This window comes from Commensalibacter sp. W6292M3 (genome assembly GCF_016101315.1).
Classification (GTDB): Bacteria; Pseudomonadota; Alphaproteobacteria; order Acetobacterales; family Acetobacteraceae; genus Commensalibacter; species Commensalibacter melissae.
Genome location: NZ_JACFQT010000001.1, coordinates 461,371 through 576,713, shown reverse-complemented (window position 1 = coordinate 576,713; position 115,343 = coordinate 461,371). Strand labels below are relative to the sequence as shown.

Genomic DNA, 115,343 nt, shown 5'->3' with positions numbered 1-115,343 from the left:
AACAAGCGTTTTGCTGGTATCGGACAAAAAAAGGTTTAAATAATTAGATTATTTTATTAACCTTATTGATGTAAGGGTGACTTCATCACCCTTATCTCAATCAAATAAAATTACTAAATTACAGCTTTTAAAATAGTCTATATTGTTTTAACTTAAAATTTACAGTTTTAAGTTTTTAATAATATTCTACTCTATTTTTATCATACAGGATTGTCATGACCTTACCTCTTATGCCTAAGGCTACCGCAGTATGGCTTATTGAAAAAACTGCTTTAACCTTTAATCAAATTGCAGAATTTTGTGGCATGCATCCTTTGGAAGTCCAGGCAATTGCCGATGGCGAGGTAGCTCAAAGTATCATTGGCTATGATCCTGTTGCTAATGGCCAGTTAACCCAGGAAGAGATTAATCGCTGTGAGGCTGATCCAGATCGAAAGCTAAAACTATCAGCAAATCGCATGCAAATCGTCAAGCGATCAAAAGGCGCAAGATATACTCCCATTTCAAAGAGAAATGATCGTCCTGATGCAATTGCCTTCCTGTTAAGAAACTATCCCCAATTGCTAGATCAGCAAATTGCCAAGCTTTTGGGGACAACTAAAGATACAATTGCCAAGGTAAGAGATAAACAGCATTGGAATTCCGCCAATATTAAACCACGTGATCCAATCATACTGGGATTATGCAGTCAAATGGATTTAAACAGTGCTGTTGCCGAAGCGAACAGACGTGTTGAGAAGGATGAGACGGATACCTCTTCCCTTAATCCCTCAGAAACAACAGAACATCAGGAATCTTCAGAAACAAAGAAAGAAGAGCTAGATATCAATCATATATTTTCCAATTATTCTGAAAAAAACAATCAATCCGACGATCTAAATTAATTATGCCATTACCCCATCCCTCTTCATCAAATATCTCCCTTGCTGTTGGTGTTATTATGGGCAGCCAGTCGGACTGGGATATTATGAGTCACAGTGCTGATATATTAAAAAAACTTGATATATCACATGAAGTAAAAATTGTATCGGCTCATCGTACACCCGATCGATTAAGGGAATATGCAATATCCGCTGTTGAACGGGGAATCAGGGTTATTATTGCAGGCGCAGGTGGGGCTGCACATCTTCCCGGTATGGTTGCCGCCTGGACACATTTGCCAGTTCTTGGTGTACCAATGCAAACCCATGCCCTAAACGGCAAGGACAGTTTGTTATCAATTGTGCAAATGCCTGCAGGTATTCCGGTTGGCACCCTGGCCATCGGAAAAGCTGGGGCCATTAATGCGGCACTTTTGGCAATATCTATCCTATCTATCGCTGATCAGTCAATCGCCCAACGCTTAGTTTCCTGGCGCAAAGCACAAACAGATTCTGTCGCTATTTCTCCACTTTAATTATACATTATTAAATAAGAGGGACTTATGCTCTTACCTAATTCAACCATAGGAATCGTTGGAGGCGGACAATTAGGCAGAATGTCTGCTGTAGCGGCGGCACGTCTTGGATTTAGAACACATATTTTATCTGACATTATGGATGCCCCTGCCGCTCAAGTGGCTTCTGGCATTACGGTTGGATCTTATCATGATCAATCAATTTTAAAACAATTTGCTGAACAGGTTGATGTAATAACATTTGAATTTGAAAATATAAATATAGAAGGAATAGAATATCTTGCCACCGTACGACCTGTTCATCCTTCCAGCAATGTCTTAAAAATCAGCCAAGACAGGTTTCTTGAAAAAGACTTTTTAAATCAACATGATATTCCAACCACTCAATGGATTTCTGTTTTTCAGTTAGAAGATGGCATAAATGCGGCAGAAAAACTGGGATTTCCTTTTATCCTTAAAACCACTAGATTGGGATATGATGGTAAAGGTCAGGCCGTTATCCGTACCGACGAAGAATTCAAAAAAGCCTTTAAAAATTTGAATCCTCATCCTCTAATTGCTGAAAAAAAAGTAAACTTTTATAAAGAAATTAGCGTGATGGTTGTTCAGAATGAACATGATGAATTACAAACATTCGATGTTACTGAAAACCGACATAAAAATGGAATTCTTGACCTCAGTATCGCACCAGCCCGAATTACCTCAGCATTGCAAAATAAAGCCAAAGAGATCGCAGTTAAGATAGCCCAGGCTCTCAAACTTGTTGGTATCTTGGGAGTTGAAATGTTCATTGATGATCAGGATAATATTCTTGTCAATGAAATAGCACCCCGTCCTCACAATTCAGGACATTGGACAATGAATGCCTGTCCCTTTGACCAATTTGAAATGCATATTCGTGCTGTCGCAAATCTTCCCTTACCGCCTATAGCTCGACATTCGGATGCCATCATGAAAAATCTTATAGGCTCCCAAACACTGGAATATTGGCCAAAAATTTTGGAAAATGATCGAATGATAGGACATTTATACGGAAAAAAGGAAGCAAAACCGGGTCGAAAAATGGGACATGTCAATATAAATTTTCCATATAATGGTTTACCCGGAGAATTCGGAATTAAAGCGGCGTTATCATTTCTTTGTTCTAGGGATTAAGCAATCCACTTTCCACAAAAGAAAAATAGATACCATTCCCGATTATTATATGATCGGCGATATCAATATTAACTGCTTCCAAGGCTTCAACTAATATATATGTTAACTTTTTATCCGCTTCCGAAGGTAACGCTATTCCACTGGGATGATTATGTACCAGAATCAAGGATTCAACATCGAATTTAAGAGCACATTTCGCTATTTCACGGATATGGATGGATGTGGTACTCACGGTTCCTGAAGCTTGATGACTGATTGAAATGATATGGGCATTCCTATCGAGAAGAATAATATAGAAATGTTCAATCGTTTCTCTTGATAAGAAAGCAATTAGATAATCGGTTAAATATTTTTTAAACTGTAGAATGTTTTTATTATAAATTTCTGATTTCAAAATACGTATACTTGCTGCATAAATAAGGGAAATAAACGCTATATCCTTTTCAGATAAATTAAATTCCTCAATTAACTGATTTTTGTCATAGGTAAAAAGATGCGGAAAAGATCCAAGTTTTGTTAGAATATTTTCTTGCCAATTTTCATTATGCTGTTCAAATTTCATCCATTGGGATAACAAAGTTAAATATTGTGAATCAGACTTTATATTATCTTGTTTTTCTTTCATAAAACTGTGCATTTTCATATTGAAAACATCCTCAATTCTCAAAATATTGATTCTTTATGTTCGAATAGGATAAGTTCTTCATTAATACAGTTTAAATATTAATTACGTAAGATTAAATACCAACAAATTAGGAGATTGAATTCTTGAACCAAAAAACTGCCAACAAACAGTGGGGAGGACGTTTCACCTCTGGACCTTCAGCCATTATGGAGCAAATAAATGCCTCTATCGGCTTTGATAAAAACTTATGGAAACAGGATATACAAGGATCAATAGCTCATGCAGAAATGCTGGCCAAACAGAAAATAATTTCCGAAACGGATAAAAACAGTATTCATCAAGGCCTTAGGGAAATTGAGCGAGAAATTCAATCTGGTCAATTCGAATTTAGCAGAGCCCTTGAGGATATTCATATGAATATCGAAGCCCGTTTGGCAGAACGTATCGGTGAGGCGGGAAAAAGGCTTCATACAGCACGTTCAAGAAATGACCAAGTTGCGACAGATTTTCGTTTATGGATCAGACAAAATATCGATGAACTAATTCCAATGATAAATCATCTGATGCTGACCCTTGCTTCCCGAGCTCTGGAATATGCGGAAACAGCTATGCCCGGTTTCACTCATTTGCAATCTGCCCAACCGGTAACGTTCGGTCATCATTTACTGGCTTATACAGAAATGTTGAATCGGGATCGGGGACGATTGATAGATACACGCAGACGACTAAATGAAAATCCCTTGGGTGCGGCGGCTTTAGCTGGCACCTCATTCCCAATTGACCGCCAATTGACTTCTAAATTATTGGGATTTGACCGTCCCATGGCAAATTCACTTGACGCGGTCTCTGATCGTGATTTTGCCCTGGAATATCTTTCCGCTCTTTCCATCATGTCGATTCATCTTTCACGCATGGCGGAAGAAATTGTAATTTGGTGTTCACCTCCTTTTTCTTTTATCCAGCTTTCAGATGCCTATACTACAGGTTCATCCATCATGCCACAAAAACGAAATCCAGATGCCGCCGAACTGGTTCGGGCCAAAGTTGGACGAATTTCAGGGGCGCTTACAGGACTTTTGACCGTTATGAAGGGTCTTCCTCTCGCATATGCTAAAGATATGCAAGAAGACAAGGAACAGGTTTTTGCTGCAACCGAAACTATTATTCTGTGTTTAGCCGCTTGTTCAGGAATGATTGCAGATTTAAAGGCCAATCAAGACAATATGGCCTATTGGGCAGGGTCCGGTTTCTCTACAGCCACAGATCTCGCAGACTGGCTGGTTAAAGAATTAAAATTACCCTTCAGAACAGCTCATCATGTTACAGGAAAAATTGTCAGCTATGCCGAAACACATAATCTTGCTCTTGAGAATGTACCTTTACAAAAAATGCAGGAAATCGAACCTTTGATTAACAATGATATATATTCAGTTTTAGGAGTTCAGTCCTCACTTGCCTCTCGAACCAGTGAAGGCGGCACCGCTCCCAAAAATGTAAGAAAATCTGCAAAAATATGGATCGATAAATTAAAGGATATATCATGAAACGTTTTTTTTCTCTTTTTTTCGCTCTTGGTAGTCTTGCAATCCTCACAATCACCCTGTCTGGATGTGGCAAAAAGTCATCTCCTAAACCGGTTGGTCCCCCTGAAAAAGTAATTTATCCCCGAGCCTATCCACCTCAAGACTAATCGATTAATCCCTGGGTGGATTGGTGAGTAATAGCGCCATACCACCAGGACGATCTGAATAAGCGGCAATCTGAATGGCTGTTATAACCCATTCCTTATTTTTATTTACTGTAAACAAAGGGGCACCACTACTTCCATATGTGGCTTGACAGTCATGCGCAAGAATGGTTTTACCCTCATTATTTTTTAATATATCGGTTACATGACATTCTTGATCAGCATATAAGACTTCCTGACGGTCCTGATCATAACCAGCCAGATATATATTCATACCGATATAAGGTTGATCTTTATTAAAACCGAAAAAATCCTCTTGATTTGTTTTTCCATCATTAAGCACAAGATAGGCCCAGTCATGATGAATATTGTCCAATGTGGCTTTTCCCGAACCCTCTCCCTTATAATTTTCTGATTTAATAATATTAAGGACATTATAAGCTGATCGGTAAGTTTGTCGCTGGTATCCCAGAAGAAAATGAACAGAATGTGGATTGACAAAATGATTGGTTTTTCTAATCCATAAACAATGAGCTGCAGTTATCACCAATCTTGAACTGACAAGAAATCCCGTACAATGCGTACCAAGCTCTGTTTGTACACGTCCCAAAATTTGCCAAGGTTTCTCTGCAGCATTTACCAATTGTCGATGATTGTTTTTTTGACTAATGCCTGGCAAATCTTTTGCGGGAACGGAATAGGATAAAGTTGAAATCAATATAAATATCGTACATGCAAATATTCTGATAAAAATATTCAATTTTCCATCCCTTATCGCTATTTATTTTTTCCTTAATAAAGAATAATTATATTATTCTATCCCACTGTTTTTTATAGATTGTTATAAAATCAGTATAATATTATTTTTTCCGACTAAAGGCTTTTTGATTAATGTCATCTTCTAAAACCGAACCTGAAACAAATTATCAAACCCTTTTACAAACGCATCCAGACTTTATTATTGATGAAAAGATGGGACTCTGTTTTGGTAAAGTTTCACTTCAATCTCTTACTGATCATTATGGTAGTCCGGTATGGGTAATCAATGCAGATATATTAACATCACGTTTTCAAAAACTTTCTAAAGCATTTCTGCAAAACAAAATGGACATTTCTATTCATTATGCCGTGAAAGCAAATGATCATCTGGCCATACTTGATCTTTTGGCAAAAGAAGGAGCGGGAGTTGACATTGTCAGTCTGGGTGAATTAAAGAGAGCACTAAAAGTCAATATCAACCCACGAAAAATTTGTTTTTCAGGAGTGGGAAAAACAGAGGAAGAATTAAAAGCCGCCATTCAATTAGAAATAGGCCAAATCAATGTTGAGAGCCGTGAAGAGCTTCATCTTATTTCTAAAATAGCAATGGATACAGGAAAAAAAGCCGCAATTTGTTTAAGAATCAATCCTGATGTCGATGCCAGAACGCATCATAAAATTACTACAGGTTTGGCGGAAAACAAATTTGGTATCGCTTATGAGCAAGCTCTTCAGATTTACAAAGAAGCAAGCCAATTGGATAATATTCTCCCATTGGGGTTTGATGTCCATATTGGTAGTCAGATTTCATCTGTAGAGCCCTATAAAAAAGCTTTTATAAAAATGGCGAAACTTGTTAAACAAGCACGTAAAGAAGGATTAGAAGTCTCTGTTCTAGACTGTGGAGGTGGTTTTGGCATTTCTTACTATGACGAAAAAGAGTCCGACCCATATGCTCTAGCTAATTTAATGCAAGAAATTTTCTCTTCCCTTAATATCCGTATTTGCATTGAACCTGGCCGCTGGCTGGTTGGTCCGGCAGGCATCCTGATCAGCAAAGTAGTCAGAAGAAAAAACAATGGACCAGATGCATCCCCTTTCATTATTCTTGATGCTGCCATGAACGACCTTTTGCGTCCAGCGATGTATGATGCGTGGCACGGTATCTTACCTATACAGGCTGAAATATATAAGCGTCCCTTGGAAAAACAGAATATTGACGGTCCAATATGCGAATCCAGTGATATTTTTGCTCGCCAACGATTACTTCCCCAACTAAGGGAAAATGATGAAATTGCCATTCTGGATGCCGGTGCCTATGGACATGTCATGAGTTCCTCTTATAATGCCCGTCCCCAAGCTTTACAATTGATGATCAAGGATAAAAGATTATTTGTTATCAAACCACGACAAACATTTGAATCCTTATGGAATAATGAAACTATACCCAACGGATAATTGATTTATATTATACCGAACAAGTAAGCACAGTCATTATGGCATTCAGATTGGTTTTCTTTTATTTATAAAGGTCAATAAATAAAAATATATTTAATAAATATGTTTTTATTTCATTAGGTTTTAATCAAAAAAAGCACTTTATTTTTTTAGTGCTTTTTTAAAAATTATTTCAATCTATAGCTCACACCATAACCGCATCAAATTATGATAAACATTTGTCAACTCTAAAATCTGAGGATCATTATCATCCATTCTGGTTCTTAACTTAATAATCGACATATCCAGATCAAATAAAACCCGCCTCTTGTCAGAATCTCGAATCATTGACTGGGTCCAGAAAAAAGATGCCCAACGACTGCCACGCGTTATTTTGCTGACAGAATGCAAGCTGTAGGTTGGGTAAACAATCATGTCGCCAGCAGGAAGCTTGATTGATTGCGCACCACTTGGATCATGCATGATCAGCTCTCCACCATCATAATCCTCAGGATTATTTAAAAACAAAGTCGAGGATACATCCGTTCTGATACGCATATTGGCTTCATGAATTGGACGTAACGCATTATCCACATGATCGGGAAACTCCATGCCTTCATCATAACGGTTGAATAAAGGCGGGCAAACCCGATAAGGAACAACTGCTGAATTGAAAATCGGATTACGTCCCAGAGCTTTCAATATAATTTCTCCCAATTCTTTACTTTCGGATGATTTCTGGTCAATTTGTATATTACGCTTGACCTGGACAGATTGTTCACCTGCCGTTACCTTACCATCTACAAAAGGTGCCCGTCTATAAACAGACTGAACGTAAGCCAACTCTTCTTTATTTAAAACTTGAGGAATATGAATGATCATCAAACTAACCTAATTATATTTTGAAGTTATTCTAACATGTTCAAACTGAACATGAATGCTCTACCATTAGATGGTGTCACACGATTACTGAATAAAGAGTCATAGTTCAAACGGTTGGTCAGATTGTAAATATTGAACGACACTTTCCAATGATCGTCGAATTTATGAGAAAGCATGGCATCAATCGTTACATTTGATGGTACTTTTGCATTGTTTCTGTTATTCAAATAAACTGGTCCACGCCATGTAACACCTCCACCAATCAACAAATTGTATGGTGTATTGGGCATTATATTATACGTTGTCCATAAATTTCCCTGATGAGAGGGAACATAGAACATGCGATTTCCCTTGATATTTGGCGTTAAAGAACCTGTAACTTTACTATGATATGCAGCAAAGGCACCATAAACGCTCCAATTATTCGTGATATTACCGGATATACCCAATTCAATCCCCTGATTGTAACCTTTGTCACCCGTACTTGTCACCGCTCCTGACAATGGATCACTAACCATCTGGTTGCTTTTTTCAAGATGGAACAAAGATGCTGTCAGTCCCAGTCGCTGATTCAAAAGGCTCCATTTTCCACCCAGTTCATATAAATGGCTTTTTTCCGGTTTCATTCCGTTTTGACCATCCTTCATCGGTGCATACGAATTCGTCAAATACATACCCAATGGCGTTGTAGAGGATGACCATGTGAAATAGTAGGCCTGATTTTCATCAGGATTGAAGAGCAAGCTTACTGTCGGGTTGAACACATTATCGTTCGTTGACATACGATGAGTTGTAAAGGATTTGCCCCCTTGGGTATTATAAAACGCTTCCCAGTTGTCATAACGGAAACCACCCTTAATTGACCAGGCTTTGGTGAACCATATCTGGTCATACAAGAAAACACCAACATCACGAGAATGCCCATATCTACGGGATGGATCCCCTACTTTACTGTTGGGATCACCAGGCATGATATGTATTGGATAATCAATCGCATCCGTTGGATGAACAAGATTGTTGTTTGGCAGGGATGCGGAAAATTGTCCGTAATGACGGCTTTCATGAGCATAGGCAATGTCAACACCAGCCGTTAATTGATGTTTGATAAAACTTGTATTGAAATTGGCAATTGTTGATAAAACGTTTTGGAACGACCAGGTGCTCTGTTCATATGGACTTGGACCTGCCGTTTGAATAATAGCGTCCTGAGGACGACCATCAAAATATGGGTCACTACAATCTGCTGGCGTACATTTAGGTCGTGTAACAGAAAACTGACGTTGATAATTACCATATCGAGTATCGTTATGGATAACAATATCAGGAGTGATGTTATAGGTTAAACGTCCCGTAACCTGGTTATCCTGGGTTTGGTCCTTATCCATTTTGTTACCATACCAATTTCCCCTTCTTATTCCATATTCGGTCGCAGGTCTACCAATTGTATGACCAGGTTTTGTAATTACAGGAACACCGTAATCGGGAATGCGATCATCCTGTTGATGTACAAATTGCAAAACATAACTTAAATCTGTTCCCAGACCAAAAGCTATTGATGGCGCCAGACCCCAACGATGGGAATATAAATTATCTCTTCCCACAACATTATTGCTGTTGGCCATACCTTCCATACGAACAGCAATATTATCATTAATCTGCTTGTTCAAATCAAAAGTGCCACGGTAATAATCACCGTTTCCACCAGTAAATTCAGCTTTATATTGATCTTTCAAAATTGGTTTTTTTGTTACAACATTAATGGCACCACCCGTAGTTCCATTCCCAAATACAGATGAAGATGGACCCTTAATAACCACAACATTTTCATAATTGAAACTGTCACGGCTATAGACACCGAAATCTCTCAGGCCATCTTCATAAATATCATTCTGGGCCTGAAAACCGCGGATGAGAAACTGATTTCCGGACATGCCGCCACGTCCCTCCCCAACGGAAGAGGTTACCCCCGGTACATTTTTTAATGCTTCATCAAGAGATTTGACATTTTGCTCTTCCATAATTTTGGCCGGAACAAGATTGATATTCTGAGGGGTATGCATGATATCCTGTGGCATCAAACTGACACCTGTATTCTGCGTCAGAATATTATCATTCTTTTTTCCACGAACAAGAATATGCTCATTCGTTGTTGACTGGTTATCTGTTGTTTGATCTTTTGTTATTTGTTGATTTACTTTATTTGCTGATGATGCAACGGCATTGTTCGATTTTTCTGCATTTGCAGATTTGGTGATGGCGGTATTCCCTAATAATCCGACCATTACTGCCAATGATACAGGTTGAAGCGTCCTTTTTATTCCTGACAATTTAAAAATCCATCCAATAAAATACTGATAATGATAATTAATAACATGAGATATTGAGAATCATTATCAGTATACAGATACAATTGCAACTGGCGGAAATCAAATAAATCATGATGGTTTGCAAATGAATAAATGGACAACAAAAATTGTAAAATTGTTTTTTACATATTTTTAAAGAGTTATAATAAATTTCATCCGTTTGAGATTGACTGAATTTTAATTCAAATTTTCAAAATATGTGATAATAATACAATAGGTATAAAAATAAATGTTTTATAAATATGACAAATTATTGGTTAATTAAATCGGAACCTTCTGCTTTTTCATGGCAGGAACAATTGAGAAACAAAATCGAACCCTGGACAGGGGTGAGAAATCATCAGGCAAAAAAAAATCTACAACTAATGAAAAAAAATGATCTGGCTTTTTTCTACCATTCCAATGAAGGTAAGGAAATTGTTGGTATTGTCAGAATTGATAAAGAAGCCTATCCCGATCCGACCGATACAGAACATAAATGGTTTTGTGTTGATGTAGAGACAATATGTTCGGTACCTGTACCCATTACCCTAAAAAAAATCAAATCCATTCCTGAACTGGAAGATATAGCACTTATTAAACAATCCAGATTGTCAGTAATGCCAATCAGTTCAGAACATTGGAAAATTTTATGTGATCTTGGAAATGTGAAATTATAAGTCAATTCATTTTTTCTTGCTAAAATTTAATAAACACTTGGACAAATTATGAAAAATAACAATAAACAAATTCCCGATCATATTCATCTTTACCAGCATGATATACCTTCCGGACTAGATCTTGGAAAAATAGTCGCAATTGACACTGAGACCATGGGATTAAATCATGATCGAGACCGGCTTTGTTTGATTCAGTTAAGCAAAGGGGATGGACAGGTTCATATTGTCCAGTTTGTACCCGAACGGCTTGGTGGTAAAGGGTTCAATTCCTGCCCCAATCTAAAAAAATTACTTACTGATCCCTCCATTGCAAAATTAATGCACTTTGCCCGATTTGATGTCGGGATATTACAAAAAACCTTTCAAATAAGTATGAAATCCGTAATTTGTACAAAAATTGCAGCTAAATTGGTCAGAACTTTTACGGATAAACACGGACTGGCTGTTCTATGCAGAGAATTACTTGATATTGAATTAAGTAAACAGCAACAAACTTCAGATTGGGGTTCACCAACCCTAAGCATTGAACAATTGACCTATGCAGCTGCAGATGTTCTTTATCTTCATCAATTGTGGGAAATCTTGAAAGTTTTATTAATCAGGGAAAATCGTTTGGAAATTGCAGAAGCCTGTTTTTCATTTTTACCAACAAGAGCCACCCTGGATCAGCTCGGATATCTAGATCCTGATATATTCGATCATCGCGGTTAAGAATTTAACAGTTTCATTTCATTTTGAAACTCTATATATATTATTATATCTGTTTTAATAATAATTAAATTTAATCAAGTGCATTGAAATGACCAAAATTGCCTCATCAGAGATTGATACAGCTCTTAAAGCTCTATCTATAGAATCTAATGGCATCCTGGATTTGATTAATGCACTTCGAGACAAAACCGAACTTACTCGATCTTTCTTGGAAACCGCCAATCTCATATCTGAAATTAATGGTCGGGTGGTATTAACCGGAATTGGCAAATCTGGGCATATTGCAAAAAAAATTCAATCAACACTGGCCTCCACTGGTACACCATCTCTCTTTGTTCATCCTTCTGAGGCTTCCCATGGAGATCTGGGAATGATTCAAAAAGATGACATCATTCTGGCTGTATCCGCTTCTGGTGAAACCCAGGAATTATTCAATATAATTATTCATGCAAAACGATTCAGCATCCCATTGATTAGCATAACAACCAATCCGCAATCGACCTTGGCAAAAAATTCCAGCATAATTCTCTCACTTCCCCATTCAAGGGAGGCATGCCCACTGGGTTTGGCACCAACGACCAGCACGTTAATGCAACTGGCAATGGGAGATGCCCTGGCAATAACATTATTGAAAATGAGGCACTTCACCGCATCAGATTTCGGTATTTATCATCCCGGTGGTAGATTGGGCAGCAGACTTAAGATTGTTGAAGATTTAATGCACACAGACAAGGATATCCCCTTGGGGCATTCAAGGATGCCTATCACCGATGCAATCATGGAAATGACTCAAAAAGCCCTGGGTTGCATTGGTATTATTTCTGAAGATGGGAGACTGATCGGGCTGATAACAGATGGCGATCTAAGACGAGCATTCAACAAGGATATAAGAAAATTGACAACTCAAGAAATCATGAATCCTTCGCCTCTTACCATTAAATCCGATATGCTGGCTGCTGAAGCGCTGAAACTCATGAATAATGATAGTCATCCCATTACCTGTTTATTTGTAGTGGATTCCAGAAATCATCCAATAGGGGTTTTGCACATTCATGACCTTTTACGAGCGGGCATTGCATGAATATGTCAACAAACAGTCAACCGAATGAAGAATCTAGTTCAAAAAACAAAATTGAAAGAACCGATTTTCAGGACAAGGAAAAATATCTAAATCATAGATCACAAAATATCATTGAAAGACGGCATATTCCTAAACCCGCAGAAATGGAACGCCGGAACACCATTATGAAGTGGGTTAAATGGGGCCTACCAATTACAGCCCTTGTTTTGTTAAGTTCCATTGCTGTCTGGCCGGAGATTGATCGGGCTTTGCATACCAACAAGGAGGTGATGAAACAGCTTTCCCGTATCAAGATTGAAAGTGGAACCATGATTGACGCTACTTTTCATGGCTTGGATACACATAATCGACCCTATACCATAACATCTGAAAAAGTTGTTCAGAAATCTAACAATAGCAATCTTATCCATCTAGGCAATCCAAAAGCTGATATTTTATTGCAGGACAATGTTTGGATGATGGTCACGGCGGACAAGGGAAATTATACACAGCATGAACAGGATTTAGGATTGATTAAACATGTTGTTTTATACCGAAATGATGGAGTTTTCATGTATAGCGATATGGCAGACGTTGCTTTAAAGTCCTCTGTTGTGACTGGCAACAACTGGATTCATGCTGAAGGACCATTTGGCATCTTGGATGCCCAAACCTATTTCCTTGACTTGCATACCGGGATTGCCCAATTTAAGGGACCAGGCCGATTGGTCTTGAATGATGATAAAAAAAATAATTCCTCCAATCCTACTCAAGCTAAATCATCGGAATAAAATTGATGAATAAACGCAATTTATTACCTTTTGCCATTTCTAGTATCTTTTATGGCTTTTTCAACATCCATACTGTCCATGCTCAAAGTATTGATCTATCACATGGTGGACAGATTACGGTTACAGCTCTTGGAGGATTTGACTGGGATCAAAACGCCAAAAAAGTGACCGCCTATACTCAAGCCAAGGCAGTTCGTGAAAATGTAACGGTCACAGCAGACAGACTTATCGCCTATTATCGAAAAAAAGCTGGCGATACAGAATCAAAGTCCTCCCAAAACCTCAATCCTCAACAAAAAAGCGGTGATATAACTCAAAGCGATTCAGGTTCAAATGAAATATATCGTCTGTACGCTTATGGTCATGTTCATATTTATACGAATACCGATCAGGCCTGGGGAGATAAAGCAGTTTATGATATTGATCAGGCAACCCTGGTTTTAACGGGTAAACATATGAAATTAACCACCCCTCAAAATGTCATGACCGCAAAAGATGCCATGGAATATCACTCCCAAACCAGAATGTCAGTTGGTCGGGGTGATGCAACCGTAATTAATATCAAGGATGGTCGACAAATCAATGCGGATGTACTGGTTGGCTATAGCAGCCCTGATGATCAAAAAAAACCTGAACAAAAAAATAACGTGACTGACAGTAAGAAATCTGATGACCTTACCAAATCCGGAAAGTTGGAAAAAGTCAACGCATTTGGTAACGTTGTCGTGCGAACCCAATCTGAAACTGTTCGTGGAGACCGCGGTGTTTATGTTCCCAATACAGGAATCGCCCGCATCGTGGGCAATGTTCATATCACAAGAGGCCAAAACCAGCTAAATGGTCATGCTGCCATTATCAACATGCATACCGGTATTGCTCACATGACAGAAATGCCTGGTCAAAGAGTCCAGGGACTGGTCGTTCCAAACCAAGCAAATCAAAATAATCAACCAAGCGATAAAAAATAGTTTTTAATTTTTATAAGTGAGTTTCAAATTCCATGCCTGAAACCGAATCTGCTTCCAATAATACATCATCAACCAAAAATTTACCTGATAATGAAGGGCTATTTGCAGACAACATAGGAAAAACCTATAAAAAACGACAGGTTGTCAAAAACGTGTCATTACGCGTTCATCGAGGAGAAGCTGTCGGTCTTTTGGGCCCAAATGGTGCTGGCAAGACTACAAGTTTTTATATGATTGTTGGGTTAGTTCAGCCAGATACAGGATCAATTCGCCTTGATAACACAGATATTACCAAATTGCCAATGTATCGGCGAGCAAGACTTGGCATTGGTTATCTGCCTCAAGAGGCAAGTATATTTAGGGGGTTGAATGTAGAACAAAATATTATGGCAGTTTTGGAAGTTGTTGAATCCAATGCCGATAAAAGACATGAAACGCTTGATGGATTATTGGCGGAATTCGGAATTTCACATTTACGACATTCCCCCTCCCTTTCCCTATCTGGTGGAGAAAGACGCCGTTTGGAAATCGCCCGAGCGCTTGCAAGCGATCCGAATTACATTCTTCTGGATGAGCCCTTAGCTGGAATTGATCCAATTGCTGTCGGAGAAATTCGTGATCTTGTTTCCCATCTCAAAGATCGTGAAATTGGTGTGTTAATTACGGATCATAATGTAAGAGAAACCCTGGAAATTATTGATAGGGCATATATCATGAACAGTGGCCAGCTTCTTATGGAAGGACGTCCTGAAGAAGTGGTCGCTCATGAAGATGTACGTAGAGTTTATTTGGGGGAAAAATTCACATTATAATTCACCTTAACAGTTAAAAGTTAACTATAGATCTTACCGTTAACTAAAATGATAGAACAATTACCACCCACGCGTTGATAAAGCTTTAATTTTGAAAAATTAGATACTAGAATAGTAAGGAATATAACTAAGGGAGAACCGTAATGGATATTTCCATCTTTGGTAATAAAATTGATATTCCTGATTGGTTTAGAAACAAGATTAATCAAAATCTTCAAGAAATCACGCAAAAATATTTTAAAAATATCGTTGATTGTTCAGTTACATTTAACAAATCCCCATCCGATTATCATTGTCAGATACATATCCATGCTTCTCGATCCCTTTCATTACGTGGAGAGGGAAATGCAGATAATGTACAAGAATCTTTTAATATTGCCCTTGAACATTTACATAACAGACTGAAAAAATATAAGGGACGGTTGATTACAAAAAGAGATCATGCCCCTTCTGCCCATGAATTATTCGAAGGTAACCAATATATTATTGATAATGATATCCCCTTGGAAACATCGGTGGAGTTTCAAAAAGATGCAAAAATCATTGATAAAAAAACGACTCATATAGATACATTATCGCTTCAAGATGCCATCATGGTTCTAGATTTATCAGAAAGACCGGTATTGATGTTTAAAAATCTGGATAATAACCGTATCAATGTCATATATAAGCAAAATGAAGATAGGATAATTCTACTGGATTCAGGAATGATATCTTGAACAAAAAAACAGGGATAAATCCCTGTTTTTTATATTGAATACTATCTTGTTATTATCAATTAATGAACCATGATAGGCATCATTTCCTGCTGCAAGATCGCAGCATATGCTGTCTTGGCATTGTCCGTCACTGCCATAGGTGTCCCATCAGCCGCATGAATGGCAAATGCCTGTTCACCATTGATCGTGATTTCCTTTACGTAAGCCAATTGGGACACACCCAAGGCTTTTAGCTGATTGTCTGTTAAATGACGAACATCAACAACGTCACTACCTTCCTTGGTCGCAATTAATTTAGATTTTTCCTTGATGTCGAAATCCTTCATAATTGATCAAGACCTCCTTTAAAAACAGATGGCAAGATAATCCTGCATCTTTCAATATAATATCATTCTTTTTCTGTAAGTTGCAAACTTCGTATCGCACCAGAGCGATAGGCATCTGATGTGCCAACTTTCTGTGACATAACTTTATTATATGATTTACGCCTTGCATTGGAATTTTGCACTATTTCAATATGGCGAATTCTTGTCTCCGGTTTGGGACGGATAATATCAATATGAAGCAACCCATTATCCAGCCATGCTCGTTCAACCTTGATACCCTCAGCCAAAATAAAAGCTCTTTGAAATTGCCTTGCCGCAATTCCTCGATAAAGAAATACACGCTCTTCATTATCTTCAAGCTGCCTGCCACGAATGACCAGCTGATTATCTTCCTGCGTTATTTGCAAATCTTCCATCATGAAACCAGCTACAGCCAAGGTAATCCGTAAACTGGAAGATCCAATTTGTTCTATATTATAGGGCGGATAACCATCAGAAGTCGATTTTGCCGCTCGTTCTAAAATCTGTTCCAAATGATCAAAGCCCAGGAACATAGGCGATGTAAAAAGCCTTCCTGACATGAAAGCCCCCTCCTTTAATATATTGAAGCGAGACATATAACTAGGCCCAAAATGGCACCTATCTATTTTATTATATGGAATAATCGCCAAGGACTACAAGTATTATATCTTTTAAAATTAGATTTCGCACCATAACAAAATATTGTATTAATATATTAAATCTTTATATAGACAATGATAGAATAATTTAAACTATGGCACAAATTTAGAAAATGAATGACGATATTGAAACAAGACCTGTTTTACTTGCAACCAACCCTTTTTTACGTAAAAAAACCAAAATCGTTGAAAAAGAGGATTTGAAAGACGTAAAAGGACTTTTACCCATGATGTTTGAAACCATGTACAAGGCAGGTGGTATCGGTTTGGCTGCTCCTCAGGTTGGAATTGGGCTGAGATTTTTCGTTATTGATCTCATGCAGAATAATCAGCCAGAAAAAATTGTCATTATAAATCCTGAAATTATTGAGAAATCAGAAGAATTGGAAAGTTATAAAGAAGGTTGCCTGTCTTTTCCAGATCAATATTCCGATGTAATTCGCCCTGAAAAAATTAAAATCAACTATATGGATATTGATGGAAGTCGCCAAGAAATGGAGGCTGATGGATTGCTTGCACGTTGTATTCAACATGAAACAGATCATCTTGATGGAATATTGTTTGTGGATCATATTTCAAGCCTTAAACGTAACATTATTATGCGTAAAATTATCAAAGAGCAAAAAAGGCACCGCTAATTATATATACGAGAAACTAGGATGCGTATTGTCTTCATGGGAACACCGGATTTTGCTGTTCCCGCTTTACAGGCACTTTATCAAGCCGGACATGAAATTGTTGCCGTATATTGTCAACCTCCCCGCCCTGCTGGCAGAGGGAGGAAAATAACTCCCTGTGCCGTGCAAAATATTGCCGAGCAATTGGATATTCCCGTCTTTTCACCCATCAAATTAAAAAACCAGCCAAAAGAATTTGAACAGTTCGCTTCTTTTAATCCTGATATAGCCATAGTTGCAGCTTACGGACTTATTCTACCTGAAGAAATACTTACACTACCTAAATTAGGCTGTATCAATATCCATGCAAGTCTTCTTCCACGCTGGCGAGGAGCCTCGCCTATTCAGACGGCAATCTGGTCAGGTGACCAAAAATCAGGTGTCAGCATAATGCAGATGGACAAAGGTCTTGACACAGGAGCCGTTTATATTGAAAAGCCTATTCCAATTACAAAAAAAACGACAACTCAAATTCTTCACGATCAACTTGCGCAATTAGGGGGTGAACTCATACTTGAAACCCTTTCAGAATTGACAGAAAATCCAAATTCAAAACCAGTTCCACAATTATCAGGGCTCGCAACCTACGCTAGGCAATTGACAAAAGAGGATGGCAAAATTGATTGGAATCAATCAGCTGAATCTATTGATCGACAAATTCGTGCCTTGACACCCTGGCCTGGGACATTCTGCTTTCTAGAAGGAAAATTACTTAAGATTCTTAAAGCTGAGCTCAGCTCTCAATCAAGCATGGCAGAATCTGGAACAATTATACATCCTGATTTTTATGTGGCATGTGGTGAAAATCAGGTCCTTAAAATTCTGGAATTACAATTGACTGGAAAGAAAAAAATGCCAATCAATGAATTTCTCAAAGGTTATCATCTCAAATTAAATACAAAACTTGTCTAATGAATTTTACCATACAGAGATGGGCCGTCAAAATCGAATATGATGGTACAGGTCTTGTTGGATGGCAACGGCAGGATAACGGCCTTTCTGTTCAGCAAATATTAGAAGAGGCTGCCTGCAAACTATGCAACGGTCAATTTAAAATAGCCAGCATTACCGCCGGTCGGACAGATGCCGGTGTTCATGCCTTGGGACAAGTGGCCCATCTTGATTTTCCGGCACATATACCCTTAACAGCCAAAAAAATTCGCGATGGCTTAAATTACTATATGAAACCTCATGCCGTTACAATCTTGCAATCAGGGCTGGTTGATGCAGAATGGAATGCACGTTTTTCTGCAATAAAACGAAAATATATTTATGTCATTCTCAACCGTCAGAGCCGTCCTGCTTTGGATATTAATCATGTATGGCATGTACGAAAGAAATTAAATGTCGATGCTATGAACGAAGCTGCTCAAACCTTATTGGGAAGCCATGATTTTACATCATTCAGAGCTACTGCATGTCAGGCAAAGTCACCAATCCGTATTTTGGACAAATTTAACGTTTATCAAATTGATGATAAAATTTATTTTGAAACACAGGCCCGTTCATTTTTACATCATCAAGTACGTAATATGGTAGGAACCCTTAAAATGATTGGAGACGGATATTGGCCAATAAAACAGGCCTATGCAATTTTACAGGGTAAAGATAGAAAATTGGCAGGAATCAAAGCTCCTGCAGCAGGTTTGTTCCTCAAGGAAATAACCTATCCGGATGACCCTTTTCAGTGAACAGCTGACAATTCATGTGATAGTCTGACCAGTGTATCACTGTTACAAATTGACAAAACAAACAACAATATTACTTCAGAAAAAAACAAACTGATAACAACGATTAGAGATTGTTTATTGTTAATCTGTAATCCCACTTTAATTGTCATCCATGATATCCAGATCATGTAAGCCAGATATAAAATCATTAAAACCGCCATAAAGCCCAATATAATTGATGGCGTAAAACCAGGTAACGATACAATCATCATACCTATAATCAAATCTAAAATTGGCATCCATTGACACCAACAATAACTTGAAACTGTTCTTTTCCAAAATCTTTCCTTATGCCAAAGAACGGAAAAAGAATGAATCAAAATCGGTATAAGTAATACTGTACATAATTTATATAAAAATAATGATATGGTAAAAATAAATAAATATGCTTTTTTTGCCTGAACAACACTTAATATATTAAAACCATCAATGACCACCAATAATGCTATCCACGGTGCCAGAGCACTTAACACTCCATCTGTTGAAGAAGGAAACAAATTTATCCCTTCTTCCTTACCACCACCCAGAGCAAGCATCCCCTTGAAAATATCTTTGAGCTTTGAATCAGAAGATTTTTTTTGATTATTTGAATTAAGTGTCATAGGAAATAATTTTTCAAAAACTGTGTGTAAATTGAACTTAATTTTTTTAAATCTTCAGTGGGTACAGCTTCATTCGCTTTATGCATAGTCTGCCCGACAAGACCAAATTCAGCAACATTACAATAATTTGAAATAAACCGAGCATCGGAGGTTCCCCCCCCTGTATCCAGACGTGGTTTAACAGATGATATTTCTTCAATTGCCAAACAAATTGCCTGCACTTCATTTCCTGGTTCAGTCAAAAAAGCCTCACCAGATACAACTATATCTATTTGACAATGTTCTGCAACACGTCTGGCTTGAGTTTCAATCCAGCCTATTAAAGAATTCCCATTATGTAAATGATTAAAACGAATATTTAATCGCGCTGTCGCAGTGGCAGGAATTAAATTTGTCGTTTTATTCCCTACATCAATAGATGTCACTTGAACAGATGAAGGCTGAAACCATTTATTCCCCTTATCCAAAGGTAATATTGTTAAAGATGTTAATATTTCCATCAATTTATGAATTGGATTATCTGCAAGATGAGGATAGGCGACATGTCCCTGGGTACCTTCAACAGTAATAACCGCATTCAAACTACCCCGACGCCCAATTTTAATTACATCGCCCAACTCCTGTGCTGATGTTGGTTCACCCACCAGACAAAAATCAGGAATATGATTCTTTTTCTTCATCCACTCAAGCACTTTAACAGTACCATTAACACCAGGCCCTTCTTCATCCCCGGTAATCAAAAAACTTAATGACCCAGTAAAATTAGCTTGAAGAGATAGGAAATTTTCAACCGCTGTCACAAATGCAGCAATGCCACCTTTCATATCACAGGCACCACGTCCGTAAATGATATTATCTTCAATAACGCCTTGAAAAGGATTATGTTGCCAATGATTATTTCCCGCAGGAACAACATCTGTATGACCAGCAAAACATAAATGTGGCTTTCCTGACCCGTAACGCGCAAAAAAATTCAAAACGTTGTCATTACCTTCACCATAAGGCAAATCATATATTTCAAAACCAATCTTTTTCAGTCTTGTTTTTAAAATATCCTGCGCTCCAAGATCTTGTGGTGTAACTGACGGACAACGAATCAGATCTTGCAATAGCTTCACGGGATCGTGCATATTAAATGGAACCAATCTTTTTCAGTATTTAACTTCTTAACAGCTCATTGATTGAAGTTTTTGAGCGTGTCCTTTCATCTACACGTTTGATAATAACCGCGCAAGCCAATCCAGGTAAAGTATTGCCGTCTTCACTTACCGCTTTTTTAGGCGGAAGGGTTCCGGGAACAACAACTGAATAAGCTGGTACCCGTCCCATGAACACTTCTCCGGTATTACGATCAATTACTTTCGTTGACGCACCTAAAAATACACCCATTGAAAGGACACTGCCTTTTTCAACAATAACTCCCTCTGCCACTTCACAGCGGGCTCCGATAAAACAATCATCTTCAATAATGACTGGAGCAGCCTGCAGGGGTTCCAATACTCCACCAATACCCACACCACCACTGATATGACAGTTTTTACCGATTTGTGCACAGCTCCCAACCGTTACCCAAGTGTCAATCATGGTTCCACTATCCACATAGGCACCCACATTGACAAAACTTGGCATCAAAACAACATTTGAAGCAATATAGGCTGAACGACGTACAATTGATCCTGGAACAGCACGAAAACCGGCTTTGGCAAAATCGGCATCCCCCCAATTGTTGAATTTTAATGAAACTTTATCATAAGCGGCAATACCAATTTCACTTTTCATCGCATGATTATCGTAAAGACGAAAAGACAAAAGTACCGCCTTTTTAATCCATTCATGTATTGTCCATTTTTGATCGGCTTGTGTTGCAACCCGTAACTTGCCAATATCAAGAAGATTTAATACTTGATCGACCGTTTCCCTTGCAACTCCCTGTGTTGTGGGCGATAATTGGGTCCGATTTTCCCATAATTTATCAATTTCATTTTGCAAGGCATCTATATCTGTCATAAATTTTTTCCCTTATCAAATAATAAAATAATTTATATTATAATACTTTACCAGAACGAATTAAGGTCCCTGATCCACCTTCAGTAAATAATTCCAGTAAACAGGCATGTGGTACTCGTCCATCCATAATTACTGCAGCTTGGGCGCCAGCTTTAACTGCCTCTAGACATGTTTCAATCTTTGGAATCATTCCACCTGTTATAATTCCTGATGCTATTGCTTCCTTGGCTTCCTCTTCCGTTAATTCAGAAATAAGATTTCCATCTTTATCCAAGACACCCGGTACATCAGTTAACATAAATAATCTTGATGCCCTGACTGCCCCGGCAATTGACCCTGCGGCAATATCGGCATTAATATTATAGGTTTGCCCCTGTTTATCGGTTCCAATAGGTGCGACAACAGGAATTAGTCCAGAACCAGATAAAGCATATAAAACCCTAGGATCAATATGAACAGGTTCACCAACCAGTCCCAGGTCAATTGTTTTCTCACACTGGAGAGTTTCATCCCAGACATGTTTAACAAGCTTGTGCGCCTCGATTAAGCCGCCGTCTTTACCTGATATACCCACTGCCAAAGCGCCAGCCTGATTAATGAGGGTCGCAACCTGCTTGTTGACTGTCCCGGCCAGAACCATTTCAATCACATCAATTATAGCCTCACTCGTAATACGCAAACCATCAATGAAATTCGATTCAATTTCCATCCGCTTCAGCATTTGATTTATTTGGGGACCTCCCCCATGAACAATTATTGGATTGATTCCAACCTGTTTCAAAAGCGCAATATCATGACCGAAATCGTTTGACAAGTGATTGTCAACCATGGCATGACCACCATATTTGATAACAATCGTATCACCCGTATAGCGTCTTAAATATGGCAAGGCTCTTGCAAGCGTCTTGGCTTGTTCATGTGCCTCTTTGGCAGCTTCCTTAACTGACTCTAACGATTGATGATTACCCATAATAGTTAAATCCTGATGATTCTCTTAGATAAGCTGAGCCAAATCAGCCCGAAGTTCTTGAATACCTATATTTTTTTGACTGCTTGTAAAACGTATATAAGGATAGGCAGCAGTATGTTTTGCAATCAAGTCCTTTATCTCTTGTTCTTTTTGTGAAAATTGAACCGAGCTCAAACCATCACATTTTGTCATTACAATCTGAAATGTAACAGCCGCTCTATCCAATAAATTCATAATCTGATGATCACTTTCTTTTAGCTCTATACGAGCGTCAAGCAAAAGCATAACCCTTAAAAGCGTTGGTCTTCCCCTTAAAAAGGAAAACATCATCTTTTGCCAATCTTTTTTAACGGATTGAGAGGCCTTGGCATAACCATAGCCTGGCATATCAACAAAGACCAAACAACCACCAATATTGAAAAAATTCAATTGTTGAGTTCTACCTGGCTCTGAAGAAGCTCTTGCCAGCATTTTTTGCCCTGTTAACGCATTAATCAAACTCGATTTACCTACATTTGAACGTCCGGCAAAAGCAACTTCCGGTAATAAGGAGGGTTCAAGCTGATTTAACCGTTGTGCACCAAAGAAAAATTTTGCTTCTCGAGAAAAAAGAAGCCGCCCAGCTTCAATAAACTGGGCATTTTCATCATTTTGATGAGTGGATATGCCATCTTTTGAAAACATGGCTACCTATCCTTTTTTTGATTTAGAAATGGCTTGCTTTTCCTTGATTGCCATATGTTTTTGAATAACAAGCTGCTGAATTGCTGTTAACAGGTTGTTCCAACTATAATAAATTACCAATCCAACAGGTTGCGTAGCCAGTACAACCGTAAAAATAACTGGCATCAATTGAAACATTTTCTTCTGGACAGGATCAATTACTGCAGGATTCAATTTTTGCTGCAAGAACATTGTTGCCCCAAATAACAAAGGCCAGATACCGACATGCAACAAAGGTGAAATAACAGAAGGATCAAAAGGAATAAGACCAAATAAATTCAGTATATTCGTTGGATCCGGTGCTGACAAATCATGAATCCATCCAAAAAACGGCGCATGTCGCATTTCAATTGTGACGTACAAATCCTTATACAAACACCAGAAAATCGGAATCTGAATTAACATCGGCAAACAACCACTGGCAGGATTTACCCCCTGCTCCTTGTACAATAGCATCATCTGCTGATTCATCTGTGTCTGGTCGCCTTTATAGCGTTCACGAATTTCTTTCATTTTTGGCTGCAATTCTTTCATCTTGCCCATCGAATGAAATTGTTTTGAAGCCAAAGGATAAAAAACAAGTTTTACAATCAAGGTAAATGTTAATAAAGCAAGACCGAAATTACCCCATAAACCATTTAACCAATCCAGAACGATAAAAATTGGATAGGTAAGAAATGAAAACCACCCGAAATCAACAGATTTCCAGAAATTGGGAATATGATATTCTTTTTCATAGCGGTTAAGAAGGTGAAGTTCTTTCGCACCAGAAAATACATTTCCATCCGTTACGACAACCTCACCAGGTCCTACAGAAATTGGCTGTTGTGAAGTGAAACCAACCTGGTATGTCCCTTTTTGATTTTCTGAATTTCCTGAATTATTCGCATGATCTTCTGGAACAAATCCATAATGAACTGTTACATTCTTGTCCTGTTGTGGAACAATGGCATTTAACCAGTATTTATCGGTTATACCCGCCCAGCCCCCTTTACTGTTCTGACTCCAGGCAATATGATGTTCCCCTTTGGAATTTTCCCGCAGATATTTATAGGAATTTTGTTCCAGACGATCATTTATAATTCCTAATGGCCCTTCATGCATTAAATATCCACCAACCTCTTTTGGTGCATATCCACGATTAACACGTCCATAAAAAACAAAATGAACAGGTTGACTTGATTTATTTTTAACCTTTTGCTCAATATGAAAAAGATATTCCTTATCAAGTGAAATAATTTTCTGGAATTCAATTCCTGCACCATTATCCCAAGTCAGGGTTAAAGGATGGCCAGGAGTTAATTTTTCTTCATCTGCCTTCCATACAGAAGTTGAATCAGGAAATTTAACAGACGTATTATCCGTATTAAACCAACCTGTTTCAATATAATTGGGTTCTTTACTATCTGCCTTGTCAAGGACTCTAACCAATGGTGAATCAGCTTTAACCGTTTCATGATAGTTTTTTAAAACCAAATCATCGAAAACCGCACCCCGAAGATTGATTGATCCTTTTACAGCGTTTGCCTCAAAAGGAATTCTTATTTCAGGACCAGTCACTTTTGCTATTGTTTTAATTTCATGAGGAATATTGGATTGGGACTGTCCGGTTCCAGTTTGTTGAGTCACCTGTTTTTCATTTTCATGCACTGAAGACGTTTGAGGCGTAAAATATTCAAATGCAAAAAGAATTAAAACAGAAAGTAAAGTCGCCAGAAAAAAGCGCTTATTATCCATTCAAAGCCAGCCAATCATTCTTTGTTTTAAAAACTAATAACTTGTTTTTTTGGGAGGAACAGGGTCATGTCCACCCGCATTCCAAGGGTTACATCGCAAAATGCGCCATCCACCAAATAAAATGCCCTTTACAACACCATGTTGTTCTATAGCTATCTTCATATATTCACTACAACTTGGATTAAAACGACAATTATGTCCCAAAAATGGGCTTATACACAACCGATAAAAATCAATTGAATGAATAAGCAATTTTTTCATTTACGTATCAAATTTCATGCCAGCTTTCTTTAAAGCCTGGTAAAAATCGTGAACGATATGGAGATAAGGTTTTGAAAAAGTTTTGCTACGTCCTATTAGAACCAAATCAACTCCACATAGACATATTTCTTTTCCAGCTTGATAAATCACGGCTCGTAACCGGCGTTTTATACGGTTTCGTACAACCGCGTTTCCTACTTTTTTTGTTACGGTAAACCCTACCCTTCCCGGTTGATTATCATGCCTGTTCAAGAATTGTAATACCAAACTGGATGTAGGGATTTTTTGCCCTTGAGCAGCCACTTTCAAAAAGTGCACTCTTTTTTTCAAGTGTAAAAGCTTAAAATCGGATTGAATTGACTGAACCCTTTGTAACCTTATCTTTCTAAAAAGTCGTTCTGACAAAGCAGATCTTACGCAGAAAGACGTTTACGACCTTTGGCCCTACGACTTGAAATAACCTTGCGACCGCCAACAGTAGCCATACGTGCACGAAAACCGTGGCGATGTTTACGAACAATTTTGGAAGGTTGATAGGTACGCTTCACGAAATTTCTCCTTAAAAATATTGCAAATTGTATTTATTCCAGAATAAGCCATCAAAGGTCAACAGAATAATAACTCTTAAAAAGCTGTTTATAATCTGATTATGGGAAATCGTCAATCAAACTCAATAGCCATAAAATGTTTTTTATGATAATTTAAGAGAATTACTCAATATATATAATGCTTGAAAATGACATTTCATAAAAATCAATTCTATTTATGCAAAAATTTATTAAATTATGTTGCCTATTTGCTTGAAGGCGTTTTGGTTTATTTAATTTTAATGTTACTCTATAAATACAATTTAGATATAAAGCTGATTTTGCTGTCTGGTTGCCTGATTTTTTGTGCAACTCTTTTTCTAATGAATTTCTTGTTTCAATCGCAAATATATAAAGTTAAAGACAATCATTATCGACAACTTTCACTTTTAAGACATGATGTTAAGGGCTTGTTATCACCAGCCTTATTACAGGCCGATCGCATCATCCTCAATAAATCTGCTGATAAAAAAATTATTCAATCAGCAGAATCAATCGCCAGTTCTATTGAAAAAACTTCTGATTATCTAAATACCACAAAAAAGATTGATAATTTATTCTAATCATTTTGAATGAGTTCAATTTTGTAACCGTCTGGATCCTCCACAAAAGCTATGAATGTTTTCCCAAATTTAACGGGTCCTGGTTCACGAGTAATTTTGCCACCCGATTGTCTAATTTTCTCAACCAATTGGGTAACATCATCAACACCAAAAGCAAGATGACCAAATCCTGTTCCCACATTATAGGGCGTTTCACATCCCCAATTATAGGTCAGTTCGAGTTCTGCCCCACCTTTGTCATTACCTTGATAGGCCATATAAACCAATGTATACTTACCCTCTGGCACATCCTTACGACGCACTTCATGAAGCCCCAGCGTTTTATAAAATGAAATGGACTTGTCAAGATCGAAAACCCGAAGCATTGTATGTAAAAACATTGACATTCAATTTTCCTTACGCAAATATTTTTGTTCAAATGTCACAGGATTATAGCTTAACAGAAACAGGCCTTTTTGATTTGCAATTGCAACCATTTCGTCTTTGTGGATTAATAATGTTCCCTCTGCCTCGAAGGCGATACCTCTTAATCCGGAATAATGGGCATTATATACCGTTTTTGGACCAATGGTTGGCATATCGGCTTTTCGTTCCTGATTCGGTTTGACCTGTTTGATCAAAATGCCGCCCAAACCTGGTTGCTGACAGTCTTTCGCCCGTTTTAACATGGCATCAGTTCCTTCCATGGCTTCTACAGCAATAACCAATTCATTTTGAACAATACATGCCTGTCCAATATCAAGCTCTCCTATAACTTTATTAATTTTAATTCCTTTAGCAATATCCTGTAAAGCCAATTTATCTGGAATAACATCTCCTAAAATTCCCTCATATACAGGCTGTAAAAATTCATGAGCTCCTCGTACTGTAAACCCTTCCTCATTTAGCACACGAACAAGGGAGGCAAGCAATCCATCATCTCCAGCAAAAAGGGCCTTACCTATTTTTCCTAATATTCTTACCCCTTCCGGGTCTGGACGAAGATCAAAAAACGATGGTCGTTTCACTGGTCCAATCAAGACAAGTTCTTTACAATTATTCTGGCGTAAAGTATTTAGAATACGTCCTGCAGCGGCTAATCTTACATATTCATGTGGCCAAGAGCTGACAATATGAGGTTCTGCAAAATCCTTAAAAGCTACAATAAAAATAGAATATCCTTTTTTCTTTGCAGCTTCTGCAACCTTTCCTGGCAAAGGTCCTCCTCCTGCCAAGATACCTAAAACAGGCTGTTGTCGGTCTTTATCCATCTAATATTTAATCATCATTTTCAGAAGAGGAAATCATGCGTCCAACTTTAACCAATCCACGTCGGCTCGGATTCTGAATAAAATCCAGTATTTCCTTTACACGCTCAATATGTCCAAATTTTTCGTGCACTAATTTCAACCGTTCATCAAAAACCATTTCTTGTTCATTTTCTTTCGGGAAAAGAATTCGATAAACGCCTCTTAAAGCATGCAACTCCTGATTTTTAACCCCATTTCGTTTCAGCCAAATCCAATGCATTCCCACCAAACGGGCCCGATTACCTATTACACTACCATAGGGTATGACATCAGATTCAACTCCTGTTACACCCCCTACCAGGGCCCCTCTACCAATTCTTACGAATTGATGAATAGCTGCACATCCCATAATTCGTGCATCATCATCTATGTGAACATGCCCCCCTAGAACAACATTGTTCACAATGATCACTCTATCTCCTAAATAGCAATCATGTGCAATATGAGAGTTAACCATTATCAGACAATCGGAACCTACGCGGGTCACCCCATTTCCGATAGCTGTTCCGCGATGAATTGTCACTTGTTCCCGAACAATGGTACGGGCACCAATGATACAGCTTGTCAACTCACCTTTATATTTCAAATCTTGCGGGGCCAGACCAATTGTAGAGAATGGATAATAGACTGAATCTTTACCCAAAACAGTTTTTCCCTCGACAATGACATTTGCTATAAGTTTTGCACCATCTTCAACAACAACATCATCACCAACAATACACCATGGACCAATATGTATTCCCTGTCCCAACTTAGCTTTTTCAGACACAATTGCCGATGGATGGATATAACAATCACGAGAGGAACGATTTTTTTGTATATTTTTTGTCAGAGTTTCCTCCATCCCCTTAAAATACTTTAAAACAACTCAATACTTATAATTATGATAAAATTAAGTTTATATTTTAAATATTTCCATAAATGAATTTTTAGCCAACAATCATGGCACTGAAAATTGCCTCAGCCACTGAAACTCCATTAACTTTTGCTATACCGCGAAATTTCCAGACATTTGCACGGTTACGTTCTTTTTCCACATGAATATGCAATTGATCCCCTGGAACAACCGGCTTTCTGAATTTCGCGCTATCCACAGTCATAAAATATACAAGTTTACCTTCGAATTCACTTCCGAGTGTTTTTACGACCAAAACCGCTGCCGTCTGAGCCATAGCTTCAATTATTAAAACACCAGGCATAACAGGATGTCCCGGAAAATGCCCAATAAAAAACTGATCATTTACCGTAACATTCTTAATCCCTGTTGCAGAGCTTCCCAATTTTACATCGACTACACGATCAATAAGCAAAAATGGATATCGATGTGGAATAGCCTTCATTATTCCCTCGATATCAATAACAGATATATCGATTTCACTATTTATTGTATCTGATTGAACTGTAGAATTTTCTGGATTTTTATTCACGTTTTCAAACCATTATAAGAACGAAAAAATTAATTATTATTGCAAAACAAGAATGTTCATTCTTTTTCTTTTGAAGACGACTTAACAAGACGCCTTAAAAAAGCAACATTTCTGAAAAACTCTCGAAAAGGCATTGCCGGACTACCAATTACATCGGATTTAGCATCAATATCCGACATTACACCACATTGTGCACCTATTCGGGCATGTTCCCCAATATGGATATGTCCAATCAAACCTGCCTGTGCAGCAATTGTAACGAAATCCTCCAATCGGGTCGAGCCGGATATTCCAGCCTGGGCTACCACAATGCAGCATTTTCCCATTTGGACATTATGTCCGATTTGAACTAGATTATCTATTCTCGATCCTTCACCAATAACCGTATCTCTTACCGATCCCCGATCAATTGTTGAGTTAGAACCAATTTCAACATCGTCTTTCAGGATAACTTTACCAATTTGAGGCACACTTAAAAAACCATGTTCACTAATGGCAAAACCAAATCCATCCTGTCCTATCCTAACTCCTGGATATAATGTAATTCTATTCCCCAGAATTGCACAGCTCAAAGAAACATGACTTCCAATTCGACAGTTTTCACCAATTTCCACACCCTGTTCAATGACAGTATGTGACCCAATAATTGAACCCTTTCCAATTTTCACGTTTGCCTTTATCACTACAAATTCCTGGATTTCAACTTCATCATCAATCTGGGCAGTTGAGTCAATACAGGCAGAAGAATGAATACCGGCTTGAACCGAACTTTTAGGATAAAACAAAGATGCTATTCTCGCCCATTCCAAATACGGATTTTTTGTTACCAAAGCATGAGAATGATGGGGTATTTTATCTGCAAAAGCAGGTGAAACAATTATTAATCCGGCTTTTGTTTGAGATAGCAAGTTAATATATCGTTTATTATCAAGAAAACTAACCTCATTTTGCGAGGCTGATTGCAAAGGCGCAATTCCCATTAAATCAAAAGATTTATCTCGACCATTGTATGCTGGAACAAATTTGGCTTCAGAAGTCCCAATAATCTGTTCCAGGGCAATAGGTGCAGACTTTTTAAAAAAACGAGAATCACCAGGACAATTGTTAATCGTATTCAGATTCACTTTATAATAACACTTGATTTTATTAATTATTTAGTTGTTTTCTTTGGTTCAACCGCTTTGGTCTGAGGTTTTTGAGGTTCAGGATTCGCTGTTGTTGGCATTGTTCCACTTTTTGCCAATTCTTCAGGATCGACATTTGCCGCAGGTACAAAAACAGATGGTAGATTTTTATTAAGCTCTTTTAAAACATCATTTGTAATATCGAGCTCATTAACGCTTAATGCGACTTGCTCACGATGTAGTACCAAATTCATATTATGACTGGAAGCCACATTCTGAATAATCTGAATCAATTCACGTTCAATCTGTCCAAAAGAAACTTGTGCCGCCTCTTGAATAATCCTGCTTCGATTGCGAAAATCCTTTTGTGCCTTTAAAACACGTGCCTGTAACTGACGTGCACGCGATTGAATTTGTTCAGAAGTCATTGTTCTAGCTTTTGCCTGAATTTGCTGCTGTTCCGAACGCCAAACTTTTTGTTCTTTTTGAACATCCTGTTGCAGATTGTCCCTACGAGCTTCCAATAATTTTGAGGCTTCAAGATAAGCGGTTGATTGACGCATAACATCCGGAACACTGATTACCCCAATTACAGCCTGTGGTGGTGGATTGGATTTTGCAATAGGGGCTGGTGTCGGAATTGGTGGTAATGGCAAAACAGGCTGATTTTGATTCTGCATATCGGTTTCATCGGAATCATCCGTGTCAGGAACAGAAGCAACCGGTACAGCTTTACTAACATTAGCAGTGGAATGCTTTACTGTTTTTGGCGTATTGATAACAGGTTTTGTCTGGCTCCCTTTAGGAATGAACCATCCATTATTCTCGTCTGCGGCATGAACAGAATTATTAAATCCAGAAAATGAAGGAATAATCATTAACCCTGTCACTGCCAAAAAAAGCTTTAAATTTTTTGTCATTATAAATCCTTAAAACTGTTGTCCAAAACCAAACCTTAATAGTTGTACCCGGTCACGTCTCTGTTTGACAATAGGTATACCAACATCAACATTCAACATACCGAAAGGACTTTTCCATGAGATACCAGCACCAGTACTTACACGCGGTGTCATTGAATTTCCCCAAATCGGTGTATAACGATCTCCATCAGTCGCTTTATTGGTATAACGACGTTTGACACGCATTCCTCCCAAAGCACCCATATCCACAAAATAACGACCCATTAAACCCAGATCACGTGAAGCGGGCATGGGAAAATTAATTTGTGCTGAAGCCGTGTACATGAAACGACCTCCCAGGAAATCTTCCTCACCATGGGATTTACCCTCAACCACATGACTGATTGGATGGGTTCTTGGTCCAACTCCACCATCATAGAAACCACGCAAATTGTTACCACCAAGATAAAAGTTATCAATAACACTTCTATGATTATGTCCTGAAATATCGCTTATATACCCTGCACCACCACTGATACTCAATGTCCAATCACGATTACCGGTAAAATCATCCAGGGGGAAATACTGGGCAGCATCAATTTTACCGCGAACATATTTCGTGTCACCACCGACACCAGCAAAATCACCACCTAGGCGAACCAAGGTTCCACTGTGAGGATTCATTCTCGAATCTCTCGTATCATAAGTAATCGTCGTACCAATTTGCGACAAGAATGAATAGCCTTTTTGATCAAGAATATAGAAAGATGAGTGGCTCCAAATATCATGAACCCTTCTTTCCATAATCGAATATGTCCATTGCTGTGACAGAACGTTATTAAACGCGTATCCGATACGGAAAGTTGCGCCATACCTGTTTTCGGCATAGTTCTGATAAGTCTGATAATTATTTTCAAGATAGAATATATCAATTCCCGCAACCATATTTTTACCCAGAAAATATGGATCTGTTATCGAAAAATCAGCTTGTCGAGCATAATAGGCCATCGTACCGTTAATTCCCGCATCAACCCCTGTTCCAAGGAAATTACGCTGCCTTAACCCTATATTTCCCAACACACCGGAATCCGTGGAATATCCTCCCCCTAGTGAGAATTCACCTGTTGGTTTTTCCTGAACATTTACAGAAACCATTCGTTTATCAGGAGCGGAACCTTTACTTTTTTCTACTTTGACAGTTTTGAAATATCCCAAATCCTCAACTGATTGCTTTATATATTTTTCGGTTGTATCAGTAAAAGGATCATTTTCAGCTATAGGCAACTCACGACGGATAACCTTATCCTGAGTCACCGTATTACCGTTAATGTCTATTCTCTCAACATAAACCCTCGGCCCTTCCATAACATCAAAAAGCAGATCAACAATCTTTTTTTCCGGGTTACGCGCAATTTCAGGTCTTACCACGGCAAAAGGATGCCCCTGTGACTGCAATGTCTCCTGAATATCTTTAGCTAAGTCATCAATTTCCTTGCCATCATAGATTTGCCCTTTACGTATTGGAATCATCCGTTGAACTTTTTCAGCTGTTACATTTTCAACATTTGAACGGGCATCAACCTTACCCAGACGATATTGAGGCCCCTCTTCCATTGTATAGGTGATGTAAAAAGACTTATGGTCAGGTGATAATTCACCCGTAGCATTGATCATTTTGAAATCGACATAACCGTTACGTAAATAAAATCTTCGAATCAATTCCGCATCATAACGGACACGTTCCGGATTATACTGATCGGAAGAGGAAAAGAATCGATACCACGCAGCTTCTTTTGAAGAGGTTACCTGACTTAAACGTGCCTCACTGAATGCATGGTTACCAACAAAAGTAAGTTTTTTAATTAAAGTTTTAGGACCCTCATCAATTCTAAAAACAACATCAATACGATTATGAGACAGGTTGATAATTTGTGGCGTAACAGAGACTGAATAACGTCCTTTTGCACCATACATGGCAAGGATACGCTGACGATCAGAAGCAATCAGTGAAGGGGAATAAACAGAACGCGCCCTCAAGGAAGTGTATTTCTGAATATCCGTATCCTTGAGTTTGGAATTACCCTCATAAGCTACACGATTGATAATCGGATTCTCTATAACCTTGATTTGTAACGTACTGCCGGAACGATGCAGACTTATATCTTTGAATAAACCTGTGGCATAAAGTGTTTTTAAAGAACGATCCAATAAATCCTTATTAAATGGATCACCTGGTTGAGCCAGCATATAAGAAAGAACTGTCGGGGTTTCAACTCGATCATTTCCATATACTTCAATTGATTGGATAATGCCGCCCTGTTTCGTTACTTGATTATCAACAGAACGCTTTTTATTACGGGATTTTTTTATAGAACTTCGACGATAATCCGCTTTTTTATGATGAGATGCATAGGAAGTTTTACTTGTTGTTTGAGCATGTAACGATACGCACATAAAAGGAAATATGCATACAGAAGCAAACAACGCCGAACGTTTACCGGACAAATCAGCCACCCTTTATTACCAAAACAAATCCATTCAATTCAATATCACAAGAAATACAACAATTAAATCAAATTTTATTTCTTAAACTAAAGGGGTAACGATTTTTAATCCTTTTTACAAGTTTTTGATTACAGAAATTGAATAGAATTTATTTACTGTGGCTTGTAAACCAGCTTATCAAACCCAATTGTGATATATCGTTATATGTTGAAAATAAAAAAAGCAACAAAATCAATCCGAAACCGATTTGAAATGCCCATGCCTGAATTTTTTTATGAACAGGTTTACGACATACAGCTTCAATAACATAAAATAATAACCGTCCTCCATCCAACATTGGAATCGGAAACAAATTTATAAGGCCTAAATTAATGGATAAAACTGCCATCATTAAGATTAATTGATCAAAACCTTTTTCTGCAACTTGACCAGAAATCTGGGCTATTTTTATTGGTCCGCCCAGTTCACTCAAGGAACGTTGTCTGGTAACCATCTGCCCCAGTCCAATAACAGTGTCAGCGGTTATATTCCATGTTTCACGGAATGCATACACGACAGAATCTTCGATTGACAATCGATGTTTTTCAACAAAAATTCTGCCCATGACAATTCCCAACTGCCCTATTGATTTATGGCCAATTAATTTTGAACTAATTGTGATCGGCAATGAAACTTCCTTACCTTCTCTCTTCACAATCATCGTTGTCGTCATTCCCGGATGCTTTTTCGCAAATAAAGCCAGGGATTGAGCATCAGGATTTTTATATTTGTCAATTTGAATAATTATATCATGAGGCTTCATACCAGCTTGACTGGCAGCACTATTGGGAACAATATTTTCCACCACTGGTTTAATAAAAGGTTTACCTGAAATTGCGAATACACCGGCAAACAGGATCACGGCTAAAACAAAATTAAAAAAAGGTCCTGCAAAAATAACGATTGAACGATCCAATACAGGTTTTGCATGAAATGTCTTCCCCGGAATCCAATTTGCTTTTTGTTCATCCGTGGCATCTTCCGGATCTTCAAATCCATGCGGTTTTACGTAACCACCCAACGGAATAGGACATAACCGCCATTCGGTTCCAACTTTATCACGCCATTTATATAGCGGTTTGCCAAAACCAATTGAAAATACGTCAACATGAACCCCACGCCAACGTGCAGCCAAATAATGACCAAGTTCATGAATGAATACAAGCACTCCTAATACAAATATGAAAGAGATAATTGTTACTATAAACGCATGCATCCAGTCTTACCCTATATTTCTTAGATTAGTTATTGTAATTGTTCAGCCACTCTTTTGCGCAACGACGAGCTTCCATATCCCAATGCAACACATCTTCTAGTGAATTCGCCGTCGGTGCACCAAGTTTTTGCATGACGGTTTCAACTAGAACCGCTATATGGAGAAAACGAATTTTTTCATGAAGAAATGCATCAACTGCCACTTCATTGGCTGCTGATAGAATAGTTGGCGCACATTTACCAGCTTTCAAGGATTCACGCGCCAATCTTAAAGCTGGAAATCTTGTTTCGTCAGGTGCTTCAAAATCCAACTTTCCTGCCTTGGCAAGATTCAATCGTTCAACATTTGAATACATTCTCTTCGGCCACGCCAGAGTATGAGCAATTGGAATTCTCATATCTGGAGAACCAAGTTGTGCCAAGATACTTCCATCTTCATATTGTACCATACTGTGTACAATGGATTGGGGGTGGATTAAAACATCAATTTTATTCTCGCTTACGGAAAACAACCTGGCCGCCTCAATAATTTCCAACCCTTTATTAAACATTGTTGCTGAATCAATGGTAATCTTGGCACCCATCGTCCATGTCGGATGTTTTAATGCCTGATCTAGTGAAACATTTTTCATCTCTTCAAGGGAAAATTTTCGAAATGGCCCACCAGAGGCGGTAAGAATAATTTTTTCAATTGCATTATATTGTTTGTCCGCCATTGACTGAAAAACAGCATTATGCTCGGAATCAACAGGAAGTAATGTCGCGCCGGCCTCTTTCACGGCCTTTAACATCACATCTCCAGCTGAAACCAAGGCCTCTTTGTTAGCCAAGGCAACATAACGACCGTTTTTAACGGCGGCCAAAGTTGGTTCCAAGCCAATGGCACCGGTAATAGCCGCCATTGTCCAATCAACAGGAATAGCTGCCGCTTCCAAGACAGCCTGACGTCCCCCCATTACCTTTACAGGGAAAGAATTCAGCAATTCTTTCAATTGTGGTAAAAATTGATCATCTGCAATAACAGCATATTCAGCATTAAGCTTAATTGCCTGTTCAGCAAGTCTTTTAAAATTCTTGCCCCCAATCAAGGCAACTGTTTTGAACGCCTGGGGATCTTGCAACAAGAGATCAACTGTCGAACACCCAATACTTCCTGTACAACCCAATATTGAAACCGTCTTCATTTCCCGAAAATCCTCATCATGTCCAAAACCAGAATGCTCCCTTTATTATTTAAACAAATATAAAGGTATATTAGGTTTTATATTAAATATTAATTGATTACTAGCTAGCGATCCACCATTCCATTTGACACCCTCTATTTCAGATGGCAGGAAAAAAGTAAGAAGAGCAACCAAAATTGATACTGTCAACAAAGCATCGCAACGATCCAGAACCCCCCCATGTCCGGGAATGATTTTGCCTGAATCTTTAACACCTAAAATACGTTTGAGTTTACTTTCAAGCAAATCACCAATTTGCGCCATAATACCGATAAGAACACTCAAGACACATCCGATAAGATAGGAATATTCTATTCCTTGATTCAAATATCCAATGATACAGGCTCCGACGCAGCCAGCACCAATCAATCCACCTATAGCCCCCGACCAGGTTTTGCCAGGAGAGACAGAAGGAATGAGTTTGGGACCACCAACAAGTTTTCCAACAAGATAGGCACAACTGTCACTTGCAATAACAACCGAAACAATCCAGATGATCATCCAGGTTTGAAAGCCTGTCATAAATCTTAGCCATAATAAAGATAAACCAGCACCACCGATAATCACTGATCCCAACCATAATTGTGGTCCAAAGATAAAGGCAAACCCCAATATGATATAAAGCGATTGTGTCCACATCCCTTCAAGGGCAGCGCAATAGGCTATAACGGGCCAAAATAAAAACAGGCATCCTTTAAAATTTTTATAACTTATTTTAAAAAGATTTTCCCATTCATATACCATTACGATACTTATAATGGAAATCATACCGATGTAATACCATTCACCCCATACGATACAAATCAAAGCAACAGGAACAATAATCACTGCAGAAACAATTCGTACAGGCAAATCCTGCCAGGAAGCTTGTTGATTACTATTCACTATCTTCTAATCCCGGTCTGGCACCAAAACGTCGTTCCCGACGAATATAAATATCTATAACCCTATCAAAATCCTTTTTGTCAAAATCTGGCCAAAGCGTATCAATGAAAATTAATTCAGCATAAGCGGCCTGCCATAAAAGAAAATTTGATAATCTGCTTTCACCACTTGTTCGTAAAATAAGATCTGGATCTGGTATATCTGCCGTAAAAAGATATGATGCAAATAAATCTTCTGTTATGTCCCGTGAATCAAGCAACTTGTCAACCCGATCCTGACAAATTCTCTTAACTGCCTGAATAACCTCTCCTCTCCCTCCGTAGGAAAGAGCCAAAGTCAGGACAAGCGCATCATTATTCTTTGTCAAATATTCCACTGCATGCAAATCGTTTTGAAGATTTTGGTCAAAACGTGTAATATCACCAATTATACGAATACGAATATTCTGCTTATGAAGCTTTTTAACTTCACTTTTAAGGTAAAATTTCAAAAGGCCGGTTAAATCTGATACTTCCTCTGGAGTTCTTTGCCAATTTTCAGAAGAAAACGCATAAAGAGTCAACCATCTTATCTTTTTTTCAATAGCAAATTCTATACTTCGTTTAACCGCCTGTGCACCTGCACGATGTCCGGCAATTCTCGGCAATCCTCTTGCAGCCGCCCAACGACTGTTGCCATCCATAATGATCGCAACATGTTGGGGTATTTCACAATCATCCATTGTTGATGATATTTTGACATTATCATGAACAGTAGGTAAAACCATTAATTATCAACCTGATGTTTATGATCTATACCTGTTTAATGTCACGTTCTTTTTCAGCAAAAACCTCATCAATTTTATTGACATACTGATCTGTTATTTTCTGAATTTCATCAGACCAATCTTTTACATCATCTTGACTGATTTCACCTTTTTTTTCAGCAGCTTTGGTTTTGTCCATTCCATCACGACGAACACCCCTCACCGCAATTTTTGCATTTTCAGCATACCGGCTTGCAGCCTTAACCATTTCATTACGTCGCTCTTCGGTTAACTGTGGAATAGGCACTCTAATTAATTGCCCGTCAGGAATAGGATTTAATCCCAACCCACTTTCCCTTATCGCCTTGTCTACAGCGGATGCTAGCGTCTTGTCCCATACTTGAACAGATAACATTCGTGATTCTGGCGCTGTAATGGAAGCGACCTGAGTAATTGGTGTAATGCTTCCATAAGCATCAACGCGAATAGGCTCCAGCAAGGCCGGAGTTGCACGTCCCGAACGCAACCCTGCCAGATCATGCTTAAAAGATTCAATAGCACTCTGCATACGTCGTGTCAGATCCTGCTTTAAACTATTAATATCATCAACCACATCAACACCTTTTAAAATTATTAAGATTATTTAATTTATCTTTTACTTATGATTTGAAGAAGAAGCAACCACTCTGGTACAAACACCATTCCCCAATAACACATTTTCAAAATTGCCCTCTTTGTGTACATTAAACACTATCATTGGCAACTTATTATCCTGAGCCAGACTGAAAGCCGTCGCATCCATGATATTTAATTCCTTGATGAGAGCCTCAGAATAGGTGATTGTATCATATCTTTTGGCATCAGGATTGTTCTTGGGGTCGCTATCATAGACACCGTCAACCTGTGTCCCTTTCAGCATAATATCACATCCCATCTCAATGGCTCGCAACGCTGCAGCTGTATCCGTAGTAAAATAGGGATTTCCCGTACCCGCCGCAAAAATAACCACCCGTCCCTGTTTTATATGTGAAATGGCCTTGTTTCTTACATAATTTTCTGCAATCTGAGGAATATCAATCGCCGACATGATACAGCTTTCAATATGATGCTGTTCCAAAACATTATGCAAAACAATTGCGTTAATCACTGTAGCCAGCATTCCAGCATAATCACCATGAACACGATCTATTCCCTTGGAGGCTGCAGTCATGCCACGAAAAATATTGCCACCACCGATTACCAAACAAACTTCCACACCAGACTTAACAACATTGGCGATATCGCTTACAATAGCGTTTGCAACTTTGGGATCGATACCATAACTACCTTCACCCAGTAAAGCCTCACCTGAAATTTTCAATAAAACTCGTTTAGGAACAATTTTTTCTGAAGAAACCATTATAAATTCACATTGTAAATAAAGTTTTTTTTAAGTGGTTAAAGATATTATATCAGCCATTAAAATTTTGAAAGAATGAAAATAAATTTTAATTGATTAACAAACAATGCTTATCCTATGAAAGATCAAGCCCTATGGCTTTTAATCGATTATTTTCACTATCCCAATTCTTTCTTTCCTTAACTGTTAAAAAAACGTGACATGGCCGTTCCAATAAACGAGAAAGTTCTTTTCGGGCCCGTTCACCGATCATTCGTATTTTTTGTCCTTGATGCCCAATTATAATCGCTTTGTGATTGGGTTTAGAGACATATATTACCAAATCAACCCGTATTGAATGATCAGATTTTTCTTTGAAACTTTCTGTTTCAACAGTTATTGCATAAGGAATTTCTTCATGAGTCTTCATAAAAATTTGTTCACGCACCAACTCGGCAGCAAGCAACCGGTCTGGCAAATTGGTCAAATCATCATCTGGATATAGCCATGGCCCTTCAGGAACCTCTTTTGCCAGTGCTTCCATTAAATCATTTACACCATTCCCCTTTTTCGCACTCACCATAAAACTACGTTCTATTGAAAGTAAACTATTAACCTGATCTGCAAGAGGTAACAGTTTCTGAGGGATAATTTTATCAATTTTATTTAATACCAACCAAATACGGCGGCTAGTTTCCTTCAATTTTTGAATTATAAGGTTAATCTCTTCATTTAATCCATTATGTGCATCCAGAATAAAAAGGGTTATATCTGAATCCACCGCACCGGTCCAGGCATTTGAAACCATCAATTCGTCCAGACGTCTTTTAGGCTTAAATATACCTGGTGTATCGACCAAAAGAATTTGAGATTGCTGATGCATAACAATTCCCAATATCCTCATTCTTGTTGTTTGTGCCTTGGGGCTGACAATTGACAATTTCGCCCCTACCATTTGATTTAACAAAGTTGATTTACCAGCATTTGGTGCGCCTATTAATGCAACAAAACCGCAACGCATCACTTATTACCCTGTCTCTTGATTTTATTAACCTTATTTAGTTTGCCCAGCAAATCCTTGGCTGCCGCACTCTGTGCACTTCTTTTGCTTCCCCCTTTACCTTGTCCCTCCATATTTTGTGCCTTGACGTTTATAATAAATACAGGCGTATGGGACGGACCCTCCTGGGAAACCAATTCATATACTGGTAAAGGCAATCCTCTTGTCAACAGCCATTCTTGCAATGCTGTTTTTGAATCTTTGGGAGGCAGCGCCTGCGCTTTCATAATATCAACCCATAATTTACGGACGAATTTTCTGACAGGTTCAAGTCCTCCATCAAGATACATCGCCCCCAAAATAGCCTCTACAGCATCAGCCAGAACACTTTCGGTATAATTGACCCCGGCTTTTTCTTCATGTGACGCAACATGAATACTATTATGAATTTCAAGTTTTGATGCTATTTTTGCCAAAACTGTTTTGGACACAAGATTGGCATGACGAGGTCCAAGATCACCTTCCTGCTCATCCGGAAAACGTTCCAATAACCATTCCGCCATCACCAATCCTAAAACACGATCACCAATAAACTCCAACCGTTCATTTGACCGGGCTCTTTTCCTTTTTTTATGTGCATATTTTTGTTCATACACTGCGGAACGATGGGTTAAAGCCTTTCGGAACAATGACTTTTTTACAAATTCATATCCCAGTTTATTTTCAAGTTCTTTTTCAGAAGAGTTCAGGGAGTTAATAGTTATTTTTGTCATTTTACCGCTTTAAACAATCTATCCCAACGTATTTCAACTGGCCAATACCAAAATTGCCAAACTGGATGCTGACTATCATAAGAATAAAAAATAAACTGCACTTTCCCGATTAAGTGATCAATTGGGACATATCCAAGATAATCTGGCGAATTAGGATCTGTGAATCGACTGTCCGCACTATGTTCACGATTATCACCCATAGCGAAAAAATGTCCCTGAGGCACCTTGTAGATAACAGTATTATTTACGTTTAATTCCCCATTCCATAAATAGGGAGATTGTTCATATTCATCAAAATCTTTTTGCAGAATATCGTGTTTAACAATTTTGCTATTGGCTGGTAGGAGTTCAGTAAATCGATGATCCACTTCAACAGGAACAGAAGAATTCTCTTTATAGTGATATTCTCCTCTAAATTGACGTTCAACGGCCTTGCCATTTACGTATAAAACACTATTTTTTACCTGAACAGTGTCTCCCGGCAAACCGATAATTCTTTTTACGTAGTAATCGTAGGGAGGCTTAGTACTTCTGAAAACAGCTACATCTCCTCTTTTCGGAGCTTTATACCATAGCCTGCCTTTAAGATCCGGATGATAGAAAGGTAAGGAATAGCGAGAATACCCATAACTGTATTTACTAACAAAAATATAATCCCCAACCAAAAGGGTCGGGATCATTGAACCAGATGGGATATTGCAGGGCTCGAATAGTAAAATGCGTATAACAAGAATAATAAGACCACCCCAAAAGATAGTAGAAATCAATTCCTTGATCTGATGCCATATTGAATCATGTTTTTCATTATTTCCTGTATCTTTTACAGGTTTATTTATCTTATCCTGATTATTTTCCATATAAACAATCTATCTTGTTAAATTCCTAATAGGTGCCCGATTTAGATGCGGTATTTCAAAGTTTCACGATCACTGTTCATTTACGGTATTCATTGGAAGCATTTCAATAATAACTTGCGCAAATGCATAAGGATATTCATCACTCATGGTCAGTAAAATATTCGTTTTTTTATTTTTATCAATTAATTTTTGTAAAGATCTGAAAGCGCCATTATATAATCTTAATGTCGGTTTACCTTTTTCGTTATTGACAATTTCAATATCCTTGTAAAAAACCTCTTCTGTAAATCCCGTACCCAATGCCTTGGCACAGGCCTCCTTTGCTGCCCACCGCTTGGCATAAGTTCCAGACTTAAGTTTGTCTGATCGCGTTTCAGCCTTTTTTATCTCTTTATCAGTAAATATACGATGAAGAAAACGTTCCTTATGGTGTGTAATGACTTTTTCGATACGACGAATGTCACATAAATCTGACCCAATACCAATAATCACTTTGTTTCTCCATTAATCATGAACATGATCGTTCAACATGGACAATCCCCTTGACCATTTGCAAACCATTGATAACCTGATTTAAATGTGTAAGGTCTTTAACTTCCACATCCAACAGAATTTCGATGAAATCCATATGTCGGTTAACAATTTTCAAATTTATCAAAGAGCCATCATACTGAACAATACGATTGGCAATAGTTGCCAGAATGACGTTGTCGTTTTCCGCCACAATTTTAATACGCGCTGTATAATTTTTCTGTCTATTCACCTGGTTTAATATATCATAGTCCCAATCCAAACTCATAAAACGTTCTGGGGTAGCAGAAAAACTGTTTAATGTTGAACATTCCTTGCGATGAATAGTGATCCCCTTGCCTGTTGCAACAATACCAACAATGGCATCATCGGGAATTGGATGACAGCAACCCGCAAAATGAACCACAATTCCCTTATCCATACCTTTCAATGGGGAAGAGAATTTATGATCGTCTTTATTTTTATTTTGGCTAATACGACCTTTATCACTTAACCCGGGCACAAAACGAGGGGCACGTTTAATAGGTTTTAATTCTGGGTAAGCAACATATACTATATCTTTGGCAGAAATATTATCGCTACCCACCGCTATATATAATTCATCAAGAGAGGTTTGTTTAAAATTCTTTAAAACAGTTTCAAGAATTTTTTGTGATCCATCAACACCTTCCTGCCGAAAAGCCTTAGCCAGCGCAACGCGTCCAGCCTCCATTTTCAATTCTTTTTGTTGATTACTTACAAAATGACGAATTCGAGCTCTGGCTTTTCCAGTAACTACAAATCTTTCCCAGGATGGAGAAGGATTACCTTCCCGTGCAGTCATAATTTCCACTTGATCACCATTTTTTAATTTTTGGCGCAAGGGGATAAGTCGTCCATTCACTTTTGCACCAACACAACGATCCCCAACCTGACTATGAACCGCATAGGCAAAGTCGACAGGTGTCGCTCCTCTTGGTAGCTGGATCAACTCCCCTTTCGGTGTGAAACAAAAAACGAGATCCTGATATAATTCCAGCTTCGTATTTTCCAAAAATTCATCTGGGGCTGTTGAATCTTCAAGAATTTCAAGAAGATCCTGAACCCAGCGTAATTTTTTCATCTTGGCAGCAATGCCAATAACCTGGTCATTATTTTTACTGTTTTTGTTAATAATCGGCAACTGCTTATATATCCAATGAGACGCAACACCATTTTCAGCAATATCATGCATCTCTCTTGTACGGATTTGAATTTCAATTTTCTGATTGCGGGGAAAACGCAAGGTTACCCCCGTATGAATACTCTGATAACCATTGGCCTTGGGCGCTGAAATATAGTCTTTAAAACGTCCGGCTACAACAGGGTAATGACTATGCACTATTCCAAGGGCTGTATAACAATCCTCTTTGGTTTCAACCACAATTCGAAACGCCATTATGTCGGAAAGCTGTTCAAAGGTAACCTGCCTTCGCTGCATTTTTTCCCAAATAGAGTAACAAGATTTTTCCCTTCCCGTTACCTCAACCTGCCTCAACCCACCCTTTTGGCAGATTGCCTTAAGCTCGGCACAGACTTCCTCAATAATATCTGCACCCTGTCCACGCAAGAAATTTAAACGCGCTTTAATAGAAGCATCTGCCTCAGGTTCCAAAACAGAAAATGCAATATTTTGCAATTCCCTTTTCACATTATCCATTCCGATACGTTCAGCCAATGGCGCGTAAATATCCATTGTTTCACGAGCAATACGCTGCCTACGATCCAGTCTTTGAACATAGTGTAAAGTACGCATGTTATGCAGACGATCAGCAAGCTTGACAATCAATACACGTATATCCTTGGACATCGCCAAGACAAGTTTACGAAAATTTTCAGCTTGTTTTGTCTTATCAGATTGTAATTCAAGCCTTGTCAGTTTGGTAACGCCATCCACCAAATCTGCAACAACCTTGCTGAATTCCTTTTCTATAAATTCTCGGGTAATTTCTGTATCTTCTATCGTATCATGCAAAAGACCTGTTACGATAGAGGCAATGTCAACTTTCATATGAGCCAAAATATTTGCCACAGCCAAAGGATGTGTAATATATGGAGCCCCATTGTCACGATACTGTTTCTCGTGTGCCTGAACAGAAATTCTAAAAGCTTTCTCTACACAAGCAACATTCGCCTCCGGCTCATATTTCCGAATACGATCAATTAATCCAGCGCAATCAATTTGATTGCTTTCACTCAAGGCTATGGGAAAGCTGATATTTTCCACTTATAATCCAAAAATTAAATGACACTCTTATTTAATTTTATAGATTATAAAACTGAAAAATAAAATTAAATTATTCCTCTTTATTTTCAGAAGCCATACGACGACGATCCAATTCATGCATGATCTGATTAATGTTCTCAAAGGAATTTGTCGGTTTGGCCTGTTCTTCCTCGATTGAAACATCTTGAAGGCCAAAGATATTTTTTTCCGCCGGGATCAGATCTGCAACCTCTTCCTCCACTGGTTCAGGTTCAGGAGCACGAGTCAGGGTACGGATAATATCATTTTTAATTGTTGCAAGATCAATTTTTTCATCTGCAATTTCTCTTAGGGCAACCACTGGATTTTTATCATTGTCACGATCTATAGTTAACGCCTCACCTCTTGAAATGTTACGTGCTCGTTGTGAAGCATAAAGCACCAATTCAAAACGATTAGGAATTTTTTCAACACAATCTTCTACAGTAACGCGTGCCATTCAAATTAATCTCCAGATTCAAAAGGATTTAACCAATATCATATTTTTATCAAGAAATCAAATGTAAGGTTCAATACCCTGATCAGGTGGTAGTTCTGATATTAATTCATCAAGTGATTTCTTGCTTTCGGGATGAACCCAATTTGGCAATACATCTCTTAAGGGATATAAAACAAAAGCCCTTAAATGTGCCCGGGGATGCGGCACGATCAATCGTGATGAATCTTTGATGATTTTGTCATGATATGCGATTATATCGAGGTCAAGCGGGCGAGATTCATTTATCTTTTGACGTATTCTACCTGCTTTGTCCTCCAAATCATTTAAAATTGACAGTAAATCTTCGCATGGAATTTGACTATCAAATAATATGACACCATTTATATATAAAGGTTGAGATGACGGCGGAATTGGTGTAGTTTGGTACATTGGAGAAACAATCATGGAGGTATCATTAAGTTTTTTACCCAAATAACAAAATGCTTTTTGACACATTTCATAAGGGTTGTCTCCCCATGCTCCTGGAAGGTTGCTTCCGACTGAAATAATAATCATAGTTTTGTAATAATTACCTAAATAAATAAATTTACATCACAAGGATACAAAATATCTCGCCTTTTAATGTAAAATTGATATAACCTATAAAATGTTGATATAACTGATAAAACAAATTATGTATAACGATTTTTATTCTTATTTAACTCCTGCTTTCAAAAATTTTAAGGTGCTTATAAATGTTTCTTAAAAATAATGAAAAGGTCTGCTTATTTATCGATGGAGCAAACCTTTATTCCGCATCACGTAATCTGAATTTTGATGTCGATTACAGAAATTTACTCAATTTTTTTAAAAAACAATGTAACGTCATTCGTGCCTATTATTATTCTGCTGTTCTGGATACAGAAGAATATTCTCCATTAAAACCCCTGACTGACTGGTTGGCCTATAATGGGTTTCTTCTGGTTACCAAGAATGCCCGTGAATTTACAGACCAAAATGGTCGGCGAAGGGTAAAAGGAAGCATGGATATTGAATTGGCTGTCGATATGATGGAAATTGCTCCAAAAATTGATCATGCCATATTATTCAGTGGTGATGCCGATTTACGACGCCTTGTTGAATCCGTTCAACGACAGGGGGTACGTGTTTCTGTCGTATCTTCTATTAAAACCAACCCACCCATGATTGGTGATGAGTTAAGAAGACAAGCCGATCAATTTATTGAATTAACAAGCATTGCACCCGAGTTCACTCGACGGCCAAATGAAGCCCAACAATAACTATACATAATCTTTATATCCAATTTTATTACAGTCTATTTTTTCAAAAAATATTTGATTTCATGATAAATTTAACACCTGACATAAATTGTAGCATTTGTCCTCGTCTTAAAAATTTTAGAGAAGAAAATAAAGAAAAATTTCCCACTGGCTGGAATGCACCTGTTCCAACCTGGGGGAATATTGATTCAGAATTACTTGTTGTTGGTCTAGCTCCAGGATTAAAAGGGGCAAACTTGACCGGGCGTCCTTTCACGGGAGATTATGCAGGCATTTTACTCTACAATACTCTTATCAAATACAAATTTGCCTCTGGAACCTATCAGGCTGATCCCAATGATGGTTTGACCCTGATCAATTGTAAAATCTTGAATGCCGTTCGTTGCGTGCCACCTCAAAATAAACCCACAACGCAAGAGGAAAAAAACTGTCGCCCTTATTTGAAATCAGCAATTGAAAATATGATGAATTTAAAAATTATTTTGGCGTTGGGTGTAATTGCACATAAAAATATTTTGTCATGTTTTAACATTTCGAATTCTAAAGTGAAATTCAAGCATGGACAATATATTCAACTAAATGAAAAAATATCGCTGGTCGACAGCTATCATGTATCAAAATATAATACGAGTACCAGATTATTAACGACGGAAATGTTTGAAAATTTGATAGAATCCATTCACGTCAAACTTGATTAGGATTACTTTCTCTTTTTTAAAAAAAATTGAAAAATAATTATCAAGATCATTATTACAACTAATAATCCATAAACAAATAACGGGAATACTCCAAGAGCCATCTCTACTGTCATAACTTAAATTCTACAGTTTTTTACAAGTTATAATATTTTCTAAATAAAATAACCCATTTCAATTAAAATAAAAAATTTTGTTTCTAAAAATTTTAATAGATTTTGCTGATATTTTTATCTACTCATTTTATTTAAAATATTCAAATATACTCTTTAATTTTATTAAATAAATACCTTTATTAAAAGAAAACAAATATAACTAAATTCAAACTACAAACAACCTTTATAAAACAAAACACAAATCTTATACTTACACTATGATAGGAAATACTATGCCTTCTAAAATAAATGTAAGAGATATCCCCGTACAAAACATTAATTGTGGAAATATCATTTTTTATCTTGATCAACTATGGAAGGTCATAAAAATAAGATATTCCCTTAAAAATTCATGCATCAATTTTCATGCCATAAGACAAATCAATAATACAGACACAACATCTCTTGAAAATATAGACAAGGATATTATCCAATTGCAAAGAGTTCCCGAGGCTTCCATCACAATTGTTGAAAGTACCTAACTTATTACTTATCAGCCATCTGAATTCTTTTTTATATATAAATGTTTCATTGTTATTATAATTATTATTTATATATAAAAAATTTAAATTCCTCTATAATAATATCAAGACTATTGCTTTTTTATTATTTATGATAATAATAATTATTATCATTAAGCGTTACAAATCATATTATGCATCAAAAAACTTTATTCTTGATAAAATCCATTCATCGCTGGATAGGGCTGGCAGGTGGATGGTTTCTTTTTATAATTATTATTTCAGGCAGCCTAACCTTATTTGATAGTGAAATCAATCAATGGATGCGGCCAGAACTTGCACGGGTCAAACCGGCCCCCCTTTCCTCCAAGGCACTGGATAATGCCTACAAAATTTGGACATATAGCCAAAATATGCCCAAAAATTTAATTAAACTTCCCTCTTCTCGCGATCCCTATCTATATGTTTCCTATTTAAAGGACAATATAAAACGCAATATTGTTCTTGACCCTCATGAAGGGAATATTATTTCAGTCCGAAATACAGCAGGCGCTTCATTTATCGTTTCCATTCATAAAAAACTATATATGAATCCTAGATATGGACAATTTATTTTACTTATTGTCGCTTTTTTCTTTATTCTTTCAATCATTACTGGTGTGATTTTACATTATAAACCCTTTATCAAAATGCTTTTTAACCTTCAGGTCAAGGCTGCCCCCCTTCGACAACAACTTAATTATCATACGTCCATTGGAATAATTTTCTTGCCATTTCTTTTTATAATAGCATTAAGCGGTTTTTTATTCATCATTCCTCATTATATACCTTCTCCTCATCCTCAATCAAAACCTGAAAATATATATAAAGACAATCTGAACACATTATCTAAACAAAATTTACTCAATTTAGTTAATGAAACTGAACGTTATTTTAATAATCCCGCAGGATTCATTTTTTTTACTCCTAAAGAAATAAAAATAGGTGAAGCGAACAATAGTCATCTAACCAGTTTTAAAAATCTAGTTGGTTTTGATAAAACTACAGGAAAATTAACATCACATTCTTCCTTATCCCCCATGTTTGGTTATCCTGAAAAAGTTATTTTTGGCATTCATATGGCCAGGGCAGGTGGAGCCATATTCAGAACTATCAATTTTATATTAGGATTGGGCAGTGCGTTTTGTGTAGCTTTTGGTCTTTTATATTATTCTAATCGCCATAAAAATAAACTTTTTACAAACAAAATAACCTATATTGTATATAAAACCATTGAAGGAATTAATACTAGCGTCATTATGGGAACTCTTATAGGATTCATATCCCTTTTATGGATCAATCGATTTATTCCCTTTGATTTTCCAAACAGAATCCATAATGAAATTTTTTTATTTTTCACAATATGTCTTCTTGTCTGCATTTACAGTTTTTTATCAGCATATTTTAACTATACAAATCATGCCTTAAAAAAATTAATGACAATATTCAGCTATCTCTGTCTACTTCTTCCTATTGTGGATCTGTTATTCAATAATATCCTGATAAAAGCCTCGTTACTGAATGGAAATTTCCTTTTTATAAAAATGGATGGCACAGTTTTTATTTTAGGTATTGTTTCATTATTGTTTTGCTCATATTTAAATAAAAAATCTTATCTATCATGATCATACTTATTATAACGTTAAATATTCTTGGCATATTCGTTTTTGCTGGCAGTCTGAAGAAATTTCAAGATAAACTACCAAACCAGTATTCAAACGAACAAATAAAATATTATTATAAAATTATCAGTGTATTGCTTATATTTTGCAGCTTTATACTTTGTCATTTATGTTGGAGGAAGATAGGCTGGATAATTGGGGTCAACCTGACTTCCATCAATATGCTTGCAGTCACTATCGTGATAAGTTACTTTCCTCAATTTTTTTTAAAATGGAATGACAAATTTCATTCTATATTTGATTCATAGTCAGGCAAGCATCTATATAAATTTATTCATTTATGGTCAGGCAGTAATTTCGTATCAAGACCCATCAATTGACCTAATCGGGACAAACGACGTGAGACTGTCTCACTGATAACAGCATCCAAATGATGATAATAATATAATGTAAGTTTCTTTTTCCCAACTTTTAACCGTGTTCTCAACAAAAGGTTGGGAAGATTTCCTGATAATGTATATGCCAATCGAAATGCCAGTCCCAATATCACGGCCTGTTCATAATGTTTAGGAGAAAGAATTTTCTTGGAAGCAGACAGGAATTTGTCATTCATGGTGGCATCATAACGTATCGCAATTGTCAAGGCCAAAAAGGCTCGCAACTGATGGTCAAACGCCATGCCGGCCATCCGTAAAATACGATAATAAGCCTGCTCTTTACGATAGGCTGGATGGTCATGACAACCACAATCAGAAATCATACAGGCTACCCAGCGTTTTTGCTGCATATCCTGATCTTCATTATTAAAAAGTGAATCTGTCCACTTGATCAGAGCGGAAGGAAATTCCTGTACACGACCCAATCGTTTACAAATATCTAAAGCTGCAGCTTCTTGTGGGTTTTGATTACGATTATTTTCGGCAATAACATTTCGCATATACCAACCTTCCCGAACCCCCTCTGCGCAAAAAATAATTTTTGACGGTTTCAAAATCATTAATAACTGTTTCAACACCGTGGCGGCATATGGTAAATCGTTTAACCTTTTATGAATTAAGGCCTGTGTATTTAAATTCCCATCTTTTAACTTAAGTAAAATCCAATCCACAAGAATTTTTGCTTCACTATAAGAAAGCGTGTAATAATGAACGATACAAATCGGATAAGAAGTGTATTCCATATATAATTGTGCCATTGCCCGAAAAGCGCCACCGACCAAATATAATTTTTTCTTTTTGGATTCATGCAACCATTTAACCGATTTTATATCCCTACCCGCAATAACATTCGCTTTTGGAATTTTCTTGCCTGCACGATCCATCAGGCGAATAACACCCAAAGACAAGGTTTGTGCATTATATCGCTGCTGATTTGAAATTTGCACCAGCTCCATAGAGCCACCACCAATATCCGCAACAACACCGTCCGCATTCGGAATACTGCACATTACACCCGCAGCGGCATAATCTGCCTCCTGTTCGCCAGTCAATATTTGAACAGGTACACAAGGCATCCATTTATGCAACTTTTTTAAAAATTCATGTCCATCATCTGCATCTCTAACCGCTGCAGTCGCTAGGACAACAAATGGATTCGCCTTCATTGTCGTGGCAATTGCATAAAACCTTTTAAAAACATCTTCGGCTAACAAGACACCTTGCGGATTGAGTTTACCTGTTTTTTCCAACCCGCTTCCCAATCTAAGTGTGGCTTTTTCATTAAAGATAATTACGGGATTACGCTCCCTTCCTTCAAAAACAACTAAACGAACGGAATTCGAGCCCAAATCAACAATTGCTGATCGTATTGAGGAAGAGGAATGGATCATTATTATTTCCTTTGAGGCAAAAAATTATAATAGATTATAGTCTAATCCAAAGGCCTTGTATCCAACGAGGGATTCTCCATAAAATAGTTATGTGCGGAAAAAGGAGGTTCCGAAGATTCAAGACGTTTCCATTTTTTATCCCTCCCCAATTGCCAAGACTGCATATTATCTTTCAGATTTGCAACCATTAACTGATTTAAAATTTTATAATGAATATCTTCTGGCAAGATAGGTATCATTTCCTCGATCCGACGATCCATATTTCTTTCCATCCAATCTGCAGAAGACATATAGACTTTAGCCGATCTTGAAGGAAGCTCGTACCCGTTTCCAAATACAAAGACTCTGGCATGTTCAAGAAAACGGCCAACAATTGATTTGACAAATATATTTTCAGAAAGATTTTTGATACCCGGACGAAGACAACAAATTCCTCGAACAATTATATTTATTTTTACACCTGCACAAGACGCCTCATATAATTTGTCAATTAATTGTGGATCCACAAGAGAATTCATTTTAAGCCACATCGCTCCCGGTTTGCCTGCTTTTACGAAAGCAATTTCATCATCAATCAATTCATTTAAGGTTTTACGGATGGTTAAAGGCGAAAACGCAATTTTTTCCATTTTGTCAGGACGTGCATATCCCGTGACATAATTAAATAATTTGGCCGCATCACGCGTTAATTCGGCATTACAGGTAAAATAGGATAAATCAGTATAAATTTTTGCTGTAATCGGATGATAATTGCCAGTGCCAAAATGGGCATAAGAGCGTATGTTTCCCCCCTCTCTTCGAACAACAAGACTCAATTTTGCATGAGTCTTCCAATCGGCAAAACCGAAAACAACCTGCACACCGGCTGCCTCCAAATCCCGTGAAAGACGAATATTGGCTTCTTCATCAAAACGGGCCCTTAATTCAACAATGGCTGTTACGGAAATTCCATTTTCTGCCGCCTCAATTAAAGCTTTGACAATGGGACTGTCCCGAGATGTTCGATATAAAGTTTGTTTAATGGCTAAAACCTGAGGGTCTTGAGCCGCCTGACGCAAAAACTGAATCACAACATCAAAACTCTCGAAAGGATGGTATGCCAACAAATCTTTTGAGCGTAACAGGGCAAAACAGTCCCCGGCACTTTCCCGAATACGCGCGGGAAGATGAGGTGCATAATATGGAAAAAGGAGATCTGGCCTGTTATCAACAATAAGTTGCTTAACATCCACCAATCCCAGTATTCCCTTATGAACCGTCACCTCTTCCGGAGGCACTTCCAGTGCATGGGCAACTATTTCACCAAGTTTTGGAGGGAAATGTTCATCAATATCCAAATGAATCACAACCCCGCGTCTTCTTCTTTTCAAGGCTGTTTCATAGGATCTCACCAGATCCTCCGCTTCTTCTTCAAATTCGACATCTGTATCACGAATAACGCGTAACAAGCCATAATTCGCAATTTTATATCCAGGAAAGATCGATGAAATAAATATCCTAACCAAATCCTCCAATAAAACAAACCTTTGAATTTTATTGCTACATAACGATAAAGGCAAAGGTATAAAACGCAACAGCTGCGACGGCAATAAAATCATCACATATTTGCGGCTGCTATTTTGGCTAATCAATCTTAAAGCAATTGCGAGATTTAAATTCGGTATAAATGGAATGGGATGGGCAGGATCCAAGGCAATAGGGGTCAGGATTGGAAAAATACGCTCCATAAAAAATTGATGTAACCAGGCCAGATCTTCCTTGTTCAACTCTTCTGCCTTACAAACAATAATACCTGAGTCACTCAATAATTTTATAAGTTCATGATAGATCCATTGCTGGTCACTAAATAGTCCCTTAACCCTTTCCTGAATGGCAACCAATTGTTCTGCAGGTGTTAAACCATCAGGAGAAAGTGCTATCAACCCCTCTCTCACTTGACCGGTCAGTCCCGCAACACGTACGGAATAAAATTCATCAAGATTGCTTGCACTAATGGATAAAAAACGTACTCTTTCCAAAAGTGGATTATGTTTATTTTCGGCTTCCTCTACGACCCTTTGGTTAAAATCAAGCCATGATAATTCCCGATTAATAAAACGCTCATAATCCATTTTGATATTATTAGATATCTGAATACTGTTTCGCTGCTTAATTTTGCGACCCGACTGTTTCACAGCAATTTTATTTTGTGTCAAATGATTGATATTCGATATATTTTTACGATTTTTTTGGATCATGTAATATTACTTCATACTGAATTATTTGCATTAAAAATTATTTTATTAATTTATCAATTTTAACACAATTTTCTCTAGTTTTTTCAAATAATTCAAAATCACGTCTAATTATAACATATTATTTCTATTTCATTATGAAATTGACAATTCATCAAGAATTTTCATAACCAGATTTCTGGTCATTCCCCCCTGCTCAACAAGGGTTATTTCATCTAACCGTTCAATAAACTGACGTACAGCAAAAGCTGTTCTTGGTAATCGTAACTGAATAATATCCATAATGGACGTTGGAATAACCAATTGCCTGTCAGCTACTAACCGAAGAAATAAAAGCCGTAATAATTCCTCTTCAGGTTGTTCAATTTTAATCGCTATGATCGACCGTAATCGGCTAGCCAAATCGGGCAACTCAACTTCCCATCGAGCTGGTGGGGAACGCCCTCCTAAAACAGTTACGATCCGCAACTCTTTGGTCATGTTTAAAATATGCAACAATGAATGAAAATCAGTGACTAGATCAGCATCATCTATAACAATGGCTTTTATTTCTTTATTTTGTAATTTTTCCGACCAATATACAGAAGAGGTTTGTTGTAAAGCAGAAGCTGGAATATATAATGCCTGTTCCCTTTCCGCCCATATTTGCAATAAATGCGTTTTACCTGTTCCTGAATCTCCCCATATTGCCAAACGTCGATCTGGCCAATCTGGCACATTGTAGGTTGTTTTACTGATCCCAAGCCAGGTCCGTGCAGCAAAATTTGAAGGTGAATTTATAAAATCTGAAGAAATAAAACGAGGCTTATAGGTAAAGGGTAAAGCAAGCTGCCTTGACGTATTAAAAAAACAATTTTGTTTATTTTTTTCCTGCATTACTACTTTACCAAAATTCAATCTATCCTATAAACCCTATTATGGTGTAAAACTATCCTATAACCATTTCAAGATAAACCTATAAAGCAAGAATAGAGGCTGCTTAATAATGAAGTCAGATTTTTCTGAGAATACAGAACTAAATAACCAGCAGGATGAAATCACCTATGAAAATGCTGGTGTCAGTATTGCCACAGGGGATGCATTGATCGAAGCTATAAAACCGGTTGTCTCCCAAACTCATAATAATGGTGTTATGGGTAATCTGGGCGGATTTGGTGCGTTATTTGACTTAAAAGCAACCAGCTATCAAGATCCAATTCTTGTTTCAGGAACCGACGGGGTTGGAACAAAGCTTTTGCCCGCAATCGAAACAGGGCTGTGCGACAATATCGGATTTGATCTAGTTGGAATGTGTGTGAATGATATCGTTGTGCAAGGTGCAAGACCTTTGTTTTTTCTCGATTATTTTGCTACCGGAAAATTAGAGCTTGATCAGGCACAACGTATCATACAAAGTATCAGTAAGGCCTGTGAAGCAAGTGGCTGTGCCTTGATTGGTGGCGAAACAGCGGAAATGCCAGGGATGTACAAGGAAAAACATTATGATCTAGCCGGATTCGCCGTTGGAGCAGTTGAAAGAGATCAGATTTTACCCAAAAATATCACTAGCGGTGATAAAATTATCGCTTTGACATCAAATGGTGTTCATTCCAACGGATTTTCCTTGGTACGCTCAATCGTAAAAGCCCAAAACCTGTCATGGGAAGATGTGGCACCTTTCGATCCCAACCAGTTTCTTGGAGAGGCATTACTCGCCCCGACACAGCTTTATGTAAAACCTGTACTAAAACTTCATGAGGCTGGTCTTCTAAACGGGGCCGCCCATATTACAGGCGGTGGAATTGTCGGCAATCTTCCACGTATTTTACCAGACAATCTTGTGGCTGTTGTTGACGGACAAAGCTGGCCCATGCCACCAGTATTTTCATGGCTGGCCCACGCTGGCAACGTTCAACCAGAGGAAATGCTGAAAGTTTTTAATTGCGGTATTGGCATGATATTGATCACATCAGATTTTGAAGCCGTGAATAAACTACTTAATGATACCGATGTCCAAGCCTATATCATTGGCCAGATTGAACCAAAAACCGAACTCGATAATGATCAACAGGTATTCTTCAGCGACCTACCCGATTTTACCTTTATTCCTGAAATTGATTAACAAGGTGAGAACCCTTTAAATGTCGAAAAAAAAACGTATAGCGATCATGATAAGCGGACGTGGTTCAAATATGCGTTCCCTTATTGATGCATGCGCCAAACCCTCTTTCCCAGCATCAATTGAGTTGATCATTAGTAATAACCCAGATGCAGAAGGATTGGAAATCGCCCGCAAATCGGGTATTTCCACTCAAGTCATTGATGACTATGATTTTGGAAATAACAGACAAGCTCATGAACGCCAAATTAATGCGGCCCTTCAAGCCCATCATGTTACAACAATCTGTCTTGCAGGTTATATGCGACTTTTAAGCCCGTTTTTGATCAATGAATGGAAAGGTAAAATCCTAAATATTCATCCAAGTCTCTTACCAGCTTTTCCTGGTTTAGATACCCATAAAAAAGCCCTTAAAAAAGGGGTTAAGATACATGGTTGCACCATTCATATCGTAACAGAAAAAATGGATGATGGTCCTATTCTAGGTCAGGCAGCAATTCCTGTTCTTCCCGATGATACAGAAAACACCTTGGCAAAACGTGTATTGGACCAAGAACATCTTCTTTATCCAAGAGTTTTAAAGAATTTTCTATTGGGATTTGAAGCTGATTCGACTTCTGATACCCTGATTAATGGATAAATTTAAAAAGGCTGGAGATAAAGATCTCCAACCTTTGGTTTTATACGCAGATTTCAATGTCTGAAAAAAAGAAGCGAATTTCAATAGCTGCATTTTCGGCAGAATCAGATCCATGAACTGAATTGGCCTCAATTGATTCAGCAAATTGCGCACGAATCGTGTGTGCTTGAGCTTTTTTAGGATCTGTTGCACCCATGATATCACGATTTTTTTGAACAGCGTTTTCGCCCTCCAAAACCTGAACCACGACAGGACCACTTATCATAAATTCAACCAGATCATTGAAAAAAGGACGTTCTTTATGAACTGAATAAAAAGCTTCAGCTTGCTGCTTGCTTAGCTGAATACGTTTTTGTCCAACGATTTTTAATCCCGTCCCTTCAATTAAAGCGTTGATTTTACCAGTCAAATTACGACGTGTTGCATCTGGTTTTAAAATTGACAGCGTTCTTTGTAAAGTCATATTGAAATTTCCTTTAATCTGTAAATATATTGCAGAGAAAAAATACTCTATTGGTAAATAGAAGTATTTCTCTTATCTTGTCGATAGTTTTTTTATCATATTTTGCAGGCAGATTTGTGAGTACGCTGGTTATAAATCACCTTACCCTTCGAATTTTAGGTCGCCCCCTCTTGGAAGATGCTTCCCTTACCATTGAGAATGGGCAAAAAGTTGGACTGGTTGGCCGAAATGGAACAGGAAAATCAACATTGCTAGCCGCAATTTCTGGAGATATATCAATTGATGGAGGTGAGATTCTTTTATCAAACCGTATAAAAATGGCACGAGTTAAACAGGAAACACCATCTGGTAATTTATCATTAATTGAAACAGTGCTTTCTGCGGATAAAGAACGTACGTATCTCATAAATGAGGCTGAATCAACACGGGATGGGTATCGGCTTGCTGAAATTCATGAAAGACTAATAGCCATACAAGCTGACAGCGCTCCGGCTCGCGCAGCAACCATTCTTGCAGGTTTGGGTTTCAGTGCAGAAAACCAACAACGTCCTATTTCGGATTTTTCTGGTGGATGGAGAATGCGAGTTGCTCTAGCGAGCACATTGTTTTTAAATCCTGATTTACTGCTCCTTGATGAACCCACCAATCATCTTGATTTAGAAGCGACTTTGTGGTTGCAATCCTGGATCAACAATTTTTCTGGCAGTGCAATAATTGTCAGCCATGATCGCAATCTTTTGAATGAATGTGTTGATGCAATTGCCCATCTTCATCATCAGAAATTGTCCATGACAGTTGGAGGATATGATGAATTTATCAAAATACATAACGAAAAAATACTTCAACAAAATCGGGAAACTGAAAAAATAGCCGCGAAACGTGCTCATATGCAAGCTTTTGTCGATCGCTTTCGTGCCAAGGCGACCAAGGCCAGACAAGCGCAAGCACGCTTAAAAGCACTTGAAAAACTGCCTGTTTTGGAAGAAATTGTTGAGGAAAGGGCAATACATTTCGAATTTCCCCAACCTGTACAATTACCGCCTCCATTAATTACCCTTAATCAAGTCAAAATTGGATACGGCGATCATGTTGTACTTTCCAATTTAACATTAAGAATTGATCCAGATGACCGTATTGCCCTTTTGGGTGCAAATGGTAACGGTAAATCAACCTTTATCAAACTTATCGCAGGTTGTCTGAAACCAATGGAAGGTAGCATTCATAATCACACCAAACTTTCTGTTGGTTATTTTGCTCAACATCAGTTAGAAGAACTTATTCTTGGTCAAACCCCATTCAGTCATCTTGAAAAGGTTTTACCAAAAGCCACACCCACTGAATTGAGAGCGCAACTTGCCCGATTTGGATTAAATACCGAGCAAACTGATACCCCTGTTCAATCCTTGTCTGGTGGAGAAAAAGCTCGACTTGTTCTGGCTCTTATCACACGTCATAAACCCAATATCCTATTGCTTGATGAACCTACCAATCATTTGGATCTTGATGCCAAAGAATCCCTAATTCATGCATTATCCTCCTTTGAAGGAGCTGTCATACTTATTTCCCATGATCCACGTCTGATAGAACTGATAGCTGACCGGCTTTGGTTGGTTAATAATGGTACAGTTGAATCTTTTGATGGTGATATCAATGATTACCGTCAATGGCTAACGGATAATAAACGTATTCTTGATTCATCCGTAAAAAATACAGAAACTGGCTCATCTCAAAAATTAGCACGCAAGGAAAGAGCGGAAAAACGGAAAATACTTCAACCGTTAAAAAATAAAATAAAGGCTCTTGAATTACTTATTCAGAAAAATAGTGAAGCCTATCTCAAAATTGAACAAAAAATGGCTGAACCAGAGTTTTATTCAAATGTATCAGCTGAAGAAATAACAAAATTACAAATCGAATTGGCTGAATATCAAAAACGAAAAAATCAAGCCGAAGAAGATTGGCTTATTTTACAAGATAAACTGGAAAATACCGAAAAAGAATTGTAAATAATTTATAATATACTAACAGGCAATGAATATGATTTCATCATTGCCTGTTAATAAAATATTGAATCAGTCCAGTTTAGGATGTTGATCAATCAGTATCTGTCTACGTCGTTCCAAATCTGCGATTTTTTCATCAATTTCCTCAACTTTTTGCTCTATCGTATCAAAATGTTCTGATAAAATTTCTTTGGCCTCATTACGATCGGAAGCTGTTGGTGTTTCACCTCTTAAGGGTTTATTGGCCGTTTCAGGCATTCGTATTCCTGTCCACAGTCCTATTAATGAAATACCCATCAAATAAAATGCAGGCATATTTAAATTATGCGTTGCTTCAACCATCCATGCCACAATTGTTGGTGTCATTCCTGCGATTAAAATCGAAATATTAAAAGCAATCGCCAATGCGCTATAACGAATTTGAGTTGGAAAAATAGCTGGCAGGATTGAAGCCATTACACCAATAAAACAATTCAATAATATGGCAAGAATTAATAAACCAATAAATATAAAACCGACTGAATTGGTTTGAATCATCAAAAAGGCAGGATAAGATAATAAAAAAAGTCCAGTGCTACCCCCCAATATAAAAGGACGCCGTCCAATTTTATCACTTGTCATTCCAATTATAGGCTGAACAAATAACATACCAACCATTACGGCAATAATAATCAGTACGCCGTGATTTTCTGAATAATGCAAATTATGTGAAAGATAACTTGGCATATAAGTCAAAAGAACATAATACGTCACGTTGGTAACAATTACTATTCCAACACATATCATTAAACTTTTCCAATATTTACCGGCCACTTCCCGATATGATAGCTTGGGTGAATTTCTGAGGTTTACCTTACTTTCAGCCTCCATATCCTCGACATGCTTTTGAAAGGCTGGTGTTTCCTCCAATTCATGACGCAAATATAATCCTATTGCTCCCAAAGGAAGGGCTAAAAAGAAAGGAATACGCCATCCCCAACTTTCAAACTGCACATCAGAAATCATGCTGGATATCAAAACAACAACACCCGCCCCAATTACAAACCCTGCGATGGATCCGAAATCAAGCCAACTTCCCATTAATCCACGTTTACGATCAGGGGAATATTCTGCGACAAAAATTGCGGCACCGGAATATTCTCCACCTACTGAAAATCCCTGTACAAGCTTTGCAATCAATAATAAGACCGGGGACATAATACCAATGGATTGATAACTTGGGATTAATCCAATACTACAAGTACCCAAGGACATTATGATTATAGTTATCGCCAGGATTTTTTGTCTTCCGTATCGATCCCCCAAAATACCACAAACTATTCCCCCCAATGGACGAACAAGAAAAGGAACAGAAAAAGTCCCCAATGAGGCAATCATTTGAACACTTGGTGAAGCATCAGGAAAAAAAACCTTACCCAATACAAAGGCCAAAAATCCATAAACCCCAAAATCGAACCATTCCATTGCATTTCCAAGTGCGGCTGCAGTTATGGCTTTTTTTAATTTATCATCATCGATAATAGTGATGTCATTAATATTCATTGGTTTATATATTTTTTTTGCTGGCCTCATTAATATTTCCTTCAAAAGTATAATTTATCTTCATAAATCAATTTTTTTTATTTTTTAAATTTTTAATTTTTTTTGATTTTAACAAGATTTAAACATTTTAAGGAAAATCTGTCCTTTCATAATCATATTGATCAACAAGCTTTCTTAATGGATCAAAAGCACTATCATTACAATCTTTTACAAATATCTTGCTTTCATTCTCATTGATGACTTCATAAAATATCTTGTTATTCCAATCCGCCTGGCTGATCCCAAGCCACAATACCAAAGTAAAGGGATGGGGTTTTTCATGTTCAGGTTTGTTAATATAATAGTTTTTATCCAGATCACGATTAAACTGAATTTCAACATCTCCGGTGGATGGCGGGTTCTGATGTAATGGTCCCCAACCTTTTAGATTGGATTTTATCCATTTCTTAACCGATTCAAGCTCTGAAGGTGTTAAACTACGTTTTTTGTGCAAGGGCCCAACAACAAGTTCTGCATTGACTATCGGTGGAAAAGTAACAGGTTGAATTTTATCCCTGACCGAAAGCCATATAATCATCACAATGGTAAGACAAACGATTAATACAAGGGTTAAAATTATATTTTGCTTTCTCATTCTTTTATTTTTTTACTTTTAAAACTGCTTGAATAACACGATTAACCTGAGCATTCGAAAGTTCTGGATGAATAGGTAATGCCAAAATCCGTTTGGAAACTTCCTCTGATACTGACAAATATGTTCCATCATGATAGGAGTGATAGGCAGGTTGTAAATGCAATGGTAAGGGATAATAAATGGCCGAGGGAATATTTTCAGCCTTTAACGTATCTTGTACAAATTTGCGTTCTGCTTCATCACTTAATAGAATTGAATAAATTGCCCAGGCACTTTTACTATTTAATACCCGAGCGGGTATTTTTACACAAGACAAAAGCGCGGCATCGTATAAAGTTGCAATTTCTTCTCTTCTTACAAGCTCCTCTTCAAGATAACCGAATTTGGCCAACAATATTGCTGCCTGTATCGTATCCAAACGTCCATTTATTCCCGTTCGCAAAACCTGATAACGTGTTTGTCCTTCGCCATGCGAACGCAACGAGCGATAAAGTTCAAACTTTTCTAAACTGTTTGTAAAAATTGCACCACCATCCCCATAGGCTCCAAAAGGTTTGGATGGAAAAAATGAGGTGATCGTGGCATCTGCCTGACTACCCAGTTTCTTTCCATGATATTGACCACCAAAGGACTGAGCACAATCATCCAACAAAAATAAATTTTCATCTTTAGCAATCTGGCATAATTCATTCCATGGCGCAGGCTGTCCAAAAAGATCTACCCCAATAATGGCTTTAGGTTTTAATTTATTTTCTTTTTTAACCTTATCAATTGCACTTTTGAGATTAATTGGATCAATTTGAAAAGTTTCAGGATTAATATCAACAAAAATGGGAGTTGCACCCAGTAATAATGGAACCTCAGCTGTTGCTGTATAGGTAAATGCAGGTAAAAAAACAGCATCCCCTCTCCCAACATTTTCACCCATTAACGCAATCTGGATTGCATCTGTTCCAGATGAAACCCCTATACAATATGAAACACCGACATATTCCGCCAAACGATCTTCAAGTTCCTGAACTTCAGGTCCTAAAATAAACTTTCCATGTGAAAAAACCTTGTCTATACGATCTTTTAAAATCTTTCCTATACGTGCCTGTTGTTTGTTCAAATCTAAAAATAATATCGGATCATTCATATTCACCTCTAGTATAATTTTTTAAATTATCTTATTCGATTTTTTGATTTCGTTCATTTAATTCGACAAATGTTTAAATTCAGGCACTAATTTCTGCACATATGTTATTGCCTCAACGACATCATTATTATCACATGCATATCTAATCCGATCGATATATTCCGTAACCACCTTGATATCCATACCTTTGGGCGTTGCCATCAATAAACCGTCATGATCAGTTGGAACTGGGGCTTCACGACCATAAAATAATTCCTCAAATAATTTTTCACCAGGTTTTGCTCCGGTAAATTCTATGAGTATGTCCTCATCCGGTTTTAATCCGGCAAGGCGAATCATCTGACGTGCTAAATCCAGAATTTTTATGGGTTTTCCCATATCAAGTACAAAAATGCCCCCTTGATGCAACATCTCATCCGTTTTGTCTCCATTCCCAAATCTTATTGTTGCTCTTACGCTAGCCTGTAAAACCAACCCTACCGCTTCTGAATTAGTCATAAAATAACGTTGCATATTTGGATCGGTAACCGTCAAAGGTCCTCCATGACTCAACTGACGCTTGAACAGGGGAACAACAGATCCTGTTGAGCCAAGAACATTTCCAAATCTTACCGTAATGAATCGCATTTTGCTCATACCCAACCATTCAAAACCCTGATTTTTCTTTTCAGGATCATGGTCACGAATGGTTTTATCGAGAGACTGACAATACATTTCTGCAATTCGTTTTGAAACGCCCATAAAGCTTGAGGGATTAACCGCTTTATCAGTTGATATCATGATAAATGCCTGTGTCCCGCATTTAACAGCAGCATCAGCCACAACACGCGTGCCAATAATATTTGTTAAAAATCCCTCGATTGGATTATTCTCGATTGTAAATACATGTTTCAATGCTGCAGCATGAAAGACCAAATCTGGTTTATATTTTTGAAAGAGGGAATCCACTCTTTTCTTTTCTCGTATATTGATTAAGATCGTTTCCCTTAAACCTGCAAAATTACTTTCCGATAATTCAATATTTATCTTCCATAGTGCATATTCGCTTTGATCAAGCAACAATAATAATTTAGGGGATAAATCAGCAACTTGCCGAACCAATTCTGATCCTATACTTCCTCCCGCACCTGTAATGGCCACGACTTTGCCCTTTATCATTTCAGCCATGCCAGCACGATCCAAGACAATCTGTGGCCTGTTCAATAATTCATCAAGAGCAATCGGTTTCAATTCTAAATTGGCGGCAGGTGATAAATGGGTAATTACTGGTGTTCTCTGAACATCAATATTCCATTTACCCGCAATTGCTAAAAAATCCCGCAATTGCTCCCCTCTTAATTCTTGACCAATAATCACGAATAAAGAAGGTAATTTTTTTTGTGCATCAAGCTGTGTCAGTATGACAGAAAAATCATCCAAACTTCCTAAAATGGGAATATTATGAATACGATGCCCTTTTCTATTCTGACGAAAAGAGATCAGTCCCATAACCGATAATACGTTTGAATGATCAAGCTGTATAGCCCGCATAAACAGATCAATATCTGCATCATTTCCAACAATGATAATTTTTCTTTTTTTATTGAAATAATTTCTAAATGCTTCTGAAGATAAAATCCGGTAACCTATTCTACCACCGCCCATTAATAGCAAAAGAACCATTGCATAAATAAACGGAAATGTCACGGAAGGTAATGGATATCCGGTTACATACAATAAACAGGTGAATAATATCGCACTGCCTACAGATGCAGCGGCTATATTTAACAAATCCGCTATCCCGGAAAAACGCCAATATTGTTGTGGAATATGAAATGGTATTCCACTAACCAGCAAGGTCAATACACCACCCGTTAAAAACCATAATGGATGGATAAACCCGCCCTGTGGATCAGAAAGCCAACGTGCCAATGGAGCGGCAATGGCCGCCAACAGTCCATCCATAAAAATATTGATAGCAATACGATTAAAAATCTTTTTTTGTTGGCTAGAAATAATTACACTAGGCTGTTGCAAAATCACTTTTCCATTTAAATAATGTAGAATAACTTTATTTAATTACATTACATTTAAAAAACAATGAACTCTGTAAACTATAAATATTTGTTACTTATCTGGCTTATCTCCAATACACTATTATCCGCAACAATTGTGAAATATGTTGCCTCAGTTGGTATTATGGATAATCCAAACCAACGGAGTTCTCATACTTTTCCAATACCAAAAGGCGGTGGGATAGGTATCATTTCCGCCTTTTTAACTGCCAATATAAGTTTTATTTATTTATTTAACCAGCATTATTCTTTATCAATCATAGGTTTATTATCAACCATTACATTCATATCATTATTTTCGTGGCTGGACGATATCAAACAATGGTCAGCCTTATCCAAACTGGCAATTCAATTTATTGCATCCATAAGTGTTTGTATTTTTGTCTTTCCAGCCTCTTTCTTAGAAAGCCATTTATATTTGCTTCCTTTTTTTATAATCTGGCTTGTTTATATAACTAATGCTTATAATTTTATGGATGGTTTAAACGGATTGGCTGCTGGAGTTGCCGCAATCTGCTGCCTGTTTATTTATTTTTATAGCACAAATATGGAAAATAAAATTTTTGCATTATCCCTATTGACTGGATTGCTTGGTTTTCTTCCTTTTAATTTTCCAAAAGCTGAAATTTTTATGGGAGATGTCGGCAGTCAAGCTTGCGGTTTGATATTGGCCTCTTTTGCCATTATCCCCTTAGGCACAGCGATCAACTCAGACTTTGTTACCTTAATTTCTCAAAATATAATAATATTTTTTCTTTTGTTTGGTTTCATTTTTGATGTGACTTTTACATTAATACGTAGAATAATTAACAAGGAACCTTTTTTACAAGCACATCGCAGCCATTTATATCAAATGGCACATCGCAGTCATATTTCTCCGATTTTAATCACGTTTATAGAATGTTTATTTTGCATTTGGGGTGGTTTTTTATTCTATATATTCCCCCTTACTTCATTGCAAAACATTGAACTCGCGTGCTCGCTATTGATTTTGCCTCAACTTCTCTGGACTTTATTCATTCTTTACAAAACACAGTCTTTAAATATAAAAAAATGGTAACTGTATGATATCCAGTTACCATTTCCAAAAATTCAAACAACTATTTTTTCATTTTATCTAGTTGTTCACCATTTAATTCATCTGCAGTCATATGACTTTTATTTGCAGATTTTTTAATGTTTTTTTCTTTCTGCTTGTCAGCTTCAGCTGCTTTTTGCAAATGTTTATCAACAAATTTAATTTCAAAACCTGCAGGTGCACCGGCCAATCTTCCGCCAACAGTGTTTGTATCCATTTTAATGATAACATTCTTTGCATTTTTTAGATTTCCAGCCCCTACACCAACACCAGCTGTGGCTTCACCCGTAGCGGCAGCATATTTTCCAGCAAAATCATATATATTTTTTAACTGATAAACACGTCCTGTTGCTTGAGATTTTGAAAAACCTAATGCAACAACATCACCACCCTTTATCTTGAACTTGTAAACATGTCTCCTATAATGAAGAACACCATCTCCCCAAGTATAACCAACGCCTAAATCTGCTGAATGAAAGGTCATAGTCACCGTACCTACGGATTTTTCAGAAGATGCAGCAGCTTGGTGAACACGTTTATGATGATTGGCCGCAAATATTGGATTAATCAAAAAAGACGATCCAATCAGAGTAGCGGCAAAGAGTAAGTTATTATTTTTCATTATGATTTCCCCAAATAGTTTCTGTAATATAATAACACTTACCTGGAAATAAATAAATATATTAAACTACATTCTCATTTGGGTATTAAATAAAAAAGCAGTTATTAAATTAATAACTGCTCTTACAACATATATAGTAATTGTTATATAACCATTATTATTGCTTCACAGCTTCGCTCATAATGGATTGAATATTCTGCAAATATTCATATCCTTCTTCTGTACGCTGCACTAATACAGAACGACGATCCATAGGGTCTGTTTTTCTACCTAGCAAATTGAGTTCTTCCAATCGATCCAGAGCTCTTGTGATAGCCGGTTTTGAAACTTTTAGAGCCGCTGCCAATCCACGAACAGTCTGAACTGTTTCATTCAAATAACAAATCAAGAAAACAGCCAATTGACGTGCTGACAAGTCAGGTTTATCCTGACGTACCATTGTCGTGATTGTATTCTGGAGAATAACAATCTGTTGTTCAAAAGGGATTTTTTTAGAAGTCATTTTATAACCTTTGAATAATTACTTACATATAACGTTGTGTCAGTTAAACAAATGAGTATTATGACTTAAAATATCAACCTTCTCTACAAAAAATTATAACAAATTAATTACAATTAATTTGACACACCAAAAAAACATAGGAAAAGTAATAAAAATTTCTCATTGAAAAATTAGTTTATTAAGATTTAAGCTTTATTTACCTCCTTTTTATTTTGATAATAAAATTATTTTACTCCTTTTTTTGATTTTGTAACTATATAATAACAAAAAGTAATAAAAATAAACCAAGCGCTTCCGATATATAATGCCATACGCGTGTCAAACTGTATCATTAGCGTCAATAACGTGAAAAAAATAAAAATTATGCAAAGAATGCAGGAAATATATCCACCAGGTAATTTGAAGAAAGAACTCATGTGTTTATGAAGATGTTTTTTTCTATACTGGATATAGGACAGTAATATTAGCAACCAGGTAAATAATGAAATAATTGTCGCAACGGAAGCCACCAAAGTAAAAATTTCAATAATACTTTTATTATTAAAAAGTAATAAGATAACTGAAGTTAATAGACATAAGCAAGAAAATCTCAGACCATTTATCGGTATAGAATGTTTGGATAAATTCCCAAAAAAAGCAGGCGCTTTATTAAGTCTTGCCAAACCATATAACATACGGCTACTGGAAAATACCCCGCTGTTTGTGGATGATGCAGCTGACGTAATCACAACAATATAGACTATTGCAGCAGCTGCAGGGAGACCGGCAAACAAAAACAACATGATAAATGGACTTTTGGATGGATTGATACTTTGCCAAGGAATAACCGCCATAATAACCATTACAGAAAATACGTAAAACATCAAAATTCTTAAAGGGATATTATTAATGGCCTTGGGTAAATTTTTTTCCGGATCTTTAGATTCAGCCGCAACAGTACCAATAAGTTCAACTCCAATAAAGGCAAAAGTGGCACTTTGAAATCCAGCCAAAAATCCCTCAAATCCATTAGGAAACAAATTACCATGATTCCATATGTTTTTTACAGAGGTCACGTCTCCTGATGGAGAACGAAAACCCGTAACGATAAAAAAGATACCAACAAGAATTAAAACAATAATGGCTAGAATTTTGATAATGGCAAAACTAAATTCCATTTCACCAAATATTCGAACAGTCAAGCGATTTAAAATATAAAATATTGCGATACAGCATAGAGCCGGTATCCAAGAATACAAATTGGGATAAAATATTTGCGTATATCCTGAAATGGCAATTAGATCTGCAATACCAATGACAATCCAGCACAACCAGTAAGACCAACCCAAAACAAAGCCGCAACAAGGTCCAAGCAATTCTGTAACAAAATCTACAAATGATCTGTATCGTAAATCAGATAAAAGAATTTCGCCCAAGGCACGCATTACAAGGAATACAATAATACCAATAATACAGTAAATAAAAATAATAGAGGGACCAGCAAGTGAAATCGTATTAGCCGCTCCCATAAAAAGACCAGTGCCTATACACCCTCCAATTGCAATTAACTGCATATGTCGGTTACTCAAATTTCTTTTTAGTTCTGTATCTATACCCTGACCCATAAAAAACCTTTATTACATTGATTTTTCAAACGTGTTTGAAAATGATTAATTTTTTGCAAGCAATAAATTAATCATTTAATTATTAATTAAAATAAAATCTCAAAACAATTGTAATTTATAATTATCATTGAATGATTATCTAATTAATTTATCTATTATCCTGTACGCTTATCAAAAACAGCTGATATAAATTACCTATAATGACACAAATCAAAGCAATACTTGGACCAACAAATACTGGCAAGACCTATACAGCCCTTGAACGCTTGCTTGCTTATCCTTCCGGAATCATTGGATTTCCCCTAAGGCTTCTTGCCAAGGAAAACTATGACCGAATGGTTAAAATCAAAGGGAAAAAAAATGTCGGGCTTATAACAGGTGAGGAAAAAATTGTCCCACCCCAGGCAAAATGGTTTTCCTGCACTGTTGAGGCAATGCCCGTTCATATACCCGTTGATATTGTCATCATTGATGAAATTCAGCTTTGTTCAGATCCAGATCGTGGACACATTTTTACCTACCGGCTTCTTCATTGCCGCGGAACATATGAAACAATTTTTCTCGGGGCTGATACAATCATCCCTATTTTGAAAAAACTTGTTCCATCTATCGAAATACAAACACGGCCAAGACTTTCATCATTAGTATATAATGGATTTACCAAATTAACAAAATTACCACCACGTTGTGCAATTGTTGCCTTTTCAGCCCATGAAGTTTATGCCATTGCAGAATTGGTCAAACGTCAAAAAGGTGGATGTGCAATTATCATGGGACGACTTTCTCCCCGTACCCGTAATGCACAAATGGAACTTTATCAAAATAAAGAGGTTGACTATTTGATTGCCACTGATGCAATTGGCATGGGTTTGAATATGGATGTCAATCATATCGCTTTTGTGAATTTATCAAAATATGATGGACGACAGATGCGTAATCTCTATCCAAGTGAAATTGCTCAAATTGCAGGTAGGGCTGGGAGAGGCTCAAGGGATGGAACATTTGGCATAACCGCGAATTGTCCAATAATTTCTGATAAAATTGTCAATGCCATAGAAAATCATGCTTTCGATCCCATAAAACAAATTTATTGGCGTAATCATGATCTCGATTTTCAAAATCTCCTGACACTTTTTTCCACCTTAACCACACCCTCACAGTTTCCACAGCTTATAACTGGTCAATATTCCTCTGATCTTAAAAACCTATCTTATCTTATCCAAGACCATGAAGTACGTTCAATATGTACGACACAATTTAAAACTGAATTGTTATGGGAATGTTGTCAAATACCCGACTTTAAAAAAATTGGCAGTGAATATCATGCACGGATATGTAAACAAATTTTCCTTTTTTTGATCAAACAAGGCCATATACCTGAAAATTGGATTGATCAGCAAATTCAACAGCTAAATCATTTGCAGGGGGACATTGATACCTTAATGCAGAGACTTGCCAGTATTCGTATCTATTCATTTTTAACAACAAAAAATAATTGGGTAGAATCATCATCTTATTGGCACGCCCAAACAAAAGAGATAGAAGAAAAACTTTCCGACGCGCTACATGACAGTTTGGTATCAAAGTTCGTTAATCAAAGGGTCACAAACCTTATCCATCATTTATCTCACTCTAAACAAATAAATGCCTTTACCTCTATAACAAATGAAGGGAATATTTCAATTGATGGCGAGTTTATTGGTAAAATTCGGGGATTTTGTTTTCAACTTCCGGATTCAATCCAAAAAGAGGAACGCTCTTTTATTTTAAAAAAAATTAATAAATCGATTGAAAAATTTATCCCTCAACAGGTTAATCGATTAATTCACGATAATGATAAAGAATTTACGATAGATCATGATAAAAAAATTATATCCTGGCAAAAATCACCAATCGCTCAATTAAAAAAAGGCAAGGATTTTTTTCATCCAGATATCTGCCTTTTAAATAAGGATTTAATTCAACAAGTTTTTCAAAATTTAATCTTGAGAAGATTGATAGAATTTTTAGAAAATTATAACCGAAGATTATTTCCAAATTTTTTTAATGCCTTGGATAATGATAACAACACATCAGAACTACGTGGAATTCTGCATCAACTTTATGAAAATGGTGGCATTTTATGGACTGAACAATATTTCAGTTTGTCAAAAGACACAATTAAACATTTGAAACATTACAAGATTCATTATGGAAATCACGCAATTTATATCGAAAACCTTTTTAAAGAAAAACAATATTATTTACGACATACACTCCTCACACTCAATGAACAGATTGCTAATCCTGTTTTACTTTCACCTAAACAAGTTGCTTATTCAACTTCTACGAAAATGAACAAAAATCTTGTTGTCAAGATGGGATGGCTTGTTGCCAATAAACAGATCATCAGATTGGATATTGCAGAAAAATTGACGTTCAAGCTTAAGAAAGCGTCAAAAAAACATCCTGTTTGTTTTCATAAAAAATGGATAGCACCTGTTCCATATTATAATGATAACATTATTCCACTACTTAAATCGCTAAAATTGCAACCCAAAAAACCAGAAAAATTATCATATGAAAAATTTGGTCCTCCAGCACCCTTATTAATTAAAAAAATTAAAATAAAAAAACAGCGCAAAATTAAACATATGACACATCTTACCCAAGATAATCCATTTAACATTCTTAAAAACCTACTTTTGAATCGTACATGAACTATCAAACTGAGCTAACCTGCCAACGTATTGATATCTGGCTTTGGCATGCTAGAATATATAAATCCCGATCGATCAGTCATTTCTCGATTAAAAACGAAATTATAAAAATAAATTCAAAATCAGTTATCAAACCTGCAACTTTAATAAAAAAAGACGATATCATTACCATTCCCTGGAACAACAGTAGCAGGGTAATACAGGTCTTGGGTTTTTCAATCCGAAGAGTTTCAGCAAAATTATGTCACTCTTTATACAAAGAAATTCTTGAAAAATAGATTTTGATGTAATAAAGAAAATGAATAATTTTCTTGTTAGTCATCAAGACGATACCTAACTTATATAAGTAAGCTATTTTATATAATTAAGAAAAACAATTATTTAGGGAAAAACCCTTATTTAACTAGTATGAATCGGAGAAAACAATGGCCTATGTGGTCACAGAAAACTGTATCCGCTGCAAATATATGGATTGTGTAGAAGTATGTCCCGTCGACTGCTTCTATGCGGGTGAAAATTTTCTAGTTATAAGCCCAGAAGAATGTATCGATTGTGGAGTATGTGAACCTGAATGCCCTGCAGAAGCTATATTCCCTGACAGTGATGATCGTTCTACCGACTGGATTGAGATCAATGCTGAACTGTCCAAATCATGGCCAAACATTACAAGAAAAGAAAATACACCTTCGGATGCTGATGAATGGAACGGAAAGCCTGATAAAAAGGATATGCTTTCCCGGGAACCGCATAAAAGCTAATGTATATCAGTCTTTAATCAATAAAAAACCCTTTATCATTTGATAAAGGGTTTTTTTATAACTTGATTTCATTTTGCCCCATAATGATTTACAGGACAAAACGTAAATATAATTATCGAGACATCATGTTATAACTTGCATTATGCATTACGAATAACGTTCCAAATACAATAACGATTGCTACGAAAAGCGAAAATGCATAACTTACCAAATCAACACGTTTTTCTGGAGACACACTGACATGCAAGAAGAATACTGATTGAACAATAATTTGTAATGCTGCCAATACCCCAAGCGTAGTTGCAGTAGCCATCGTTGAAAACATATGTTCCATAACGATATAAAAAGCAATTACCGTAAGGATGATCGATAATACATACCCGACTATATAGGATGCTACAGAGCCGTGTCCTGCCTCTTCTGAGGCTGTAGTGTGATTTTCTGTCATTATGCCATACTCAACAGGTAAACGAAACTAAATACGCAAATCCAAACAATATCCAAGAAATGCCAAAATAAACTCATACAAGCCAATCTTGGCATCATTGTTTTGTTTAGACCCTTTGTTACCAATTGAATCATCAGAACCGTCATCCAAATCAGACCCAATGTAACATGTAAGCCATGCGTTCCAACAAGTGTAAAGAATGCCGACCAATAAGCGCTGACGGTTGGTGAGGCACCATGTTGAACAAAAGCGATAAACTCTTGAACTTCCAAAACAAGAAACCCTAAACCAAGAATGGCTGAGACCACCATCCATAAAAGTGTTCCATTGTTACTGTTACGACGCGCCTGAATCATCGCGAAACCGAAGGTAAGTGAACTTGTCAACAGCAAGGCAGTTTCAATAGCCACTCGTCCCAGTTCAAACATTTCTTTACTGGTTGGACCACCAGCAAACTGATTTCTTAAAACCGCATAACTGGTAAATAAACACCCAAAGACAATGCAGTCCGACATCAAATACATCCAAAAGCCAAAGAATGAATGATTTTCATGCTCATGTTCGTGTTCATGAACATTTTTTGAAGTATTTGACATCGTTGTACTCATATTCTCAGCCATTATTCAGCCACCTGTGTCATAAGTTTACGAGAATGTTCTTTTTCAATACGTTCAACTTCTGAAGCGGGAATGACATATTCTTTATCATCTTTAAAGCTATAGCCAATAGCTAATACAAAATTAAGAATTACGGTAACAATCACAAGCCACCAGATATGCCAAACTGCCGCAAATCCCAGAACCAATGCAAACATGCCATGCCAAAAACCTGCAGACGTGTTTTTGGGCATAAGAATATCCTTATAGGTTTCAGACGTACGACGTGTATCAATTCCATGCTCTTTATTATATGCATAAGCATCACGTGATTGAACAACTGGAATATGAGCAAAGTTATAAACAGGAGCTGGAGAAGAAGTTGACCATTCAAGACTACGACCATCCCATGGATCACCCGTTACATCAATATTTTCAGGTTTTTTCGCGTTAATAATACCAAGGAAAATCTGTAATAATTGGCAAACAACACCACAAAGGATACAAAATACACCAACACAGGCAATCTGTAACCAGAAATGCCAATTGGGATTGTCATAATGATTCAAACGACGAACCATTCCATCAAATCCGGTAATGTATAATGGAACAAATGAAAGGAAAAATCCAAAGAACCAGAAAAAGAATGCGGCCTTACCAAGTTTCTGACTCATCTTGAAACCGGTTACTTTTGGAGCCCAAAAATTCATTCCCGCGACATAACCAAAATAAACACCACCAATAATAGTATTATGGAAGTGAGCAATCAAGAATTCACTATTATGCAAAACGAAGTCACTGGCTGGAATTGCCAGCATAACCCCGGTCATACCACCAATAACGAAAACAATCATAAATCCGATTGTCCAATACATTGGTGCAGTAAATTCGATACGTCCTCTAAACATGGTAAAGAGCCAGTTAAAGACCTTAACTCCTGTTGGGATGGCAATGATCATCGTCATGATACCAAAAAAGGTATTAACATTTGCTCCGGCACCCATTGTAAAGAAATGGTGAACCCAAACCAGCAAGGACAAGGTCGTAATCGCCAAACTTGCATAAACCATTGTTGCATAACCGAATAATGGTTTTTTGCAAAATACAGGAACAACTTCCGAGAAAACACCAAAGGCAGGAATTACAAGAATGTAAACTTCAGGATGTCCCCATGCCCAGATCAGATTCAAATACAACATTACATTTCCACCACCATCATTGGTAAAGAAATGCATTCCACAATAACGATCCAGTGCCAATTCAGCCACAGCTACTGTCAAGGCAGGGAATGTCGTAAAAATCATGATACAAGATGCAATAACAGTCCATGTGAAAACAGGAACACGCATCCATGTCATTCCTGGGGCACGCATTTTGACAACTGTAGTCATAAAGTTAACAGCGGTCAAAAGCGTTCCAACACCGGAAATCTGAACAGCCCAGATATAATAGTCTACCCCTACGCCAGGACTGAACTGCAATTCAGAAACAGGTGGATAGGCCAACCAACCAGCAGTCGAGAAATCACCAATAAACAAAGAGATGTTAACTAGTATAGCACCAGCAGTCGTTAACCAAAAACTTAATGAGTTGATAAATGGAAAAGCGACGTCACGGGCACCAATCTGCAAAGGAACGATAAGGTTAAATAGACCCTGCATAAATGCCATGGCCATGAAGAAAATCATGATTGTACCATGAGCAGTGAAAATTTGGTCATAATGCGATGGAGGCAGGTAACCAGGACTATTATAAGCCATGGCCTGTTGCAGACGCATCATGATAGCATCCGCAAATCCACGGAATAACATAACAAGTGCAAGCACGATGTACATTATACCGATACGCTTGTGATCAACCGAGAAAAGCCAGTTTCTGAACAATACACCCCATTTACCATAGTATGTGATCGCTCCTAAAACAGCCAATCCAACAATAACTACCCCAATAAATGTCCCTACCAATATAGGTACATGATATGGAATAGCCGAAAGACTTAATTTACCTAACATTTATCTATTCCTCTGCGTGCTTCATTTCACCAGATTGACTTGAGCTCATATGAATCATTTGCCCAGTAGCTTTATCCATAACCATACCATTGTTATATTTTGCTATGATTGTATCGAATAAAACCGGTTCAACATGAGCATAGTATTCAACTGGATTTTTAATACTATCTTCATGCAGTTTAGCATATGTTTCATTGTTCAAGTCTTGAGAAGACGCACGAACTTTTTCAATCCAGTCCTGAAATCCCTTTTCATCTTTAACCAATGTACGGAATTTCATATCTGAATATCCAGCACCACTGTAATTATTGGATTCCCCAAAATAATCACCTTCTGTAGAAGCCAATAAATGCAATTGAGTTTGCATACCAGCCATTACATAGACTTGCGACCCAAGCTGCGGAATCCAAAAAGAGTTCATTGTCGCATCGGATGTTAATCGGAAGGAAACTGGTGTATTAACAGGTACCACCAATTGATTAACTGTGGCTATACCATATTCAGGATAAATAAATAACCATTTCCAGTTTAACGCAACAACCTGAACATCAATTGGCTTGACTTGTGGATTATCAGCAGGTGCAGCGATTGGTTTATAAGGATCCAATTCATGAGATGAAACAAATGTTTTATATGCAAGAAAAGCAATCAAACACATTGGAATTCCCCACATACATATTTCAATCGGAAGTGAGAAATCCCATTTTGGTGAATATGTCGCACTGGTATTTGATGCACGATAACGTCTTGCAATAATTAAGGTTGCAATAATAACGGGAATAACAACGCAAAGCATTGCCCCTACCGTCATCATAATCAATTCTTTCTCACTTTGTCCTATCGGTCCTTTTGGATCAAATAAAACCAAGTTACATCCACCCAACATAAGAGTAGATGTTAAACCCACTACCGATAATGTAATTTTCGGTAATAATTTTTTCATTCTATGCCTCGTTGATTCTGACATCGCTCAACTCATCAGCGTGTTTATTTTATAAAACTTCTTTTTAATTGAGAAATCATATAAAAAAACAGTTTTATATTATTAAATTTTTACATAAAATTCATTCTTCATAAAAAGACCACAATTTTTTCTAAATTTAGACATATAATCATGATCTTAGTATAATGTTATTTTATATCTAATTGTTTACTATAAATAACATCCCATTACAACTCACTTTATAAGCAAGCACTTAATTTAAATATTGATTATGGATTATACCTATAGTCAAAAAAAATAGTGCTGAAAAAATCAGCACTATTTTCAACATTCATAAAACTGTCATTTTAAGCCTAGTTGTCGTTTTGACGAACACCCATGAATTGCAGCATAAACTGAAACAGGTTGATAAAATTCAAATACATACTTAATGCATCATAAACGCTGGCTTTAAGCACGATATCAGACCCTTCATATTGATAGAGATTTTGATAGGAAAGCTTAATACGTTGAGTATCCGTAGCGGCAAGACCTGTAAAAATGATCACTCCAACTATATTAATGATTAATCCTAGTTGTCCGCTTTTGAAAAAAATATTCGCAACCATGGCTAAAACAAGACCAAACAGGCCCATTCCTAAAAAAGAACCAATGCCTGTCAAATCTTTGTGAGTTGAGTATCCCCACAAAGACATTCCTGCAAACATACCTGCTGTGACTACAAACGTCCTTACGATGGATTCACCTGTATATACATAAAAGATATTTGCCATACTAACGCCCATGACACCACAAAATACCCAGAAAAGTGTTTGTGCAGCTTGCGTAGAAAGACGATTGACCCCAAAGGACATTACCAATACAAATGCCAATGGTGAAAAAATAGCAATATAACCCAATAATGTTGGTGTGATTCCAATGGTTCTATACCCCATCACTACCGGATGATAAAATATATCACCTAAAGATGTGTTAACAACCAAATATGAAACTAATGCAGTTAGCAACAACCCTGATGCCATCCAATTATAGATACGAAGCATATAATTTCTAAGACCTGCATCATATGCGACTTTGGCATTGACATTGGTCATATTGTTATAAGAATCAGGACGAAATACCATTTACTTTACTCATTAAAATTTTCATAGATTTATATAATATATTTCATTTACAGCTCAAATATCAAGCATTGAAAAAAAATATGTTATATTCATAATTAATACGCAAAGAGTTGAATTATAAAAACAGAATTGATCATATGCGCTTATTTATAGGTATTGATTTCCCAGATTATGTAACTCGCCATTTAAGTCAATTAAGAGGTAGTTTGACCTATGTAAGATGGTATGACCCTGGGACCTACCACCTCACACTAAATTTTATAGGTGAAATTAATGACTATGATCTGTTGAATGATCTTGATTTGACACTTGAAAAAATATCGCCTCCTTCATTCAATTTGACAATTGATAAGGTTAATCTATTTCAAACAGCATCCAATACCCAAATATTATGGGCGGGGATCCACTCTTCTGAGAGTCTGGTTCATTTACGTAAAAAAGTGAAACAAATCTTAAGACAATTAGAAATCAAAACTCAAAAACAAAAATTTGTTCCCCATATTACACTGGGGAAAGGTTCTTGCCTTCCTCAAGAACATATCAAACAATGGTTGAATCATTATAACCTGTTAAAAATTCCCGATATTGAAATAACCCACTTCTCATTGTTCAGCTCGTATCCTGGTAAGGAGCAGCCCAATTACATAATTGAGAAAAATTATCCATTATCTTTTCAAACTTAAGATTTTTTGAATTTACCAATCAGATTAATCATAAAACTAGCATACTGGACTTCACAACAAACAAAATGGTCCGTTTTATCCAGTTTCAAACTCGCCAATCCAAAATCGTGATAAATGGTCAGGTATTTTTTTCCCGCACCCCAAAATCCAATAGACCGATTTTCCTGTAACGCCAAATCCCTAAGACGCCAGATAGTATTGACAATTTCACGTTCATTACCCACGGGATCTCCTATTCCGACTAAAAAATTATCCTTACGAATAAAAGGTATAGCCGTTCCCTCCTTTGAGCAGATCAAGATACCATTCGGTTTAATATCATCCAGTAATTTATTGTCTGTATCAGACATAACCCGATATAATTCTTTAGTTTCCCCTGACCAGGGCCATGAAACTATTTTTGCTGGAAGCATAAGCTTAAACAATATTAAAATTCCGCTTATTCCCACCACTGCAATAATTATTTTTGTTGCGATTGAAATATTGCCAGAGAAAAAAACCTGAACAACTCCATATTGAGCAATTGATTGCGGGATTAACCAGTTTATTATCAATACAGTAGTTAAAAATAAAATAACCTCTACAATAATTTTGCTGGAAAACGGTGCATCCGTTAAACTGGCTGATCGATAGTAACATTTTCTAAACGGAGCAATAAAAAACGCAACCAAAGTCAGTATGGCCGGAATAATGAGATAAGTTCCCATAATCAACGTAATTACTGCTGATGCAACTAAAATACAAAGACTTAATCCCCATGCGAGTGTAATTCTACGGACTAATGACACCGTAAGAGTTAATAGGATAAGACCTAAAAACGATAAAATATAATCGCCTGTAAGTTCAATAAATAATGAAAAAGTTCCTACATCGTGAAGAATCAATCCGGAATCAAACAAAGGCACAGCCAGATCAATCAAAGCGCAAATAAAAACTGCCGCTGCTGCAATGGCTACAGAAAAAGCCGCATCACTCTCCCGCAAATTTTCATCAATGAATAGAGATGGATTGAATCGTAACAGATTCTTTTTTCTGGGCTTATCAAATATGGATTTGCTTCTAATTAAAATTTCATGCACTGCAAACATACTGCCTGCAATAAACAATGGTATTAAATAATACAAAAACCGAAAAACAAATATAACACACATAATATTGGCCATTGGCATATAATTTTTTAAAGCCAATATCATGCTGCCCTCAAACACCCCTGCACCTCCAGGTACACTTGATATTAACCCGGCAATATAAGAAGCGATATAAATCGCCATAAAAGACATAAAATCAAGTGCAGGATAACCGGTCATAATTGAATGAGACGGTACGACACAATAAGGGATTGCAGCCGTTATTATAACTTCAGCAGTTGCGACAACAATTTGTGAAATAGCCATGGATGGCCGAGGAAACGATAAAGTATATTTCCAGACTTTTAACGTGTTGCATCGGAATGAAAGAAAAATATAACCAAAGACCCCTAACCACGCGACAATTCCGATAAAAATAAATATCCAGCCTGGCAATGCCTGCCCAATGATTGGTAATGAATTCGATTTAAATATTAATAACGCGCCTACTAGCACCGCAACACCTATAAAATAGGTAATGGAACAAAAGGCGATAACCTGAAGGATTTCTAAAGGCTTAAGCCCCCAACTCCCATATAACCGGAAACGAACCATTGCTCCAGAAACTGCCGACAAACCAATATTATGTGAAAGCACATAGGAACAAAAAGATGCAAAGGCAGTTTTCAAAAAAGACAAGCGGTATCCAATTTGTCTAACAGCCATTTTATCATAAAACGACAGGACAAAAAATGACAATAAGGTGCACGCTCCAGCCATTAACAAGGAAAAAGTGGGAATTTGTTCAAAAGATAGCTTAATCTCTTTCAGGCTGAGATGTTTGAATTCCTTTTGCACAACATAAATTGCAGCCATGAATAACAAAACACCAAGAATACGAGAACAATATTTTAAATGAATCTTCCAACCCGTGTTTTTATAATGTTTCCCATCATTCTGGGTGTTATTGAGTTTTTCGAAATCCGATGGCTGCATGAATCTTCTATGTTATAATTGATAAAGCAAAATCTTTCGATCTTCTTATATTTATCTTTTTACCGCCTTGTTAATCAACTCTATTGTTTCTTTTATTCCATATACGGCGATAAACATTCCGAAACGTGGCCCATCTTTTTGTCCGAGTAACACTTCATAAAGACAACCAAACCAATCCCTTAACGGTTCAAATTCGTATTTTTTACCGATTGCAAACACCAAATTTTGTAAAATATCAGGTTTATGCTCTTCCGCTGGTAATTTCTTCAATTCAACAGATAACTCAATCAAAGCCCTTGCCTCTCGTTCATCCGGTGTACGATAAACCTTATGGGGACGAATGAAATCAGCATAATATGCCAGGGCATTCTCTACTAGCTGAGCCAACATGGGGTTATTATCTGGCGATACAGATTCATCATATCGTTTAAGAAATCCCCATAATATTTCGGCTCTTTCCGCATTCGCAACACTGGCAAGATTTAATAACATTGCGAATGAAATCGGACTTCCCGCTTTTTTTGGTAAAACACCTCCATGTATGAACCAGGCAGGATTAGCATATTTCTTTTCTTTTTCAGCGGGTCCGACAGTGTCATCTCCCCGCTCTGATTTCTGCCAATTTTCAACATGTTTAAGATATTCATCTGTAGTCTTGGGTATAACATCAAAAAATAATCTTTTCGCCCGTCTAGGTGCATTAAACATATATTGCGCAAGACTTTCCGAGGGACCATATCGCAACCATTCTTCAATCGACAGTCCATTTCCTTTCGATTTTGAGATTTTTTGCCCCTGATCATCAAGAAATAATTCATATGTTAGATTGGCTGGTGGAGTGCCACCAAGAATTTTACAAATCTTGCTTGAAAGTCGAACACTGTCAATCAGATCCTTTCCTGACATTTCATAATCTACCCCCAGGGCATACCAGCGCATTGCCCAATCAGCTTTCCATTGTAATTTTGCATGTCCACCTGTAACAGGGGTTTCAAAAAGCTTGCCATTCCCATCACGCCATTGAATAGTTCCAGATACCGGATCAATTTTTTCCATGGGAACTTGCATAACAATTCCCGTTTCAGGATGGACAGGTAACACAGGGGAATAGGTGGCCCGTCTTTCTTCTCTCAGTGTCGGTGCAATTACAGCAACTATCTTGTCGTGAACTTCCAATATTCTTTTCAAAGCGGAATCGAATTTTCCTGATTGATAATATTCTGTTGAGGAGGCAAATTCATATTCAAATCCAAAATGATCAAGAAAGGAACAAAGTTGGGCATTATTATGTGCACCAAAAGATTCATGTGTTCCAAATGGATCAGGTATACTTGACAAAGGTTTTCCCAAATGTTCTTTTAACATTTCCTGATTAGGTACATTTTCTGGAACTTTACGTAAGCCATCCATATCATCTGAAAATGCAAGAATGACAGCTTTTTTCCCTGTCAGGGCCTGATATGCCTGGCTGACCCAAGAAGTGCGAGCCACTTCGCCAAATGTTCCGATATGCGGTAAACCAGAAGGACCATATCCTGTTTCAAGCAAGGCGGGTTTATCCGATTTCTCTTTTTTAATCCGAACATGTTCAGCCAATTTTACGGCTTCCTCGAAAGGCCATATTTTGGGTATTGAAGTAAAAGAAGAAAAATCGTTTATTGTCATTATTTTACAGCCACTATAAAAATGCCTGCCCTCTGATTAAATATGGATTTAAAAAACTATTATCTGTTAGATTAACAGGATAAAAATCAATATATTATCATATACGTATGAATTGTTAGAAAATAAATGGTTTTAAAAGATTATTCCGCATTAATTATTCATGATAATCAATTTTCATTATTTAATACGGATGGAGAAATTCTTAATTTACCGTTACAGACATTGATTGCTGAACTTGAACAAACAACTGAATTGCTGATCATACACAAATCTTATACCTACCGTAAACTAAAATCCCCAAAAACCATTCATACTGACCGGTGGCTTGATTTGCTTGAACTTGCCGCATTTGTATTTCCCGTTCAATCCTTTGGCTATACAGTCACAAATTTTGCCAATGCATTAAAAATCCCCATGCCTTTAAATCCTGAAGCTGATTTTTTAATAATTATCTGCGATTATCTTATCCTAAAATTCAAGGAAGAATATAATCATGGCAACAAAGACCTGATTGCCGCTCGCCTAGCGGTCCTCTATCATGCACAATGGTTATGGGCTCCAATATTATTATCTGCACTTGATATTTCTCTACCGTTACCAGCGCAACAAATGCAAGCTTCCGACGCGCTCAGAATATGGCAACGATTACCAAAATGGCAAGAACTTTCCCCACGTCCCCAACCCAGTCAATTTCCTGTCAAACGTCAGGAAACCTTTAATCGTTTGGCCGAAATTCTGGGACCTGGCGCTGAAGATCGAGCTGGACAAATTGATTTTACAGATGTTGCCCGTTATGCATTTGAACCTTGTGAGGAACAGGGAAAACCCAATATTGTATTAGCCGAGGCAGGAACAGGTACAGGAAAGACCTCGGCCTATATTGCTCCAGCAAGTTTATGGGCTGAACACAATAAAGGAACAGTTTGGATAAATACCTACACGCGCCATTTACAAAGGCAAATCGAACATGAATTCGATCATCTTTATCCAGATCCTGCCACCCGCACGAAAAAAATTGTTGTCCGAAAAGGTAGAGAGAATTATTTATGTTTATTAAATTTAGATGAATATATTACGCTTCATTTCAATAAAAATGATGGTAACGGTAATAATATCGCCATTATTTTATTATGCAACTGGGCTGAACAAAGCAATGATGGTGATCTTTTTGGAGGTGACCTGCCCAACTGGTTCCATGATCTTTTTGACAACAGAATATTATCTATTCTTGCTGAAAGACGGGGTGAATGCATTCATGCAAGTTGCCCACATTACCAGACTTGTTTTGTTGAACATTCAATTCGCAGAGCCCAAAATGCAGAAATTGTTATTGCAAACCACGCCCTAGTCATTAACCACTTTGCCTGGTCTTTAGATAATGCCTCTCCTGAATGGGAAAGTAATCTACCGTCCCGCTTGATTTTTGACGAGGCCCATCATATATCGGATGCAGCCGATTCAGCTTTTTCAACCGCTTTCTCGGCTACTGAAACCAGCGAATTGAGACGATGGCTATTAGGAAATGAAGGAAACAATACACGTTCAAAAGGATTGAAAAAGCGTATTCATGACGTAATTATTGGCAATAAAGCGCTTGAAAAGGATTTGGAAGAAATTATTGATTCCGCCTTTATTTTACCCCCCTTAAATTGGTCAGGTCATCTTGCATCATTTCATGACAATAAGGATGAAAACCCAACCAATATATCTGAGCGTTTCTTTTACCTCATATATCAGCAAATTCAAGCCCGCTCTTCCCGTAACAAAATTATCAATCAGTCCTACGCGGAAACAAGACAATATGAATGCGATCTCTATCCGCTATTACCGGAATTAGTTGCACTTGTACCAAATTTAATTCAATCCTTTCAAAAATTGCTTAACTGTCTTTTAAAATTTACACTCAATATAGAAACCAAATTAAATAATGAAAAAGACTCTCTGGACAAAATGTCCCTTGAGAGACTTGAGACAACTCACGCAACATTAACCCGGAAAGCGGTTACTCCCTTAACTCTATGGTTGGATCTTTTGACTTCATTGAATAAACCAGAACATTCCAATAGCCAACCTAAAACTCATGTTTCATTTCTGAAATCTGAACATAAGAATAAAAATATAACAAACGTAGGTTTATTTCATCATTGGCTTGACCCAACCATTCCATTGATGAAAATGCTGGCACCTTCAATACAAGGTATGCTTTTCACCTCTGCAACCTTACGAGATGAAAGTAACAATGACACAGAAGCATCCTGGCAAGCAGCCGAACAGAGAGTTGGGACAGAACATCTTCCCGTTCAACCTCTTAGAGCGGCATTAAGTTGTCCCTTCAATTATGACAAGCAAGCCCGCGTTTTTGTAGTTAATGACATTAATATTCATTCCATCAATGAAGTGGCCCATGCCTACCTGCATTTATTCAAGGCCTCCCGAGGTGGCGCATTGGGATTGTTTACAGCAATTCATCGGTTACGTGCAATTTATCACCAGATTAATGAACATTTGGAAAAAGATAATATTTCTCTTTTTGCGCAACATATCGATCCATTAAGTAATAATAGTCTGGTTGAATTGTTTAAAAATGATATGCGCTCCTGTCTATTGGGTACTGATGCCATGCGGGATGGAATCAATATTCCAGGCAATTCTTTACGCCTTGTTGTATTTGAAAGAATACCCTGGCCTCGCCCTGATATTCTTTATCGAGAAAGAAGAAAGTATTTTTATAAGGACAAACCCAATCTTTATGATGAGCAAATTGTTCGCTTGCGCTTAAGACAGGCTTTTGGCAGATTGATACGTACTCAATCAGACAAGGGAATTTTTATTATTTTGGACCGTCGTACACCAACTCGTGTATTGTCCGCTTTCCCAAAAAATGTTCCGATACGAAGACAGAGCCTACAAGAGATAATCAATCAGACGACCCTTTTTTATGAAAAATAAATCATCATAAACAACAAAACCAGCTCTTTATCAAAAGAGCTGGCTTGCTTACGGTAAATAGATAACTCTAATACCAGTAATCGTATGCTTCGATCTTACAAAGGCTTGAGATTAGCTGCAGCAGCTTTACCTCTTTCTGTTACAATATCATAGCTTACACGCTGATTTTCCTTCAAATCACGAAGTCCAGCAGCCTGAACAGCTGTAATATGCACAAAAACGTCCTTGCCACCTTCTTCAGGGACAATAAAACCAAATCCTTTTGTAGGATTAAACCATTTCACGGTTCCAGTATACATTATAACCGCGCATCCTTATCATATATAGAATATCAAGCCTTGAAACATAGACCTGATATAGAGTTAAAATCAAAACGAATAAATCGTTTACCTATTCAGAAAGAAAACTTTCATGGGACTATTTGACACATAAAATAAATAAACTGTCAATATAATTATTATTTATTAAATAAAAAAAACATATATATTGTAAATTTAATATAAAATATAAATAAATTTTTAGTATTTATTAAAATTTTAGAATATTTATTTATTATTTAGAATAAAACACTTAAAAAATATATCGCAACATTTCATTTACAATATTATTCAAGACTATCTAATATGGTTAATTTAACAATTACTACTTTATAATTGTGATCAAATATTCACATATATAAAAAGGTTACTGCCATTATTGACAGTAACCTTTCAGGATAAGATAATTATTTAGTTATTATCCTTTGTGCAATTAAGGGAGAAATTAGAAATCCATTCCACCCATACCGCCCATACCACCCATACCTGCAGGCATTTCAGGAGCTTTTTTCTCTGGACGTTCTGCAACCATCGCTTCAGTTGTAATCAACAAACCGGCTACAGAAGCCGCATCTTGTAAAGCGCTACGAACAACCTTTGTCGGATCAATGATACCGGCCTGAACGAGATCCTTATATTCTCCAACCTGAGCATCAAAACCGAAATTATATGAGTCATTTTCAAGAACTTTACCAGCGATAACCGCACCGTCTTCACCAGCATTTTCAACAATTTGGCGTAATGGAGTTTGCAATGCCTTGCGAACAATATCAACACCAACACGTTGATCATCATTTTCGTGAGTATGATTGGAAAGTCTTAAAGATGCACGTGCCAATGCGGTACCACCACCTGGAACAATACCTTCCTCAACTGCTGCACGAGTTGCATGAAGAGCATCATCCACACGATCACGACGTTCCTTAACTTCCACCTCTGTAGATCCACCAACGCGGATAACAGCAACACCACCTGCTAATTTAGCAAGACGTTCCTGTAATTTCTCACGATCATAATCTGAGGTTGTCTCTTCAATCTGAGCACGGATTTGGTTACAACGTCCCTTGATTTGATCAACGTCACCAGTACCTTCAACGATTGTTGTGTTTTCCTTATCGATATGAACTTTTTTAGCGTTACCAAGCATTTTAATTGTAACGTTTTCAAGTTTAATGCCGATATCTTCACTTACAACCTGACCACCGGTTAAAATGGCAATATCTTCAAGCATTGCCTTACGACGATCACCAAAACCAGGCGCTTTCACAGCAGCAATTTTCAAGCCACCACGCAACTTATTGACAACCAAGGTTGCCAATGCCTCACCATCAACATCTTCAGCAATAATCAACAACGGACGACCGCTTTGAACAACACTTTCCAACAAAGGCAGCATTGGCTGTAAAGATGAAAGTTTCTTTTCATGGATCAAGATTAAAGGATTATCAAGATCAGCGGTCATTTTTTCTGCGTTTGTAACGAAATATGGAGAAATATAACCACGATCAAATTGCATTCCCTCAACAACGTCGAGTTCTGTTTGCAACCCTTTAGCCTCCTCAACAGTGATAACGCCCTCTTTGCCAACTTTTTCCATGGCTTTGCTGATCATATCACCAATTTCTTTTTCACCATTTGCAGAAATGGTTCCAACCTGAGCAATTTCGGATTGGGTAGAAATTTTCTTTGTTTTTGCCTTCAATTCTTCAACAACGATTGAAACCGCCTTATCAATTCCGCGTTTCAGATCCATAGGATTCATACCGGCAGCAACCGATTTTAACCCCTCACGAACAATCGCTTGAGCTAAAACTGTGGCGGTTGTTGTTCCGTCACCGGCAACATCATTGGTTTTTGAAGCAACCTCGCGAACCATTTGGGCGCCCATATTCTCAAACTTGTCAGCAAGCTCGATTTCTTTTGCAACAGATACACCGTCCTTGGTAATACGGGGTGCACCAAAGCTTTTATCAAGTACAACGTTACGTCCTTTTGGACCCAAGGTTACCTTAACTGCATCTGCCAGAATATCAACGCCACGTAACATACGTTGACGTGCATCAGCACCAAATCTTACATCTTTGGCTGCCATAATCTTAATCTCCTACAAGAAATTCTTAAAAAAAAGTCAAAATCAAAAGCTAATGAAAAAATTGCGGATTAACCTACAATTCCCATAATATCGCTTTCTTTCATAATCAAAAGCTCTTCGCCATTTAATTTGACTTCGGTCCCAGACCATTTACCGAATAAAACTTTATCACCTTTTTTAACATCCAGAGGAACAATTTGTCCCTGCTCATTACGAGCTCCCGGACCTACGGCAATGACTTCGCCTTCTTGAGGTTTTTCTTTTGCTGTATCTGGAATGATAATTCCACCGACAGTTTTTTCTTCACTGTTTAGCCGACGAACGACTACACGGTCATGTAATGGACGAAAATTCGTCATTTGGATCGCTCCATAATTTCTATATAATGCCCTTAATCAAAGCAGCATTATGGGTTTTAACTACGCGCGTTTTTGCCGCGTTACTCCAAATATTACAGTGGCATTATTGCCACTTATATTTGGTTTTAAGGTAACCATAATCATGTACAATGTCAACTAAATTTAATTCCTATGCACAGATATATGTTACTTAAATTTTATCGATTGATTTATTGTGTATAATTACAATATATTTTAAAGAATAATACTTATTAAGTAAGTTGCTTACAAAAGATTTTATCACATAACATAACGTGCTTTCAGACTTAAATCTCTTTTTCCGTAACCTCATATCGTCTTATGAATGCTAAAAATAAAAAAAATCTTCTTTTGAAAATTGGTCAGGAATTTTTTGCAAGCCAAGGTTTTACAAATGTTGGTTTAGCTGAAATTCTCAAACAAGCAAATATTCCCAAAGGCTCATTCTATTATTATTTCAATTCCAAGGAAGATTACGGCGTTCAGGTCATTGATCACTATATTGACAATTATATAATGGCTCTTCAGTCCTTACTTAAGTCTTCTTCACTTTCAGGAAAAGATCGTCTACTTAAATATTGGGAAAAATGGCAATTTTCACAATGCGACAATAATTTTGAGGGACATTGTCTTATCGTTAAATTAAGTTCTGAGGTGACGGATTATTCCGAACCGATGCGTAAGGCATTCTGTAGAGGAACCGACCGGATATTATCCCTTATCGCACAAATTATTGCCATAGGCCAAAAAGATAATTCCATTCACAATCAGGCTGACAATTTTTTTATAGCTCAACAATTATATCAACAATGGTTGGGGGCAAGTTTAATGGTGAAAATACAAAAACGGTCTACAGCATTTACTATCGCTCTCCATTTCACAAACTTTCTTCTTGACAATAATATTTAATTTTTCATAGATTAATAGACGACCGGTCTACTATTTTTTTGAAAATATAATTATTAGTGAGGTTTACCACTATGCCTATTCTATTTGATCCCATTCAGTTGGGCGCAATAAAAGCTTCCAACCGTATCATCATGGCTCCTATGTCACGTTCAAGAGCAACAAAAGATCACATTCCCACCCCTATGATGATTGAATATTATCGTCAAAGGGCAACAGCTGGTTTGATTATTTCCGAGGGTACAGGAATTTCACAAGAGGGAATGGGATTTCCCTATGCTCCTGGCATATGGAATAAGGAACAGGTTGAAGCTTGGAAACCCATAACCCGGGCTGTTCATGATGAAGGCGGTAAAATTATTTGCCAATTGTGGCATATGGGACGCACAGTGCATTCTTCATTTTATCCATCCCCCGTTTCTGCATCAGCAACCACAGCGCCAGGTCATGCACATACTTATGATGGGAAGAAACCCTATGTTCAGGCAAGGGCTTTATTTGTTGATGAAATTCCAAGAATACTCAATGATTATGCCAAAGCGGCACAAAATGCGATGAACTCTGGTTTTGATGGTGTCCAGATTCATGCCGCAAATGGCTACCTGATTGATGAATTTTTACGTGACAGCAGTAATTTCCGTCAAGATGAATATGGCGGTTCAATTGAAAATCGCCTACGTCTACTAATCGAGATTACGCAAAGGGTTTGCCATGAGGTGGGTTCAGATCGAACATCTGTGCGTCTTTCTCCAAATGAACGTGTACAGGGTATATTTGACAGCAATGCCAAAAGCCTTTTTATCGCTGCCAGCCAAGCATTGAGTAGAGAAAAAATTAATTTCCTGGAAGTCAGGGAACCACAAATCGGCAATAAAGATAATTATGTGGAGAAAGATTTGACAGATGCTGACTATCATCCACCGATTTTTCCTTCTATGCGGGAAAATTTCAAGGGTAATTTCGTTATTAATGGAACGTATAATGGTCAACTGGCCCAAAAAATTGTTAAAACGGGACAAGCCGATGCAGTTTCATTTGGTCGTCCTTTTATTTCCAATCCGGATTTGGTCGAAAAAATTAAAACGGGCAAACCCTTTGTCCCACATGATTCGTCCATTTGGTATACTCAGGATGAAAAAGGCTATATTGACTTCAAGTAAAATAATGAATGAATAGCCTTCCCGTATCTTTAATGATAATATCATTATGTTCATTTGCTTACGTCAATAGATAAAACTGACTTAACAAGATAATAACATTGGAAAAATTAAATGGTTACTTTATTTGACTCTATTCAATTGGGCGCAATAAAAGCATCTAACCGTATCATCATGGCACCCTTAACCCGGGGACGGGCCACAAAGGATCATATTCCAACTTCTTTAATGATAGAATATTATCGCCAAAGAGCCTCTGCAGGTCTGATCATTTCAGAAGGAACAGGAATTTCACAAGAGGGATTGGGATGGGCATATGCTCCAGGCATATGGAATAAACAGCAAGTTGAGGCATGGAAACCTGTAACCCAGGCTGTTCATGATGAGGGGGGTCATATTATTTGTCAGTTATGGCATATGGGTCGAACCGTACATCCATCATTTTACCCTTCTCCTATTTCCGCATCAGCAACCACAGCTCCAAGATATGCACACACATATGAAGGAAAAAAGCCGTATGAAAAAGTACGTGCATTACCCAAAGAGGAAATTCCCCGATTAATCAATGATTATATAAAAGCTGCAAATCATGCCATGGAAGCGGGATTTGACGGTGTACAAATTCATGCCGCAAATGGATATTTGATTGATGAATTTTTAAGAGACAATTGCAATTTTAGAACGGATGAGTACGGCGGAAGTATTGAAAATAGAATCAGGCTACTAATTGAAATAACACATAATGTCTGCAAAACAGTGGGATCAGACAGAACATCAGTTAGACTTTCACCAAATGAGGAAATTCAAGGCGTTCATGACAGTAATCCCGAACCATTATTTATCGCCGCCTCAAAGGCTTTAAGTAAAGAAAATATTAATTTTTTGGAAGTGAGGGAACCACGACCAGGTGAAGACAATTTTGTCATGTCAACACTTACAGATCAGGATTTCTACCCCCCCATCGCTCCCGCAATGAGGAAAAATTTTAAGGGAAATTTTGTCATTAATGGCTCCTATAATGGGCACTCTGCTCAAAAAATTATCAAGAACAATGAGGCGGATGCCGTTTCATTCGGCCGACCATTTATTTCCAATCCCGACCTTGTTCACAAAATTAAAAATGATATCCCCCTAAAACCATCTGATAGCAAAACCTGGTTCAATCAGGGAAAAGAAGGTTATACGGATTATCCCGTTGCAAAATAATCCAAGCTCTACTCTGGTTTATAAAAATTGATCAGAGTAGATTCAAAAATGAAATTATAAAACCCGACCAGCAATCGTTTTTAAACGTTCAACCAAAACAGGATCACGTTTTTCCGGTGCCGTTATCAATGCATAATCCAGGGCATGTTTACATTGACATTCACTGTTTCCCTGAGGTCTTTTCCCTAAAGCTGGAATAAATTTCTCAACCAAAGAGCTAGCATGTCTGGCATTTTGCTTCAGTATTCTGACAACAGCTTCAACGCTAACCGCATCATGTTCCTCATGCCAACAATCATAATCGGTAACCATAGCAATTGTCGCATAACAGATTTCTGCCTCTCGCGCCAAAGCTGCCTCTGGCATATTGGTCATACCAATAACAGACGCACCCCATGAACGATAAAGCTGACTTTCCGCCCGTGTTGAAAACTGAGGGCCTTCCATAACAAGATAGGTTCCCCCCTTGACAACTTTGATTTCTAATTGTTTTGCCTGTTCATACAGCATCTGACTCAATTTGGGACAAAATGGATCAGCCAGAGATACATGGGCAACCAATCCCTTTTCAAAAAAACTTTTGGTTCGTAAACGTGAACGGTCAATTAATTGATCCACCACAACAAATGTACCTGGGGACAATTCCTCTTTCAGGGAACCGACAGCAGAAACAGAAACAAGATCCGTAACACCTAGTTTTTTCATCGCTGCAATATTCGCCCGATAATTCACATCTGTTGGGGAATATACATGGCCCCGACCATGTCTCGGTAAGAATACACAGGAAACACCATCAAGTGTACCTTTTAATAACTGATCGGATGGCTTTCCCCAGGGCGTATCAACTTCCACCCACTGTTGATCACTCAAACCTGAAATATTATATAATCCCGAACCACCGATAACCCCAATAACTGGCTTATCATGAGTATGACTATTTATTGACATTTGACCACACTTTACGATTAATAAGAAATACAAGAATAACGGTAAAAATCATATAAAGGAAAAGCATTATTCCCATACGATGACGTTCTGTCAAATGGGGATGTGCAGCCCAATTCAGAAAAATGACAACATCTCTTGCTTGTTGTTCAACAGTTGCTGACGTGCCATCTTCATAATGAATATCTCCATCAGTCAAAGGAGGTTTCATCCCTATCTGGTGATGCGGTGCATAAAGATTATAATATGAGGCTTTATTGTCAAAATGAAAACCTGATGGTGCAGTTTCATAACCCAATAATAGAGCCATCACATAATCGGCCCCGTTTTTTCTGATCATCATGTAACGTGAAAAATCCGGCGGTATTTTACCGTTATTGGCTGTTTTCGCAATATTATCATTAAAGTACGGTTTTTTTAAATAATCAGTTACATTGGCTGGACGGTAATAATCCTGCCCTTGATTATCCTTGCCATCCATGACCTGATCCCTATGGGCAATTTTATCAATATGCTCAAGAGTCAATCCCATTTGCTGCAAATCAGCATAACGCATCACATTGATGGAGTGACATGAGGCACATTTTTGTCTATAAACCTGATAACCCCTTTGCACACTCGCATTGTCAAAATATCCTAATGAACCTTTAAAGCTCCACTCATAATGCGGTATAGTAATTTCATGATTTTTAATTAATTGATTTTTATCCGCTGCCCAGATTGTCATCATTGCCGTTATAAAAATCAGGATATTTAAGAAAAAACCTAGAACAATCTTCTTAACCATGCCCATAAATCGCGTCCTATTTATTATCACATAATGAAGAATCATGTAATTCACATCGAATTTCAAAACGGGCCGATAAGGGTAAAATCACTAAAAAATGGCAATAATAATACAATAATGAAAGACGTCCCATCCATATAAGTGAGTTAAATGTATGAAATTTTCCTACAATACCCAACATTACGAAAGCAATAACCAAAATAATCAATGATATACGGTAAATAGGTCTGTATCGTGCCGATTTAACAGGTGATGAGTCCAGCCACGGAACCAAGAATAGAAGAAAAATCGTTCCTGCTGATAAAGCCATTCCCCCAAATTTATATGGTATTATTTGTAAAATTCCGTAAAAAGGTAGGAAATACCATTCTGGAGCAATGGATGCTGGAGTTTCCAGTGGATTGGCTGGAATATAATTTTCACTATTCGTCAACAACCCTGGTTCAAAAAAAATCAAAATAACCATTATTAATCCGGAAACGCCTAGAACCAGCCCATCTTTTGCAACAAAATAAGGAAAGAAAGGAAGGACATTCTTTTTTGATGTAATATCGATTCCTTCAGGATTATTGGATTTTACATGATGCATGCAAATGACATGAAGAAAAACGATAAAACAGATTACAAACGCCATAACAAAATGAATTGTATAGTAACGATGTAATGTCAGTGCGTTTGGTATTTCCCCACCCATCAACCAACCGGACAAATTTTGTCCTATGATTGGAATGGATGAAATCGCTTGAATAACTACATTAGCAGCCCAGTAAGACATTTGCCCCCATGGCAATATATATCCAGCAAAAGCCGTTATCATTACAGAAACTGTCAAAATCATCCCCGAACACCAGACCAGCTCTCTTGGTGATTTATAAGAACCGTAATATAATCCCCTAAACAAATGCAAATATAGAAAAGCCAGAAACAAATTTGATCCTGCCATATGAATGGATCTAATTAACCAGCCGCTTGGCACCCTTCTTTCAATCATCTCTATTGATAGAAAAGCATGATAAGGCAAAGCTGTATAATATAAAGTTAAAAAAATCCCCGTCAGTAACATCAAGAATAAAATAACAGTTAAGACAGCACCAAATGTCCACCAAATATTCAAATTTTTAGGCATTGGAAACTGAATGTATTCTTTCTGAATCACCGAAAAAAAGGGAAAACGTTTGTCCAGCCATAATTTAAAAGACTGTTTGTTCCTAACAGTTTTTTTTCTTTGCCCATTCTGGGATAAATTCAGATCACCCATGCCATTAACTTACTCAATAAAAAGCATACAAATTCTAAAAAATTATAAATAGTGTAATAAATAACAATTTCGCCTTTATATTGCTACAATTCCATGTAAAATAAAACCATTCATGTTTTTTATTAATGATTTACTTGTTTTTTCCTCTTAAAAAAATAATTTTCTATAAAGCAATCCTTCATGTCTTTATCGATATCCAGACGGCATCTACTTAAATTTTTATCTCTGACAGGTATGACAACAGCTCTACCCTCATTGCCTATTAAGGCTAATGAAGTTTTATCAACGGTTGACCCTACTAAAGATGGTAAAGATGACTATTCACTTATCGTGGGTGGTACAAAAGAAAGTCGAATAGGTCAATTTTCCAGCACACTAGCAGATTTATTTAAACAGAATATCGAGAGTAACCCTTTGTTATCTCTGCAATTCACAACTGGTTATGATAGTGTAACAGCATCAAATTTATTCGATACAAGATTAACCCAAGACGGCTCGATCGCATTGATAACTTCTGGATCTGCCATTATCGCAGCCTTGGCCGCTGATCCGCGTGTTCATTTTGATTATCAACATTGGATACCTGTATTTTCAACCATCACTCCAATTATTGTCATATCGAGGCAACCTTTTCACAACTCTATTCCTGATCTTTTAAAGAATAGAACAATGAAAGTTGGAGTCTCCACCCTTATTGGAAAAGAACTTCCAACATTATTGGGAATTGAACTTTTACAAATCAGTACTAAACCCGTAATCGGAATTACAACGTTATCAACTGGAATTGAAGCGTTACGTAACCGAACAATAGATATATTACAGATAGATTCCCCTGAGGGGTTTGCAGAACTGCCAAAATTGTTGGCCGAGGGATTTCATATCTTTTTTTCATTTGATCAGGAATCCTCGTATAGCCCTTCTTTTTCCAGTCTCTACACGAAATTGCCCCATTATCGCACAGGCAACACATTATTTGAAATATGGCAAACCCTTGCCCTTGCAGCCAGAATTAATTTTGCCGTTTTCTTGCCCATGCTGACCCCTTCAGCGCTTGTTACAAAATGGCGTTTGAATTTCGAAAAAATCACTGATAATCCTTATTTTCAATCAATTGTACATGCCAACAATATTGTCACTCAAAATAGTTTAAAAACAATTGATAATTTTTCAAAATTGATTCCCTCTGCTACAGCAACTTTGGCATTGAGACGCTGGTTGTCATTGAAAATTTCCCAATGGGAAAATTGAAAAAAATTCTAACGCCTTTTTTTCAGTAGAATTCTAACCGCTCCATTATTCGTAGCAGACACATAGGAAGTTGCAAGTATCATTGAATGTATATAAGGACGATTTAACCAATGAGGTAATTCTCTTTTGAGTATACCACCACCTTGGGATAGATTTCCAACACCTGTTATAATTTCGATACATCTTATTTGTTGTCTATAGGCATTTAAAATAAAATTTTCCAAGGATAAAAATGCATGATGTGCTGTAAAACCGTGTAAATCTAATCTCCATTGGGATTTTAACTCGCCATTCTGAAACTTCTTCCAGGTATTTTTATCCAGTCCGGGTTGTTTCTGTCCAATTGCCATGAAAGAATCATTTTTATTATCTAATTGATTCTTATGAGCTTTAAAAAGTTTATAATGCTGTATGAACAAGGAATTTTCATTCAGCACTATTTTCTTAATATTGTTCGTCTGTTTGAAATTATTTTTATTCGTTTGTTTTTGAGACATGAAAAATGAATCAAGATCATTTTTTATATATATTAATTTATCCCCTTTTGCAGATTTTTTAATTGAATATGTAAAATTATCCCATAATATTCGTTCCTCTTTACTAAGCTGTCTTTTTTTCAAAATAATCCTCTTTCATTTACCCTTATCCTATCACAACAAAAAAACCTTTCACCCGTTTTAACAGGTGAAAGGTTAAACAAATAAACTAGCTTGAAATTATGGATTCATTTTATCAATGGCTTGACCTTGATATTTTCCTGTTAATGATTTCAGAAATTCTACAATATCATCAACATCCTGATCTGGAATTTGATGATCAGGAGTTTGATATTTAACCATTTCAATTACAGCCTCTTTTAGGGTTTTCGCACTGCCATCATGAAAATAAGGCGCGGTCAAGGCAATATTGCGTAATAAGGGAATCTTAAAGAAGAAACGATCATTTTGATCATGTGTAAAATTAAATCGGCCAAAATCCGCATTTGTCAAGGCTTTGTTTAGACGATCCTGGAAAAAATCACGTTGCAGTCCCATTTTGGCAAAAGATGCTCCACCAACACCGACTCCATTATGGCAACTTGCACAACCGATATTCTTAAAAACTTGATACCCATGTTTAGCCCGTTCACTAATCGCACTGTCTATTCCCTTCAAATACATATCAAAGGGACTGTCTGGAGTAATCAAGGTTTTTTCATATTCTGCAATCGCTTCTGTTATTGTTTTCTGGTCAATTACGGAACTGTTATAGACATTCATGAAATCTTTTTCATATGAAGGGTCTTTACGTAATTTGTCAGCAACTTCCTCCCATTTTTTTGATCCCATTTCAATTGGGTTCATTACGGGCCCTGCAGCCTGTGCCATCAGATCACTGGCTCTTCCGTCCCAAAACTGGGTGTGATTGAATACAGAATTATATACGGTGGGTACATTGATAGGACCTTTTTGACCATTAATCCCGGTTGCTGTTACAAGATTATCCACCCCGCCCTTTTTCAGATCATGGCATGAAGCACAGGTAAGGGTATTGTCACCAGATAAACGTTTTTCGAAAAACAGTTTTTCTCCCAGGGCAACCTTTTTGGCATCGACCTCTAAAGATTCAGGAATAGGTTGAATGGGTTCATCAGCAAATTGTTCTGCCACACCTGATGTTGCGTAATTTTGTCTACGTTCACGTTTTATCCATTTAATCACGGTATCCCGTTGCTCAGCTGAAAGACGTGCATGCCAGTGCATTAATAAATACAATGATGGCGGCATTAGATTTCGTTGCATTACGAATTCTATACGAGACAGGGAAACGTTATCAACTGGCTCGCCTTTATTCATCGCATCAAGAACGGGTTCAAGATGAAAATTTTCCAGTCCCTTTGTGCGATCACTTTGCATCAACTGATTTGCCACAGGTATCTTGAAATAGAAAGGCATATCCACTTTTTGCGTATGACAGTAATCACAACGGGCTTCCCTTAAAACATTAAAAGCATCCATCGCCATTTTATCGTGACGCAATGGTGAACTATCTGATAAACTAGGGGCTGTAGAATGATCATAACGAGTTAAATACGTAACAACCCCTCCATAAACGATGGCAAAAACCACCAGAAGCATTAAAATAAGTTTTTTCATCCACTGTTTTCCAAACAATACATAACCTAGAATTTTTATAAATCTTTAGAATTTCAAAAAAAATATCAAGTTTTGAATTAATAATAAATCAGAATTTATCTTTTATTTGGTCAATACCGCTTTTTCCAACCTTTCTTTGGCAATTTTTACATAGTTTTTATCAATATCCATTCCTATGGCCCTTCCCCCTTCATAATGGGCTGCCAATAAAGTAGTTCCCGTACCCATAAACGGATCCACTACAACTGGATTTTTTCTTCCATGCAACCTTAGACACATTTGGGGCAACGCAATTGGAAAAGTTCCAGGATGATTGAATTTTTCCGATTTTTTTCTAATCGTGTCATAGGGAATAAACCATACATCACCTCGACAACGTAAATCATACGTATGAGATCGTCTAGCAATATTGGACTTATCCTTATATGGAACCCCTACATTGAGACGATTTAACTGCACGATCCCAGTTTTCGTCAAATGGAATATATATTCATGATTGCGATGCAGAAATCGTTTGCTGACTACAGGTTTGAAATGACCGTAACTTTCCTCACCAATTGAAATAGACTTCACCCATTCTATGTGATTTTGCAATATGAAAATTTTTCTCAATCGGACAATCAGTTCAAATGGCAACCAAGGATTTGATGATGATCCGGCAATATTCAAAAAAAACGAAGCATCATCCTTCATGACTCTTTTAATTTCAAAACAGATTTTTTCAAGCCAATCGAGATATTCTGCCTCTCCCTTTTTATCCTGATAAGCGCTATAGACTATACCAAGATTATATGGGGGAGAGGTAATAAAAACATCTACGGAACGGTCTTTCATTTTTTGCAAAACCGTTAAACAATCCCCCCTAATAATAGTATGCCTATCAACCCTGAAGCTATATGGACGTAATAAAAGTTCCTGTTTTATTTGAACTTTGGTCTTTTTACGTAAAGACACCTAAAATCTCACTTGATTATCGCTTCACTGATGCAGGAACTGACTGATTGGAATGGGAAAACTGACGGGGCAACAAAAGATATATCTTTCCTTTTTCATTCATCAGCCCCGCATACCATTCAGCGGTCTTACCCCATCCGGTGAATAGGTCCAGCCGGTTCATTCCATGAATATCCCCGCCCAAGTCATGGGCAAAGACCATATGTTTCCATGACCTTTTATCCTGATGTCCAGGTTCAGGCATTAGGGTTTCAATCCATAAAGGACTACCCAACGGTATCCATTTTTTATCAACAGCAGCAGATCGGCCTGCACTTAAACTAACATTAAAAGCACCTTTTGGTCCTTCATCAAGAATTTGATTATTTAAAATTTTAAAGAAAACGTAATTTTTATTTTCTTCCATCAGGGAGAGTGCTTGATCAGGATGGTTGAATAACCACGTCCTCAATGAATAAATATTGATTGCATCAGAATTCATATATCCTTTGTCAATAAGGATTTTTCCTAATGGTGTATAGGGTTGTCCATTCTTGCCGGCATAAGCCAGACGTAAAATTTTACCGTCCGGTAACAAAATCCGGCCTGATCCTTGAATTTGCATAAAAAACAGATCTGCCGAATTCTTTAACCATACAATTTCAAGATTTTTACCGTTTAATGCCCCTCTGTCAATTTCAGCACGTGTGTAGTAGGGAATGAATTGATTATTCTGCATGTGACCATACTGAATTTGACCATCAACAGTTTTACGCGCTTTCAGATCGTTGGGACGTGTATATACAGGTACTTGATAATTGCCTATTTTTACAGTTGACCCTTCAATTTCTGGTTCATAATATCCTGTCACCTTTCCTTTCTGAATTCTATAGGAATATTGATAGGGTTGCAGCCATTGTTCAAAAAAGTTTTTCACTTGTAAGAGTTGTTTGATATCAATCTGTTCCGCAGCAATACAAACTGGAATCCAATCCTTAGCCTGACTTCCTGGCAAACCACTGACTCCTCCAAGATAAGTGGTAGCTGGCAATTTTCTTATCTGCCTACAGGTTTGACGAAAAACTGTCAAAATTTGTGAGTGGTTTTCCTGATTCCATCCTTGTAATACCTGATAGGAAACCGGATAGAATTCTGACAGTTTTTCCTGACCTTCCTGTACACAAGCGGTCAGACATATCCCAAGGGATATCGATATTGCACGAACAAAACGTTTCATAACAAGCCTATTAAATTCAAGTTCCTGTACGAGTTGATTTTAAACGCCAGGAAATATCCTGACCATTCATTCCTAATACACGTTCAAATAACCAGAAATCAATAAATTCCGTCACAGATTCCGTACCAACTACAGGTTCTTTCTTTTTATCAAATATACAATTCAGTTGATCGGAAATGATCTTAACCTCAATCAATGCTTTTTTAGGATCAACTTCAGATTTAATCTCAGCTTTTGTTATAGCGATCGAACAAATTGCTTTGATTTCAATTTTTTGAATTTCGTGTGCCTCTTGACGTTTTTTAATGGCCCTTTCAAATGAAGAATAGGCATCTGATGTCAACATTGACCCAAGACTATTTAAGTCTGCATTAGCGAATGCAGTTAGAATTTTACGAAATACTATTTCAGTGCCTGCTACAAATTTTTGTGGAACAAAAGTTGAATCGAGCGCGCTAATTTTTTGTAAAGTCTGTCCTAATTCACTATTGGCAGCCGGTATTTCATAATTAACCTTGGGTACAGGTGCTACTGCTGGCTGTACGGGTTTATTTTTTGTATTTGATAAAAAAGCTGGTGCTTTAACTGTCAAGGAAATGGCTTCATGTTTCTCAAATCCAGTTTTTTTCCCTAATACGCTTCGCAAACGGAGAATCAGAAAAATCGCTATCAAGGAAAATATTATAATATCTATGGGAATATCACCTACAGAAAAATCCATCTTTTAACCTGTTAACTTGAACCTATATTGAAGTTATTTACTATATTCTTTTATGATCATTTAAAACATTAAAAACAAATTATTTTATTTAATTATTTCAATTTTTAAACTGCCTCTTGTTTTTTTATTATAAGTTTAATTAGTATAAATCGTTTTATTTAATGATAAAATTTATGTTATATGAAAATTTAAAAATTTTTAAATTAAGAATAAAGAATATATAGAGAATATAATGACTGACTCAACAAATACGGTATCGAGCAATCAAACAGAAGGAACACCCCCTTCCCTTCCATTAACCCTTAATATCCAGTTTACAAAAGATCTTTCATTTGAAGTCCCTCACGGAGCTGCCATTTTCGCAAGTTTGCAAGAGGCTCCCCAAATATCGGTTTCAATTGACACAAATGCCAACCGATTAAATGAAAACGGAGTTTATGAGGTCAGTTTAAAAATTAAAATTGACGCTGTAGAGGCACAAAAACAAAATGAAGGTGCCAGTCGCACAATTTTTATTGCGGAACTTATCTACTGTGCTGTTGTAACCCTGAATAATCCGCCAGAAGAATTGATTGAACCCATTCTTCTTGTCGAAGTTCCTCGTTTGATTTTCCCTTATGCACGCAATATTATAAGTGAAGTTACACGAGATGGAGGGTTTCCCCCCGTTGTTCTACAACCCATAGATTTTGTTTCTTTATGGCAAAATAAACAACAACAGGCAGCCCAAACACATACCGAGGCAGGTCATGCATAATTTTGAGCATGCTATCACTTTATAAGATAAAGCATGGATTCAGTAGAGGGATGATCCGCAACGACAATCCCTTTCCACTGGAAATTCTCCAATACCTTTTTCACTTTTTCACTTATTGCAATAGCATAAATCTGGTTAAGCAAATATCTATACTCTTCATATAGAAGATCCTTAAAAAACTGGGCTGTTTCCGAAGAGAAAAATAGAATTGTATTAATTTCCCCCCGTTTGAGTTTCTCAATAAAAGAAAAAGGTATAAAATCTTTTCGTCTGGTTTCGTACACTTCTTCCACAATCATTTTGAAACCAGAATTTTGTAAATTGGAAATCAATTTTTTTCCCTGCCCTTTTCCTACAGGAAACAATAAACCGCCTTGTTTGGGAAACAATTCCCTTTGAATTAAATCATTCAAAGCGTTCGAATCTTTATGCGCACTTTGAACCTTTTCAAAACCAGCAATTTTAGCATCATGCGCAGTTATATCGCCAACAGCAAAAACAGGGATATCCCTATATCTTATATCTTGCCGAATAAATAATCTTACCGTAGAAATGATGGCTTGGCGGCTTGTAAACAAAATAGCCTGAATTTGATCAATATTGGTAAATTCAACAGACAATTGATTAACATTCATCAAGGGTAAGGCTAATGTTTTCCATCCCAATTTCTGAACCTTTAAAATCGTTTCACTCAACCCTGGTTCTGGCCGAGTTATTACAACATAATTTTTTTGCTTGTCACCCAATTTCAAGACTCAAAAATATCATTCGGACTATCTTTACGCAATTGTTTACCTAACTCATGACCGATCAATTCAGCTTCTTCCAGGGTTCCTATAACATCTTTTTTGATTAAAAAAGAACCGTCTTCTCTTGCAACCAATCCAGTTAAATGCAACCGTTCTTCCTGACCCGGAAAAGAAACAACCCTTGCATACCCGCCAATTGGTGTTCGACAAGATCCATCAAGCTCAGCCAGCAAGGCACGTTCAGCGCTGGATACCGCCTTTGCCTCCCTATTTTCAATTGCCGAAAGCATTTCAAGCAATTCTGTGTCCTTTTCTCTAACTGTGATTCCAACAATACCTTGACCCGCCGCTGGAACCATAATTGAGGGATCAATCAAAACATCAATTCGATGCTCCATATCCAGTCTTTGCAATCCTGCAGCAGCAAGAAAAGTTGCATCAAATTGTTTTGAGGTAATTTTATCCAAACGTGTCTGAATATTACCCCTCAACAATCCAAATTTCAAATCAGGTCTATAATGCAGCAATTGAGCCTGACGTCGTACGGAAGAAGACCCGATCAACGCGCCTTTTGGTAAAACATCAAATGGATTTTTAGAATCAATGGGTTGATATTCACTTCTAACAATTAAAGCATCCCTCGCATCTTGTCTTTTTAGCGCACATGCCAAAACAAGACCTTTGGGCAGGTCTGTTTCTAGATCTTTAAGGCTATGGACAGCAAAATCAATATTCCCTTCCAACAGCTGTTCATGAATTTCCTTGGCAAATAATCCCTTGCCACCGATTTCAGCCAAACGTCGATCCTGTATGCGATCTCCTGAAGTATGAATTTGAAATTCCTGAAACGCCCCAATCTGACGTAATAAAGGGCAGAATTGTGTCAATAATGTGAGAAAATTGCGAGTCTGGACCAAGGCCAAAGGAGAACCCCTGGTTCCTACTCGCAGGGGCAGTCCTCTTTTTCCATGGGCTTTAATATAGTTTGCTTTCTGTAATTCCGCAGCCTTGGCGGCAACCCGTTGTAAATTGGGATTTGAAGCAATATGTACTATGTTTTTGATATCCATAAAAATATACTTTATCTATATTTATGCTCATATTCTCTTTAAAAGAAAAATATTCATTATGATATCCATACACCAAACACGTATAAAAACAAATAACTGCTTTAAAATTCTGGCTATTGAATCTTCTTGTGATGATACAGCATGCGCAATCATTCGTTCGGACGGAATGGTTTTGGGAGAAAAGGTTCATTCACAAAAGGAACATGTTCATTTTGGTGGTGTGGTACCAGAAATAGCTGCCCGTGCTCATATGCACCATCTTCCTTCTTTGGTAAATTCATTGTTGGATGAGGCAAAAGTTTCTTGGTGTCAAATTGATGCCATTGCCGCAACCTGCGGACCCGGTTTAATTGGTGGGGTGATTGTTGGCAGCAGTTTTGCAAAAGGTCTGGCACTTTCAAAAAAAATTCCCTTTATTGGTATCAATCACATCGAGGCTCATGCCCTTACCGTCCGTTTACCGGATATTTCAAGCAAGAAAATAGAATTTCCCTATCTATTATTTTTAACATCAGGCGGCCATTGTCAATGTATCTATGTTGGCGATGTCGGTAAATATCAGCATTTGGGAGGTACTATTGATGATGCGGCTGGCGAGGCTTTTGATAAAGTTGCAAAAATGCTTGGACTTCCGTGGCCTGGTGGTCCAGCCCTTGAAGCCTTGGCAAAAGAGGGAAATGAAAATGCATTCATCATGCCTCATCCTTTATATGGCCGTGACGGATGTGACTTCTCATTTTCCGGACTTAAAACGGCAGTGGCTAATTTACTAGAACCCTATAAGGACTTATCTTGCTTGCCACGCTCTTTGGCAGCTGACATTGCGGCGAGTTTCCAGAAAACTATAACGGATACCATTATCAACAGATTAGAGAATGCCATTCAAATGGCCCCTAAAACCAAAATTCTTGCGACAGCTGGTGGGGTTGCGGCCAACCAATATTTAAAGTTTCATCTAATGAGACTTGCCAGTCAATATAATATGGAATTTATAGCACCTCCAATTCGTTATTGTACGGATAACGCAGTTATGATTGGATGGGCAGCAATTGAAATTTTAAAAAAGACCATTACAAATAATTTTATTCCAAACGACATTGATTTGATACCTCGTCCACGTTGGCCTTTGTCTGAAATGAAGTCTCGTTTTGAACACTAAGTCTTTTATTATTTGAAGGATTATGAAACATGAAGAAATCGATTGCTGTCATTGGTGCCGGCGCTTGGGGAATAGCCCTTGCCATTCATGTTGCTCGTACAAATGCCAACGTATATTTATGGAGTAGAAAAGAGCTTCCCGATCCAAGTACAAAAACACTTTCAAGATTAAAAAAATTCCCTTTACCAGATAGTATTCAGGTCCATAATTCATTTCCAAAGAGGGCCGATCTTATTTTTTTGGCAGTACCCCTTCAATTTATCCGCTCCATTCTACCGAATATCAGTAGTTTACAATGTCCGATTATTGTCTGCTGCAAAGGTGTAGAACAGCAAACCCTTAAATTTCCATCAGAAATAATTGAAGAATTTGTGCCAAAACAGAATATTGCCATTTTGTCAGGCCCAAATTTTGCCCACGAAGTAGCAGCAAATTTACCAACAGCCAGTGTTATCGCGTCTGAAAACATACAAATGGCTCAGGTAATTTCAGATAAAATTTCAACTTTTAATTTTCGTTTTTATAAAAATGATGATCCCATTGGTGTTCAAATTGGCGGTGCTGCAAAAAACATATTTGCAATTGCCGCAGGAGCGGCAATTGGGGCCGGTTTGGGGGAAAATGCCCGTGCTTCGCTAATAACCCGTGGTATTAGCGAACTCTCAAGACTCAGTCTCGGATTGGGAGGATCTCCAAGAACATTATCAGGATTGGCTGGATTGGGTGACATGATTTTGACATGCACGGGAACGTCATCTAGAAACTATTCATTAGGAATCGAGTTAGGTAATGGAAAAAAACTTGACGCCATCCTAAAAGAAAGAACTGTCGTGACAGAAGGCGTTACAACCACTCCCGCCTTGCTTAAAAGAGCGCAAAACCATCATATTGACGTTCCAATTATTGAAACAGTCGCCGCCATATTAAGTGATAAAATCACCATTCATCAAGCAAAGGAAAGATTGATGTCCCGTCCCATTCCTTTCGAATAAATAAACATTTATATTTGAAATAATATTTAATATAATAAAAAAAATTTTAAAAATCTTGTCAACGAAACTGAATCCATAACATATATAATGACCACATCACTCTATGATTTAACTATATCCTCTTCTACAGGAGAAAGTATTAACCTTGGTAAATTTCAGGGTAAGCCTTTATTAATTATCAATACCGCGTCTCATTGTAAATTTACGCCTCAATATGAAGATTTGCAGGATTTATGGCTTTATTTTAGAAATTGGGATTTGAATATTATCGCCATTCCTTCCGGTGATTTCGGCAATCAAGAGTTTGAAACAAATGAAGAAATCAGGAATTTTTGTCTTAAGCGTTATCGTATTGATTTTATTCTGGCCCAAAAAAGCCATGTAAAGGGAAAACAGGCCATTCCACTTTTTCAATGGCTAAATAATGCAGGAGGGTATATATCAAAACCAAGATGGAATTTCTATAAATATATTATAAGCCGTCAGGGTAAGTTGTCATCTTGGTATTCATGTTTAACACGTCCTTCATCCAAGAGATTTATTAATGCAGTTGAACGTGTAGCCTATGATTTATAAATCTGATAATAACTAAATAATATTGTTTTATAAAACACCTTCACCTTGGTAAAGGTTTCAATGTTTAAAAATCTTTTAACAGTCAGTGGATGGACCATGTTAAGCCGTCTTCTGGGACTGATTCGAGATCAACTGCTTGCCGCCTTTCTTGGGGCCGGTTCTTTACAGGATGCCTATCAGGTTGCCTTTAGGTTACCAAACATGTTTCGCCGTTTATTTGGTGAAGGCGCTTTTAACGCCGCTTTTGTCCCCTTATTCACCCTAACTCTTGATAAGAAAAATATCAACGAGGCTAAGAAATTTGCAAATGAATCGTTCAATATTCTTATATTCATCTTGTTGATTTTTACCTTACTGGGTGAAATTTTTATGCCCCAGCTGCTTCACATCATAGCTCCAGGTTTTACCACCGATAAAAATCGTTATCATGAAGCCATTATTTTAAGCCGTATCACCTTTCCCTACATGATCTTAATCTGTGGGGCAGCTTTATTGGCTGGTGTTTTGAACAGTTTACATCATTTCAGCATTGCCGCTGCTGCTTATGTCAGTTTTAATATATTTGGAATTGCAGCGCTGCTCTGGCTAACCCCTTTTATGCCAAACGCAGCATGGGCTGCAGCATGGGGAGTTACAATTTCAGGAGTGGCCCAGTTTGGCATTTTATGGTTAGCGGCAAGAAAAGCTGGGATCACTATCCTTTTCCATCGACCAAAATTAAGTCCAAGTATCAAAAAACTCTTTAGGAAGATGACCCCCGGTATTATTGGAAGTGGCATCACACAGATCAATTTAACCATTGATACAATCATCGCCACCTTGTTACCGACCGGTAGCGTTTCAGTCATGTATTTTGCTGACCGAATTAATCAGCTACCCCTTGGTGTTCTGGGGGCTGCTGCAGGAACAACCCTATTACCCCTATTGACAAAAGAGCTTAATACCGGAAATAAAGAAGCTGCCTTATCCATTCAAAATAAAACTCTTGATTATTGTTTGCTTTTGACACTTCCTGCAGCTTTTGGTTTATTTACCTTGGCCCCTCTTATAATTTCAACTTTATTTGGTCATGGTGCTTTTAATCTTGACGCTGTCTATAAATCAGCTCAATCCTTACGGACCTATACAGTTGGCCTTCCAGCCTTTATCCTTATCAAGGTTTTATCTCCTGGTTTTTTTGCCCGTGGTGATACATCTACTCCTGTAAAAATCGGTATATTCACCCTTTTGTTGAATTTCATCCTGAATCTTATATTCATGTATCCTCTTGCCCATATGGGCCCCCCTCTGGCAAGCAGTATTGCGGCCATTGCTAATGTCGGGGCCCTTGCTTTCATTTTATGGAAGAAAGATGCGTTTTACCTACCAGTTTCTATAATAAAACGTATCATTTATATGATTGTTGCCGCATTCATCATGAGTTTGAGCATATTTTTGACAGAAATGATTTTCTTTCAAAATATAATTAAAAACCCAATTTTATTTCGTATAATAGATCTTTCTATTTTAGTATTAACAGGCGGACTTGTTTATGGAGGAATTCTTCACATTCTTAATATCATTGATTTGAATTCGACTTGCCTAAAAGTCAGACAAAGAATTTTGAAACGATAAATTAAAAAGCAGTTTAAACAGGTATATATGACACTTCCTTCTGCAAAAGGTGCCACACCCGTAATGGCACAATGGTTTTCTCTTAAAAAAGAACATCCTGATGCCCTTCTTTTCTTTAGAATGGGTGATTTTTTTGAACTGTTCTTTCATGATGCAGAAGCGGCGGCAAATGCACTCGATATTGCCCTGACTGCTCGTGGTACCCATGCCGGACAGCCAATTCCCATGTGTGGTGTTCCCGTTGGTACTGCTGCAACCTATCTTGCTCGTCTCATCAAAAAAGGATTCAAGGTTGCCGTTGCAGAACAAACAGAAAGTCCAAAAAACAGAGGAAAAAATCAAAAAGGCCCGCTTTCAAGAGCTGTTATACGTTTAATCACTCCAGGAACCCTGACCGAAGATGAATTATTAAACGCTTCTCAACCAAATTATATCCTTTGTATCATCCCTGACCTTAAAAAAAATTCCTCCAATCTGGGAGCGGCATGGATTGATATCTCAACAGGAATTTTTGAAACTAGCTATTTCAAATCCTTTCAATTAGATGATTTTTTAGCCCGTATCAATCCCTCTGAAATCTTGGCACCCAATCAATTATATCTAAATTCGTATGAAAATCGCCAAACAATATTGAATGAAATCAATAATATCAAGATTGCTCAAAAACAACTTGCAAATTTATTCAATATCAACTCCTTATCCGCACTAGGTGATTTCAAAAATGAAGAAATTATTGCTGGATATGAACTGATCACCTATATTAGCCAAACACAAAATGGTAGAATTCCACAATTATCACGTCCTCAATCACAAAAATACGAATCAATCCTAGCTATTGATCCAGCAACGAGAAACAGTCTTGAAATTCTTGAAAATAATGCCGGCAACAACCAATTTACCCTATTTTCCAGCATTAACCGTGCCATTACGGCACCAGGTTCAAGAATGTTGGCGAATTGGCTGTCGTCACCCCTGACTGAAATCGATAAAATTGAAGCCCGACAAAAAGGATGGATTTATCTATATCAAAATACACAGCTTCTAACCCTTCTACGCCAGACCCTGAAAGGTTCGCCAGACATTGCCCGCTCTCTGGGTCGAATTTCGGTCGGCAGAGGTTCTCCCCGTGATCTGGCATCCATACGAAACGGTTTGCATGTTGCCAGAAAAATAGCACAAATCTTGTCGAAATACGAAAAAAAAATTGATCGAACTCCACCTTATATCCATAAAATCAAGCATTGTCTTTTATCAGGAAACATCCTTCTTGAAAATTTAACCAAAGCCTTGATGGAAAATCCTCCCCTTAAACTGGAAGAGGGTTCAATTATCAAAGAGGGTTATGATGAAAAGCTTGACACTTACCGTCATCTTCATCAGCAAAGCCGGCAAATAATTATTGATTTGCAACAAAAATACTGCAAAAAATATGATATCACCACATTAAAGATTCGATTTAGCAACCAATTGGGATATATCATTGAGCTCAGTCGTACCGCAGCCGCAAAATTAAAAGATTGTCCAGAACTGATTTTAAGACAGGGAACAGTTAATCTTGCACGTTATACAACCGACGAATTAAATATCTTAAATACAAAGATCCTTGAAGCTTCCTCCATTTCTGCAGAATATGAAAAGATGCTTTTTGATAAGCTGATTGAGGAAACGTTACGGGAAAGGGATTTGCCGCTTCTGGCAAACGCCATTGCCGTCATTGATGTTTTACAGGCATGTGCGACGCTTTATTCCCCGCAAGAATGGTGTGTACCAACTTTAACCAATGATACACGCTTCACACTTAAAAACGCACGCCATCCAGTTGTTGAGGCCGCGTTACAAAAACCTGATAAGTTTACACCCAACTCCTGCAATTTATCCAACAATAAAAGGGTTATGCTGCTTACAGGTCCTAACATGGCCGGAAAATCAACATTCCTAAGACAAGTCGCCCTAAACGTCATTCTTGCACAAAGTGGTTTGCCCTTACCTGCAACAAATGCCGAAATTGGAATTGTCGATCGCCTGTTCTCAAGAGTGGGTGCCTCTGATGACCTTGCCAATGGCCGATCAACCTTTATGGTTGAAATGACCGAGGCAGCTTCAATTCTAAATCAGGCTGGTCCCCGTTCTCTTGTTGTAATTGATGAAATAGGAAGAGGAACTTCAACCCTGGATGGATTGGCCATCGCTTGGGCTATATTAGAAACCTTGCATAATACGATACAATGTCGTACAATTTTCGCCACACATTTTCATGAATTATCACAATTGACCCATCATTTGCCATTTATACAAAATTTTACCATGAAAATTAAAGAATGGAAAGGTTCCATAATTTTCCAATATGAGGTGGTTCCTGGCGCAGCCGAACATAGTTGGGGTATTCATGTCGCACAGTTAGCAGGAGTTCCAACAACAACGTTAAACAGGGCAAAATCGGTTTTACAAACTCTTGAAACGCAACAGTATGGTTCCCAAATCTCACTCCCTCTATCAGACACTGATGCAACGGTTGGAAATCAAAATCATTCCCAGGGAAATTTTGATACTGAAAAACGAAAAATGCTTAATGAAATAGAAACTGCCCTTATGGAAATCAATCCGGATCAAATCACTCCAATAAATGCCATAAATATTCTTTATAAACTAAAAAAAGTTATTGATAGATGATGATTTTTTTTTAATTATTGTCTGTAAATGCCCTTTATTCTATTATGAAATTGGTTAAATAAATTGAAGCAATCTTTACTTAATTTCTCTTCTAACCCTGAAAAAGCGACAGAATCTCTTCGCAATTACGTTCAAAAGATTTTAAATAATAATCCAGATTTATCCAGAGAGGAATTGCTTCAGATTTTCAGACGTCATCTCGGGCGCATCCAGACACAAATTCAATCCGAATTTGAGATATCCAAAATTCCAGGACTGAAAGCCGCCACGGAACTGGCCGAATATATTGACGGTTTAATTACCGTTATATTTGATTTTATCTATAAAACCTTACCTTCCACAGATATCGCCACACATTCCATAGCATTGGTCGCGACAGGTGGATATGGAAGAAAGGCCCTTGCCCCGTTCAGTGATATTGACCTTCTTTTTTTAACGTCTGAGCGTCCCTCAAGCAATCTGCTCAATACGATTGAACAATTTTTATATTTTCTTTGGGATTTAGGGTTAAAAGTTGGTCATGCCACACGTTCCATTTCGGAATGTCTTTCAACAGCACAAAAAGACATAACCATTTTGACCACTTTACTTGATTCACGTTTTGTAAGCGGAGATCAGAAACTTTTCAACCAATTTAGTATTGAATTCAAAAGGACCCATGAAACCGTGGGTGATGTTCGTTATATTCAGGAAAAGCGTAAAGAGAAAAAAAACAGGTACAAAAAATTTGGAGAAACTCCATATCTAGTTGAACCTAATATCAAAGAAGGTTTGGGAGGGCTAAGAGACTTACAGACAATTCATTGGGAATGCCGCTATATCCTCGGGTTAAATCAGCAGGACAATATCTTTATCAATCCATATATCGGATCCTTGAATGTACTGAATGAACAAGAGGTTCGACGTTTAAGGAGAGCGCATAATTTTTTATGGACAGTTCGTTTTCAGTTGCATTATATCGCAGGACGAGCTGAAGACCGATTGACTTTTGATATGCAGCCCATCATTGGGGGGAGGATGGGATACACACGACATGGACAACAAGTCGGTGTTGAACGATTTATGCGACATTATTTTCTTACGGCCCGCGAAATAACGCGTTTAACCTATGTTATCGAGGCGGCTTTATATCTTCATGCCCAACGGCTCAAAATAACCGATTACCAAAACAATAAATTTCTTGAACATACCGGTTTTGCCCTTTTAGAAAACCAGCTTTTTCCAACGCCAAAAATTTCATTTGACAATCAGCCCATTTACATGATGCGGATGCTTAAGATTGCCCAGACCCAAAAACGTGCCATTCATCCTCTGGCAATTCATCAAATGATCAGAGCGGAACGACAGACCAACCTATTACGTGGGGACAAAGAGGCTTCCCACATTTTCCTTGATCTGTTATGCGATATACCAAAAGTACTTACTTCAAAGGCACGCTATAAACGTCTAAGCCAGAATAAAAATGAACGTCAGATAGCTGTTCCGTTTGACCCAGTCTCGGACGAACAATATAATTTTCATTGGCTGCAAATCCTTAATACAACAGGTGTATTGGGTCAGTTCATTCCTGAATGGCGTCATATGGTGGGACAGATGCAATTTGATACCTATCATGTATTTACCGTTGATCAACATAGTATTGAAGCTGTCAAACTTTTGGCGCTACTCGAAGCAGGATATTATCCCGAGGATTTGCATTTTGCCTACAAACTCATTCAGGGATTACAGTCACGACGGGCATTATATCTTGCCACCCTTCTTCATGATTCAGGCAAAGGCAAAGGTTCAGATCATTCTGAACTTGGTTCTCAAATGGCGGTTAATATTTGTGCAAGATTGCATATGTCAGCCGATGAATCAGATACCGTTTCCTGGCTTATCCTTCATCACCTGCTTTTAAGCAGTACTGCATTTCAACGCGATATCGATGACCCAAAAACAATTTTGGATCTGGTTGATACCATTCAATCTCCAGAACGTCTTCGTTTATTATTTTTACTAACCGTTTCTGATATTCGTGCCGTTAACGATAAAGTTTGGAATGCATGGAAAGCCACCCTTTTAGTCGAACTTTACAACCGAATATCCGAGGTTTTAGAAGGAAGTCTTGCAACTGCTGAACAAGATACCCGAGTCCACCAGAGTAAAGATAATATCACCAACCTGTTGAATAGCAAAGAATTCAATTCATGGGAAATTGATGATTTTATCAAGCTGGGATATGCTAGTTATTGGCTATCTTTTGATCAAGACACATATTTGCGCCACGCGGAAATAATTACAAAAGCGAATCAATCAAGCTCCCCCCTAACGGTCCATACCCATCCCATTCATGACCGTGGTGTCACAGAAGTCACCATCTATACACAGGATCACTCCGGTTTATTTTCAAAAATCGCAGGTGCCCTATCGATTGCTGGGGCATCCATTGTGGATGCACGAATTCACACCCTCACAAATGGCATGATTCTGGATACATTCTGGATACAAAATGCCTCCAAAGATGTTTTTGATGAACCCCACCGCCTGAAAAGAGTTGAGGAATTAATTCATTCAACTCTCGAGCAGAAAACAGACATAGAACAATGCATATATAATTATTCCCATCACCTGTTATATGGAAGACGTATGCGGGCAATTCATGTCCCTCCCCGTGTTGTTATAGATAATCAGGCTTCTAACAGTTTTACCGTCATTGAAATTAATGGACGTGACCGGATTGGTTTACTTTATGATGTGACAAAGACTATTAAGGAACAAAATCTACAGATAAGTTCCGCCCATATTACAACTTATGGTATTAGAGCTGTGGATGTTTTCTATGTTAAAGACGCGTTTGGTCTAAAAATTCAAGATAAAACCAAATTATCTCTCATAAGAGACGCTATTCTTCAAAAACTATACCAAGCTGAAGAAAAAATTACTGGTCAACAATCTGAAAAATCTAAGGTAACACAACATCAACCTCAGTCAGAAAATATCAATTTATAAATTTACTTACTTTTTTTTCCAATGCAAGTTTTACCTTATCAATGACAACTTGCCAGCTCTCTTCCCCATTCCCCGCTTTTTCTTGTTTAAATAATGTCAAAGTTGGATACCACAAATTCTTTTTTGGTATATCGGGACTTTGATTGTACCATCGCCAGTCCCCACCATAACGGTTTAAAAGCCAGGTCTCTTTACCTAAAATACCGGCAAGATGCGCTATTACAGTATCAACTGTTATGATCAAGTCCATTTTCTTCATAATTATGGCTGTATCAAGTAAATCACCCTGTGGTAAAGTCAATATTTTATATTTATCAAGTAATTTCTGAGAAAAATTAATTTGTAAAGATTGAAAAATCACATGTTGAATTGAAAATAACGTTGATAATAATTTAAAAGATATAGACCTTATCCGGTCAAATCGATAATCCGGACTGCCTGCCCAACAAATTCCAACATGAAATTTGTTTTCATGCAAAACTATTTCACTTGTTTTATCAAGAATAACTGTAGGCATAATTGGAATGGAATTGATATCTAACAAATAGGGCAAACTCATTAATCTTGCCTGGAAATCAATTGGCTGATTAATTTCCTCCCTTTTTACAATAACTTTACAAATATTATTTAATTCTTGTTGAACAATAACCAATCCAACCAATCGATATACTGGTAAAGGAACTTCCAAAATTATAGAAAGGTTTTTATCTAAATATGGTAGATACCGGATAAACTGAAGAATATCCCCCAATCCCTGTTCTGATCTTATCAGCAATGTGCCTTTTAGCACTTTCCCGTCCCAAAAAGGTATATCAGAATATTCTGGAGCAATTTCAAGTAAAGAATGACGAGATTCCATAAGTCTCCAGCCTTCTTTAAATTGACACTTAGCCAATAATATCGATGACAAATTATATTTTATTCTGTTCTGATCTTCCTCTGACAAAAAATGTAAATCATCATCATGAAACAATCTAATATACAGTTTTTCAGCCTCGTCAATCATTCCTAATTCAAAAAATAACGTACCTAAATTCAAGCCTATTTTCAGATCTGCCGGAAATTTGTCATAAACCTTCTTCAGTAACTTTAGAGATTTCAGCAATGATCCCTCTGCCATATAAACAAGGGACAAATTAACCTGACATTCTGAATTGTCATTCTGCTTATCAAATGCTTTTTCCAAATAATGTTTGGCTTCATCAATTTGATTTAATTGAAATAATATCCCCCCTAAATTAGCATAGGCACCGTACTCATCATGTTTTAAATGAATAATTTTCTTATAAACAATAACAGCTTCATCCAACAAATTTAACGCCTGCAAAACCAATGCAAGTTTAAATAGAAAATCTATTTCTCCTGGATTATTCCTGACAGATTCCTGTGCAACCGACAAAGCTGTTTCATAAAAATGCCGATCCCAATAAAAATCGATCAAATCATTCCAATAATTGAATGTCTTCTGTTGTAATTCAACCGCCTGCTTAAATGCCTGTTCGGCACGTGTATAATCATCTAAATCGTTATAAACTCTTGCTATGGCGTTTAATGCCCGATCATCGGATGGTTGTAAAATAATTGCACTTTTTAAAGCTGATTTAGCCTCATTTAAATGACCCTGACAATGCAGCGCTTTCCCAAGAATTACATAATATTCAGGTTTGGACAAAAGTTGGACGGCCCTACCTGCGAAACCTATGGATAGATCAAACCTTTTGGCCATATAAAAAACAAGTGCGCGCCCATATAATGCATCAGGTTCATCAGGATTGCTTTCTAAAATTTCAAAGAAAGCTTGATCCGCTTCTTGAAATTTTCCCTCGGATATGTAATCCATACCCAATTTTATCAACAGCTTATAATTTGTCATAAACAAATGTCACTTTATAAACAGAAGAATGGTCAAAAATTAATCAATACAAATTTTTGGTTTAAAATTTCGTGCGTTATACATTTTTTTTATTCTATTATGAGAATAACAGTATTAAATAAGGTTAGTCTCTATCATAATCTTTGATTTTAACTTATAAATAAACAAAAATTAACTGGTAATAGAATATTCATCATGAGCATTTTAAAATATTGTTTCATTGCCCTGTCCATGATCCTGATGGTTGTGTTCGTCTCTTTTGACAAGGGTATGGCAAAGCAAAAATTAGATCAACCCTCTCTATTACCATCCAATGCGTTACAAAGCGTTGCAACTGTTAATCAATATATTCCAAATTATATTGCGGTTGATACGGAAAAAAGAATTTTTGTTCAATTTTTCAATTACAATAGAGATTCAGGCCCTTCTCTGGCAACTATAAACGCTGATAATTCAGTTACTCCATATCCGGGAGGTCAATGGAATGACTGGAACAAGACATCCAACCTTGATCCCTCAAACGCATTTGTTGGATTGTCTGGAATGACCTTAACACCTGATGGTTATCTATGGATCATTGATAATGGTATCGATAAATTCGGGAACAAGCCAAATAAAAAAGGCATTAAAATAATTAAGATAGATACAAAAACCAATAAGGTTGTTGATACCTATCCCATTCCTTCCTCTGTCATTTTGCCTAAATCGGTTTTTAATGCGTTGGCTGTCCACGACCATCATGCTTATTTTGCAGATAAAGGTGCCCCCGCCTTGATTATTATGGATTTAAACAATAATCAAGCCAGACGTGTCTTAAGCAATTCATCCAGCCTATATTCTCGACAACCCATTATCGTCAATCATAATCTTATACGTCCAAGTAGCGATCAGAATTCTTTTTTCAATGTTAACCAAATCGCAATCACCCCCGACGGAAAAAGACTTTATTATCAGGCTGTCAGTGGACCACTTTATCGTATCGACACCATGTATCTCAATGATCCTACATATTCGGAATCCGAATTAAATGAAGCGATGATTTTATGGCTTGAAACTCCCTCTTCAGGTGGGATCACATGTGATAATGAAGGCAATCTTTATTTTACTGACATCTCCACAAACAGTATCTATCGTTTTACCCAGGGACGCATTTTAAATAGAATTGTTACGGATCCCCGCCTGCAATGGCCCGCTCATCCTTTTGTTCTACAGGATAAAACCCTATATACTCCTGTAAATCAGTTTATCCATCATTCGGCACTGGATCATAATAATCATTCAACGATTAAATGGCCTTTGACGATTTACAAAATTGACCTTCCACCCTTAAAATAACTCTATCTAAAAAACAGGTTACCATGCGTTACATATCCACACGGGGACAAGCCCCAATTTTAAATTTTTCTCATACGCTCCTTACGGGTCTTGCAGAAGATGG

Annotated in this window: 111 protein-coding genes (2 of these 111 only partly in view); 44 read left to right on the top strand and 67 right to left on the bottom strand. The window is 37.3% G+C overall.

The annotated features are described in order from the left end of the window. The 4 genes from rpmE to H3T57_RS02605 all read left to right on the top strand — a co-directional run. Positions 1–39: the 3' end of a 50S ribosomal protein L31 gene (gene rpmE, locus H3T57_RS02620; protein WP_110438117.1), read on the top strand. 189 nt of this gene lie to the left of the window's left edge; the window shows 39 of its 228 coding nt (coding positions 190–228); its start codon lies beyond the left edge, outside the window; it ends in the stop codon at positions 37–39. 176 nt (positions 40–215) lie between these two features. Continuing rightward, complete coding sequence (locus tag H3T57_RS02615) at positions 216–884, top strand: DUF1013 domain-containing protein (protein ID WP_155565557.1); 669 nt, start codon at positions 216–218, stop codon at positions 882–884. A 2-nt stretch (positions 885–886) separates the two neighbouring features. Then, positions 887–1,396: a 5-(carboxyamino)imidazole ribonucleotide mutase gene (gene purE, locus H3T57_RS02610; protein ID WP_155569328.1), complete on the top strand. Its 510-nt coding sequence runs from the start codon at positions 887–889 to the stop codon at positions 1,394–1,396. A 27-nt stretch (positions 1,397–1,423) separates the two neighbouring features. Next, on the top strand, positions 1,424–2,551 hold the full coding sequence (locus tag H3T57_RS02605; protein WP_198193098.1) for a 5-(carboxyamino)imidazole ribonucleotide synthase: 1,128 nt from the start codon (positions 1,424–1,426) through the stop codon (positions 2,549–2,551). Here H3T57_RS02605 and H3T57_RS02600 read toward each other — a convergent pair. After that, positions 2,541–3,176 carry a RadC family protein gene (locus tag H3T57_RS02600; protein WP_198193097.1) on the bottom strand — a complete coding sequence of 212 codons (636 nt, stop codon included), beginning with the start codon at positions 3,174–3,176 and terminating at the stop codon, positions 2,541–2,543. The two genes, H3T57_RS02605 and H3T57_RS02600, sit on opposite strands and share 11 nt — an antisense overlap. A 143-nt stretch (positions 3,177–3,319) precedes the next feature. On the opposite strand from H3T57_RS02600, the gene argH reads away from it, so the two are divergent. Together argH and H3T57_RS02590 are read left to right on the top strand one after the other, a co-directional pair. Next, positions 3,320–4,720 (top strand): argininosuccinate lyase, encoded by a 1,401-nt coding sequence (gene argH / locus H3T57_RS02595; RefSeq protein WP_230873431.1) that lies wholly within the window; start codon positions 3,320–3,322, stop codon positions 4,718–4,720. Next, on the top strand, positions 4,717–4,866 hold the full coding sequence (locus H3T57_RS02590; protein WP_198193096.1) for a hypothetical protein: 150 nt from the start codon (positions 4,717–4,719) through the stop codon (positions 4,864–4,866). The genes argH and H3T57_RS02590 overlap by 4 nt, the downstream gene beginning before the upstream one ends. 4 nt (positions 4,867–4,870) lie before the next feature. Here H3T57_RS02590 and H3T57_RS02585 read toward each other — a convergent pair whose 3' ends face one another. After that, on the bottom strand, positions 4,871–5,623 hold the full coding sequence (locus H3T57_RS02585) for a serine protease (protein ID WP_198193094.1): 753 nt from the start codon (positions 5,621–5,623) through the stop codon (positions 4,871–4,873). 131 nt (positions 5,624–5,754) lie between these two features. Here H3T57_RS02585 and lysA point away from each other — a divergent pair, with 131 nt between their 5' ends. After that, positions 5,755–7,080 (top strand): diaminopimelate decarboxylase, encoded by a 1,326-nt coding sequence (gene lysA, locus H3T57_RS02580; RefSeq protein ID WP_198193086.1) that lies wholly within the window; start codon positions 5,755–5,757, stop codon positions 7,078–7,080. A gap of 177 nt (positions 7,081–7,257) precedes the next feature. On the opposite strand, the gene H3T57_RS02575 is transcribed toward lysA, so the two are convergent. Together H3T57_RS02575 and H3T57_RS02570 are read right to left on the bottom strand one after the other, a co-directional pair. Continuing rightward, on the bottom strand, positions 7,258–7,941 hold the full coding sequence (locus tag H3T57_RS02575; protein ID WP_198193084.1) for a Fe2+-dependent dioxygenase: 684 nt from the start codon (positions 7,939–7,941) through the stop codon (positions 7,258–7,260). Positions 7,942–7,967: 26 nt separating this feature from the next. Then, on the bottom strand, positions 7,968–10,268 hold the full coding sequence (locus H3T57_RS02570; protein WP_232349715.1) for a TonB-dependent siderophore receptor: 2,301 nt from the start codon (positions 10,266–10,268) through the stop codon (positions 7,968–7,970). 281 nt (positions 10,269–10,549) lie between these two features. Between H3T57_RS02570 and H3T57_RS02565 the strand changes: the two genes are divergently transcribed. The 7 genes from H3T57_RS02565 to hpf all read left to right on the top strand — a co-directional run bounded on the left by H3T57_RS02565 (position 10,550) and on the right by hpf (position 16,027). After that, complete coding sequence (locus tag H3T57_RS02565; protein ID WP_198193082.1) at positions 10,550–10,966, top strand: EVE domain-containing protein; 417 nt, start codon at positions 10,550–10,552, stop codon at positions 10,964–10,966. Between the two features lie 48 nt (positions 10,967–11,014). Next, complete coding sequence (locus H3T57_RS02560) at positions 11,015–11,677, top strand: ribonuclease D (RefSeq protein ID WP_155566906.1); 663 nt, start codon at positions 11,015–11,017, stop codon at positions 11,675–11,677. Positions 11,678–11,765: 88 nt separating this feature from the next. Continuing rightward, positions 11,766–12,758: an SIS domain-containing protein gene (locus H3T57_RS02555; RefSeq protein WP_198193080.1), complete on the top strand. Its 993-nt coding sequence runs from the start codon at positions 11,766–11,768 to the stop codon at positions 12,756–12,758. Then, on the top strand, positions 12,755–13,528 hold the full coding sequence (gene lptC, locus H3T57_RS02550; RefSeq protein ID WP_230880503.1) for an LPS export ABC transporter periplasmic protein LptC: 774 nt from the start codon (positions 12,755–12,757) through the stop codon (positions 13,526–13,528). The genes H3T57_RS02555 and lptC overlap by 4 nt, the downstream gene beginning before the upstream one ends. Positions 13,529–13,533: 5 nt before the next feature. Then, positions 13,534–14,496 (top strand): LptA/OstA family protein, encoded by a 963-nt coding sequence (locus tag H3T57_RS02545; protein ID WP_198193078.1) that lies wholly within the window; start codon positions 13,534–13,536, stop codon positions 14,494–14,496. Positions 14,497–14,528: 32 nt separating this feature from the next. Next, a complete protein-coding gene (gene lptB / locus H3T57_RS02540) occupies positions 14,529–15,308 on the top strand; it encodes an LPS export ABC transporter ATP-binding protein (RefSeq protein ID WP_122123696.1) in 780 nt (259 codons plus the stop codon). 143 nt (positions 15,309–15,451) lie between these two features. Next, complete coding sequence (gene hpf, locus H3T57_RS02535) at positions 15,452–16,027, top strand: ribosome hibernation-promoting factor, HPF/YfiA family (protein ID WP_198193076.1); 576 nt, start codon at positions 15,452–15,454, stop codon at positions 16,025–16,027. Between the two features lie 59 nt (positions 16,028–16,086). On the opposite strand, the gene H3T57_RS02530 is transcribed toward hpf, so the two are convergent. Beyond that, positions 16,087–16,353, bottom strand: a complete 267-nt coding sequence (locus H3T57_RS02530) for a DUF1150 family protein (RefSeq protein ID WP_110438132.1) — start codon at positions 16,351–16,353, stop codon at positions 16,087–16,089. Between the two features lie 62 nt (positions 16,354–16,415). Beyond that, entirely contained in the window at positions 16,416–16,934 is a 519-nt protein-coding gene (locus H3T57_RS02525; protein ID WP_122123698.1) for an Hsp20 family protein, read from the bottom strand. A gap of 212 nt (positions 16,935–17,146) precedes the next feature. Here H3T57_RS02525 and def point away from each other — a divergent pair, with 212 nt between their 5' ends. Genes def through truA form a run of 3 tightly spaced genes read left to right on the top strand, consistent with a single transcriptional unit; the run spans position 17,147 to position 19,401 of the window. Then, the gene (gene def / locus H3T57_RS02520) at positions 17,147–17,671 is read left to right on the top strand and encodes a peptide deformylase (protein ID WP_198193068.1); all 525 of its coding nucleotides are present in this window, start codon (positions 17,147–17,149) and stop codon (positions 17,669–17,671) included. Positions 17,672–17,692: 21 nt separating this feature from the next. Then, entirely contained in the window at positions 17,693–18,622 is a 930-nt protein-coding gene (fmt, locus tag H3T57_RS02515) for a methionyl-tRNA formyltransferase (RefSeq protein WP_198193065.1), read from the top strand. Next, positions 18,622–19,401: a tRNA pseudouridine(38-40) synthase TruA gene (gene truA, locus H3T57_RS02510; protein ID WP_198193063.1), complete on the top strand. Its 780-nt coding sequence runs from the start codon at positions 18,622–18,624 to the stop codon at positions 19,399–19,401. Before fmt ends, truA begins: the two co-directional genes overlap by 1 nt. On the opposite strand, the gene H3T57_RS02505 is transcribed toward truA, so the two are convergent. Genes H3T57_RS02505 through rpmH form a run of 9 tightly spaced genes read right to left on the bottom strand, consistent with a single transcriptional unit; the run spans position 19,395 to position 26,288 of the window. Next, positions 19,395–20,042, bottom strand: a complete 648-nt coding sequence (locus H3T57_RS02505; RefSeq protein WP_110438137.1) for a hypothetical protein — start codon at positions 20,040–20,042, stop codon at positions 19,395–19,397. The genes truA and H3T57_RS02505 overlap by 7 nt on opposite strands. After that, the gene (gene dapE, locus H3T57_RS02500) at positions 20,039–21,172 is read right to left on the bottom strand and encodes a succinyl-diaminopimelate desuccinylase (RefSeq protein ID WP_198193061.1); all 1,134 of its coding nucleotides are present in this window, start codon (positions 21,170–21,172) and stop codon (positions 20,039–20,041) included. Before dapE ends, H3T57_RS02505 begins: the two co-directional genes overlap by 4 nt. A 28-nt stretch (positions 21,173–21,200) precedes the next feature. After that, positions 21,201–22,049 carry a 2,3,4,5-tetrahydropyridine-2,6-dicarboxylate N-succinyltransferase gene (gene dapD / locus H3T57_RS02495; RefSeq protein ID WP_198193053.1) on the bottom strand — a complete coding sequence of 283 codons (849 nt, stop codon included), beginning with the start codon at positions 22,047–22,049 and terminating at the stop codon, positions 21,201–21,203. A 37-nt stretch (positions 22,050–22,086) separates the two neighbouring features. Next, on the bottom strand, positions 22,087–23,019 hold the full coding sequence (gene argB, locus H3T57_RS02490) for an acetylglutamate kinase (RefSeq protein WP_110438140.1): 933 nt from the start codon (positions 23,017–23,019) through the stop codon (positions 22,087–22,089). 24 nt (positions 23,020–23,043) lie between these two features. Continuing rightward, on the bottom strand, positions 23,044–23,703 hold the full coding sequence (yihA, locus tag H3T57_RS02485) for a ribosome biogenesis GTP-binding protein YihA/YsxC (protein WP_155565574.1): 660 nt from the start codon (positions 23,701–23,703) through the stop codon (positions 23,044–23,046). A gap of 6 nt (positions 23,704–23,709) precedes the next feature. Beyond that, on the bottom strand, positions 23,710–25,479 hold the full coding sequence (gene yidC, locus H3T57_RS02480; protein ID WP_198193051.1) for a membrane protein insertase YidC: 1,770 nt from the start codon (positions 25,477–25,479) through the stop codon (positions 23,710–23,712). A 33-nt stretch (positions 25,480–25,512) separates the two neighbouring features. Then, a complete protein-coding gene (gene yidD, locus H3T57_RS02475; protein ID WP_198193048.1) occupies positions 25,513–25,740 on the bottom strand; it encodes a membrane protein insertion efficiency factor YidD in 228 nt (75 codons plus the stop codon). Further along, positions 25,741–26,097, bottom strand: a complete 357-nt coding sequence (gene rnpA, locus H3T57_RS02470; RefSeq protein WP_198193473.1) for a ribonuclease P protein component — start codon at positions 26,095–26,097, stop codon at positions 25,741–25,743. It lies immediately after the preceding gene. Positions 26,098–26,153: 56 nt separating this feature from the next. Continuing rightward, positions 26,154–26,288, bottom strand: a complete 135-nt coding sequence (gene rpmH / locus H3T57_RS02465; RefSeq protein ID WP_110438144.1) for a 50S ribosomal protein L34 — start codon at positions 26,286–26,288, stop codon at positions 26,154–26,156. Positions 26,289–26,476: 188 nt separating this feature from the next. Between rpmH and H3T57_RS02460 the strand changes: the two genes are divergently transcribed. After that, positions 26,477–26,890: a hypothetical protein gene (locus H3T57_RS02460; protein ID WP_198193046.1), complete on the top strand. Its 414-nt coding sequence runs from the start codon at positions 26,477–26,479 to the stop codon at positions 26,888–26,890. On the opposite strand, the gene gloA is transcribed toward H3T57_RS02460, so the two are convergent. The 20 genes from gloA to folK all read right to left on the bottom strand — a co-directional run bounded on the left by gloA (position 26,887) and on the right by folK (position 46,058). Next, entirely contained in the window at positions 26,887–27,276 is a 390-nt protein-coding gene (gene gloA, locus H3T57_RS02455; RefSeq protein ID WP_122123706.1) for a lactoylglutathione lyase, read from the bottom strand. The genes H3T57_RS02460 and gloA overlap by 4 nt on opposite strands. Beyond that, entirely contained in the window at positions 27,277–28,140 is an 864-nt protein-coding gene (locus tag H3T57_RS02450) for an LpxI family protein (protein WP_155566923.1), read from the bottom strand. Between the two features lie 7 nt (positions 28,141–28,147). Then, positions 28,148–29,023 carry an acyl-ACP--UDP-N-acetylglucosamine O-acyltransferase gene (gene lpxA, locus H3T57_RS02445; protein WP_198193044.1) on the bottom strand — a complete coding sequence of 292 codons (876 nt, stop codon included), beginning with the start codon at positions 29,021–29,023 and terminating at the stop codon, positions 28,148–28,150. Positions 29,024–29,108: 85 nt separating this feature from the next. Continuing rightward, a complete protein-coding gene (gene fabZ / locus H3T57_RS02440; protein ID WP_347400847.1) occupies positions 29,109–29,564 on the bottom strand; it encodes a 3-hydroxyacyl-ACP dehydratase FabZ in 456 nt (151 codons plus the stop codon). 98 nt (positions 29,565–29,662) lie between these two features. Continuing rightward, positions 29,663–30,730 (bottom strand): UDP-3-O-(3-hydroxymyristoyl)glucosamine N-acyltransferase, encoded by a 1,068-nt coding sequence (gene lpxD, locus H3T57_RS02435; protein WP_198193042.1) that lies wholly within the window; start codon positions 30,728–30,730, stop codon positions 29,663–29,665. A 26-nt stretch (positions 30,731–30,756) separates the two neighbouring features. After that, positions 30,757–31,608, bottom strand: a complete 852-nt coding sequence (locus tag H3T57_RS02430) for an OmpH family outer membrane protein (protein ID WP_122124277.1) — start codon at positions 31,606–31,608, stop codon at positions 30,757–30,759. 51 nt (positions 31,609–31,659) lie between these two features. After that, entirely contained in the window at positions 31,660–34,083 is a 2,424-nt protein-coding gene (gene bamA, locus H3T57_RS02425) for an outer membrane protein assembly factor BamA (RefSeq protein WP_198193472.1), read from the bottom strand. Between the two features lie 199 nt (positions 34,084–34,282). Then, positions 34,283–35,389 (bottom strand): RIP metalloprotease RseP, encoded by a 1,107-nt coding sequence (gene rseP / locus H3T57_RS02420; protein WP_198193040.1) that lies wholly within the window; start codon positions 35,387–35,389, stop codon positions 34,283–34,285. Positions 35,390–35,414: 25 nt separating this feature from the next. Beyond that, entirely contained in the window at positions 35,415–36,572 is a 1,158-nt protein-coding gene (dxr, locus tag H3T57_RS02415; RefSeq protein WP_155580526.1) for a 1-deoxy-D-xylulose-5-phosphate reductoisomerase, read from the bottom strand. 45 nt (positions 36,573–36,617) lie between these two features. After that, positions 36,618–37,496, bottom strand: a complete 879-nt coding sequence (locus H3T57_RS02410; RefSeq protein WP_198193032.1) for a phosphatidate cytidylyltransferase — start codon at positions 37,494–37,496, stop codon at positions 36,618–36,620. Continuing rightward, positions 37,489–38,262, bottom strand: a complete 774-nt coding sequence (locus tag H3T57_RS02405; RefSeq protein WP_232349711.1) for an isoprenyl transferase — start codon at positions 38,260–38,262, stop codon at positions 37,489–37,491. Before H3T57_RS02405 ends, H3T57_RS02410 begins: the two co-directional genes overlap by 8 nt. Before the next feature lie 25 nt (positions 38,263–38,287). Beyond that, positions 38,288–38,809 (bottom strand): ribosome recycling factor, encoded by a 522-nt coding sequence (gene frr / locus H3T57_RS02400; protein ID WP_155565942.1) that lies wholly within the window; start codon positions 38,807–38,809, stop codon positions 38,288–38,290. A gap of 87 nt (positions 38,810–38,896) precedes the next feature. Continuing rightward, positions 38,897–39,640, bottom strand: coding sequence for a UMP kinase (gene pyrH, locus H3T57_RS02395; RefSeq protein WP_110438157.1), 744 nt, complete (start codon positions 39,638–39,640; stop codon positions 38,897–38,899). Between the two features lie 115 nt (positions 39,641–39,755). Next, the gene (gene era, locus H3T57_RS02390; RefSeq protein ID WP_155565586.1) at positions 39,756–40,640 is read right to left on the bottom strand and encodes a GTPase Era; all 885 of its coding nucleotides are present in this window, start codon (positions 40,638–40,640) and stop codon (positions 39,756–39,758) included. Beyond that, positions 40,640–41,392, bottom strand: coding sequence for a ribonuclease III (gene rnc, locus H3T57_RS02385; protein ID WP_110438159.1), 753 nt, complete (start codon positions 41,390–41,392; stop codon positions 40,640–40,642). The genes era and rnc overlap by 1 nt, the downstream gene beginning before the upstream one ends. Continuing rightward, positions 41,389–42,249 carry a signal peptidase I gene (lepB, locus tag H3T57_RS02380; RefSeq protein ID WP_155580531.1) on the bottom strand — a complete coding sequence of 287 codons (861 nt, stop codon included), beginning with the start codon at positions 42,247–42,249 and terminating at the stop codon, positions 41,389–41,391. Before lepB ends, rnc begins: the two co-directional genes overlap by 4 nt. 69 nt (positions 42,250–42,318) lie before the next feature. Then, complete coding sequence (gene acpS, locus H3T57_RS02375) at positions 42,319–42,741, bottom strand: holo-ACP synthase (protein WP_198193030.1); 423 nt, start codon at positions 42,739–42,741, stop codon at positions 42,319–42,321. Positions 42,742–42,757: 16 nt separating this feature from the next. After that, positions 42,758–45,025 carry a bifunctional (p)ppGpp synthetase/guanosine-3',5'-bis(diphosphate) 3'-pyrophosphohydrolase gene (locus H3T57_RS02370; RefSeq protein WP_198193028.1) on the bottom strand — a complete coding sequence of 756 codons (2,268 nt, stop codon included), beginning with the start codon at positions 45,023–45,025 and terminating at the stop codon, positions 42,758–42,760. 70 nt (positions 45,026–45,095) lie between these two features. Continuing rightward, positions 45,096–45,503 carry a DNA-directed RNA polymerase subunit omega gene (gene rpoZ, locus H3T57_RS02365; RefSeq protein WP_110438163.1) on the bottom strand — a complete coding sequence of 136 codons (408 nt, stop codon included), beginning with the start codon at positions 45,501–45,503 and terminating at the stop codon, positions 45,096–45,098. Positions 45,504–45,560: 57 nt separating this feature from the next. Beyond that, a complete protein-coding gene (gene folK, locus H3T57_RS02360) occupies positions 45,561–46,058 on the bottom strand; it encodes a 2-amino-4-hydroxy-6-hydroxymethyldihydropteridine diphosphokinase (RefSeq protein ID WP_155569353.1) in 498 nt (165 codons plus the stop codon). Between the two features lie 179 nt (positions 46,059–46,237). On the opposite strand from folK, the gene H3T57_RS02355 reads away from it, so the two are divergent. The 4 genes from H3T57_RS02355 to H3T57_RS02340 all read left to right on the top strand — a co-directional run bounded on the left by H3T57_RS02355 (position 46,238) and on the right by H3T57_RS02340 (position 49,758). Then, a complete protein-coding gene (locus H3T57_RS02355) occupies positions 46,238–46,783 on the top strand; it encodes an NYN domain-containing protein (RefSeq protein WP_110438165.1) in 546 nt (181 codons plus the stop codon). A 62-nt stretch (positions 46,784–46,845) separates the two neighbouring features. Then, entirely contained in the window at positions 46,846–47,481 is a 636-nt protein-coding gene (locus H3T57_RS02350) for a uracil-DNA glycosylase (protein WP_155565590.1), read from the top strand. 385 nt (positions 47,482–47,866) lie between these two features. Then, positions 47,867–48,115: a hypothetical protein gene (locus H3T57_RS02345; protein WP_198193026.1), complete on the top strand. Its 249-nt coding sequence runs from the start codon at positions 47,867–47,869 to the stop codon at positions 48,113–48,115. Positions 48,116–48,288: 173 nt separating this feature from the next. Then, positions 48,289–49,758: a PepSY domain-containing protein gene (locus tag H3T57_RS02340; protein ID WP_198193024.1), complete on the top strand. Its 1,470-nt coding sequence runs from the start codon at positions 48,289–48,291 to the stop codon at positions 49,756–49,758. A 331-nt stretch (positions 49,759–50,089) separates the two neighbouring features. Here H3T57_RS02340 and H3T57_RS02335 read toward each other — a convergent pair whose 3' ends face one another. From H3T57_RS02335 to H3T57_RS02325, 3 genes are all read right to left on the bottom strand, one after another. After that, positions 50,090–51,583: a Ppx/GppA family phosphatase gene (locus H3T57_RS02335; RefSeq protein WP_198193021.1), complete on the bottom strand. Its 1,494-nt coding sequence runs from the start codon at positions 51,581–51,583 to the stop codon at positions 50,090–50,092. A 41-nt stretch (positions 51,584–51,624) separates the two neighbouring features. After that, a complete protein-coding gene (locus H3T57_RS02330) occupies positions 51,625–53,820 on the bottom strand; it encodes an RNA degradosome polyphosphate kinase (protein ID WP_198193019.1) in 2,196 nt (731 codons plus the stop codon). A gap of 132 nt (positions 53,821–53,952) precedes the next feature. Further along, the gene (locus H3T57_RS02325; protein ID WP_198193010.1) at positions 53,953–54,693 is read right to left on the bottom strand and encodes a DnaA ATPase domain-containing protein; all 741 of its coding nucleotides are present in this window, start codon (positions 54,691–54,693) and stop codon (positions 53,953–53,955) included. Between the two features lie 109 nt (positions 54,694–54,802). On the opposite strand from H3T57_RS02325, the gene purM reads away from it, so the two are divergent. Next, positions 54,803–55,918, top strand: a complete 1,116-nt coding sequence (purM, locus tag H3T57_RS02320) for a phosphoribosylformylglycinamidine cyclo-ligase (protein ID WP_198193008.1) — start codon at positions 54,803–54,805, stop codon at positions 55,916–55,918. Between the two features lie 19 nt (positions 55,919–55,937). After that, a complete protein-coding gene (gene purN, locus H3T57_RS02315) occupies positions 55,938–56,555 on the top strand; it encodes a phosphoribosylglycinamide formyltransferase (protein WP_110438174.1) in 618 nt (205 codons plus the stop codon). 40 nt (positions 56,556–56,595) lie between these two features. On the opposite strand, the gene ndk is transcribed toward purN, so the two are convergent. After that, positions 56,596–57,018, bottom strand: coding sequence for a nucleoside-diphosphate kinase (gene ndk, locus H3T57_RS02310; protein ID WP_110438175.1), 423 nt, complete (start codon positions 57,016–57,018; stop codon positions 56,596–56,598). A 116-nt stretch (positions 57,019–57,134) separates the two neighbouring features. Between ndk and H3T57_RS02305 the strand changes: the two genes are divergently transcribed. Next, positions 57,135–59,024 (top strand): ABC-F family ATP-binding cassette domain-containing protein, encoded by a 1,890-nt coding sequence (locus tag H3T57_RS02305; RefSeq protein ID WP_198193006.1) that lies wholly within the window; start codon positions 57,135–57,137, stop codon positions 59,022–59,024. Positions 59,025–59,090: 66 nt separating this feature from the next. On the opposite strand, the gene proP is transcribed toward H3T57_RS02305, so the two are convergent. The 4 genes from proP to H3T57_RS02285 all read right to left on the bottom strand — a co-directional run bounded on the left by proP (position 59,091) and on the right by H3T57_RS02285 (position 64,351). Further along, positions 59,091–60,593 (bottom strand): glycine betaine/L-proline transporter ProP, encoded by a 1,503-nt coding sequence (gene proP, locus H3T57_RS02300; RefSeq protein WP_155565600.1) that lies wholly within the window; start codon positions 60,591–60,593, stop codon positions 59,091–59,093. Positions 60,594–60,690: 97 nt separating this feature from the next. After that, entirely contained in the window at positions 60,691–61,197 is a 507-nt protein-coding gene (locus H3T57_RS02295; protein ID WP_122123727.1) for a hypothetical protein, read from the bottom strand. A gap of 4 nt (positions 61,198–61,201) precedes the next feature. Beyond that, positions 61,202–62,335 carry a DegT/DnrJ/EryC1/StrS aminotransferase family protein gene (locus tag H3T57_RS02290; RefSeq protein ID WP_155566938.1) on the bottom strand — a complete coding sequence of 378 codons (1,134 nt, stop codon included), beginning with the start codon at positions 62,333–62,335 and terminating at the stop codon, positions 61,202–61,204. A gap of 57 nt (positions 62,336–62,392) precedes the next feature. Next, entirely contained in the window at positions 62,393–64,351 is a 1,959-nt protein-coding gene (locus tag H3T57_RS02285; protein WP_232349710.1) for a nucleoside-diphosphate sugar epimerase/dehydratase, read from the bottom strand. Between the two features lie 162 nt (positions 64,352–64,513). On the opposite strand from H3T57_RS02285, the gene H3T57_RS02280 reads away from it, so the two are divergent. Next, positions 64,514–65,449 carry a UDP-phosphate alpha N-acetylglucosaminyltransferase gene (locus H3T57_RS02280; protein WP_198195193.1) on the top strand — a complete coding sequence of 312 codons (936 nt, stop codon included), beginning with the start codon at positions 64,514–64,516 and terminating at the stop codon, positions 65,447–65,449. A gap of 40 nt (positions 65,450–65,489) precedes the next feature. On the opposite strand, the gene H3T57_RS02275 is transcribed toward H3T57_RS02280, so the two are convergent. From H3T57_RS02275 to H3T57_RS02265, 3 genes are all read right to left on the bottom strand, one after another. Further along, positions 65,490–66,089, bottom strand: coding sequence for a hypothetical protein (locus tag H3T57_RS02275; protein ID WP_155566940.1), 600 nt, complete (start codon positions 66,087–66,089; stop codon positions 65,490–65,492). Positions 66,090–66,246: 157 nt separating this feature from the next. Next, complete coding sequence (locus tag H3T57_RS02270) at positions 66,247–66,591, bottom strand: MarR family transcriptional regulator (protein WP_155566941.1); 345 nt, start codon at positions 66,589–66,591, stop codon at positions 66,247–66,249. A 224-nt stretch (positions 66,592–66,815) separates the two neighbouring features. Then, positions 66,816–68,195: an amino acid permease gene (locus tag H3T57_RS02265; RefSeq protein ID WP_198193002.1), complete on the bottom strand. Its 1,380-nt coding sequence runs from the start codon at positions 68,193–68,195 to the stop codon at positions 66,816–66,818. 200 nt (positions 68,196–68,395) lie between these two features. Between H3T57_RS02265 and H3T57_RS02260 the strand changes: the two genes are divergently transcribed. From H3T57_RS02260 to fdxA, 3 genes are all read left to right on the top strand, one after another. Continuing rightward, positions 68,396–70,894 carry a helicase-related protein gene (locus H3T57_RS02260; protein ID WP_198193000.1) on the top strand — a complete coding sequence of 833 codons (2,499 nt, stop codon included), beginning with the start codon at positions 68,396–68,398 and terminating at the stop codon, positions 70,892–70,894. Further along, entirely contained in the window at positions 70,891–71,172 is a 282-nt protein-coding gene (locus H3T57_RS02255; protein WP_198192998.1) for an RNA-binding S4 domain-containing protein, read from the top strand. The genes H3T57_RS02260 and H3T57_RS02255 overlap by 4 nt, the downstream gene beginning before the upstream one ends. A 147-nt stretch (positions 71,173–71,319) precedes the next feature. Next, positions 71,320–71,652: a ferredoxin FdxA gene (gene fdxA, locus H3T57_RS02250; RefSeq protein WP_110438186.1), complete on the top strand. Its 333-nt coding sequence runs from the start codon at positions 71,320–71,322 to the stop codon at positions 71,650–71,652. A gap of 112 nt (positions 71,653–71,764) precedes the next feature. On the opposite strand, the gene cyoD is transcribed toward fdxA, so the two are convergent. The 5 genes from cyoD to H3T57_RS02225 form a co-directional block, all read right to left on the bottom strand. Next, entirely contained in the window at positions 71,765–72,100 is a 336-nt protein-coding gene (gene cyoD / locus H3T57_RS02245; RefSeq protein WP_110438187.1) for a cytochrome o ubiquinol oxidase subunit IV, read from the bottom strand. After that, positions 72,100–72,720, bottom strand: coding sequence for a cytochrome o ubiquinol oxidase subunit III (cyoC, locus tag H3T57_RS02240; RefSeq protein ID WP_198192996.1), 621 nt, complete (start codon positions 72,718–72,720; stop codon positions 72,100–72,102). The genes cyoD and cyoC overlap by 1 nt, the downstream gene beginning before the upstream one ends. Next, positions 72,720–74,708: a cytochrome o ubiquinol oxidase subunit I gene (gene cyoB, locus H3T57_RS02235; RefSeq protein WP_155566946.1), complete on the bottom strand. Its 1,989-nt coding sequence runs from the start codon at positions 74,706–74,708 to the stop codon at positions 72,720–72,722. The genes cyoC and cyoB overlap by 1 nt, the downstream gene beginning before the upstream one ends. A 4-nt stretch (positions 74,709–74,712) precedes the next feature. Further along, positions 74,713–75,675, bottom strand: coding sequence for a ubiquinol oxidase subunit II (gene cyoA / locus H3T57_RS02230; protein ID WP_370533598.1), 963 nt, complete (start codon positions 75,673–75,675; stop codon positions 74,713–74,715). Positions 75,676–76,004: 329 nt separating this feature from the next. Continuing rightward, a complete protein-coding gene (locus H3T57_RS02225; protein WP_122123732.1) occupies positions 76,005–76,775 on the bottom strand; it encodes a Bax inhibitor-1/YccA family protein in 771 nt (256 codons plus the stop codon). A 137-nt stretch (positions 76,776–76,912) separates the two neighbouring features. Between H3T57_RS02225 and thpR the strand changes: the two genes are divergently transcribed. Beyond that, positions 76,913–77,458: an RNA 2',3'-cyclic phosphodiesterase gene (gene thpR, locus H3T57_RS02220; RefSeq protein ID WP_198192994.1), complete on the top strand. Its 546-nt coding sequence runs from the start codon at positions 76,913–76,915 to the stop codon at positions 77,456–77,458. Here thpR and H3T57_RS02215 read toward each other — a convergent pair. Both H3T57_RS02215 and H3T57_RS02210 read right to left on the bottom strand, forming a co-directional pair. Beyond that, a complete protein-coding gene (locus tag H3T57_RS02215; protein WP_198192986.1) occupies positions 77,455–79,521 on the bottom strand; it encodes a lysylphosphatidylglycerol synthase domain-containing protein in 2,067 nt (688 codons plus the stop codon). The genes thpR and H3T57_RS02215 overlap by 4 nt on opposite strands. Positions 79,522–79,572: 51 nt before the next feature. Next, positions 79,573–81,186 (bottom strand): lysine--tRNA ligase, encoded by a 1,614-nt coding sequence (locus H3T57_RS02210; protein ID WP_198192985.1) that lies wholly within the window; start codon positions 81,184–81,186, stop codon positions 79,573–79,575. A gap of 126 nt (positions 81,187–81,312) precedes the next feature. Here H3T57_RS02210 and H3T57_RS02205 point away from each other — a divergent pair, with 126 nt between their 5' ends. Next, a complete protein-coding gene (locus H3T57_RS02205) occupies positions 81,313–84,135 on the top strand; it encodes an ATP-dependent DNA helicase (protein WP_198192983.1) in 2,823 nt (940 codons plus the stop codon). A gap of 95 nt (positions 84,136–84,230) precedes the next feature. On the opposite strand, the gene H3T57_RS02200 is transcribed toward H3T57_RS02205, so the two are convergent. The 3 genes from H3T57_RS02200 to groES form a co-directional block, all read right to left on the bottom strand. After that, positions 84,231–84,434, bottom strand: coding sequence for a cold-shock protein (locus H3T57_RS02200; RefSeq protein ID WP_110438195.1), 204 nt, complete (start codon positions 84,432–84,434; stop codon positions 84,231–84,233). A gap of 463 nt (positions 84,435–84,897) precedes the next feature. Then, on the bottom strand, positions 84,898–86,544 hold the full coding sequence (groL, locus tag H3T57_RS02195; protein ID WP_110438196.1) for a chaperonin GroEL: 1,647 nt from the start codon (positions 86,542–86,544) through the stop codon (positions 84,898–84,900). A gap of 68 nt (positions 86,545–86,612) precedes the next feature. Beyond that, on the bottom strand, positions 86,613–86,903 hold the full coding sequence (gene groES, locus H3T57_RS02190; protein WP_110438197.1) for a co-chaperone GroES: 291 nt from the start codon (positions 86,901–86,903) through the stop codon (positions 86,613–86,615). Positions 86,904–87,242: 339 nt separating this feature from the next. On the opposite strand from groES, the gene H3T57_RS02185 reads away from it, so the two are divergent. From H3T57_RS02185 to H3T57_RS02175, 3 genes are all read left to right on the top strand, one after another. Then, a complete protein-coding gene (locus H3T57_RS02185; protein ID WP_122123737.1) occupies positions 87,243–87,830 on the top strand; it encodes a TetR/AcrR family transcriptional regulator in 588 nt (195 codons plus the stop codon). Positions 87,831–87,901: 71 nt separating this feature from the next. Then, entirely contained in the window at positions 87,902–88,987 is a 1,086-nt protein-coding gene (locus H3T57_RS02180) for an alkene reductase (protein ID WP_198192981.1), read from the top strand. 111 nt (positions 88,988–89,098) lie between these two features. Next, the gene (locus H3T57_RS02175) at positions 89,099–90,190 is read left to right on the top strand and encodes an alkene reductase (protein WP_198192979.1); all 1,092 of its coding nucleotides are present in this window, start codon (positions 89,099–89,101) and stop codon (positions 90,188–90,190) included. 54 nt (positions 90,191–90,244) lie between these two features. Here the strand turns inward: H3T57_RS02175 and H3T57_RS02170 are convergent, their stop codons facing one another. The 3 genes from H3T57_RS02170 to H3T57_RS02160 are packed head-to-tail and all read right to left on the bottom strand — an operon-like array spanning position 90,245 to position 93,180. Further along, positions 90,245–91,138: an S-methyl-5'-thioadenosine phosphorylase gene (locus tag H3T57_RS02170; RefSeq protein ID WP_155572017.1), complete on the bottom strand. Its 894-nt coding sequence runs from the start codon at positions 91,136–91,138 to the stop codon at positions 90,245–90,247. Then, positions 91,125–91,922, bottom strand: a complete 798-nt coding sequence (locus H3T57_RS02165; RefSeq protein WP_198192977.1) for a cytochrome c1 — start codon at positions 91,920–91,922, stop codon at positions 91,125–91,127. Before H3T57_RS02165 ends, H3T57_RS02170 begins: the two co-directional genes overlap by 14 nt. Positions 91,923–91,938: 16 nt before the next feature. After that, positions 91,939–93,180 (bottom strand): cytochrome b N-terminal domain-containing protein, encoded by a 1,242-nt coding sequence (locus H3T57_RS02160; protein WP_198192974.1) that lies wholly within the window; start codon positions 93,178–93,180, stop codon positions 91,939–91,941. Between the two features lie 180 nt (positions 93,181–93,360). Between H3T57_RS02160 and H3T57_RS02155 the strand changes: the two genes are divergently transcribed. Further along, complete coding sequence (locus H3T57_RS02155; RefSeq protein WP_110438204.1) at positions 93,361–94,428, top strand: hypothetical protein; 1,068 nt, start codon at positions 93,361–93,363, stop codon at positions 94,426–94,428. Positions 94,429–94,436: 8 nt separating this feature from the next. Here H3T57_RS02155 and H3T57_RS02150 read toward each other — a convergent pair whose 3' ends face one another. The 5 genes from H3T57_RS02150 to H3T57_RS02130 all read right to left on the bottom strand — a co-directional run bounded on the left by H3T57_RS02150 (position 94,437) and on the right by H3T57_RS02130 (position 99,454). Beyond that, entirely contained in the window at positions 94,437–94,925 is a 489-nt protein-coding gene (locus H3T57_RS02150; RefSeq protein ID WP_198185204.1) for a Smr/MutS family protein, read from the bottom strand. A gap of 219 nt (positions 94,926–95,144) precedes the next feature. Next, complete coding sequence (locus H3T57_RS02145; protein WP_198192972.1) at positions 95,145–96,563, bottom strand: cytochrome-c peroxidase; 1,419 nt, start codon at positions 96,561–96,563, stop codon at positions 95,145–95,147. 102 nt (positions 96,564–96,665) lie between these two features. Continuing rightward, positions 96,666–97,487, bottom strand: coding sequence for a site-specific DNA-methyltransferase (locus tag H3T57_RS02140; protein ID WP_347400635.1), 822 nt, complete (start codon positions 97,485–97,487; stop codon positions 96,666–96,668). A 46-nt stretch (positions 97,488–97,533) separates the two neighbouring features. Continuing rightward, positions 97,534–98,733, bottom strand: coding sequence for a murein transglycosylase A (locus H3T57_RS02135; protein WP_198192970.1), 1,200 nt, complete (start codon positions 98,731–98,733; stop codon positions 97,534–97,536). Positions 98,734–98,749: 16 nt separating this feature from the next. After that, entirely contained in the window at positions 98,750–99,454 is a 705-nt protein-coding gene (locus tag H3T57_RS02130) for a Tim44/TimA family putative adaptor protein (RefSeq protein WP_155566959.1), read from the bottom strand. Between the two features lie 232 nt (positions 99,455–99,686). Between H3T57_RS02130 and secB the strand changes: the two genes are divergently transcribed. Then, positions 99,687–100,211: a protein-export chaperone SecB gene (secB, locus tag H3T57_RS02125; protein WP_155565623.1), complete on the top strand. Its 525-nt coding sequence runs from the start codon at positions 99,687–99,689 to the stop codon at positions 100,209–100,211. A 14-nt stretch (positions 100,212–100,225) separates the two neighbouring features. On the opposite strand, the gene H3T57_RS02120 is transcribed toward secB, so the two are convergent. After that, positions 100,226–100,957 (bottom strand): uroporphyrinogen-III synthase, encoded by a 732-nt coding sequence (locus H3T57_RS02120; RefSeq protein WP_198192968.1) that lies wholly within the window; start codon positions 100,955–100,957, stop codon positions 100,226–100,228. A 2-nt stretch (positions 100,958–100,959) separates the two neighbouring features. Next, positions 100,960–102,030: a hydroxymethylbilane synthase gene (gene hemC, locus H3T57_RS02115; RefSeq protein ID WP_198185200.1), complete on the bottom strand. Its 1,071-nt coding sequence runs from the start codon at positions 102,028–102,030 to the stop codon at positions 100,960–100,962. 58 nt (positions 102,031–102,088) lie between these two features. On the opposite strand from hemC, the gene tsaD reads away from it, so the two are divergent. From tsaD to H3T57_RS02085, 6 genes are all read left to right on the top strand, one after another. Then, positions 102,089–103,189, top strand: coding sequence for a tRNA (adenosine(37)-N6)-threonylcarbamoyltransferase complex transferase subunit TsaD (gene tsaD, locus H3T57_RS02110; RefSeq protein ID WP_155568248.1), 1,101 nt, complete (start codon positions 102,089–102,091; stop codon positions 103,187–103,189). Positions 103,190–103,218: 29 nt separating this feature from the next. Next, complete coding sequence (locus H3T57_RS02105; protein WP_155580553.1) at positions 103,219–104,181, top strand: NAD(P)H-dependent glycerol-3-phosphate dehydrogenase; 963 nt, start codon at positions 103,219–103,221, stop codon at positions 104,179–104,181. 87 nt (positions 104,182–104,268) lie between these two features. Then, positions 104,269–104,757: a glutathione peroxidase gene (locus tag H3T57_RS02100; RefSeq protein ID WP_198192965.1), complete on the top strand. Its 489-nt coding sequence runs from the start codon at positions 104,269–104,271 to the stop codon at positions 104,755–104,757. Positions 104,758–104,817: 60 nt separating this feature from the next. Continuing rightward, a complete protein-coding gene (gene murJ, locus H3T57_RS02095; RefSeq protein ID WP_198192963.1) occupies positions 104,818–106,371 on the top strand; it encodes a murein biosynthesis integral membrane protein MurJ in 1,554 nt (517 codons plus the stop codon). 27 nt (positions 106,372–106,398) lie between these two features. Then, positions 106,399–109,041, top strand: coding sequence for a DNA mismatch repair protein MutS (gene mutS, locus H3T57_RS02090; protein WP_198192953.1), 2,643 nt, complete (start codon positions 106,399–106,401; stop codon positions 109,039–109,041). 63 nt (positions 109,042–109,104) lie between these two features. Continuing rightward, the gene (locus H3T57_RS02085; protein WP_198192950.1) at positions 109,105–112,032 is read left to right on the top strand and encodes a [protein-PII] uridylyltransferase; all 2,928 of its coding nucleotides are present in this window, start codon (positions 109,105–109,107) and stop codon (positions 112,030–112,032) included. On the opposite strand, the gene H3T57_RS02080 is transcribed toward H3T57_RS02085, so the two are convergent. Next, the gene (locus H3T57_RS02080; protein WP_198192941.1) at positions 112,022–113,905 is read right to left on the bottom strand and encodes a tetratricopeptide repeat protein; all 1,884 of its coding nucleotides are present in this window, start codon (positions 113,903–113,905) and stop codon (positions 112,022–112,024) included. The two genes, H3T57_RS02085 and H3T57_RS02080, sit on opposite strands and share 11 nt — an antisense overlap. Before the next feature lie 195 nt (positions 113,906–114,100). Between H3T57_RS02080 and H3T57_RS02075 the strand changes: the two genes are divergently transcribed. Beyond that, a complete protein-coding gene (locus H3T57_RS02075) occupies positions 114,101–115,240 on the top strand; it encodes an L-dopachrome tautomerase-related protein (RefSeq protein WP_198192939.1) in 1,140 nt (379 codons plus the stop codon). A gap of 23 nt (positions 115,241–115,263) precedes the next feature. Further along, positions 115,264–115,343, top strand: partial view of a threonine synthase gene (thrC, locus tag H3T57_RS02070; RefSeq protein WP_198192937.1) — the beginning only. It continues 1,321 nt past the right edge of the window; the window shows 80 of its 1,401 coding nt (coding positions 1–80); it begins with the start codon at positions 115,264–115,266; the stop codon falls past the right edge of the window.

Bases quoted from the DNA above. Each gene is read 5' to 3' on its own strand.
- H3T57_RS02615 (WP_155565557.1), top strand. From the start codon at position 216: ATGACCTTACCTCTTATGCCTAAGGCTACCGCAGTATGGCTTATTGAA.
- purE (WP_155569328.1), top strand. From the start codon at position 887: ATGCCATTACCCCATCCCTCTTCATCAAATATCTCCCTTGCTGTTGGT.
- H3T57_RS02605 (WP_198193098.1), top strand. From the start codon at position 1,424: ATGCTCTTACCTAATTCAACCATAGGAATCGTTGGAGGCGGACAATTA.
- H3T57_RS02600 (WP_198193097.1), bottom strand. From the start codon at position 3,176: ATGAAAGAAAAACAAGATAATATAAAGTCTGATTCACAATATTTAACT.
- H3T57_RS02590 (WP_198193096.1), top strand. From the start codon at position 4,717: ATGAAACGTTTTTTTTCTCTTTTTTTCGCTCTTGGTAGTCTTGCAATC.
- lysA (WP_198193086.1), top strand. From the start codon at position 5,755: ATGTCATCTTCTAAAACCGAACCTGAAACAAATTATCAAACCCTTTTA.
- H3T57_RS02575 (WP_198193084.1), bottom strand. From the start codon at position 7,941: ATGATCATTCATATTCCTCAAGTTTTAAATAAAGAAGAGTTGGCTTAC.
- H3T57_RS02565 (WP_198193082.1), top strand. From the start codon at position 10,550: ATGACAAATTATTGGTTAATTAAATCGGAACCTTCTGCTTTTTCATGG.
- H3T57_RS02560 (WP_155566906.1), top strand. From the start codon at position 11,015: ATGAAAAATAACAATAAACAAATTCCCGATCATATTCATCTTTACCAG.
- H3T57_RS02555 (WP_198193080.1), top strand. From the start codon at position 11,766: ATGACCAAAATTGCCTCATCAGAGATTGATACAGCTCTTAAAGCTCTA.
- lptC (WP_230880503.1), top strand. From the start codon at position 12,755: ATGAATATGTCAACAAACAGTCAACCGAATGAAGAATCTAGTTCAAAA.
- H3T57_RS02545 (WP_198193078.1), top strand. From the start codon at position 13,534: ATGAATAAACGCAATTTATTACCTTTTGCCATTTCTAGTATCTTTTAT.
- lptB (WP_122123696.1), top strand. From the start codon at position 14,529: ATGCCTGAAACCGAATCTGCTTCCAATAATACATCATCAACCAAAAAT.
- hpf (WP_198193076.1), top strand. From the start codon at position 15,452: ATGGATATTTCCATCTTTGGTAATAAAATTGATATTCCTGATTGGTTT.
- H3T57_RS02530 (WP_110438132.1), bottom strand. From the start codon at position 16,353: ATGAAGGATTTCGACATCAAGGAAAAATCTAAATTAATTGCGACCAAG.
- H3T57_RS02525 (WP_122123698.1), bottom strand. From the start codon at position 16,934: ATGTCAGGAAGGCTTTTTACATCGCCTATGTTCCTGGGCTTTGATCAT.
- def (WP_198193068.1), top strand. From the start codon at position 17,147: ATGAATGACGATATTGAAACAAGACCTGTTTTACTTGCAACCAACCCT.
- fmt (WP_198193065.1), top strand. From the start codon at position 17,693: ATGCGTATTGTCTTCATGGGAACACCGGATTTTGCTGTTCCCGCTTTA.
- truA (WP_198193063.1), top strand. From the start codon at position 18,622: ATGAATTTTACCATACAGAGATGGGCCGTCAAAATCGAATATGATGGT.
- H3T57_RS02505 (WP_110438137.1), bottom strand. From the start codon at position 20,042: ATGACACTTAATTCAAATAATCAAAAAAAATCTTCTGATTCAAAGCTC.
- dapE (WP_198193061.1), bottom strand. From the start codon at position 21,172: ATGCACGATCCCGTGAAGCTATTGCAAGATCTGATTCGTTGTCCGTCA.
- dapD (WP_198193053.1), bottom strand. From the start codon at position 22,049: ATGACAGATATAGATGCCTTGCAAAATGAAATTGATAAATTATGGGAA.
- argB (WP_110438140.1), bottom strand. From the start codon at position 23,019: ATGGGTAATCATCAATCGTTAGAGTCAGTTAAGGAAGCTGCCAAAGAG.
- yihA (WP_155565574.1), bottom strand. From the start codon at position 23,703: ATGTTTTCAAAAGATGGCATATCCACTCATCAAAATGATGAAAATGCC.
- yidC (WP_198193051.1), bottom strand. From the start codon at position 25,479: ATGGATAATAAGCGCTTTTTTCTGGCGACTTTACTTTCTGTTTTAATT.
- yidD (WP_198193048.1), bottom strand. From the start codon at position 25,740: ATGAAAAAATTGCTTATTCATTCAATTGATTTTTATCGGTTGTGTATA.
- H3T57_RS02460 (WP_198193046.1), top strand. From the start codon at position 26,477: ATGACATTTCATAAAAATCAATTCTATTTATGCAAAAATTTATTAAAT.
- gloA (WP_122123706.1), bottom strand. From the start codon at position 27,276: ATGTCAATGTTTTTACATACAATGCTTCGGGTTTTCGATCTTGACAAG.
- H3T57_RS02450 (WP_155566923.1), bottom strand. From the start codon at position 28,140: ATGGATAAAGACCGACAACAGCCTGTTTTAGGTATCTTGGCAGGAGGA.
- lpxA (WP_198193044.1), bottom strand. From the start codon at position 29,023: ATGGAGGAAACTCTGACAAAAAATATACAAAAAAATCGTTCCTCTCGT.
- H3T57_RS02430 (WP_122124277.1), bottom strand. From the start codon at position 31,608: ATGATTATTCCTTCATTTTCTGGATTTAATAATTCTGTTCATGCCGCA.
- bamA (WP_198193472.1), bottom strand. From the start codon at position 34,083: ATGTGCGTATCGTTACATGCTCAAACAACAAGTAAAACTTCCTATGCA.
- rseP (WP_198193040.1), bottom strand. From the start codon at position 35,389: ATGCATGCGTTTATAGTAACAATTATCTCTTTCATATTTGTATTAGGA.
- dxr (WP_155580526.1), bottom strand. From the start codon at position 36,572: ATGAAGACGGTTTCAATATTGGGTTGTACAGGAAGTATTGGGTGTTCG.
- H3T57_RS02405 (WP_232349711.1), bottom strand. From the start codon at position 38,262: ATGGTTTTACCTACTGTTCATGATAATGTCAAAATATCATCAACAATG.
- frr (WP_155565942.1), bottom strand. From the start codon at position 38,809: ATGCAGAGTGCTATTGAATCTTTTAAGCATGATCTGGCAGGGTTGCGT.
- pyrH (WP_110438157.1), bottom strand. From the start codon at position 39,640: ATGGTTTCTTCAGAAAAAATTGTTCCTAAACGAGTTTTATTGAAAATT.
- era (WP_155565586.1), bottom strand. From the start codon at position 40,640: ATGCGTTGCGGTTTTGTTGCATTAATAGGCGCACCAAATGCTGGTAAA.
- rnc (WP_110438159.1), bottom strand. From the start codon at position 41,392: ATGACAAAAATAACTATTAACTCCCTGAACTCTTCTGAAAAAGAACTT.
- lepB (WP_155580531.1), bottom strand. From the start codon at position 42,249: ATGGAAAATAATCAGGATAAGATAAATAAACCTGTAAAAGATACAGGA.
- rpoZ (WP_110438163.1), bottom strand. From the start codon at position 45,503: ATGGCACGCGTTACTGTAGAAGATTGTGTTGAAAAAATTCCTAATCGT.
- folK (WP_155569353.1), bottom strand. From the start codon at position 46,058: ATGATTATTATTTCAGTCGGAAGCAACCTTCCAGGAGCATGGGGAGAC.
- H3T57_RS02355 (WP_110438165.1), top strand. From the start codon at position 46,238: ATGTTTCTTAAAAATAATGAAAAGGTCTGCTTATTTATCGATGGAGCA.
- H3T57_RS02350 (WP_155565590.1), top strand. From the start codon at position 46,846: ATGATAAATTTAACACCTGACATAAATTGTAGCATTTGTCCTCGTCTT.
- H3T57_RS02345 (WP_198193026.1), top strand. From the start codon at position 47,867: ATGCCTTCTAAAATAAATGTAAGAGATATCCCCGTACAAAACATTAAT.
- H3T57_RS02340 (WP_198193024.1), top strand. From the start codon at position 48,289: ATGCATCAAAAAACTTTATTCTTGATAAAATCCATTCATCGCTGGATA.
- H3T57_RS02335 (WP_198193021.1), bottom strand. From the start codon at position 51,583: ATGATCCATTCCTCTTCCTCAATACGATCAGCAATTGTTGATTTGGGC.
- H3T57_RS02330 (WP_198193019.1), bottom strand. From the start codon at position 53,820: ATGATCCAAAAAAATCGTAAAAATATATCGAATATCAATCATTTGACA.
- H3T57_RS02325 (WP_198193010.1), bottom strand. From the start codon at position 54,693: ATGCAGGAAAAAAATAAACAAAATTGTTTTTTTAATACGTCAAGGCAG.
- purM (WP_198193008.1), top strand. From the start codon at position 54,803: ATGAAGTCAGATTTTTCTGAGAATACAGAACTAAATAACCAGCAGGAT.
- purN (WP_110438174.1), top strand. From the start codon at position 55,938: ATGTCGAAAAAAAAACGTATAGCGATCATGATAAGCGGACGTGGTTCA.
- ndk (WP_110438175.1), bottom strand. From the start codon at position 57,018: ATGACTTTACAAAGAACGCTGTCAATTTTAAAACCAGATGCAACACGT.
- proP (WP_155565600.1), bottom strand. From the start codon at position 60,593: ATGAGGCCAGCAAAAAAAATATATAAACCAATGAATATTAATGACATC.
- H3T57_RS02295 (WP_122123727.1), bottom strand. From the start codon at position 61,197: ATGAGAAAGCAAAATATAATTTTAACCCTTGTATTAATCGTTTGTCTT.
- H3T57_RS02290 (WP_155566938.1), bottom strand. From the start codon at position 62,335: ATGAATGATCCGATATTATTTTTAGATTTGAACAAACAACAGGCACGT.
- H3T57_RS02280 (WP_198195193.1), top strand. From the start codon at position 64,514: ATGGATAATCCAAACCAACGGAGTTCTCATACTTTTCCAATACCAAAA.
- H3T57_RS02275 (WP_155566940.1), bottom strand. From the start codon at position 66,089: ATGAAAAATAATAACTTACTCTTTGCCGCTACTCTGATTGGATCGTCT.
- H3T57_RS02270 (WP_155566941.1), bottom strand. From the start codon at position 66,591: ATGACTTCTAAAAAAATCCCTTTTGAACAACAGATTGTTATTCTCCAG.
- H3T57_RS02265 (WP_198193002.1), bottom strand. From the start codon at position 68,195: ATGGGTCAGGGTATAGATACAGAACTAAAAAGAAATTTGAGTAACCGA.
- H3T57_RS02260 (WP_198193000.1), top strand. From the start codon at position 68,396: ATGACACAAATCAAAGCAATACTTGGACCAACAAATACTGGCAAGACC.
- H3T57_RS02255 (WP_198192998.1), top strand. From the start codon at position 70,891: ATGAACTATCAAACTGAGCTAACCTGCCAACGTATTGATATCTGGCTT.
- fdxA (WP_110438186.1), top strand. From the start codon at position 71,320: ATGGCCTATGTGGTCACAGAAAACTGTATCCGCTGCAAATATATGGAT.
- cyoD (WP_110438187.1), bottom strand. From the start codon at position 72,100: ATGACAGAAAATCACACTACAGCCTCAGAAGAGGCAGGACACGGCTCT.
- cyoC (WP_198192996.1), bottom strand. From the start codon at position 72,720: ATGGCTGAGAATATGAGTACAACGATGTCAAATACTTCAAAAAATGTT.
- cyoB (WP_155566946.1), bottom strand. From the start codon at position 74,708: ATGTTAGGTAAATTAAGTCTTTCGGCTATTCCATATCATGTACCTATA.
- cyoA (WP_370533598.1), bottom strand. From the start codon at position 75,675: ATGTCAGAATCAACGAGGCATAGAATGAAAAAATTATTACCGAAAATT.
- H3T57_RS02225 (WP_122123732.1), bottom strand. From the start codon at position 76,775: ATGGTATTTCGTCCTGATTCTTATAACAATATGACCAATGTCAATGCC.
- thpR (WP_198192994.1), top strand. From the start codon at position 76,913: ATGCGCTTATTTATAGGTATTGATTTCCCAGATTATGTAACTCGCCAT.
- H3T57_RS02215 (WP_198192986.1), bottom strand. From the start codon at position 79,521: ATGCAGCCATCGGATTTCGAAAAACTCAATAACACCCAGAATGATGGG.
- H3T57_RS02210 (WP_198192985.1), bottom strand. From the start codon at position 81,186: ATGACAATAAACGATTTTTCTTCTTTTACTTCAATACCCAAAATATGG.
- H3T57_RS02205 (WP_198192983.1), top strand. From the start codon at position 81,313: ATGGTTTTAAAAGATTATTCCGCATTAATTATTCATGATAATCAATTT.
- H3T57_RS02200 (WP_110438195.1), bottom strand. From the start codon at position 84,434: ATGTATACTGGAACCGTGAAATGGTTTAATCCTACAAAAGGATTTGGT.
- groL (WP_110438196.1), bottom strand. From the start codon at position 86,544: ATGGCAGCCAAAGATGTAAGATTTGGTGCTGATGCACGTCAACGTATG.
- groES (WP_110438197.1), bottom strand. From the start codon at position 86,903: ATGACGAATTTTCGTCCATTACATGACCGTGTAGTCGTTCGTCGGCTA.
- H3T57_RS02185 (WP_122123737.1), top strand. From the start codon at position 87,243: ATGAATGCTAAAAATAAAAAAAATCTTCTTTTGAAAATTGGTCAGGAA.
- H3T57_RS02180 (WP_198192981.1), top strand. From the start codon at position 87,902: ATGCCTATTCTATTTGATCCCATTCAGTTGGGCGCAATAAAAGCTTCC.
- H3T57_RS02175 (WP_198192979.1), top strand. From the start codon at position 89,099: ATGGTTACTTTATTTGACTCTATTCAATTGGGCGCAATAAAAGCATCT.
- H3T57_RS02170 (WP_155572017.1), bottom strand. From the start codon at position 91,138: ATGTCAATAAATAGTCATACTCATGATAAGCCAGTTATTGGGGTTATC.
- H3T57_RS02165 (WP_198192977.1), bottom strand. From the start codon at position 91,922: ATGGTTAAGAAGATTGTTCTAGGTTTTTTCTTAAATATCCTGATTTTT.
- H3T57_RS02160 (WP_198192974.1), bottom strand. From the start codon at position 93,180: ATGGGTGATCTGAATTTATCCCAGAATGGGCAAAGAAAAAAAACTGTT.
- H3T57_RS02155 (WP_110438204.1), top strand. From the start codon at position 93,361: ATGTCTTTATCGATATCCAGACGGCATCTACTTAAATTTTTATCTCTG.
- H3T57_RS02150 (WP_198185204.1), bottom strand. From the start codon at position 94,925: ATGTCTCAAAAACAAACGAATAAAAATAATTTCAAACAGACGAACAAT.
- H3T57_RS02145 (WP_198192972.1), bottom strand. From the start codon at position 96,563: ATGAAAAAACTTATTTTAATGCTTCTGGTGGTTTTTGCCATCGTTTAT.
- H3T57_RS02135 (WP_198192970.1), bottom strand. From the start codon at position 98,733: ATGAAACGTTTTGTTCGTGCAATATCGATATCCCTTGGGATATGTCTG.
- H3T57_RS02130 (WP_155566959.1), bottom strand. From the start codon at position 99,454: ATGGATTTTTCTGTAGGTGATATTCCCATAGATATTATAATATTTTCC.
- secB (WP_155565623.1), top strand. From the start codon at position 99,687: ATGACTGACTCAACAAATACGGTATCGAGCAATCAAACAGAAGGAACA.
- hemC (WP_198185200.1), bottom strand. From the start codon at position 102,030: ATGGATATCAAAAACATAGTACATATTGCTTCAAATCCCAATTTACAA.
- tsaD (WP_155568248.1), top strand. From the start codon at position 102,089: ATGATATCCATACACCAAACACGTATAAAAACAAATAACTGCTTTAAA.
- H3T57_RS02105 (WP_155580553.1), top strand. From the start codon at position 103,219: ATGAAGAAATCGATTGCTGTCATTGGTGCCGGCGCTTGGGGAATAGCC.
- H3T57_RS02100 (WP_198192965.1), top strand. From the start codon at position 104,269: ATGACCACATCACTCTATGATTTAACTATATCCTCTTCTACAGGAGAA.
- murJ (WP_198192963.1), top strand. From the start codon at position 104,818: ATGTTTAAAAATCTTTTAACAGTCAGTGGATGGACCATGTTAAGCCGT.
- mutS (WP_198192953.1), top strand. From the start codon at position 106,399: ATGACACTTCCTTCTGCAAAAGGTGCCACACCCGTAATGGCACAATGG.
- H3T57_RS02080 (WP_198192941.1), bottom strand. From the start codon at position 113,905: ATGACAAATTATAAGCTGTTGATAAAATTGGGTATGGATTACATATCC.
- H3T57_RS02075 (WP_198192939.1), top strand. From the start codon at position 114,101: ATGAGCATTTTAAAATATTGTTTCATTGCCCTGTCCATGATCCTGATG.